Source organism: Niastella sp. OAS944 (assembly GCA_024809215.1).
GTDB lineage: Bacteria > Bacteroidota > Bacteroidia > Chitinophagales > Chitinophagaceae > Niastella.
In genome coordinates this window covers 1-115,343 of record JANUBW010000001.1, presented here as the reverse complement: position 1 = coordinate 115,343, position 115,343 = coordinate 1, and the positions used below count along the sequence as shown (strand labels likewise).

Annotated in this window: 96 protein-coding genes and 1 pseudogene (1 of these 97 running past the window's edge); 52 read left to right on the top strand and 45 right to left on the bottom strand. The window is 42.1% G+C overall.

Annotation, left to right across the window (positions count from 1 at the left end; genetic code table 11):
- A protein-coding gene (locus tag GGD38_RS00485) for a family 43 glycosylhydrolase (protein ID WP_375299997.1) crosses the window boundary here: on the top strand, nt 1-1,927 show its 3' portion. 1,436 nt of this gene lie to the left of the window's left edge; the window shows 1,927 of its 3,363 coding nt (coding positions 1,437-3,363); the start codon falls outside the window, past its left edge; it ends in the stop codon at nt 1,925-1,927.
- Between the two features lie 54 nt (nt 1,928-1,981).
- Here the strand turns inward: GGD38_RS00485 and katG are convergent, their stop codons facing one another.
- Nucleotides 1,982-4,258, bottom strand: coding sequence for a catalase/peroxidase HPI (gene katG, locus GGD38_RS00480; RefSeq protein ID WP_375299998.1), 2,277 nt, complete (start codon nt 4,256-4,258; stop codon nt 1,982-1,984).
- Between the two features lie 203 nt (nt 4,259-4,461).
- Here katG and GGD38_RS00475 point away from each other — a divergent pair, with 203 nt between their 5' ends.
- Nucleotides 4,462-4,716 carry a hypothetical protein gene (locus tag GGD38_RS00475; RefSeq protein WP_375299999.1) on the top strand — a complete coding sequence of 85 codons (255 nt, stop codon included), beginning with the start codon at nt 4,462-4,464 and terminating at the stop codon, nt 4,714-4,716.
- Between the two features lie 83 nt (nt 4,717-4,799).
- On the opposite strand, the gene GGD38_RS00470 is transcribed toward GGD38_RS00475, so the two are convergent.
- The 4 genes from GGD38_RS00470 to GGD38_RS00455 form a co-directional block, all read right to left on the bottom strand.
- On the bottom strand, nt 4,800-5,798 hold the full coding sequence (locus tag GGD38_RS00470; protein WP_375300000.1) for a hypothetical protein: 999 nt from the start codon (nt 5,796-5,798) through the stop codon (nt 4,800-4,802).
- 102 nt (nt 5,799-5,900) lie between these two features.
- Nucleotides 5,901-6,326, bottom strand: a complete 426-nt coding sequence (locus GGD38_RS00465; protein ID WP_375300001.1) for a VOC family protein — start codon at nt 6,324-6,326, stop codon at nt 5,901-5,903.
- 75 nt (nt 6,327-6,401) lie between these two features.
- On the bottom strand, nt 6,402-7,172 hold the full coding sequence (locus GGD38_RS00460) for a helix-turn-helix domain-containing protein (protein ID WP_375300002.1): 771 nt from the start codon (nt 7,170-7,172) through the stop codon (nt 6,402-6,404).
- A 43-nt stretch (nt 7,173-7,215) separates the two neighbouring features.
- A complete protein-coding gene (locus tag GGD38_RS00455; RefSeq protein ID WP_375300003.1) occupies nt 7,216-10,263 on the bottom strand; it encodes a triple tyrosine motif-containing protein in 3,048 nt (1,015 codons plus the stop codon).
- Here GGD38_RS00455 and GGD38_RS00450 point away from each other — a divergent pair.
- Nucleotides 10,238-11,728, top strand: a complete 1,491-nt coding sequence (locus tag GGD38_RS00450) for a clostripain-related cysteine peptidase (RefSeq protein WP_375300004.1) — start codon at nt 10,238-10,240, stop codon at nt 11,726-11,728. The genes GGD38_RS00455 and GGD38_RS00450 overlap by 26 nt on opposite strands.
- A 3-nt stretch (nt 11,729-11,731) precedes the next feature.
- On the opposite strand, the gene GGD38_RS00445 is transcribed toward GGD38_RS00450, so the two are convergent.
- From GGD38_RS00445 to GGD38_RS00425, 5 genes are all read right to left on the bottom strand, one after another.
- The gene (locus tag GGD38_RS00445) at nt 11,732-12,097 is read right to left on the bottom strand and encodes a hypothetical protein (RefSeq protein WP_375300005.1); all 366 of its coding nucleotides are present in this window, start codon (nt 12,095-12,097) and stop codon (nt 11,732-11,734) included.
- Between the two features lie 63 nt (nt 12,098-12,160).
- Nucleotides 12,161-12,805 (bottom strand): response regulator, encoded by a 645-nt coding sequence (locus tag GGD38_RS00440; protein WP_375300006.1) that lies wholly within the window; start codon nt 12,803-12,805, stop codon nt 12,161-12,163.
- 290 nt (nt 12,806-13,095) lie between these two features.
- Complete coding sequence (locus GGD38_RS00435; protein ID WP_375300007.1) at nt 13,096-14,034, bottom strand: YihY/virulence factor BrkB family protein; 939 nt, start codon at nt 14,032-14,034, stop codon at nt 13,096-13,098.
- A gap of 174 nt (nt 14,035-14,208) precedes the next feature.
- Nucleotides 14,209-15,528, bottom strand: a complete 1,320-nt coding sequence (locus tag GGD38_RS00430) for a DEAD/DEAH box helicase (RefSeq protein WP_375300008.1) — start codon at nt 15,526-15,528, stop codon at nt 14,209-14,211.
- Between the two features lie 28 nt (nt 15,529-15,556).
- Nucleotides 15,557-16,405, bottom strand: a complete 849-nt coding sequence (locus GGD38_RS00425) for a helix-turn-helix domain-containing protein (RefSeq protein WP_375300009.1) — start codon at nt 16,403-16,405, stop codon at nt 15,557-15,559.
- Nucleotides 16,406-16,490: 85 nt separating this feature from the next.
- On the opposite strand from GGD38_RS00425, the gene GGD38_RS00420 reads away from it, so the two are divergent.
- Both GGD38_RS00420 and GGD38_RS00415 read left to right on the top strand, forming a co-directional pair.
- Nucleotides 16,491-17,423 (top strand): NADP-dependent oxidoreductase, encoded by a 933-nt coding sequence (locus GGD38_RS00420; protein ID WP_375300010.1) that lies wholly within the window; start codon nt 16,491-16,493, stop codon nt 17,421-17,423.
- A gap of 236 nt (nt 17,424-17,659) precedes the next feature.
- Nucleotides 17,660-17,932: a hypothetical protein gene (locus GGD38_RS00415; protein WP_375300011.1), complete on the top strand. Its 273-nt coding sequence runs from the start codon at nt 17,660-17,662 to the stop codon at nt 17,930-17,932.
- A gap of 69 nt (nt 17,933-18,001) precedes the next feature.
- On the opposite strand, the gene GGD38_RS00410 is transcribed toward GGD38_RS00415, so the two are convergent.
- Together GGD38_RS00410 and GGD38_RS00405 are read right to left on the bottom strand one after the other, a co-directional pair.
- Nucleotides 18,002-18,634, bottom strand: coding sequence for a hypothetical protein (locus tag GGD38_RS00410; RefSeq protein WP_375300012.1), 633 nt, complete (start codon nt 18,632-18,634; stop codon nt 18,002-18,004).
- A 102-nt stretch (nt 18,635-18,736) separates the two neighbouring features.
- Nucleotides 18,737-19,639, bottom strand: a complete 903-nt coding sequence (locus GGD38_RS00405; protein ID WP_375300013.1) for a hypothetical protein — start codon at nt 19,637-19,639, stop codon at nt 18,737-18,739.
- Between the two features lie 74 nt (nt 19,640-19,713).
- Here GGD38_RS00405 and GGD38_RS00400 point away from each other — a divergent pair, with 74 nt between their 5' ends.
- A complete protein-coding gene (locus tag GGD38_RS00400; protein ID WP_375300014.1) occupies nt 19,714-20,109 on the top strand; it encodes a DoxX family protein in 396 nt (131 codons plus the stop codon).
- A gap of 68 nt (nt 20,110-20,177) precedes the next feature.
- On the opposite strand, the gene GGD38_RS00395 is transcribed toward GGD38_RS00400, so the two are convergent.
- The 4 genes from GGD38_RS00395 to GGD38_RS00380 all read right to left on the bottom strand — a co-directional run bounded on the left by GGD38_RS00395 (nt 20,178) and on the right by GGD38_RS00380 (nt 24,892).
- Nucleotides 20,178-22,568, bottom strand: a complete 2,391-nt coding sequence (locus GGD38_RS00395) for an outer membrane beta-barrel protein (protein ID WP_375300015.1) — start codon at nt 22,566-22,568, stop codon at nt 20,178-20,180.
- A gap of 197 nt (nt 22,569-22,765) precedes the next feature.
- Complete coding sequence (locus GGD38_RS00390; protein ID WP_375300016.1) at nt 22,766-23,380, bottom strand: hypothetical protein; 615 nt, start codon at nt 23,378-23,380, stop codon at nt 22,766-22,768.
- Nucleotides 23,381-24,442: 1,062 nt separating this feature from the next.
- On the bottom strand, nt 24,443-24,694 hold the full coding sequence (locus tag GGD38_RS00385; RefSeq protein WP_375300017.1) for a hypothetical protein: 252 nt from the start codon (nt 24,692-24,694) through the stop codon (nt 24,443-24,445).
- A 3-nt stretch (nt 24,695-24,697) separates the two neighbouring features.
- A complete protein-coding gene (locus GGD38_RS00380; protein WP_375300018.1) occupies nt 24,698-24,892 on the bottom strand; it encodes a hypothetical protein in 195 nt (64 codons plus the stop codon).
- Between the two features lie 451 nt (nt 24,893-25,343).
- On the opposite strand from GGD38_RS00380, the gene GGD38_RS00375 reads away from it, so the two are divergent.
- Together GGD38_RS00375 and GGD38_RS00370 are read left to right on the top strand one after the other, a co-directional pair.
- On the top strand, nt 25,344-25,886 hold the full coding sequence (locus GGD38_RS00375) for an aldehyde dehydrogenase family protein (RefSeq protein WP_375300019.1): 543 nt from the start codon (nt 25,344-25,346) through the stop codon (nt 25,884-25,886).
- Nucleotides 25,887-25,936: 50 nt separating this feature from the next.
- Entirely contained in the window at nt 25,937-26,800 is an 864-nt protein-coding gene (locus tag GGD38_RS00370; RefSeq protein ID WP_375300020.1) for a helix-turn-helix domain-containing protein, read from the top strand.
- 311 nt (nt 26,801-27,111) lie between these two features.
- On the opposite strand, the gene GGD38_RS00365 is transcribed toward GGD38_RS00370, so the two are convergent.
- Nucleotides 27,112-30,324: an ELWxxDGT repeat protein gene (locus GGD38_RS00365; protein WP_375300021.1), complete on the bottom strand. Its 3,213-nt coding sequence runs from the start codon at nt 30,322-30,324 to the stop codon at nt 27,112-27,114.
- Between the two features lie 104 nt (nt 30,325-30,428).
- Entirely contained in the window at nt 30,429-30,695 is a 267-nt protein-coding gene (locus GGD38_RS00360) for a response regulator transcription factor (RefSeq protein ID WP_375300022.1), read from the bottom strand.
- Nucleotides 30,696-30,960: 265 nt separating this feature from the next.
- On the opposite strand from GGD38_RS00360, the gene GGD38_RS00355 reads away from it, so the two are divergent.
- Nucleotides 30,961-31,389 (top strand): nuclear transport factor 2 family protein, encoded by a 429-nt coding sequence (locus tag GGD38_RS00355; RefSeq protein ID WP_375300023.1) that lies wholly within the window; start codon nt 30,961-30,963, stop codon nt 31,387-31,389.
- Nucleotides 31,390-31,440: 51 nt separating this feature from the next.
- Here the strand turns inward: GGD38_RS00355 and GGD38_RS00350 are convergent, their stop codons facing one another.
- The 3 genes from GGD38_RS00350 to GGD38_RS00340 all read right to left on the bottom strand — a co-directional run bounded on the left by GGD38_RS00350 (nt 31,441) and on the right by GGD38_RS00340 (nt 33,720).
- The gene (locus GGD38_RS00350; protein ID WP_375300024.1) at nt 31,441-32,472 is read right to left on the bottom strand and encodes a VOC family protein; all 1,032 of its coding nucleotides are present in this window, start codon (nt 32,470-32,472) and stop codon (nt 31,441-31,443) included.
- Nucleotides 32,473-32,605: 133 nt separating this feature from the next.
- A complete protein-coding gene (locus GGD38_RS00345) occupies nt 32,606-33,184 on the bottom strand; it encodes a Crp/Fnr family transcriptional regulator (protein ID WP_375300025.1) in 579 nt (192 codons plus the stop codon).
- 128 nt (nt 33,185-33,312) lie between these two features.
- On the bottom strand, nt 33,313-33,720 hold the full coding sequence (locus GGD38_RS00340) for a winged helix-turn-helix transcriptional regulator (RefSeq protein ID WP_375300026.1): 408 nt from the start codon (nt 33,718-33,720) through the stop codon (nt 33,313-33,315).
- Between the two features lie 90 nt (nt 33,721-33,810).
- Here GGD38_RS00340 and GGD38_RS00335 point away from each other — a divergent pair, with 90 nt between their 5' ends.
- The 3 genes and pseudogenes from GGD38_RS00335 to GGD38_RS00325 all read left to right on the top strand — a co-directional run bounded on the left by GGD38_RS00335 (nt 33,811) and on the right by GGD38_RS00325 (nt 35,925).
- Nucleotides 33,811-34,614, top strand: coding sequence for an SDR family NAD(P)-dependent oxidoreductase (locus tag GGD38_RS00335; protein WP_375300027.1), 804 nt, complete (start codon nt 33,811-33,813; stop codon nt 34,612-34,614).
- 72 nt (nt 34,615-34,686) lie between these two features.
- Nucleotides 34,687-34,896 (top strand): annotated as a pseudogene (locus GGD38_RS00330) (alpha/beta fold hydrolase); the annotation flags it as partial.
- A 27-nt stretch (nt 34,897-34,923) separates the two neighbouring features.
- Nucleotides 34,924-35,925, top strand: coding sequence for an NADP-dependent oxidoreductase (locus GGD38_RS00325; RefSeq protein WP_375300028.1), 1,002 nt, complete (start codon nt 34,924-34,926; stop codon nt 35,923-35,925).
- Nucleotides 35,926-36,356: 431 nt separating this feature from the next.
- Here the strand turns inward: GGD38_RS00325 and GGD38_RS00320 are convergent, their stop codons facing one another.
- The 4 genes from GGD38_RS00320 to GGD38_RS00305 all read right to left on the bottom strand — a co-directional run bounded on the left by GGD38_RS00320 (nt 36,357) and on the right by GGD38_RS00305 (nt 41,302).
- The gene (locus tag GGD38_RS00320; RefSeq protein ID WP_375300029.1) at nt 36,357-36,776 is read right to left on the bottom strand and encodes an ester cyclase; all 420 of its coding nucleotides are present in this window, start codon (nt 36,774-36,776) and stop codon (nt 36,357-36,359) included.
- Nucleotides 36,777-36,834: 58 nt separating this feature from the next.
- Nucleotides 36,835-37,650, bottom strand: coding sequence for a helix-turn-helix domain-containing protein (locus GGD38_RS00315; RefSeq protein WP_375300030.1), 816 nt, complete (start codon nt 37,648-37,650; stop codon nt 36,835-36,837).
- 455 nt (nt 37,651-38,105) lie between these two features.
- Nucleotides 38,106-38,408, bottom strand: a complete 303-nt coding sequence (locus GGD38_RS00310) for a hypothetical protein (RefSeq protein ID WP_375300031.1) — start codon at nt 38,406-38,408, stop codon at nt 38,106-38,108.
- An 89-nt stretch (nt 38,409-38,497) separates the two neighbouring features.
- A complete protein-coding gene (locus GGD38_RS00305; RefSeq protein WP_375300032.1) occupies nt 38,498-41,302 on the bottom strand; it encodes an outer membrane beta-barrel protein in 2,805 nt (934 codons plus the stop codon).
- A gap of 402 nt (nt 41,303-41,704) precedes the next feature.
- Here GGD38_RS00305 and GGD38_RS00300 point away from each other — a divergent pair, with 402 nt between their 5' ends.
- The 3 genes from GGD38_RS00300 to GGD38_RS00290 all read left to right on the top strand — a co-directional run bounded on the left by GGD38_RS00300 (nt 41,705) and on the right by GGD38_RS00290 (nt 46,323).
- Complete coding sequence (locus GGD38_RS00300; RefSeq protein WP_375300033.1) at nt 41,705-42,745, top strand: RNA ligase family protein; 1,041 nt, start codon at nt 41,705-41,707, stop codon at nt 42,743-42,745.
- 116 nt (nt 42,746-42,861) lie between these two features.
- Nucleotides 42,862-45,156 carry a TlpA family protein disulfide reductase gene (locus GGD38_RS00295; RefSeq protein WP_375300034.1) on the top strand — a complete coding sequence of 765 codons (2,295 nt, stop codon included), beginning with the start codon at nt 42,862-42,864 and terminating at the stop codon, nt 45,154-45,156.
- Between the two features lie 366 nt (nt 45,157-45,522).
- Complete coding sequence (locus GGD38_RS00290) at nt 45,523-46,323, top strand: aldo/keto reductase (RefSeq protein WP_375300035.1); 801 nt, start codon at nt 45,523-45,525, stop codon at nt 46,321-46,323.
- On the opposite strand, the gene GGD38_RS00285 is transcribed toward GGD38_RS00290, so the two are convergent.
- From GGD38_RS00285 to GGD38_RS00275, 3 genes are read right to left on the bottom strand one after another with little or no spacing between them, the layout of a single operon-like run.
- The gene (locus GGD38_RS00285; RefSeq protein WP_375303804.1) at nt 46,324-46,464 is read right to left on the bottom strand and encodes a winged helix-turn-helix domain-containing protein; all 141 of its coding nucleotides are present in this window, start codon (nt 46,462-46,464) and stop codon (nt 46,324-46,326) included.
- Nucleotides 46,464-46,745: a hypothetical protein gene (locus GGD38_RS00280; RefSeq protein WP_375300036.1), complete on the bottom strand. Its 282-nt coding sequence runs from the start codon at nt 46,743-46,745 to the stop codon at nt 46,464-46,466. Before GGD38_RS00280 ends, GGD38_RS00285 begins: the two co-directional genes overlap by 1 nt.
- Nucleotides 46,746-46,792: 47 nt before the next feature.
- Nucleotides 46,793-47,545 carry a ThuA domain-containing protein gene (locus tag GGD38_RS00275; RefSeq protein ID WP_375300037.1) on the bottom strand — a complete coding sequence of 251 codons (753 nt, stop codon included), beginning with the start codon at nt 47,543-47,545 and terminating at the stop codon, nt 46,793-46,795.
- A gap of 348 nt (nt 47,546-47,893) precedes the next feature.
- On the opposite strand from GGD38_RS00275, the gene GGD38_RS00270 reads away from it, so the two are divergent.
- Complete coding sequence (locus GGD38_RS00270) at nt 47,894-48,511, top strand: RteC domain-containing protein (protein ID WP_375300038.1); 618 nt, start codon at nt 47,894-47,896, stop codon at nt 48,509-48,511.
- A 20-nt stretch (nt 48,512-48,531) separates the two neighbouring features.
- Here GGD38_RS00270 and GGD38_RS00265 read toward each other — a convergent pair whose 3' ends face one another.
- Nucleotides 48,532-48,693, bottom strand: a complete 162-nt coding sequence (locus tag GGD38_RS00265) for a winged helix-turn-helix transcriptional regulator (protein ID WP_375300039.1) — start codon at nt 48,691-48,693, stop codon at nt 48,532-48,534.
- A 33-nt stretch (nt 48,694-48,726) separates the two neighbouring features.
- On the opposite strand from GGD38_RS00265, the gene GGD38_RS00260 reads away from it, so the two are divergent.
- Together GGD38_RS00260 and GGD38_RS00255 are read left to right on the top strand one after the other, a co-directional pair.
- Complete coding sequence (locus tag GGD38_RS00260) at nt 48,727-49,194, top strand: redoxin domain-containing protein (protein WP_375300040.1); 468 nt, start codon at nt 48,727-48,729, stop codon at nt 49,192-49,194.
- A gap of 14 nt (nt 49,195-49,208) precedes the next feature.
- Nucleotides 49,209-49,730, top strand: coding sequence for a DsbA family protein (locus GGD38_RS00255; protein WP_375300041.1), 522 nt, complete (start codon nt 49,209-49,211; stop codon nt 49,728-49,730).
- Nucleotides 49,731-49,910: 180 nt separating this feature from the next.
- Here GGD38_RS00255 and GGD38_RS00250 read toward each other — a convergent pair whose 3' ends face one another.
- Entirely contained in the window at nt 49,911-50,255 is a 345-nt protein-coding gene (locus GGD38_RS00250; RefSeq protein ID WP_375300042.1) for a winged helix-turn-helix transcriptional regulator, read from the bottom strand.
- Nucleotides 50,256-50,365: 110 nt separating this feature from the next.
- Between GGD38_RS00250 and GGD38_RS00245 the strand changes: the two genes are divergently transcribed.
- Nucleotides 50,366-50,965, top strand: coding sequence for a short chain dehydrogenase (locus GGD38_RS00245; RefSeq protein ID WP_375300043.1), 600 nt, complete (start codon nt 50,366-50,368; stop codon nt 50,963-50,965).
- A gap of 74 nt (nt 50,966-51,039) precedes the next feature.
- Here the strand turns inward: GGD38_RS00245 and GGD38_RS00240 are convergent, their stop codons facing one another.
- The 3 genes from GGD38_RS00240 to GGD38_RS00230 form a co-directional block, all read right to left on the bottom strand.
- Nucleotides 51,040-52,581 carry a choice-of-anchor Q domain-containing protein gene (locus GGD38_RS00240; RefSeq protein WP_375300044.1) on the bottom strand — a complete coding sequence of 514 codons (1,542 nt, stop codon included), beginning with the start codon at nt 52,579-52,581 and terminating at the stop codon, nt 51,040-51,042.
- A gap of 177 nt (nt 52,582-52,758) precedes the next feature.
- Nucleotides 52,759-54,429: a PKD domain-containing protein gene (locus GGD38_RS00235; RefSeq protein ID WP_375300045.1), complete on the bottom strand. Its 1,671-nt coding sequence runs from the start codon at nt 54,427-54,429 to the stop codon at nt 52,759-52,761.
- Between the two features lie 143 nt (nt 54,430-54,572).
- A complete protein-coding gene (locus GGD38_RS00230) occupies nt 54,573-54,965 on the bottom strand; it encodes an amino acid-binding protein (protein WP_375300046.1) in 393 nt (130 codons plus the stop codon).
- A gap of 121 nt (nt 54,966-55,086) precedes the next feature.
- On the opposite strand from GGD38_RS00230, the gene GGD38_RS00225 reads away from it, so the two are divergent.
- Nucleotides 55,087-57,099 carry a M13 family metallopeptidase gene (locus tag GGD38_RS00225; RefSeq protein ID WP_375300047.1) on the top strand — a complete coding sequence of 671 codons (2,013 nt, stop codon included), beginning with the start codon at nt 55,087-55,089 and terminating at the stop codon, nt 57,097-57,099.
- 100 nt (nt 57,100-57,199) lie between these two features.
- On the opposite strand, the gene GGD38_RS00220 is transcribed toward GGD38_RS00225, so the two are convergent.
- From GGD38_RS00220 to GGD38_RS00210, 3 genes are read right to left on the bottom strand one after another with little or no spacing between them, the layout of a single operon-like run.
- Nucleotides 57,200-57,592 carry a RidA family protein gene (locus GGD38_RS00220; protein WP_375300048.1) on the bottom strand — a complete coding sequence of 131 codons (393 nt, stop codon included), beginning with the start codon at nt 57,590-57,592 and terminating at the stop codon, nt 57,200-57,202.
- Nucleotide 57,593: 1 nt separating this feature from the next.
- Nucleotides 57,594-58,970, bottom strand: a complete 1,377-nt coding sequence (locus GGD38_RS00215) for a M20/M25/M40 family metallo-hydrolase (protein WP_375300049.1) — start codon at nt 58,968-58,970, stop codon at nt 57,594-57,596.
- A 7-nt stretch (nt 58,971-58,977) separates the two neighbouring features.
- Entirely contained in the window at nt 58,978-59,955 is a 978-nt protein-coding gene (locus tag GGD38_RS00210; RefSeq protein WP_375300050.1) for an MBL fold metallo-hydrolase, read from the bottom strand.
- 205 nt (nt 59,956-60,160) lie between these two features.
- On the opposite strand from GGD38_RS00210, the gene GGD38_RS00205 reads away from it, so the two are divergent.
- The 5 genes from GGD38_RS00205 to GGD38_RS00185 all read left to right on the top strand — a co-directional run bounded on the left by GGD38_RS00205 (nt 60,161) and on the right by GGD38_RS00185 (nt 63,566).
- Nucleotides 60,161-60,526: a winged helix-turn-helix transcriptional regulator gene (locus GGD38_RS00205; protein ID WP_375300051.1), complete on the top strand. Its 366-nt coding sequence runs from the start codon at nt 60,161-60,163 to the stop codon at nt 60,524-60,526.
- A gap of 65 nt (nt 60,527-60,591) precedes the next feature.
- Nucleotides 60,592-61,455 (top strand): NmrA family NAD(P)-binding protein, encoded by an 864-nt coding sequence (locus tag GGD38_RS00200; RefSeq protein WP_375300052.1) that lies wholly within the window; start codon nt 60,592-60,594, stop codon nt 61,453-61,455.
- 43 nt (nt 61,456-61,498) lie between these two features.
- Nucleotides 61,499-62,335, top strand: a complete 837-nt coding sequence (locus GGD38_RS00195) for a helix-turn-helix domain-containing protein (protein ID WP_375300053.1) — start codon at nt 61,499-61,501, stop codon at nt 62,333-62,335.
- Between the two features lie 86 nt (nt 62,336-62,421).
- Nucleotides 62,422-62,919 (top strand): DinB family protein, encoded by a 498-nt coding sequence (locus GGD38_RS00190; RefSeq protein WP_375300054.1) that lies wholly within the window; start codon nt 62,422-62,424, stop codon nt 62,917-62,919.
- 38 nt (nt 62,920-62,957) lie between these two features.
- Entirely contained in the window at nt 62,958-63,566 is a 609-nt protein-coding gene (locus GGD38_RS00185; RefSeq protein ID WP_375300055.1) for a class I SAM-dependent methyltransferase, read from the top strand.
- A gap of 2 nt (nt 63,567-63,568) precedes the next feature.
- Here GGD38_RS00185 and GGD38_RS00180 read toward each other — a convergent pair whose 3' ends face one another.
- A complete protein-coding gene (locus GGD38_RS00180; RefSeq protein WP_375300056.1) occupies nt 63,569-64,246 on the bottom strand; it encodes an ArsR/SmtB family transcription factor in 678 nt (225 codons plus the stop codon).
- A 79-nt stretch (nt 64,247-64,325) separates the two neighbouring features.
- On the opposite strand from GGD38_RS00180, the gene GGD38_RS00175 reads away from it, so the two are divergent.
- From GGD38_RS00175 to GGD38_RS00165, 3 genes are all read left to right on the top strand, one after another.
- The gene (locus GGD38_RS00175; RefSeq protein ID WP_375300057.1) at nt 64,326-65,645 is read left to right on the top strand and encodes an alpha/beta fold hydrolase; all 1,320 of its coding nucleotides are present in this window, start codon (nt 64,326-64,328) and stop codon (nt 65,643-65,645) included.
- Nucleotides 65,646-65,654: 9 nt separating this feature from the next.
- Complete coding sequence (locus tag GGD38_RS00170) at nt 65,655-66,518, top strand: helix-turn-helix domain-containing protein (RefSeq protein WP_375300058.1); 864 nt, start codon at nt 65,655-65,657, stop codon at nt 66,516-66,518.
- A gap of 95 nt (nt 66,519-66,613) precedes the next feature.
- Nucleotides 66,614-67,816 carry an epoxide hydrolase family protein gene (locus GGD38_RS00165; RefSeq protein ID WP_375300059.1) on the top strand — a complete coding sequence of 401 codons (1,203 nt, stop codon included), beginning with the start codon at nt 66,614-66,616 and terminating at the stop codon, nt 67,814-67,816.
- A gap of 178 nt (nt 67,817-67,994) precedes the next feature.
- Here the strand turns inward: GGD38_RS00165 and GGD38_RS00160 are convergent, their stop codons facing one another.
- Nucleotides 67,995-69,032, bottom strand: coding sequence for a serine hydrolase domain-containing protein (locus GGD38_RS00160; protein WP_375300060.1), 1,038 nt, complete (start codon nt 69,030-69,032; stop codon nt 67,995-67,997).
- Between the two features lie 108 nt (nt 69,033-69,140).
- On the opposite strand from GGD38_RS00160, the gene mrdA reads away from it, so the two are divergent.
- Together mrdA and GGD38_RS00150 are read left to right on the top strand one after the other, a co-directional pair.
- Nucleotides 69,141-71,153: a penicillin-binding protein 2 gene (mrdA, locus tag GGD38_RS00155; RefSeq protein ID WP_375300061.1), complete on the top strand. Its 2,013-nt coding sequence runs from the start codon at nt 69,141-69,143 to the stop codon at nt 71,151-71,153.
- Between the two features lie 81 nt (nt 71,154-71,234).
- Nucleotides 71,235-71,687, top strand: a complete 453-nt coding sequence (locus tag GGD38_RS00150) for a DoxX family protein (RefSeq protein ID WP_375300062.1) — start codon at nt 71,235-71,237, stop codon at nt 71,685-71,687.
- Nucleotide 71,688: 1 nt separating this feature from the next.
- Here GGD38_RS00150 and GGD38_RS00145 read toward each other — a convergent pair whose 3' ends face one another.
- From GGD38_RS00145 to GGD38_RS00135, 3 genes are all read right to left on the bottom strand, one after another.
- A complete protein-coding gene (locus GGD38_RS00145; RefSeq protein WP_375303760.1) occupies nt 71,689-72,438 on the bottom strand; it encodes a helix-turn-helix domain-containing protein in 750 nt (249 codons plus the stop codon).
- A 99-nt stretch (nt 72,439-72,537) separates the two neighbouring features.
- Nucleotides 72,538-73,509 (bottom strand): aldo/keto reductase, encoded by a 972-nt coding sequence (locus GGD38_RS00140; protein ID WP_375300064.1) that lies wholly within the window; start codon nt 73,507-73,509, stop codon nt 72,538-72,540.
- Nucleotides 73,510-73,673: 164 nt separating this feature from the next.
- Nucleotides 73,674-74,039, bottom strand: coding sequence for a SnoaL-like domain-containing protein (locus GGD38_RS00135; protein ID WP_375300065.1), 366 nt, complete (start codon nt 74,037-74,039; stop codon nt 73,674-73,676).
- Nucleotides 74,040-74,204: 165 nt separating this feature from the next.
- Here GGD38_RS00135 and GGD38_RS00130 point away from each other — a divergent pair, with 165 nt between their 5' ends.
- The 3 genes from GGD38_RS00130 to GGD38_RS00120 all read left to right on the top strand — a co-directional run bounded on the left by GGD38_RS00130 (nt 74,205) and on the right by GGD38_RS00120 (nt 78,670).
- Nucleotides 74,205-74,624, top strand: a complete 420-nt coding sequence (locus GGD38_RS00130) for a VOC family protein (RefSeq protein ID WP_375300066.1) — start codon at nt 74,205-74,207, stop codon at nt 74,622-74,624.
- An 85-nt stretch (nt 74,625-74,709) separates the two neighbouring features.
- Nucleotides 74,710-76,761, top strand: coding sequence for a hypothetical protein (locus GGD38_RS00125; RefSeq protein WP_375300067.1), 2,052 nt, complete (start codon nt 74,710-74,712; stop codon nt 76,759-76,761).
- Nucleotides 76,762-76,840: 79 nt separating this feature from the next.
- The gene (locus tag GGD38_RS00120) at nt 76,841-78,670 is read left to right on the top strand and encodes a von Willebrand factor type A domain-containing protein (RefSeq protein ID WP_375300068.1); all 1,830 of its coding nucleotides are present in this window, start codon (nt 76,841-76,843) and stop codon (nt 78,668-78,670) included.
- A 37-nt stretch (nt 78,671-78,707) separates the two neighbouring features.
- Here the strand turns inward: GGD38_RS00120 and GGD38_RS00115 are convergent, their stop codons facing one another.
- The gene (locus tag GGD38_RS00115) at nt 78,708-79,703 is read right to left on the bottom strand and encodes a helix-turn-helix transcriptional regulator (RefSeq protein ID WP_375303759.1); all 996 of its coding nucleotides are present in this window, start codon (nt 79,701-79,703) and stop codon (nt 78,708-78,710) included.
- 78 nt (nt 79,704-79,781) lie between these two features.
- On the opposite strand from GGD38_RS00115, the gene GGD38_RS00110 reads away from it, so the two are divergent.
- The 4 genes from GGD38_RS00110 (at nt 79,782) to GGD38_RS00095 (ending at nt 84,383) form a co-directional block, all read left to right on the top strand.
- Nucleotides 79,782-80,576 carry a cupin domain-containing protein gene (locus GGD38_RS00110; RefSeq protein ID WP_375300070.1) on the top strand — a complete coding sequence of 265 codons (795 nt, stop codon included), beginning with the start codon at nt 79,782-79,784 and terminating at the stop codon, nt 80,574-80,576.
- Between the two features lie 18 nt (nt 80,577-80,594).
- Entirely contained in the window at nt 80,595-81,692 is a 1,098-nt protein-coding gene (locus tag GGD38_RS00105) for a hypothetical protein (protein ID WP_375300071.1), read from the top strand.
- A gap of 118 nt (nt 81,693-81,810) precedes the next feature.
- Nucleotides 81,811-83,643 carry a M1 family metallopeptidase gene (locus GGD38_RS00100; protein WP_375300072.1) on the top strand — a complete coding sequence of 611 codons (1,833 nt, stop codon included), beginning with the start codon at nt 81,811-81,813 and terminating at the stop codon, nt 83,641-83,643.
- A gap of 359 nt (nt 83,644-84,002) precedes the next feature.
- A complete protein-coding gene (locus tag GGD38_RS00095; protein ID WP_375300073.1) occupies nt 84,003-84,383 on the top strand; it encodes a DoxX family protein in 381 nt (126 codons plus the stop codon).
- 395 nt (nt 84,384-84,778) lie between these two features.
- Here GGD38_RS00095 and GGD38_RS00090 read toward each other — a convergent pair whose 3' ends face one another.
- Nucleotides 84,779-85,606, bottom strand: coding sequence for an NAD-dependent deacetylase (locus GGD38_RS00090; RefSeq protein ID WP_375300075.1), 828 nt, complete (start codon nt 85,604-85,606; stop codon nt 84,779-84,781).
- 97 nt (nt 85,607-85,703) lie between these two features.
- Between GGD38_RS00090 and GGD38_RS00085 the strand changes: the two genes are divergently transcribed.
- Both GGD38_RS00085 and GGD38_RS00080 read left to right on the top strand, forming a co-directional pair.
- Nucleotides 85,704-87,392, top strand: coding sequence for a pseudouridine synthase (locus GGD38_RS00085; RefSeq protein ID WP_375300076.1), 1,689 nt, complete (start codon nt 85,704-85,706; stop codon nt 87,390-87,392).
- A gap of 23 nt (nt 87,393-87,415) precedes the next feature.
- On the top strand, nt 87,416-87,802 hold the full coding sequence (locus tag GGD38_RS00080) for a VOC family protein (protein ID WP_375300077.1): 387 nt from the start codon (nt 87,416-87,418) through the stop codon (nt 87,800-87,802).
- 56 nt (nt 87,803-87,858) lie between these two features.
- Here the strand turns inward: GGD38_RS00080 and GGD38_RS00075 are convergent, their stop codons facing one another.
- Together GGD38_RS00075 and GGD38_RS00070 are read right to left on the bottom strand one after the other, a co-directional pair.
- Nucleotides 87,859-89,217, bottom strand: coding sequence for a TlpA family protein disulfide reductase (locus GGD38_RS00075; RefSeq protein WP_375300078.1), 1,359 nt, complete (start codon nt 89,215-89,217; stop codon nt 87,859-87,861).
- Between the two features lie 199 nt (nt 89,218-89,416).
- Nucleotides 89,417-89,782: a septal ring lytic transglycosylase RlpA family protein gene (locus GGD38_RS00070; RefSeq protein ID WP_375300079.1), complete on the bottom strand. Its 366-nt coding sequence runs from the start codon at nt 89,780-89,782 to the stop codon at nt 89,417-89,419.
- 119 nt (nt 89,783-89,901) lie between these two features.
- Here GGD38_RS00070 and GGD38_RS00065 point away from each other — a divergent pair, with 119 nt between their 5' ends.
- From GGD38_RS00065 to GGD38_RS00005, 13 genes are all read left to right on the top strand, one after another.
- On the top strand, nt 89,902-90,477 hold the full coding sequence (locus GGD38_RS00065) for an RNA polymerase sigma factor (RefSeq protein WP_375300080.1): 576 nt from the start codon (nt 89,902-89,904) through the stop codon (nt 90,475-90,477).
- Between the two features lie 79 nt (nt 90,478-90,556).
- Complete coding sequence (locus GGD38_RS00060) at nt 90,557-91,678, top strand: FecR family protein (RefSeq protein WP_375300081.1); 1,122 nt, start codon at nt 90,557-90,559, stop codon at nt 91,676-91,678.
- 175 nt (nt 91,679-91,853) lie between these two features.
- The gene (locus GGD38_RS00055; protein WP_375300082.1) at nt 91,854-95,186 is read left to right on the top strand and encodes a SusC/RagA family TonB-linked outer membrane protein; all 3,333 of its coding nucleotides are present in this window, start codon (nt 91,854-91,856) and stop codon (nt 95,184-95,186) included.
- Between the two features lie 34 nt (nt 95,187-95,220).
- The gene (locus GGD38_RS00050) at nt 95,221-96,681 is read left to right on the top strand and encodes a RagB/SusD family nutrient uptake outer membrane protein (RefSeq protein ID WP_375300083.1); all 1,461 of its coding nucleotides are present in this window, start codon (nt 95,221-95,223) and stop codon (nt 96,679-96,681) included.
- A gap of 194 nt (nt 96,682-96,875) precedes the next feature.
- Nucleotides 96,876-98,201: an IPT/TIG domain-containing protein gene (locus tag GGD38_RS00045; RefSeq protein WP_375300084.1), complete on the top strand. Its 1,326-nt coding sequence runs from the start codon at nt 96,876-96,878 to the stop codon at nt 98,199-98,201.
- A 207-nt stretch (nt 98,202-98,408) separates the two neighbouring features.
- Complete coding sequence (locus tag GGD38_RS00040) at nt 98,409-101,486, top strand: SusC/RagA family TonB-linked outer membrane protein (protein ID WP_375303758.1); 3,078 nt, start codon at nt 98,409-98,411, stop codon at nt 101,484-101,486.
- A gap of 18 nt (nt 101,487-101,504) precedes the next feature.
- Complete coding sequence (locus GGD38_RS00035; RefSeq protein WP_375300088.1) at nt 101,505-103,499, top strand: RagB/SusD family nutrient uptake outer membrane protein; 1,995 nt, start codon at nt 101,505-101,507, stop codon at nt 103,497-103,499.
- A gap of 94 nt (nt 103,500-103,593) precedes the next feature.
- Nucleotides 103,594-104,556: a DUF4973 domain-containing protein gene (locus tag GGD38_RS00030; RefSeq protein ID WP_375300089.1), complete on the top strand. Its 963-nt coding sequence runs from the start codon at nt 103,594-103,596 to the stop codon at nt 104,554-104,556.
- Between the two features lie 258 nt (nt 104,557-104,814).
- Nucleotides 104,815-105,831: a GntR family transcriptional regulator gene (locus GGD38_RS00025; protein ID WP_375300090.1), complete on the top strand. Its 1,017-nt coding sequence runs from the start codon at nt 104,815-104,817 to the stop codon at nt 105,829-105,831.
- Between the two features lie 12 nt (nt 105,832-105,843).
- Complete coding sequence (locus tag GGD38_RS00020) at nt 105,844-107,430, top strand: solute:sodium symporter family transporter (RefSeq protein ID WP_375300091.1); 1,587 nt, start codon at nt 105,844-105,846, stop codon at nt 107,428-107,430.
- A gap of 31 nt (nt 107,431-107,461) precedes the next feature.
- Entirely contained in the window at nt 107,462-109,531 is a 2,070-nt protein-coding gene (locus GGD38_RS00015) for a hypothetical protein (protein ID WP_375300092.1), read from the top strand.
- 128 nt (nt 109,532-109,659) lie between these two features.
- The gene (locus tag GGD38_RS00010) at nt 109,660-112,878 is read left to right on the top strand and encodes a SusC/RagA family TonB-linked outer membrane protein (RefSeq protein ID WP_375300093.1); all 3,219 of its coding nucleotides are present in this window, start codon (nt 109,660-109,662) and stop codon (nt 112,876-112,878) included.
- A gap of 23 nt (nt 112,879-112,901) precedes the next feature.
- A complete protein-coding gene (locus GGD38_RS00005; protein ID WP_375303757.1) occupies nt 112,902-114,830 on the top strand; it encodes a RagB/SusD family nutrient uptake outer membrane protein in 1,929 nt (642 codons plus the stop codon).
- Nucleotides 114,831-115,343 lie beyond the last annotated feature (513 nt).

The following is a 115,343-nucleotide window of genomic DNA, read 5'->3' as shown; positions in this document are numbered from 1 at the left end:
GTTCAATCAGTTCCGTTATAAAAATGCAGTGCCGCAAGAGAAGGACATGGGCGCCTACCTGATGCTTTTTCATAAAGATGAAACCCATGGAATACATATGGCATTGAGCCCCGATGGTTATAGTTTCACCGCATTGAACAATGGTAAACCGGTAATGGCCGGCGATACCATTGCCAAACAAAAAGGCATTCGCGATCCGCATATTTTCCGCGGGCCCGATGGCGCTTTTTATGCAGCCATGACCGATCTGCATGTATTTGCAAAACGTGATGGCTTACGTACTACCGAATGGGAGCGTGATGGCGCAGCATACGGCTGGGGTAATAACCGTGGCCTGGTTCTGATAAAATCGTGGGACCTTATTAACTGGAAACGTACCAATATCAGCTTTGATACCCTTTCTGCCGGGTTGAGCGAAGTTGGTTGCGTGTGGGCGCCTGAAATAACCTATGATGAGGTGAAAGGCAAACTGATGATCTATTTTACCATGCGGTTCAAAAATGAGGCTAACAAACTGTACTATGTATACGTAAACGATGCCTTTGATAAAATTGAAACATTACCGCAACTGCTTTTTCAATACCCCGATCCAAAAGTATCGGCCATTGATGCCGATATAACAAAGGTGGGCAATAAGTATCGCATGTTTTATGTAGCGCACGATGGACAGCCCGGTATAAAACAGGCTGTTTCGGACAGAATAAATGGTGATTTTGAATTTGACGCCCGTTGGTACGATCCTGAAAAAGTGGCCTGCGAAGCGCCCAATGTGTGGAAGCGGATCGGTGAAAATAAATGGGTGCTGATGTATGATGTATATGGTTTAAAGACGCACAACTTTGGTTTCAGCGAAACCAGTGATTTTGTAAACTTTACCGATCTGGGCCATTTCAATGAAGGGTTAATGAAGACCACTAATTTTACTACACCAAAACACGGCGCTGTTATTCATCTTACAAAGGAAGAAGCCGAAACACTGGCGCAGCATTGGGGGCTTTCTTTTGATTCGCTTACAGAACCGAACAAGAACAATCCTGTGCTTGCCGGCAGTTATGCCGACCCCGAAATATTATATGCTGAAAAAACGAAGAAGTATTATATATACCCAACCAGCGATGGGTTCGATAACTGGAGTGGTACCTTTTTCAAAACGTTTTCTTCAAAAGACCTGAAGACCTGGAAAGACGAAGGCGTGGTCCTTGACCTGGAAAAAGATGTTACCTGGACGAAACGAAATGCCTGGGCGCCCTGTATTATAGAGAAGAAAGATAAAAGCGGGAAATACAAATACTATTATTTTTTCACGGCCGGTCAAAAAATAGGCGTAGCAGTTGCCGATAACCCAACCGGACCGTTTAAAGATTCGGGCAAACCATTGATTGATAAATTTCCTGAGGGCGTTCGCGGGCAAAACATAGATCCCGATGTATTTACCGATCCCAAAACCGGTACAACCTATTTGTATTGGGGAAATAATTTTATGGCGGTTTGTGAATTGAATGAGGATATGGTTTCAATAAAACCCAATACAATACAGGTATTGGTAAAAGGCAATCAGTATTTTACCGAAGGCACTTATGTGTTCTATCGCAACGGTTTTTATTATTTTATGTGGTCTAAGAACGATACCCGCAGTCCCGAATACCAGGTGCGGTATGTGAAAACAACTTCGCCCACAGGCCCGGTTGATTTTTCGAAGTATGAGACCATTTTAAGCAAGGATATAAGCAAAGGTATTTATGCTACGGGGCATCACTCCATTTTGCAGGTGCCGGGTAAAGATGAATGGTACATCGTGTATCATCGCTTTAAACGCCCCGGTGGTATATATATGGGCCCACCGGCAGGCTATAACCGCGAAGTGTGTATTGATAGACTGGAGTTCAATGAAGATGGAAGTATAAAGAAAGTTATTCCTACGCTTTAAAATCAAAAGAGCCCCGAACATCATCGGGGCTCTTCACTTGTATGTGAATTACAATTAATCCAAATCAAATCTATCTAAATTCATCACTTTATTCCACGCTGCTACAAAGTCGTTTACAAATTTATCTTTCGAATCGGAGCTGCCGTACACTTCTGCAATGGCGCGCAGTTCTGAGTTGGAACCAAATACCAGGTCGGCCCGGGTAGCTGTCCACTTTGGTTGACCGCTGTTACGATCGGTACCAATGTACAATTCTTTGTCTTCTGAAACTGCTTTCCATGCGGTGTTCATATCGAGCAGGTTCACAAAGAAATCGTTGGTCAATACACCGGGGCGCGTGGTGAATACCCCGTTTTTAGAACCATCATAATTCGCGTTCAGTGCACGTAAGCCGCCTACCAGTACCGTTAGTTCGGGCGCTGTAAGTGTTAGCAGGTTTGCTTTATCTATCAGCATCGCTTCTGTAGATACATGCAACCTGTTGCTGCGGTAGTTACGGAAGCCATCGGCAACCGGTTCCAAATAGCCAATTGATTCAACATCGGTTTGTGCCTGCGAAGCATCCATACGGCCGCTTGCAAATGGAACGGTGATGTTATGTCCGGCATCTTTTGCTGCTTTTTCAACAGCAGCGGCGCCGGCCAGCACAATCAAATCGGCCAGTGATATTTTTTTGCCGCCTTTTTGCGCGTCGTTAAATTCTTTTTGAATGCTTTCAAGTTTGCTCAATACTTTCTTTAATTGCGCCGGGTTATTTGCTTCCCAGTCTTTTTGCGGGGCCAGGCGAATGCGTGCGCCATTAGCGCCACCACGTTTGTCGCTTCCACGGAAAGTAGAAGCGGAAGCCCATGCAGTAGAAACCAGTTCGCCAATGTTAAGGCCCGATGCCAGTACTTTTGCTTTCAAAGATTCCACATCATTATCGTCAACCAGTTTATGATCAACTGCAGGGATGGGGTCCTGCCAAATCAATTCTTCAGCCGGCACATCGGGTCCCAGGTAACGGGCGCGGGGGCCCATATCGCGATGGGTTAATTTAAACCATGCGCGGGCAAACGCATCGGCAAATGCATCGGGGTTCTCTAAAAAGTGTCTTGATATTTTTTCGTAAACAGGATCAAAACGTAAAGAAAGGTCGGTGGTAAGCATGGTGGGCAATTGCTTTTTAGAACCATCAAATGCATGGGGAATAATGGCCTCTGCATTCTTGGCTACCCATTGGTGCGCACCGGCGGGACTCTTTGTTAATTCCCATTCAAAAGCAAACAGGTTCTCAAAGAAGTTATTGCTCCATTTGGTAGGCGTGGTTGTCCAGGTTACTTCAAGACCGCTGGTGATAGTATCGGCGCCTTTACCTGTACCATAACTGTTGTGCCAGCCCAGGCCCTGCTGCTCGATGTCTGCTGCTTCAGGTTCATTGCCATTGTGCGACGAAGGCGCGGCGCCATGGGTTTTACCAAAGCTATGTCCGCCTGCAATTAAAGCAACTGTTTCTTCATCGTTCATTGCCATGCGGCCAAACGTATCGCGAATATCTTTAGCGGCAGCAATGGGGTCGGGGTTGCCATCGGGCCCTTCCGGGTTGACATATATCAAACCCATTTGTACGGCTGCAAGCGGTTTTTCAAGATTGCGGCTATGAATTTTACCGTCTGCATCGTCGTCGGATGAAACAACACCATGTTCTTTGGGCACCCCTGGCGAACCATGCGCATAACGGATGTCGCCACCCAGCCAGGTATTTTCTGCACCCCAATATACATCTTCATCTGGTTCCCAAACATCGGGGCGGCCACCGGCAAAACCAAATGTTTTAAAACCCATTGATTCCAATGCGATGTTGCCGGTAAGGATCAACAGATCGGCCCAGCTGAGCTTGTTACCATATTTTTGTTTAATGGGCCAAAGTAATCTGCGGGCTTTATCGAGGCTCACGTTATCGGGCCAGCTGTTGAGCGGCGCAAAACGTTGCTGACCTGCGCCACCACCGCCACGGCCATCAAATACACGATAAGTACCGGCGCTGTGCCAGGCCATACGAATAAACAGGGGACCATAATGACCAAAATCGGCCGGCCACCAGTCCTGCGAATCGGTCATCAATGCATGCAGGTCTTTCTTTACTGCTTCCAAATCAAGGGTTTTGAAAGCTTCGGCGTAATTGAAATCTTTCCCCATGGGGTTAGATTTTTCGGAGTGCGTACGCAGGATGCTTACCTTTAACTGGTTAGGCCACCAATCGCGGTTCTTTGTACCACCACCGCCAACGTTTTGATGTAAGCTGCCATTATGAAATGGGCATTTGCTAATGTCTTTTACGTCTTTTTCCATTTTATAAGTTGTTTATGGTATTACGTGATTCATTATTGCACAGCTAATTGTGCAGGTGGGTAAAATTAGGCTTTTGAAGATATAACAATAATCAATTGATTCTATTATGAGATAGGTAAAATCTATATTAACTCAACCGAAATACGATTTAACAAAGAAAAATGGTAATATTATGCACTTCGATAAACAGTAAATTTATTATTATGGACAGTGGTACCAGAGAAACATTACCTGCCAAAGGCAGTTTTTATGAAATCGTAATGAAGCTCTTTCAGGAAAAACAACATGCCGCCATGTTGTATGAAGATGGCGGCGTAACCCGCGCCAATGGTTTTATTACAAATGTGTTTGAGAAGGATGGAAAACAGTGGCTGCGGCTTGATGATAAGTTGGAGATAGAAATAAGTAAGATCTACGCCATCAATGGTCTTTTTTCTTCAGATTATTCGGAATGCTAAAGTTGCCTCGTTTAAAAATGTCAATAATAGAAAACCTCCATCTAAAATGGAGGTTTTTAAAAAGCTGGGCGCGTTTATAACAGTTACAGCTGTTTGCTTTGTTTGAACTTATGTTCTTTGTACTCCGCCAGCCGGTTATCGATGATCGACTTTACTATGGCGTAGTTTTCTGTATTGTAATCGATCGCATTCAATTGCTCCGTAGCTTCTTTGCCGAAATAATTTTCTTTTAATTGGCCCTCTTTTAAAAATGTATGCGCTACATCGCGTGTAAACAGTGTATCGTAGCTGCCTACATTATGAATGTATGAATAAATGAACCGCTGTTCGGCCGAAAAATCCTCTTCGAGCATATACCCTCTGTTGAGCGCCTTTATATATTCTGTAATGGGCAATTTACCTTCTTTAATGTCTTTGGCAACAGCTGCGGTATTTTCATTTATAGTTACCATGTTGTTGTCAATGGTCCATTGCAAAAACATCAGGTGAGCAGTTTCACGCCAATCTTTACGTTTAATGAAGGACTCAAAATTTTCGTTATTCCATTCGTAATAAAACTCAAAAACAGGATTGTGGTAGGGGAGCCCAACCATAAAATCGTTGATGGTGAGGTCGTCGCCAAATTCAAGTCCCCACTCAAGCGATCTTTCATTGTCGAGCGGCAACCTCCAGCGGTACCAGCTTTCAGAGCCATCGTCATTTAACCAGGTGTGCGATACATCGCTGCTCTTTTGTGTTGGCTCGCCTAGTTTTGCTTTCAGCGTTTCAAAGTCATGCCCGAAATCTATGTTCAACGGAAATTCTGTCTTTGATTTGTTGTTATACCACCTTGCTCTGTTTAGCACGGGTACCCAAACACCTTTTTTTTCACCCTGTACCAATGGATATTTTTCATTATAGTTCCGTGCATTGAATAACAGATCGATGCCGAGTTTTTTATTTTGTACCCAATAAGAAGTGTCGGTTGAGCGGTTGGAAATAAAAGGTTTTTTAGGATATTTAAAACCATTCTTCTCTAAAAATTCTTTAATTCTTTCGTCATCGATGCGTAAACCTGCCAGGCTGGTGAGTGTTGTGAACATGCTATGATATTTATTTTCACTTAGAATAAGTTGCGGGCACAAAATATAAAAAAAAGCCTCACTTCAAAACTGAAATGAGGCATTAGTTTGAGGTGTGCCGGCTTAGGCATTCTCTAACTTTTTTATATCGAATTTTTTCATTTGCATATATGCCTGCAAAACTTTTTGCGCTTTAGCGGGATCGCTCAACAGTTTGGGTAAAATTGTTGGAACAATTTGCCAGCTAACGCCAAACTGATCTTTTAACCAGCCGCATTGTCCTTCATTACCGCCGTTGGCCGTTAATTTCTCCCAATAATAATCGATCTCTTCCTGGGTTTCGCAATCAACTACAAAGGATACGGCTTCGTTAAATTGAAACTGTGGACCGGCGTTCAAGCCCATAAATTTCTTTCCATTCAGTTCAAAGGTTACCACCATTTGATTGTCGGCAGTGATCTTTGAGTTTTTAAATACTGAGCAATAAAAGTTAGCTGCGGCCTGAGCTTGTCCGTTAAACCATAAACAGGGATAAATTTGATTGGTCATTGTTCTTTGTTTTATGTTTTATTGATAACACAAAGAAACGGCGGCGCAGAATTTTAAAATAGAACAAACCCGACATTATTCGGATTGGCCGAATTTGAGGTAGTCTTTTGGCGTAATGCCGGTAAATTCCTTAAAAGCACGAATATAGTGGCTTTGGTCGGCATAGCCATTGGCGAAGGCGATATCGGAGAGTTTTACAAACTGGCGGTTATTGAGCTGCTGAAAGGCATTGTTGAACTGCCAGATGCGCCGGTACAGGTTTGGCGCAATACCAATGTTCTTTTCGAACATCCGTTGAAAGGTGCGTTCGGTTACATGCAGCTCCTTTTGCACTTTTAACAGGGCGTCTTTGCCGGCATTTTGAGCAATGGTAAGGGTGGCAAAGCGAATGATCTGGCTATCGACGGTGGTTTTGGTAATAAGGCTGAATATATAATCATTCAGCAGGCCGATCATTTCCTCTGTGGTAGCTGCATTTAATAATTGTTCCTGCAATTGCTGTGTTTTGGAAGGGGCCAGCAGGTTCAGGTCGATGGGGTTATTGGTGAGTTCCTGGGCCGAAACGCCAAAAAGGGCAAATAACGCAAAGGGTTTGAAGAAATAGGCGATAAGGGTGAAATTATCGCGAATGGTTAGGGTTTCGGGAAAAACCGTTTGGCCAAACAGCGTTAGGTTATTGCTGTTGTTCTTTATAATTCCTTTGGCTGTTTGAAACAACAGGGTAGGTGCGCCATTGGCATATAATGGCAATGTGAATGGGTTGGTGACCAGCACATCTTCAATGACCAGCACCCTGTCAACATAGTGGCTGATCTTTTCACATGGTGTTAGATTACTGACTTTCATTGATAGGCGTTACTCAGGAAGTTCAAATATACTGCAATTGTCCTTAAGATGTTCTGGCTACTTTTACCTGTGTGCCTTTGCCGGGTGTTGATTGTATAATGGCGGTATAGCCAATTTGCCCGGCCCTGAAGTTAATATTGCCGAGGCCATTGCCATCGGTATGGGAGGTGATAATAAACCCCTCGCCATCGTCGTCGATGGTCATACATAATGCGCCTTTTTTCAGTTCTATGTTAATAGTGATGTTTTTACACTGCGCATATTTAAGACTGTTGTTGATGGTTTCTTTTGCAATTAACAGCAGGTTTCGTTTTTCGTTTTTGGAAAGCACCAGGTGCCTGCATTTATCATCGTTAGTGCATTGCAGGTGCACGCCATTGGCAACAGTTACGGGAACGGCAAATTTCTTTACCCTTTCCAGCAGATCGTATACCGTATCGCCCGAGTCGTCGAGGATCCAGATCATATCCCTTAAACCGGTTGAGGCTTCTGTTAAAGCCATCTCTATCTGATTTAGGTTATTAAAGTCATTCACATCTTTTTTGGCAAGGTGGGTGAATATTTTAACTGTGTTAAGCGTACTGCCAATATCATCGTGCAGGTCGCTGGCAATATTTTTTCTAATAAGGTGTTGCTTATACAACTGGTAAAGGCGGTAACGGTATAGTGCATATATTAAACCGGCGGCCAGTAAACACACCAGTAACTTGAACCCAATGGTTTGAAACCATTTGGGTTTTATGATGAGGTTTAATTTTTTTACTGCGCTCCAATACCCATCTTCATTGGCCGACTTTATTTCTAATGTATAAGCGCCGGGACGCAAACCCATTAGTGTAATAAAGTGTTGGGGACCGTTGGCTATCCAGTTAGTATCCTGCTGCCTGATGCGGTAAGCATAGGTGACCTTATCGGGATTGGCAAAATGAATACCGGCAAACGAAATATTGGCCTGCACCCAACTACTCGGAATTACCAGTTCTTCCAGCTCCGCATTCATTGTGTCGGTTGCAGAACTAATTGCTTTAACCGTTTTATGAATTCGAATATTGGTGAAGTATGTGACCGGTGGGCCTGTGTTAATATTAAACTTGTTAATGTCGATCCTGGTAAACCCATTGGTGCCACCCATGAACATAAAACCATTTTGGCTTGCCCCGCTGGTTTCTTCAAAGCTGCTCGATTGAAGCCCATCCTGTTCAAAATAATTTTTGTACAAACCTGTTCGGGTATCCAGCACGCTCAGCCCATTGTTTGTTGATACCAGTAACGACAAATTGCCAAGTGGGAATAGTTTATATACTCCTGTATTATTAAGACCTTCCCTTATTGAAAAGATCCGGCGTATGGTAAGGTTGGCATTGAGTTGTACAATGCCAATGCCATATACAGTTAACCAATAACTGCCGGCCAGTTCGCACATATCCATAATAATGCTGAGTTCTTTTTTCGATTGAGGCACTTGCGGTTTTATTGTACGAATGGTGGCGGCCAGTGGATCGATAATAGAAATGTAATTATCACCCAATACCCACAGTTTATTGCCGGCATCGGTGTACAGCCTGTTTATAATAGTGCCTGTTAATTGTATGGGTCGGGTACCTGTATCAATTACTGTAACCTGTTTTAACCGGATGTTCCATTTGTACAATCCTTTTTCATTTTGGCTTGCCAGAAAATACAACGAGTCGTTAAACCTGGTGGCGCTAATTAAAACATCTTTTTGTATAGGTAACAGCTCGGGAAAAACTTTTTTGAGCGAAACGGGGCGCCCGTTTTCATCGGCTATATGTAAACCGCTGGTAACGCCACTGGCAATAATATAATTACCGGGCGCCTTAAAGACGCTATAAAAAACATCATCTGAAAAAATGCGTTGAAATTTTCCTGTTGTATGGTTTACAAGATAGGTGCCATCGTCGGCGCACACTATAATGGTAGAGTCGTTGTTGGTGGCAAGCATATTGCTGTGACGGATATTTAATCCCGACCCATCCATTGAGGTGTTGAAGCCAACAAAGGGTGTATGTAGATCCCTGATGCAGCCTGCGCCGTATTGGGTGCCCAGCCAAATGCTGCGTCCGGTTTTTACAATACTGCTGGTTAATAATATCCAGTCTTTATCTTCATAATTACGGCTGCAAATGATACGGGTATATTGCCTGCGGGTAAGGTCAATTGACCAGCAGCCTTTAATACCTGTTGCCAGCAGGGTATCATTTGCATAGTGAAGGGCCTGCCAGTTGTGGCCTTTTGTTAACTGGTACAAATACCGGCCCCATGAGCTGGTTGAATCTATAGCCCCGGTGTTTAGGGAGAATGATAAAATACCATTTGAGCTGGCGGCAAAAAGCAACCCATTGCCAGCCGAAACATCATAAAATGTAAGGCTGGGCAGGGGTGTAGTGCTTATATGTTTATTACCTGCAGGGTCGAGTAACACAATGCCTGTTCCTGAAATAAACAACCAAATGTTGTTGTTGCTGGCATAAATTCTATCAATAGACCCGCTGGCATGAAAGCTGGCTGTACATAAGGTGATCTGGTCTATTTGTGCGTTTGCCGTATTAAAACGAATATAATAACCCTCATTGGTGCCTATAAAAATATGCGACCCTTTTATAAACATACATTTTAACCAAAGTCCTTTGGGGGCTGGTAATGATAATTGAATGGGGTGTGTGCTTACAACGCGGCACGTTCGTAATTCTATTTTACTTAAACCGTTATAGGCGGTTAATACCCATAAGTATTCACCGCTGGCATCAATGGCAATATCATAAACGTCTGTACCGGTAATAATATGATTTTGGTCAACACTGCCTGAGTTGAAGATCACGTACTGAGTACCGTCGAACCGGTTTAGCCCATCTTGTGTAGCAAGCCACATAAAGCCATATTTGTCCTGAACTATCTTTCGTACATGCGGGCTCGACAGGCCGGTTTGCAGCGTTTGTTTGGTGAGGGGAAAAAACACGTTCTGCTGCGGGAAAACTACCTGTACAGTACAAACGGTGATAAGCAGAAGTTTCGCTAAATTAGTGATACCACTAAACACTAACTGTATGGCCCCAATACACAAATGGCGCATAGTTATTATTATGGCGCATGATGGCGAAACATATTTTGAGTATAATGATCTGGAGCAATCCATTTTAGATCAAAAGCAGTTTGAGAATTTAAGGTATTACATTTTGTATTACAATCAGAAGTATGATAAGATCTCCATTAAAAGACCGGTTACAGAAGGTAAAATAAGATACCTGGCAGATATTCCTGAAACTAATAGATATTGTTGTAGAGATTTTTATGATAAAACTACTCTTGTCAGCTTTCTTCAGTTGGTACAAAGCATGGACGTTGAGGAGGGTGTTACCTATCATAACTTCGTGATCACCTGGGGGCATGGGGGTGGATTGTTTTATTTCCCCTTAGGGAAATTTGAGGACCTTTTAAGGGAGTTTGGCCTCACTCTCAATCAAAATGAAAAAACCATTTCAACAATTAAAAGTGAGATACGGAAGAACTTGTGTTCATATATGCAAGCCTCCGGAAGTTTCTCCAACAAAGAGAAAAATAGTTTTAACAAACAACAATTTGCATTTTTTAATAAGGATTTGTTTACACAGGCCAAGGGTTTTACGAATATTATTGAAGAAAATGCATTAAATTTTAAGCTGTCTGCTCTTGATGAATGTATTGCCCATGCATCAAAGTTATATACTGCAACAGACCTGAACGAGATCTTTAAAGAAGGCCTTGGGTATGTGGACGTTTATTTTGCGTTGAATTGTTATACCCAAATGATAGATACGGGTTATGAATTAAGGCATTCTGTAAACATGATGGTAGCTTCACAAACAACCATGCCGTTACCAGGTATAAATTACAGAATGGTATTTGCTATGCTGGAAGAAAATCCCAATATGAAATTGCCGGAATTAGCAAACGCGTTCGTAAATAGTTTTGATATAAAATATTCGGATAAATTCCTGCATGAATTTCTTACCCATTATCCCGACTTTGATTTAACTATTGTGTCTTTTGCCTGTAACTTTTTAACTGATTATGACTTGTTGGTTAAATGCCTTAATGATCTTACCCTTTTCCTGAAGAATATATATAACGATCCTGCTTTGATCGGGTATAAAACAAATGTAATTAAAGCCAGAAAACTTTGTGGTGATCTTACGCCTGATGATGATTATGGAATTATTGACCTATACAATTTTGTGGTGCAGTTGAATACGCAGTTTCAGGTATGTGTACCTGGTGCATTAACAAAAGAGATTTCTGCTATAAAAGAAAAGCTTGAATGCGTCAAAAAAAATGTACTGGCTGCTATGAGAAAACCAGAACCGGATACTGAGGATTCAGCATCCGGTTTGGAAGAAAATCATCCGTCTTTTCTTTCATTTTTTGCACCTGCATTTTTTCAGGGGAAACATGGCATATGGAGAAGACTGCTTGATGTTTATCCCCATATAAAAAATGAGTTCACCGATAAATCTGATTGGGATGGCTTCGTTACTGAGTTTTTTGATAAAACTAAGTAACTATTATGAACGGTCTTTCTCTTTTTCAATTTCCCGGGGAGCTCTCAGCGCGCCGGCACCACCTATTTTCCCGTCGGGCCAGTCAACTTTTATTTGGAAGCTTGCAGGCTTATCATTTCCTTTCTGTGTTAGTACCGTTTCTGGATTTTTAAGTTCCATTTCAAAATTTCCATCTAAAGGCCAAAATGCCTGTTTGGTAAGAGTGCCGGGTTTATTTACAATTGAAGCATTGTCGAGTATTAAAGTAAATGAAAGCTCAATAACGCCGCCGTTTACTTTTGCCGAGCCTTTTATTTTGTTTAATACTGAATCATCGATTTGGGTAAGAGTCCCGTTTGTTTCAGTTTCAAAAAGAACACCTTTTGGCATGGTAATAAATTTTAAAGGTTAAATAATACTCTGTTATTGATTAATGAATGAAACCAACATTGTTCAAATACTAATGACACCTCTGCGTAAGCCTTCCAGCACCATGCCAACCCGCGTATGTACATTTAATTTACTAAACAGGTTTTCGCGATACCCATCGATGGTGCGTTCAGATAAATTCATTTTATCGGCTACCTGTTTATAGGCCAGGTCGCTGCAGGCCAGTTGAAGAAATTCTCTTTCTCTATCGGTTATTTTCAGGTCTTCGTCCCGCATGGTTTTCGTTAGTAATCGCCGGTGATTTATATTAATGGCATCGGCATTATAATAACCCTGGGCATTTATTTCAAGGATCGCATTTTCGAGTTGATCAAAATCCATGGAGTTCTTTATGAGGTAAGCGCAACAGCCTGCACGTATCATTTTAATGATGGTATAATCATCTTCCCGTTGCGAAAGCGCGGCCATTTTTACGGTGGGGTAACGTTCCTGTATGGTTGTTGCTACTGTTATGCCGTTCATTGTTTTCATCTCTACATCGATCAAGGCAATGTCTGGTGGCTGGGGCAATAACGACAACTGTTGTAAAAAGCCTTCACCATTGAGCGCTGCTGCTACAACTTCTATTTTACCCGATTCTGTTATTAAACGTTTTACCGCATCTATGTGCATTTTGTGGTCGTCTACTATAGCTACTGTAATTTTCATGAGAATGAATTGAATGGAATCTCTTTTTTATTTTATCCTCACACAAAACTATTGTGGGTAACCGGGTAAAGTAAGGTGGGATTTACATGTATCATACCGGGTTTTTTCCCGGTATGCTGAAATATGAATTTTTTATAAAGCTTCGCCTCCTCAGTTACAATGGTAGCTGATCAAAATATCTACACTAAATGATCGCACTTTCCAGTATTCGAGATTAATTAATATTGAGGGAATAAAAACAGGTATTTTTCACATATTTTATGTGCGCGGTTTTCATTATTGGAGGTGAGCTATTTTTTGATCTCTTTAACTTCGGTGTTTTTATGCTTATCGGTTTCTACTTCAATTTTTGTAAGCGATACCGCGTAGTCGTTGGGTTGTATAGATGTGCCTTTGTGAACACTCCAGGCTTTGGCAAATTCGGCGCCAATGTATAAAATGATGGCTGAATAGTAAACCCACAATAATAACACTACCAAAGAGCCTGCGGCCCCATATGTAGAACCTACATTGCTTGTACCTATATAGAAGGAGATGCCGAATTTACCTATCATAAAGAGAATGCCACTGGCAATGGCGCCGGGCATAATGTCTTTAAATTTTGTTTTTGCATCGGGCAGCACTTTAAAGATCAGGGCAAACAGGGTTGTTATTACTGTGAATGAAATAACCAGGTTTATAATATAAAATACAGCAACGGTAATATCGGGAAAATGCGCCATTAACCGTTTGCTTAATCCTTCAATAACACTTGTTACGGCCAGCGAAACAAGTAATAAGAACCCGAGGCTAACAATAATGGAAAAGGATAAGAACCGCGTTCTTATAAATTGCCAAAAGCCTTTTTGGGGCTTTGCTTTAAACCCCCAGATGGTGTTTATGGAATCCTGTATTTCGGCAAACACTGCCGTTGCACTGAATAATAAAGTTACAATACCGATCACCGCGGCTGTTGTATTTTTTCCGCTCAGCGATGCATTTTTTATAATGGTTTGAAGTTGCAGCGCTGTATCGGCACCTACAAACGATTTCATCTGGTTGTATATTTGTCCGGTTACGGCCTCTTCGCCCAGGAAGATGCTGCATAGGAAAATAATGACAACCAGTAACGGACCAAACGAAAAAGTGGTGGTATAGGCAAGGGCGGCGCTAAATTTCAGGATCTTATCTTCCATAAAATTTTTAAAAGTTTGCACCAGCACTTTACCTATGGTCTTCAGGCGTTTCATCAGTGTTATGTATCACTGTTGAATTCGCTTAAATAATCATACCAGCAAAAAATCTCAAAAACCAAATTCCAAGAACCAAAAAATAAAACCCAAAACCAAATCTTAATTACAATTGGTTTTTGGGTTTTTTGTATTTATTATTTGGTCCTTGGAATTTGTGATTTGGTCCTTTTATTATTTCGCTACCTCTATCTTCACCTTCTTGTTCTTGATCTTTTCTGTTTTAATCAGGTTTAACGTGTGGCTGGCGTGGTTTTTACGTATGGCCACAAAAGAGAAGAAATCTTTTACCTCAATGAGCCCGATATCGTCTTTTTTCAATTGGCCTTTATTGGTGAGAAAGCCAACGATATCAACTTTATTCACCTTGTCTTTTTTACCGGCTGAAATATACAGGGTGGCCCATACCGGTTTTTGAGGCAGCACGGCCTCGTTAGGCAGGGTAATAAGTTCAGGCTCAGGCGTAATATAGGCAGGAACATATTCCTTTGGTCCCAGTATTAAAATGGCGGTTCCGCTACGGTCCATGCGGGCGGTACGACCATTGCGGTGTGTGTACGATTCCTGGGTAGTAGGCAGTTGAAAATGTAAAATATAGCGAATGTTGGGAATGTCTAAACCGCGTGCAGCGAGGTCGGTAGTCACAAGTACATTCGAGCTGCCATTGCGGAACTTACACAAAGCGCTGTCGCGTTCCTGTTGTTCCATGGCGCCATGATAAAATACAGCTACAATGCCTTTTTCTTTCAGGAACGCACATGCTTCTTCTACAAACTCGCGCTGGTTACAAAATACAATGGTTGAGCGGTTGCCCAGGGCGCAGATCAGTCTGAACAGTGTTTCTGATTTATCCTTATCCTCGCTCTTAACCATTTTAACGGCCAGGGCAGGGGATGTTTCGCCTGTTAAGAAGTTGATCTTTACAGGTTCTTTCAACCCAACAAATGCCGGCGCTTCCACGGCTTCGGTGGCCGAAGTGAGGATCCTTTTCTTTAGGCCGGGCAGGCTTTGTATTACAAACGACATTTCTTCTTCAAACCCCTGTTCAAGCGATTTGTCAAATTCATCGAGCACCAGGGTCTCAATATGAGTAGTAGTAATGTTACCACGGCGAATATGATCGCCAAGGCGGCCTGGTGTGCCCACTATGACTTCGGGGGCCTGCTGCAGGTTATTTTCTTCAATTTCGCGTTTATGGCCGCCATAGCAGCAGGTGATCTTAAAGCCTGTTCCCATTTTTTTGAAAACACTCTCAATTTGCATGGCCAGTTCGCGCGAGGGCACAACAATGAGGGCCTGGGTTACCGACTTCTTATGAAGCAATTGGGTTACAGGCAGCAGAAAAGCGAGCGTTTTGCCCGAGCCGGTATCTGCCAGCAATATTACTTCGTTCGACGTTTTATTAGCCTCCAGGGATGCCTGTTGCATCTCGTTCAAAGCCTCTATCTGCAAATTCGAAAGCGTGTTCTCAATTGAAAAGGAAGTTTTCTGCATCCGGCAAAAGTACGGGAATTAGCGGGCATCAGCTTACCTGTATTTTTAATTGCCTGCGGTATTCTTTAGGGCTTACGCCAGCCTGGTTCTTAAAGAATTTATTCAAATGGCTTTCGTCGGTAAAGCTGAATTCTTCTGCTATTTCGGTAATGCGTTTATCGCTGTATTGTAGGCGGTGTTGAATAAGCCGGGTTTTATAACCGGATATATATTGCTGCATGGTTTCGCCGGTATGTTGTTTAAAATACCTGCTCAGGTAAGCGGGGGCAATATTAAATTCCTGGCTAATGTGCCCGGCGCGTAGTTTGGCTGGTTCGTATATATGCCGTTGTAAATAATGAAGGATATCCAGCGCTTTATCTTCTGTTTGCTCACTGATATCGAGCTGATGGTACTTGGCAATGTTACGGGCAACAACGATGATGAGGGTGTTTACCAGTTGTTTTATTAGTTCATGATTGTAAATATCGCGGTTTACATATTCGCGAATTATTGCTTCAACCATCGGCCGTACCAGCAATTTATCGGTTTGGTTCCTTAAAATACAACCGGGGCGATGGTTGGCATTTTGCAGAATAAATTCAAGGCGTTGAATATTGTCGTGAGGCAGGCCGCCTTCTTTGAGGTAAATGTTATTGAAGCGTAAAAAGAAAAAAGTGGTGGCGGTATTCACTTCCAGGGAATGACAATCTTCGGGCGTAATAAGGAACATATGATTGGGGTTGTAATTATGCCTGCTGTCATTGATGCACTGGGTGCCTGTGCCAGCAATTATAAATACCAGCTCGAAGAAATTGTGCTGGTGGCCCTGTATGCCACCTTCTTCCTGGGTGGTGTAGGCAATAGAAAAAGGTTCGTGCAGGTTTTCTTTGATCATGTCATGAATTTACCGGGAAATGTAATAATTGTACCAAAATTATGTGTTTTAACCGGTATAATTTTACACTACAAAACAGAAAAATATGAAAGCAATAGTATTGGCAAAAACGGGTGGTATTGAAGAATTAAAGGTGGTTGATATAGAAAAGCCCAGTATTAAAGAAGGAGAAGTGCTGGTTCAGGTAAAAGCCATCGGCATTAACCCGGTTGATGTTAAAACCCGTACAGGCAGCGGCGTTTATGGCAGAATTAATACGGAAAGTCCCCTCATTATTGGCTGGGACATTGCCGGTGTAGTGACAGAAGCGAATAATGCGACATTTTCACCGGGCGATGAAGTATTTGGGATGGTAAATTTTCCCGGTCATGGCAAAGCGTATGCGCAGTTTGTAGCGGTGCCGGCCAATCAGCTGGCATTAAAGCCGGCGAACATTTCATTTGAAGAAGCTGCGGCGGCTACCCTGGCGGCGCTAACAGCTTACCAGGCCCTGGTTAAGAATGCAAACATTACAGCTGGTAAACGCGTGTTGATACATGCGGCGGCTGGTGGCGTGGGGCATTTTGCGGTACAAATAGCCAAGCACCTGGGTGCGCATGTAACCGGCACTTCATCTGCCGCTAACCGCAATTTTGTATTGTCGCTTGGCGCCGATGAACACATCGATTATAAAAACCACAACTGGCAACAAAGTGAGAACAGTTTCGATCTTACGCTCGATGCCGTTGGTGGCGATAATCTCAACCTGTCGATAAACGTTACAAAACCCGGCGGTTCATTTATTAGTATTTTGGGGCTGAACGACGAGCGTAAAGCAAAAGCAACAGACAAGGGTGTGAATGGCAACGCTATATTGGTGTATTCAAGCGGAGAAGATATGAATGTGATTGCCGGCTGGTTACAAAAAGGAATTTTAAAAGCGCATGTGGCGGCTATATTCCCTTTCGAAAAAATGGGCGAGGCGCATTTGGCGGTTGAAACGGGGAGGACTGTAGGGAAGGTTGTTGTTGTTGTTTAATGTTCATAGTTCATTGTTCATAGTTCATAGTTCTTAGTTCTTAGTTGCCGTTGTAAGTTATTGAGTTATTCAGTTGTTCAGTTCAGGTTTCGGGTTTTAAGGGTTAATTCGCAACCCGCGATAAATTGTTGTCGGTTTCCTAATGAGCTTTGTATTCTTTTGCCTATTGCTAATTGCTCATTGCCAATTGATTAGGGTGGCACAATTTTTCCATAACTAGTGGAAATGCTTTGATTATGGAAAACAAGGACAATAAGTTAATCGACAAGAAAAAGAAAGAAGAGGTAAAGCATGATAACCCGGTTTCGCAACCCGACCCGGAAACATTGCATAAAACAGACCCGCAGGATAATATGAAGGGCCCTGTAAGTTCTTTTATGAACAAAACTGCTGATATAGCAGAAGAGAACGCCAAGAAGGACAAAGTGGATGAGAAGAAGTTTGAGGAGAAAGAGCTGAAGAATGAACAGGATTTTCAGCAGGAACAGCGGGACAAAAACTATGAGTAACGCATAATAGCTTAAATGGTTAATGATAAATGGGCCATTTGCCGGTTGGTGAATGGCCCATTTATTATATTACAGTGCACCCTGCGTAGTAGCAACACCGGCCGGCAGAGCGAAGAACGACTCTTCCAGTTTTACTTCCTGCACATCTGAGGCAATGCTTTCCCAGGTGAACTGCGCATTATCAACAATAGCTTTTAATGGTAATGCATTTGATCTTGAAATGTATTCATACCAGTTCATGAATTTATGGTTGGCAAACAGTTTTGGATCAACTGCAATTTTTTTGCTGAAGTAATATTTTTGTACACCGCTTACACAGGTAAAAATAAGCTCATCGCATTTATAACCTAATATTTCAGTTACCCCTTCGTTCAATTCTAATTTTAATATTGAGTCTTTATTTACTGCGCCATCATACCAGGTAAGGGTTTCGGTGCTGGCCATTTTGTTATACAGTTTGTTTTCTTTATTTACGTATAGCTGCCACTGTAACATAAGGCCATTGGTAGTTGATTTGTAGTTGCCGTTCTTTATGTAATATTCATATTTTCCGCCCATCATAGAGGTAAGCTGTGCATCGGTTACATTGGGCATTTTGCTTTTGTACTTGTTCTTGTACGTTATTTTTCCTTCAAAAGTTTGTGCAAAGGAGGTTGCCATACATAAAATGGTCAATAAAAACAATAGTGCCTTAGCTTTCATGTTATTGATTTTAAGGGTGTTAACTAACAATCAAGGAACAAGATAGGTAAATTTTAATCAATATCATAGTTGGTAAGGGGAAGCAGGTATTGGGGCTATAGCTCATATAAATACTTCCTTATCCGCCACGGTTGCCCAGCATCTTAAATAGGTCAACTTCTTTTTAGCTGTGAACCGGTATGGGTAGAAGTAGATCCATCGTTTTTTTTCCTGGGTGCTTTCGTAATAAATGGCAACAGCATCAATGGTTTTGTTCGTAAATAAATTTACTACCTTATCAGTATATACAATCACACAACCAACATATTGGTTGGTGATTGTGCCTGCCTTTACAATATTCTTCAAATTGTTTATTACCTCATTCCTTGACAGGTCTTCCTGGGTTTCATTCGTGAGGTTAAGTATTGCGCCGTCTTCTGTAATAACTGCAGCAAAAGGTGAAAATGTTCCTTGTTTTGTAAGCAATGTATTGGCTATTGGGAAGGCGGCATCTGCCAGTGCATCCTTAAAAACTGCTTCTTCGGCCCACCATCTCTGTAAATTGGGGGGCTGTATTGGGCTTACGTCAAAACCCATTTCTGTAAGGTAATCAAGCCCGTTTTGATTATCAATTTTATTAATGCCGGTCCAGCCATTTTTAATTGCCAGTAAAATAAACTCCCTGATGTATTTAGGCTCATGTATGTTAACCTGTACAGGTTCATTTGTTTTTACATTCAATAATTGTACGCCAACGTTTAAGGGTTGACCTAAATGATAATCATCAAGCGTTAAAAAGTCCAGCACCAGGGGCGTTCGCTTATGACCGTTTAAAAAGATGGTAAGGGTTAATTGGTTAGCGCCAATTGAATAATAATCGAACCTTATTAAGTACAGGTATTCGTTATTGTCGACTGTTATTTTTCGTAATTTATTCTTCATTCTATTCTCCAATGGAAAGTAAATATAGAAATAGTTATCGATGTCCCCATCCCGAATGCCTAACCGGCAGTTGAATATGTCCACTTCACGGGATAATGCTTAACCAGGCTCCCATTAACTCCCATCTTTGAGTCATCAAATCACTTAAAACAAAGATCATGAGCCCAAAATCAACAAAAGCAATTTACTGGACAGGTGTTATTTTAACTTCTTTATGGTTTGGAACCAGCGGTGTTTGTGAGCTGACAAAGAATCCGCTGGTATGGGGTATTACCCAGCAATTAGGCTATCCGGCGCACTTTATATACATTCTTGGCGTAGCAAAAGTTCTGGGGGTATTGGTACTGTTAACGCCTAACCGCTTACTTAGATTAAAAGAGTGGGTTTTTGCCGGCGTATTTTTCGATATTCTTTTTGCATTTTTTTCAAAACTGGCGGTGCTTGGTTTTGCTGCAACGGTAGATGCCATCGTTGCCTTTGTAATGGTATCGGTAACGTATGTTATGTTCAGGAAGTTATACCCCGTAACGCAAGGGGTGGGAGTTGTGAGTTAAGGTAGGATAATAGCTAAAAAAATAACCCCGTCTGGAAAGTCCGGAACGGGGTTATTCTTTTTTGCGATTTATTTCAACCTGCTTTTTTCTTCGGAATTGCTTATGCTTCTTTGTTTGGTATTGAACTTCTTTCCTGCGCTGAAATTGTAAACCAGCGAAAGCGACAATATACGGCTTTGCTCCTTTTTCTTAAGATTAATGATCGATGCATTATAATAACTGGTAGCGCTAAAGTTATTGGTATAAAACATATCGCTAATGGCCGCTTTGGCAGTGAGCTTATTGTGCCACAGTTTCTTTTGCAGGCCGATATCAACATTCGCAATACGCCCCGTAACAATATTGCCCTCCACTACATGCGGTGTATAAAAAGCGTTCACGTTTACACTGATGTTGTTGGGCAAACTGATCTCCTGCTCGGTTTGTAGTACGAAAGTTGCCTTTTTAATGTTGAATTCCGGTCCTACAGATTGTGTATGGGTCAGCAACAGGTTATTGCTGGTATTCCACCAGCTTGCAATGGTAACAGGTATGGCAATGGTGCCGGTGTATACGGTATTGCTACCGGTATTCTTGTGCAGGATCGTCATCTGGTTCAGGTTAGCACTGCTTTCGATCACCAGGTTGATCACATCTTTTGTATGCGCATAGCTTAATCCGAAATAATATTGTTTTTTTAAGGTATACCCCAGCTCTACCGAATTGGTGAATTGCGGGGTCAAAAACGGGTTACCGGTATTCACGCTGTAATTATCAATAAAGTATTTGTAAGGGTTCAGTTCAAAGTAGGAGGGACGTTTAATGCGTTTGTTGTATGACAGGCTTAGTGAATGCTGCTGTTTCTTGTCAAGGTCCTTCTTTATAAATGTGGAAGGGAACAGGTTAAAGTAATGTTTGCTGATGGTTGTATCCTGTGACCCGGTTAACTCACCGGAAATATTACTCTGTTCGCCGCGTAAACCCAGTTTGTATTCTACGCCTGCGGCGCTGCCACTGATGTTTACAAAGCCAGCAAATATTTTTTCATTATACCGGTAGTTGAACCCGGGAACGGCATTGTTGTTCCACACGCCGTTTTTGTAAACCTCGTAAGCATTTTTGTTGCTGATATTGGTGATGGTGGTTTTTGCGCCAACGGTTATGGCTGGGCCATGTTTTATTACTTTATTGAATTTGGCATCGGCAGTGAATATGCGCGCGATACTTGGGTATAGAAAATTAAAAGCCGTATCAGCCAGCAAGGTATTGTTGGCATTTGATGTTTGACTAAAAGTGCCGCTGCTGCTTTTGCGGTCGTTATAGGTATAGTCAGATGTAAGCGTGAATTTAGAACCCACTGTGTCGGTAGCGGCACTATAGTTCAATCCTATATTGCTAAAATTGGTTTTACTATAAGTTGGGAATATCCCCGATGAATAAGTGTTTTTGGGATTAGATGAATAGGTGATGTTGGTGAGGGAGCTGGTGCTATCGCGGTTCCACCCAAACTGACCGGTATAATCAATAGCCAGGTATTGTTTTGGGCTAATGTCGTAGTTGGCGCCGAACCGAACCGTATGAGAGTTAAATATGGTGGTTGCATAAGTGGTGGACTGGTATACACCACCGTCGGTGAAAGTTCTGTCCTGTATAACTTCTTCATACAGCTTGTGCCTGTCATAAGTATAGCCTGCACTCAGCCCTATTTTATTTTTCCGGTAGTTGAGGCTCAGATAGGGCACATAGCCAGGGTATTTTCCCAGTCCGATCGAATAATCGGCACCGGCATAACCGCTCAGGCCACTGTTGCTGTTCTTTTTCATAACTATATTAATGATACCGCCACTGCCTTCTGCATCATACTCTGCAGGCGGATGCGCAATGATCTCTATAGATCTTATATCGCTGGATTTTAAGTTTGAAAGATAGTTTTTAAGATCATCACCCTGCAGATTAAGCATTCTGCCATTCACCATTACGCGTGCGCCCCATACGCCATTGATGGAAATGTTACCGCTATTGACAAATACACCAGGCGCCATCCGAAACAGGTCTAACGATGATTTTCCGGTGGCGATGGCATTGTCCTGCACATTCATCACTACACGATCTATTTTACGGGTGATGAATGGTTTTTTGGCAGTTACTGTTATTGTATTTAATGTATTGCCGGCGGTTTTGAGCGTAAGTATGATTGGCTCCATGGGAATGTTGACCCCAATGGTTTGCAGCAATTCTTTGTAAGCGGCATGGGTGATTTTGAAGGTATAAGTGCCGGCGTTTTCAAGCTGTAATAAGAAAGAGCCGTTTTCGTCGGCAATTTTGCCGGCTATAGTTATCGTGTCTTTTAATATAACTACTGAGGCGAATGGTACAGGCTGTCCGCTTTCTGAGGTCACTTTTCCTGTAACCGTTATTGATTGAGCATTTGCCTGGAGGGTAATAGAGACCAGGGTCAAGCAAAGAATAAGATATTTCATGCGAAAAATCTACAACATTCCTGGTAATAAAAAAATACCCCGCTGAGTACAGACAATTTATCGACAGATCAGGGCGCCTGATCGACAAACAATAAAAACGAAGTTCAAAAACGTATGCCGGATAACCGTTATGTATAGAAGAAGCCGCCTCTAAAATCAGAGGCGGCTCTTTTTAAATCCTGCGTGCAGTGGAAGGATTATTGAATAACCCTTGAAACCAGCACGGATATTACCGATTGTTTGCCGCGGCCGTATGCGATAACCCGGAACCAGTATTTAACGATCGAGTTCAGGTTAGTGAACGTGTTTTCGCGATCGGTAGTGGTTTCGGTTGTCCACACACTTTCGGGCGTTATAGGATCGGGTGTACATTGGAAAGCGTACATTTTTGCGCCGGGCACCTTTTTAATACTTACAATGGCCTGGCCTATGGGACCGATCTCAACGTCGAGTTTTTCAATAGGCGTTAGGGCCTGCGATGTGCTTTTGATGCCGGCGATATCGAACCCGCTGCTAAGCAGCATGGTTTTATCGCCATTACTAATTGTGGTTACATAATCGTCCCATTTTTCGAGCATTGCTATTACTTCAGCTTTTCTGTCGTTTTTAGCTGAAGAAAGCGTTCGATCGCTCCTCCCGGCCATATTTAATGCTACCTGGAAGTCGGCATATTTCTTTTCCGCCTCCGGTACTGTTGGTATTGGGTTTGGAAACGATGCATTATTTCTCATATTTTCCAGAACGCGACCACATAACATTAAAATAAAATTATCGCTTGGGTTCTTGTACGATTTTTTGATCTTGAGTTTCATATACAAATGATTTAGAAAATTTAAAAAATGGTGTTTAATACGCGCTACATATCACGATCTTAACTTTTGAACATACCTGTACCTGTTACATCACCCTGTTCCGGTAATATAGCTTTAGCACAACTGCTAAAGTGAGTAACACAAGTGTCATTGAACGTTAGTGAATAAAGGCTCGGAATGAAGACGTATTGGCCAATACGATTTGATAGGGAAGACCTGTTTGATTTACTTCTTTCACCGTTGGATTCCGTTTACTAGTGTCAGTGATTTCGGTTCATCGTTCAGGCGTCTTTGTTAAAACAAAAGTAGGGTGGTTGGTTGATGTTTCAATCAGACACCGCAAAAAGTGTCGTCTTTTGTCGTCTTTTGTCGTGAATTGTCGCCAAAAAACTGACGGTGGTCAGCGAATTTGAAGAGAATTTTGGACTGTTTTTACCAGGAGAAAGGGCAGAAATGATAAAATAGGAGAGATATAAAACAATCATACCTGCCTCTAACCGTTAGAAGCAGGTATGATTTATTCAATTGCCGATGGAATTATTGTGTTATGGATATCCATCTGGCCATCTGTCAGGTATCAGGTACATGGCCCTGAGCACAGTTTCTTTGGGGACATTACTTTCTCTAATGAATTCTCAACGGAAATATATTCCCCATTCGTTTTATTGCACTTTATACGAACCTCTCTCATAACACGCTGGGCTGTTCTTTCTGTTCTGTTAATCATTCGCATGATGTCGTCTATCTCTACTATGTACCTTGGTGCTGGCATGCGGCAGGGGAGCAGGCCCTTTTTTTGTAGCCGGTATACGAGTGCTACTTTGTCCGCAACGTATTTTACTATCTCTGCAATTCTTCTTGGGCTGAAGATAGGGCGGTTTGGATCTTTTGGCATATTGGTCAGTTTGTTTACAGGTTGGTAATAATAACGGGCTACCAATCAGAACGCCTTGTATGTAACGCAGCCATGTAAGTTAATTGCTATTTCAGCTATAGGGTACGTGAAAAACACCTTTTTTGAATATAAGTAATATGTACGGCTAACAATAAGCGTGGAGCATATTATTCATTTTCCGGGTGCACCAACGCCAAGTTTGTTTTCCATAACTCATTTTCTGAATTGCCCAGAGCAATATGTAAGCTGCCTAACTCTTTTTCTAAGTTGCCCAACGCAAGTTTTTCTTTCCATAACTCATTTTCTGAATGTCCCAGCGCATTATGTGAATTGCCCAACTCATTTTCCGACTTCTCCAGCGCGATATATGAGCTGCCAACTCTTTTTCCGGATTCACCAACGCAAGTTTTGCATTCCATAACTCATTTTCTGATGCCCAGAGTAATATGTGGTTTACCCAACTCATTTTCTGCTTTGCCCAACGCAAGTTTTGACTTCCATAAGTCTTTTTCTGGGTTCACCAACGCAATATGTGAGTTGCCCAACTCATTTACACGGTTCCCTAACTCAATTAATACCTCACCAGGTTTGTTTTTGCTTCCAGAACTCAGGTTCATGCCTTCCTTAATTAGTTTTGTGGCGCCAAAAGTTATTTTCTGGCGTCAGCAACTTGTTTTTGATCGTCCCCGAACAATTGAAGGCCCTCTTCAATCGATTTAAAGCTATCATCAATCAATTTTGGCAGTCCCCTGATCAAAATAGGGCGTGCATGAATCAGGTTTAGTGGTCCATAACTCAAGTTTACCCATGCATGAAGTTAGTATTGAGGTAAAGTTGCTCTGGGAACGCTGAAAGTAAGTTATTGAGGGTAAAAAATGAGTTATTGTAAGTTGAAAATAACCTGGGAAGGTGAAAACAAACTTTGTGGAGGTCAAAACTGAATTGGTGGCGTGAAAAAATAACTTATGAAGTCAAGCATTTCGCAAAACCTTTCAAATAATGAGTTGGGGTAGGGTGCTAATTGAAAAAAGTTTTCAAATACTTAGTAGGGGAAGGCTATAATTTGAATTGGTATTTCAATTTAAAATCCTCCACGAACTGCTCGAAGATGCCCGAACACATGGAGCTCAGGTAATAGAAGTTGGTATCCGTCCAGGTGATGCATCAAAACGTCCTCATACAATGGCTCCAACTATTGTGTTGGAAGTAACAGACGAAATGCGTATTGCAAAAGAAGAAATTTTCGGACCCATATTACCAATATTGTCTTATCAATCTATTGACGATGCAATTAATTATGTGAATGCTAGACCAAGACCATTAGCACTTTATTTTTTCACGCATGATGATGAAGATAAAAGAAATGTTTTGAACAGAACTACCTCTGGCAATGTAACGATCAATGGAACATTTTCACACATCGCACAAGATGATCTTTCTTTTGGCGGAGTTGGCGAAAGCGGTATGGGCGCCTATCATGGCAAAGAGGGTTTCCGAACACTCAGTCATGCCAAAGGAATTTACGAACAGGGAAGCTGGAATGGCATGGATCTTCTGCATGCTCCTTTCACTAAAAATACGGATAGACTTATTAACCTCTTTATTCGTTAATTTGTAACTTTAAGACCAATTTGATGAAACATTTTAAATCAATCAGTGAAATGGCTGTTGCCAACAATCTGCCATTGCCGGAACATCCCATGTTGGGTCTGTTGCGCATCAATCAGCAGATTAAAATAAATAATGAAGCATATACCAGCGATTTTTACATGATTGGATTAAAAAAAGTAAAAGCCGGTTATGTGTTGTATGGGCGAACGAAATTTGATCATGAGACGGGTTCTATGATATTTACGAAGCCACGCCAGGTGATCGAAATGCGGAATTTAGAATTTGAAGAAGATGGATATATTTTAGTTTTTCATGAAGATTTCCTGGTCGGACATTCATTGAATGAAGACATTCAACTTTATTCTTTTTTTGATTACGAAACAAATGAAGCGCTTCACCTGGCACCAAAGGAAGAAAAAATTATTTGGAATATCTTTTACACAATAGAACAGGAATACAATAACAGTGAAGATGAATTCAGCAAAGAAATTATTCTCGCGGGCATCAATTCGATGCTCAAATATGCTGAACGGTTTTATAAAAGACAATTCATCAACCGAAAACAACTTTCCGGGAAAACGGTAACTGAGTTTAATAAAATCTTACAGAAATATATTAAAGATGGCTCACTTGATGACAAGGAACTGCCTTCGGTCGGAGATCTGGCAAACAGGTTGAATATTTCTTCGCGATACCTTACTGATTTGTTGAAAGTAGAAACCGGTAAAACTGCTATTGAACTTATTCATATTGCACTCATCAACGAAGCAAAAAACAGACTGAGAAAGAAAGGTAAAACTGTTTCTGAGATAGCATACGATTTAGGATTTGAAAACATGTCTTACTTCTCCCGCCTTTTTAAAAAAGAAACGGGAATGCTGCCCACATCCTATAAGAAACAATTTTTTGAATAAAGTAATAATTGAAAATAGATAGGTCACCGTCATTTTAAAGAGTGCATGACAAAATGTTAAGTAATTCTACAACCCTGAAGTATGCATAAACGTTAAAAGTTTAACTTATCTAATCTGCCTAACCGGTTCGCCATTGTCATGCATAATTATCTATTGCAGTTAATCTTCATTAAACTTATTAATTCACTTAATGTATTTAAATCCTGTATTAATAGGTTCGAAATCTGTCCCGTTGTCCCGACTTATAAAAAGCGATCTCGTAAGAGGTCGCTTTTTTGTATTACACTCTATACTATTTACTTACACTTTACTTATTGCTTTATAAAATGTTCTATTTCGTAAATGGTTTCACCTTTTATTATTAATTGATATGCTCCTGCGGTAAGCTCTTTTGTTTGAATGCTGAAACTGTTGCTACCGGGTAAAATATTTTTTACTTCCTGTTTCATTAATCTGCCGCTGTTATCAATAATTTCAATTTTCAATTGTCCAATTTGTGTCGTTTTCACTGTTAGGTTCAGTATATCTCTTACCGGGTTAGGATAAATTAACATTCCGGGTTTTCCTTTTAGCGGCAACATTACCGTTTTGGAATAAATAAACCTTGCATCTTTATCTACCTGTTTAAGCCGGTAATGAACCCTGTTTACGGAAAGGTTGGTAACCGCTGGGTCTGTAAAGTTGTATTGATGCCAGCCGGATGTATTGTAAGCCATTACTTCTCCAACAGGTTTAAAATTCCTTCCATCCACACTTCTTTCAATAATAAACTTATTAGCATTCTCTTCGTTTTCAGTTTTCCAGGTGAGCGAGGCATCATCGTTTATCACCCGGCCGTTGAATTCCAAAAAATGAAGCGGAAGGATGCTTGCAATATCAGCTGCATACAATTCAGTGCTGTATTCCTCAGTAGTTGCCACAGCAAATATTTTTGTTCCGGCCACCACAAAGCTTCCAATTCCGCTGCCACCGGGATTTACTATATCCTGTAATAACGAGGTACCCGCCTCCGTGCCATTGCTACTCCATACTTCCATACCATGAATGCCGTCATTTGCCTGGAAAACAAGCTTGTCGCCTACGGCTGTTAAATAACTGGGAGAAGAACCGTTGCTACCGGGCAAAATTTCTTTCACCAGCACCGTTCCTGCATCAGTTCCATCGGTTTTCCATAATTCCCAGTTAACATTGCCATCATCGACGCCCATAAAAAATACAGTTCCGTTTACTTCCGCAAAATTTTGCGGATAGCTGCTTCCTCCTCCTGGAACGATGTCTTTTACCAACACGGTGCCTGTTCCAGTGCCATCACTTTTCCAAAGTTCATAGCCGATAGCTGTAAGCGCCGTAAAATAAAGTGTACCATTAATATTCGTTAGATATGAACAATTAGCACCGGGCGAACCGGGATAAATATCCTTTACCATAACGGTACCAGCTGCTGTGCCATCGCTTTTCCATAATTCGGGTCCATAGGTTGGGTCCATAGCCTGGAAAAATAAAGTTCCATTTAAATTGGTTAAATATTGTGGCGAACTGCCATTAGCTCCCGGATAAATATCTTTCACCAACACTGTACCGGCTGCAGTGCCATCACTTTTCCAAAGCTCTACACCATTTGTTCCATCAGTAGCCGTGAAATACAAAACACCATTTACATTGATTAAGCTTCCCGGGCTGCTGCCTGCTGGTCCGGGACAGATATCTTTTACCAACACAGTGCCTGCGGTAGTGCCATCCGTTTTCCATAGTTCACTGCCATTAGCTGCATCAGTTGCCCAGAAAAACACGGTCCCATTTATATATGTAAAAAACCGGGGACTTCCGCTGCTTCCTCCTGCATAAATATCTTTTATCATAACGGTACCGGCTGTTGAGCCATCGCTCTTCCACAGCTCGTACCCATTTGTGCCATCAAAAGCGGTGAAGTATAGAGTTCCATTCATATTAGCGAGATAAGCAACATCAGAGTTGCCTGCACCCGGGTTAATGTCTTTTACCATAACTGTTCCCCCAGCAGTTCCATCACTCTTCCATAACTCTATGCCGTTAACTTCATCTGTTGCTTTGAAGAATAAAGTGCTATTAACTACTGTTAAAGCCTGCGGGGAACTGCTTTTGGTTCCTGCATAAATATCTTTCACCAATAACGTACCCGCTGCAGTACCATCACTTTTCCACAATTCATTGCCCGTGCTTCCATCAGAGGCGCGGCAAAACAATGCCCCATTTACATCAGTTAAGTAATTCAGGTTTGATTGAGTGCTTCCCGTAAAGATATCTTTTACCAATACCGTACCGGCAGTAGTGCCGTCGCTTTTCCAAAGCTCTATGCCATTCGTTCCATTATTAGGAGTAAAAAACAGTGCGCTGTTTACTTTGGTTAAATTTAGGGGTATGCTGCTGTTTGTGCCCGGATAAATATCTTTTACCAATACTGTACCAACAGCAGCGCCATCACTTTTCCAAAGTTCTACGCCATTTGTTCCATCAGTAGCAGTAAAAAACAATGTACCGTTTACATTGGTTAAATTTGCCGGTGCGCTGCTGCTTGCCCCCGTAAAGATATCTTTTACCAATACCGTACCGGCAGTAGTGCCGTCGCTTTTCCAAAGCTCTATGCCATTCGTTCCATTACTAGCAGTGAAAAACAGTGCGCTGTTTACTTTGGTTAAATTTAGGGGTGAGCTGCTGTTTGTGCCCGGATAAATATCTTTTACCAATACTGTACCAACAGCAGCGCCATCACTTTTCCAAAGTTCTACGCCATTTGTTCCATCAGTAGCAGTAAAAAACAATGTACCGTTTACATTGGTTAAATTTGTCGGTGCGCTGCTGCTTGTCCCCGGGTAAATATCTTTTACCACTACGGTACCGGCAGCAGTGCCGTCGCTTTTCCAAAGTTCGGCGCCATTGACCCCATTATTTGCCACGAAGTATAAAACACCATTTACATTGGCTAAACTTTGCGGCGAGCTATTGGCTGAACCAGGATTAACATCTTTTACCATTACTGTGCCTGCCGCAGTGCCATCGCTTTTCCAGAGCTCAGCACCATTTACTCCGTCATTAGCATTGAAAAATAAAGTACCATTTATATTGGTTAAAACACTTACGCCGCCGTTATTTGCGCCGGGATAAATATCTTTTACCAATACTGTACCTGCTTCAGTGCCATCACTTTTCCAGAGCTCTGTGCCACTCATTCCATCGCTGGCTATAAAATACAATATGCCGTTTACATTGGTTAAATTTTGCGGTGCGCTGCCGTTTGCCCCTGGGTAAATATCTTTTACCAATACGGTACCTGCCGCTGTCCCATCGCTTTTCCATAATTCGATGCCGGTAGTGGGGACATTGGCTGAAAAATATGCCGTGCCGTTCACATTGGTAATGTACGTGGGCCCAGAGCCAGTGGTATTGATCGTGGTATTAATATCTTTAACCAATGAGAATTGCTGGGCAAAGGAACAAATACTTAAGAACAACATCGTTGCCAGCAGGGTACAGGGCTTTTTTCTCATCACCGGATTTGTTTTGGGATTTGATTGTCAAATAGTGTAGTGAGCAAAATTAAAATGCCGAATGAGAAAAGACAATCCCCCAAAAGAGGTACAATAATCGGCTCTTATGCTTTATTCATCAAAAAAACCAAATGCGGGAAGTTGCTGATATTGTTTTTTTGCAACATGCGACGGCGGTGTGTTTTTACGGTTTCAACGCCGATGGAAAGTTTGCGGGCAACCTGCTTGGAAGTAAGGCCGTTTGCAATTAATTGCGCAATTTCCCTTTCCCTGTCTGTTAGTTCGAGCGACACAGCAGGCGTTGATTTTCGTTTTAACAATTTATCAAAAGCCATTTGCCGTTTGCCCAGTGGCGTTAATAAAAATTCCAAAAGGTAATAGAAGCTACAAAGCCTTGCCCTATGGGGAAAGGTCGGATGGTTCTTTTTTGGTTTGCATTGTTCGCGAGAATAAATAAAGCACTTTTAACTTAAATAACCAGATGACTTGCCTATATATAGTGAAAAGTGCATTGTAGGGCGAGAGATAGATCGGTCAGGCTTTATGTAGTTGATCTATGTCAGTTTATTTTTTGCCTTATATCAATTTTCTTGTTTTAAACAGTCTATAGGTTTGCCGGATAACAAAATAAGTGTAATGGCAAACAATCAATCAAACGAACAGATCATCCGGCATCTTTATGAGGTGGCGGAAAGACAAGACTCAAAAGCATTCGCATCGCTATTCGCTGATGACGGCTATTTTTGGGACGTTTCTGCAGACAAAAAATATTATGGGAAAGATACGGGTACCGTTGTAGATATTTATGCAACCGCTTTCCCTGATATGCATCGTGAATTGCTGCGCGTGTATCCGGCAGATGCACAGAATATGGTAATTGTGGAGCTCTCGTTGAATGGCACCCATAATGGCCCTCTTGTACTTCCATCAGGAACCATCCCTGCAACCGGAAAACGCATGGTAACCCCTTGCGCTGATTTCTTTTTGCTGGAAAATGGTAAGGTTAAGTTTTTTCATTGTTACACTGCCGCAACGGTCTTGCTGAAGCAGCTTGGCGTTTTTTAAATAGTATGAAATGATCGCCGGAGTTTCCAGCTCCGGCGATCTCTTTTAATATCATTTATCATTTACAAAAACATACAGCTTCTTTACCAGGTTATTGTCGAGTACGAACAGGTCCATCCCGGTAACCATATCCGGTTTATCCGCCGTACCGAATTGCCAGAACAGGCGGCCCAGGTTGGTGTGTGCATCGATGGCTTTCTGATGAGTGAAACGCGCAGCAGGATTTTTCTGTTGGAGATCTCGGATAAAAGAGTCGATCTTTTCGGCACCGATAGCTGTAAAATGCCGGTCTACCATTTCTATATCCGGAGCATAGATCTTTTCCGCGATCTCAGCACGCTTTTGCGCATCGTGTTCGTTCCATAAAGCGATATGCTGTTCTACTATTGCAATGATTGCTGCGATTGTCATTTCTTTTGTTTTTTGTGGTTCAAGTTCATAATTTTTGGGCGACCATAATAAAACCTTCGGGTTATTTTTTTCATAAGCCTTCCCATCGGGATAAGATGTTAGTTCCATTTTTGAGCCCCAGGGTGTTTCAAAATAAACCCAGGTTTCGCCTTTTGTATCGCCAAAAGGAGTTAAGAAGGGCTCGCCGATGATCTTCACGGCCTTTGACCTTAAATAGGCAACTGCGGTGCGGATATCATCGGTATAAAAAGCGATGTGCGTAGTACCAGGACCATCACCACCCGGTTGTTGAGTGCGCTGGAGCTTCGGCTTATATTCAAACAATTCAATATTAGCCCCCGTGCCGGCGCGCACCATTTTTATGGTAACAGATTTTGTGGAAGCGCTTAATCGGTTTGACGTTTTCCATCCTTCATTGAGGTCTATAGGGCCGATCTGAGTTACAGGCGTAAAGCCTAAAACCTCAGTAAAAAAATCAACACCCTGTTTTAGATCCGGCACATTGATGCCAATATGGTCTACACCCAGAATACCCGCCTTTTGCTGAGCCTTCAGGGGCTGGATGGTGAAATAGAAGAATGTAACAAACAAGATTGATCTACCCGGAAATGGGAGACCTGTAAGTTTTTCGAAAATGGTGTTTATACTGCTAATGAAAATTCCCTTAAACATGGTTGTTATTTTTGAAGATGTCTGTTTGTTTGACATCACAAAAATGGATCAACCGTTTGCCCTGGAAATTGAGGCAGGATAAAAAAAACTTGACATAGATCAAACGTATAAGGCGGTGCGCACTTCCTGCTGATCACTTTCTGCCCACAGTTTTCCTGATCCTGCTGAGCGTTTCAGGAGTGATCCCCAGATAGGAAGCGATCATACTCAAGGGAAGCCGGTTTACAAAGGCGGAATACTTTTCTATGAATGCCAGGTACTTTTCCTCCGCTGTATTACTGAGCGCCGCCTGGATGCGGTTTTGCGAGGCAATGAAGCTTCTTTGGAGTATCTGGTTGATCATGTGGCCAAAAACGGGAATGGACGCACAGAGTTCCTCAAATTTGGTGTGCGTGAACAGAATGACCTCGCTATCTTCCACTGCATCGATATTGAATCTGGAGGGTTGGCCCGAAAGCAGGCTTTCCCGGTCTCCGATCCACCAGTTCTCAATACCAAACCCAATAACATGTTCAACACCGTTCTCGTCAATGGAGTAAGAACGGATGCATCCCCTGGCTATAAACGCATCATATCTCCACACATCGCCTTCCTGTAAAAGATATTGGCGCTTTCTGATCTTTTTGAAAAGCGCACATTGCCTGATTTGGAAGGCTTCTTCATCGGTCAGCGTAATCTTGTTGTTGAGATATTGCTGAAAAACATCATACATGTTCGCAAAGTAGCGAAATCAAACGGCAACAGAAAGTAAAAAAGACGCATTAATTCTCCTAGTAACGGTTACAGGAAGTTCGAATCCACTTAAGTTCGGAAAATATTATTTAGCGTTAGCATACTGCTTTAACCCATCAATTCTTTTGACTTCGCTTTAATAAATCCTGCCTTATCCTTTTTTACTTCTTTCAACATCGCCTTTCTGTCTTCTGGTATAGGAAAATATTTTTCCGCCCATAGATGTATTTCAATCAGTACAGGCATTAGGTCAATTCCTTTTTTGGTTAGCCTGTATAACACTTTTACTTTACTATCCGGATGGTCTAATTTTTCAATCATCTTATTTTCTTCCAGAGCTTGTAGCCTTGAAGCCAAAATATTTGTGGCAATTCGTTCGTCAGCTTTTAGAAAGTCGCCATAGGTACACTCTTTTGCAAACATTAAATCCCTGATGATCAACAGCGACCACTTATCTCCCCATATGTCAAGGGAGTTGCTGATAGGGCAATCTGATCTTTTTTTCGTTTTGTTCATAACATATATTTCAAATAATTACTTGCATATTGCAAGTAATGTTTACATTTGCACTTGCAATATGCAAGTAAAATTACAAAACGTTGAGACATGAAACAAGCAATATTAATAACAGGAGCTTCTTCAGGTTTTGGATTGCTGACTGCCCAAAAGCTCCATGAAAGTGGCTTCCAGGTAATTGGAACAAGTCGTAACCCCGAAAAATACAAGGCTAAACTGCCGTTTAAATTATTGGCATTGGATATTGCCGATTACAACTCAATCGCGTCTTTTAGTAAGAAACTCTTCAGGGAGATCAATAAATTGGATGTGCTTATAAACAATGCAGGATACTTAGTGACAGGGCTTGCAGAAGAAACCACAATTGAAATAGGCAAACAGCAGTTTGAAACCAATTTTTGGGGCACTGTTAAACTTACAAACGAGTTGTTGCCTCATTTCAGAAAACAGAAGCAAGGCAAGATAATTACCGTAGGTTCTATTCTTGGATTGATTAGTCTTCCCAATGTTGCTTATTACGCAGCTTCAAAACATGCGTTGGAAGGATATTTCAAAGCCTTGCGACTTGAATTAAATCAATTTAACATACAGGTAAGCATGGTTGAACCTTCGAGCTTCAAGACAAATATTGGTAATAGTTCAACTGCCGCAACAGGTGACATCAAAGATTATGATGTATTTCGAAAAAAGATTTCAGCTTATTCTAAAAATCAATTTGAGAATGCACCAGGGCCAGAACCTGTTATAAATACGGTTTTGAAAATCATAAATGAAAAAGCGCCAAAATACAGTTATCCTGTTGGCAAAGGAACTTCTATGCTTCTTACCATGCAACGTTTTGCATATAACGTACTTGAAAGTACTGTTTTGAAAAGGGTGAATGCTGCGAAATAATTTAAAAAAGCTCTGGCAAAAAATGAAAAAAAACATTCCTGATAATATTACTAATCATGGCAAAGACAAACGCATCCCCCACAAGATCTATCAGTGATCAAGCAGCCTGTATTAGTAGCAAATGGCGATAATGACAGAATGGTGCCGAGCAGTAATACTTATGATTTAAGCAAGCGTATTCCCAATTCCGAATTAATCATATATAAAGATGCCGGCCATGGTGGTATGTATCAATATCATGAGGCGTTCGTAAAAAGTGCATTAGCGTTTTTAGCGAAGTAAGCTATTTATGAATAACAATTAACAAAAATGAAAGCATTTATAATAAACCGATACGGCAAAAAAGAAAATTTGCAATCTGCCGAGATCGCAGAACCGGTTTTAAGGGCAAATGATGTATTAGTGCAGGTTCACGCTGCCAGTGTAAATGTTCTGGATTCCAAAATAAAAAACGGTGACTTTAAGTTAATTCTACCTTATAAACCTCCTATTACGCTGGGACACGACGTAGCTGGAATCGTAATAAAAGTAGGCTTAGGTGTAACACAATTCAAAACCGGCGATGAAGTGTATGCCCGTCCGGCAGATCATAGGATTGGCACTTTTGCAGAACTTATTGCCATCAATGAAAACAATGTTGCGTTAAAACCTAGAAATCTTTCAATGGAAGAAGCTGCTTCTATTCCATTGGTTGGTTTAACTGCATGGCAGGCGCTGGTTGAAAAGGCAAATGTGAAGAAAGGGCAAAGGGTTTTCGTCCAGGCAGGTTCTGGTGGCGTGGGCACATTTGCCATTCAGTTAGCGAAACATTTGGGCGCTACTGTAGCTACCACAACAAGTGCCGGTAATATTGATTTAGTCAAAAGTCTCGGTGCAGATATTGTAATTGATTATAGGAATGAGGATTTTGAAACAATATTGAAAGATTACGATATCGTATTGAATAGTCAGGATACAAAGACTCTTGAAAAATCTCTGCGAATATTAAAACCTGGGGGAAAACTTATTTCTATCTCTGGTCCGCCTGATCCTAGTTTTGCAGAAGAAATCAAAACGCCCTGGTTCATGAAATTCATAGTGCAACTGCTGAGCGCCGGAGTGAGAAAAAAAGCAAAGCGACTCAATGTAAGCTATTCATTCCTTTTTATGAGGGCAGAAGGAACTCAATTAGGCCAAATTACTTCACTTATTGATGCCGGTATCATAAAACCAGTTATTGACAAGGTATTTCCATTTGAGCAAACCAATGAAGCTATGGGGTATGTGGAAACAGGGCGTGCAAAAGGTAAAGTTGTTATCAAAATAAAATAAAACTATTGCTGAAGAAAATCAGCTACTTCGATAAGAACTAACCATTGTCCTAAGAAAATCACAGTCCATCGGTAAAACAGTACTTATTGTCTGATTGGTTGTTTCGCCATTTTGTCATAGTTAATTATATACTGTTGCTATTCCCTATTAAGCCTTACAAAGTCACTTAAAATCTTTAAATCCTGTATCAACAGGTTAGAAATTTGTCCAGCTGTCCCGACTAAATTGAACAGGACGATTTTTATACCGTCCTGTTTTTCTTTATCACCACTGTAATGCTGTTCAGTGGCGCAATTAGCTCAAAGAGCATATTTACTTTGCAGATTAAGAATGCCTTTTTCTCTCGATTATAGGTCACTCCTCCTTCTACATCGAGATTTGAGAGACTTTCGAATTACCCGCCAGCCGGGTCATTAACCTCCTTTAGACTTTTATTTGTGTGTCAATTGTTGCCATAAGGCACTGTTATCACGAATGCTCCAGTGTTCAATGGCCTGTTCGTTTTGTAAGCGAATGATATCAATGGTTGAAAAGCTAACGCTTCTATTGGTAGGATCAATGCCCATATAAGTTCCTTTATGCGTGCCTTGAAATGTTTTATAGGTCATTACTAGGTCGCCTTCAGCAAGCTGCATGTTAATAGTAACTTTTAGATCGGGAAACACCTGCCACATGAGTTGCAGAAATTGTATTACACCATCCTTACCTGCATTAGCGGTGCCTGCCGGAACACTGTGGTTAACAAACTGTGCATGCACAATTTCATGAAAAGCCTGCTCGTTTTTGCCCTGTATAACTTCATAGTTGAACCGTTTTACAATTTCCTTGTTCTTTTCTAAAGTAGCTTCCATAATTTTTTAGGGCAAATCTATGGTTGGCGCTTCTTAATGGCTGGCACATTTACCGGGTTCATTTGTACATTTCGCGGATAACCTTCCTGAAGGCAGCCGGCGTTTGTTGAGCCAGTCTTTTAAAGAAACGGGTGAAGTAGGCCACATCTTCAAAGCCCAGGTCGTAGGCGATCTCCTTAATGGAAAATTCAGTATGTAATAATTTTCGTTTTGCTTCCAGCAGAATGCGTTCATGGATATGTTCAATAGCCGTTTTGCCGCTTTGTTGTTTCACTACTTCATTTAAATAACCGGCAGTCTTATTCAGTAAAGGCGCATATTCTGCCACCTGATGCAATGTTGAAAACTGTTCATTGATCAGCTTTTTGAAATCATTTAACAGCTTTCGCTCATTTGTTCCGGCGCTTTTCAAAATTTGTTCAATATATAAACGGCTGCTGTATATACTCAATACCCGCAAGTACGATAACAGCATTGGGTTTCGCCATTCACTGACCTTTTGGTATTCGATCCACATTTTTTGAAGTAGGTCTTCGATAAACGAGAAATCCTGCGGCTGCAATGATAATTCATGGGCATTAAAACGGTTTTGGATCACGGGTAGTTGCCGAAGGGTATTATCATCATCGATGTTCAGGAATTCTTCGGTGAAAGAAAGCAGAATGCCTTCCAGGGGTTCTGATTGTTCTTTTACCTGCACCTGCCACGGCGAGGAAATGTATAAGGTATTTTTCTTTAGAGTATAAGGCGTCGTATCTATCCAATGCCGGCTGCTGCCATTGCGCACCAGCACAAACATGTAATAATCCTTTCGGTGTGGCACCAGGTGATTGACTTTACGCTTTTGAAATGCGGTGCCATCGCTGACGATCATTTCAATTAAATGATTGCCCTTTGCATAGCTTCTGCAAGGAATATTTAGGGATGTTGTTTTCTTTCATTAAGGTCAGTGCCTTTAAAAATACTATATTTCCCGCTCATGTTTTGAGCGGCTTCCAGAGGTATCGAAGGTACCCAAATTCCTTCTTTTATGCGTTTTGGGGTCTTTCTTTCTGGAGTAAAGCTATTATGAACAGTCCCTGAAACTGGATCCTCAAAACAAGAATGCAGACCAACATATAAAAAAGCTTAGATCAGGTAAATAAGGAAAAGCCCCATGTTGATAATATTATAAAATGTTGCTATTTAAGTCGTTGAATTTGAATAAGGGCGTCTAAATATTGGTTCGCCATTTGTCCAGCCGGCCCGACCATAAATTAAGAGGGCCTTCAAGTCGTTCGATTTGAAGGCCCTTTTTGTTTCGAATTATTCTTGTTTAGCCCGAGGACTTTATTCTTCCTTTACTGCCGATGAACGGTCGAGCGAACTTACAGTAACTTTGCCTCTTTGCTTAAAAAAATCTACCAGCCTTTGCCGCCCATTCGCATTCATTTGTTTGATCACTCTCACTTCTGCAGGGCGTAATAACTTGACATTAACCGGGGGAAACCCAAGCCGAATATTTCTATGCTGAAATTCTTCATGTTCTATTCCCAGCAGCAAACCTATATTATCATGTTCGGTCAGGCTCCATTCCTCAGGAGCGCCATCCATTGCTACCTGAACTGATATATATATACTTACAGGTCCCATGGTGAAAATTCGGTCGATTCTTCCGCAAAAATTCGTACAATTTATTATAAACCAGATCTATGTTCATGTTGCTAATTTAAACGAACCACTTAAAACAAAGACCACTTTCCACCTGCAGCTGTTTTCTTTGCACCTGCAGGCCTTAGATTATAAGTAAATGTTGACAAAAAATACTGCGCCAGCACATCTCCCTTGGAAAAGAATGCTGTATTTTGATTAGGCGACATGTACACATTTTTCCCCCGGTTCAATATATCATTTGCGCTTATCCTCAATACTGCTCTTTCATCTTTAAAGAAAGTAAAATTTACTGCTGCATTCCATAAATATATCTTTTTTAATGTCGGATCGTCAAACATGTTGTTGGTAATTAACCGCAATCTTGTATCAAAAATTACATGTTTTATATAACGGACTATTACTTCTGTACCGATTGTTTGGCTAAATGTATTGATATCTTCAAAACCAGCATTACTATTCCTTACAAACCGGTAACTAAAGGAGTATTCCTGGTTAAGTTCCAACTTATCATCCCAATTAAATCCTATGCCACTCCAGAAATTACAATTCAATCTGTTTTGTAGGCTTCGAACTCCATTATAATAAAAATAATTTCTAACATATTCGGTCCAGGTACCAAAATTCCAGGGAATCATAAAATTCTTCGAATTCCTTTTATTCTGGTGCAAACCAAAATTAGTCGCAACACGTGTATACCCATTTGCATTTACGGGGTATATTGTTTGTATGCCACTCTGATCTAACGCAATGCTATCTACTATCACATTTTTCGATTGCGAAGCTTCAAACCATGACCATACACCCAAAGTACTTTTAGGGCTATAAGTGTTCAATGTAATACGTGCCCTATCCTGCAACGCCGGTTGAAGATTAGGATTACCCAACCTTGTCATATAAGGGTTGCTATTGTTCAATACCGGTATCAGGTTGCTGTAATAAGGTAACACAACATCCCGGTTATACGAAAGCGATAATTTTTTATATACAAAATCAAACTGTGGAAGAACATTATGCTGCTCCTGCGTAATTGATTGATTTAATGAATAAATATTGTTATCAAATCTTTGCGATTGATAACGTATGCCTGGCCGGAATGTAAAATCTTTATACCTGTATTCAATTCCTCCGGAAACGCTATACTTATTGCTTTCCCTGCTAAACCTGCTGCTCAGATCTTTGATAGGGCCACTTGTGTTATTTGCAAACGTGCCTACTTTGTCATCCATTTTTTCGTAATCGTAGCGTGCACCTAGCCTAAAGAAAAAGTTTTTGATCAGAGGTTCGCTGTAATTTCCGGCCACGTTAGCCGTCCACGTTGGTACCCATTCATTACGCAATTGACGGTAGACGGTATCTTTGCCAACAGGTTGCTGGTATGAAATGAGAGCATTAGTATAGTCATCTCTGTCTCTTTCGCTCCATCCCATGTATTGCGTAATATTCAATCGCCGCCCTTTTTTACTTTTGGATAGTTTGGTGAACATTATGTTATGACTATACATGTTGGTTTTCAGATCACCTATACTATTTACAATACCGTTGTTTAAGTTTCCAAGAAAATTATTGACGCCACTTCTTGCATCATTTTTTTCGGATTTGGTTCCGGATATTACATAGTTTAAGCCAATGATGAGGTTTATTGTAGAGTCGGGCTTTAAATTTGCTCCGGCCCCAAACACATGCGAATTACCGATCTCGGAATAGTACTGTTTTGAAAAATTATTTATTACAGTGTCTTCTTTATAGATCTCGGTTCTGTTCTCATTTTGCACATCTGTATGAACACGACCATAAAAATATTGACCGTAGATAGATTGTTTATTGCTGGGCGAATGGTTGATGTTAATGCCCACGCCATCACTTTTTGTTATACCACCATTCCGTGATTCTCCTCCAAAATTGATATCATTAATACTGAAGGAGGAACCAAAATTACTGGTATTGTTGTTATTGTTAGAGTTTCCTCCCATCGTCTCTATTGAACGGCTGATACCCATTGTTTGCCGCATATCAGTTACGCTAAACCCGGGGCGGTTAAGGTTATTGGAATAGCCCATTACACTTACCTGCAGTGTATCCCTAAAAATATTTGCTATAGCTCCCATTTCATACCGGCCACCCTGCGGCCCGCCACCGCCACCGGCATAGGCTTTACCGAACATGCTTTTCTTTATCCCCTTTTTTAAAGTAAGATTGATCACCTTGCCTACGTTGTTCGCATTATCATCTCCATTACGCAACATCTCTTCTTTATCATCCGTTACCTGCACTTTATCGATCACCTGCGACGGCAAATTACGGCTAGCCATCTTTGGGTCATCACCAAAAAATGTTTTGCCATCAACCAATATCCTGTTAACAGGTTTCCCATTAACCATGATATTTCCATCTTTATCTACCTGTACCCCAGGTAATTTTTTTAAAAGATCTTCTACCAACGCATTGGGTAATGTTTTAAAAGCAGATGCATTAAATTCAACTGTATCCTTTTTAATTACAACCGGTGGCCGTTCTGCATATACAACCACTTCCTGCATTGCTACGGAAGCGGGCGACATGTAAACAGTACCGAGGTCTAAAACAGGCTGATCGCTTCTAACAGTAAATTCTTTCCTGTACCCAATGTAGCCACTATACGAAACTACCACTCTGCATTTCACATCAAAGGGTAGCCCGGGAATTTTGAAATCACCTTCAGGGTTACTTAACCTGTAAGTGATAATGGCTGTATCAGATGCTTTAAAAACAGTTACGGTAGCTAAACCCAGAGGTATTTTTGCTATACTGTCTATCAATTTTCCCTTAAGTGTTGCTTGCGAAAAGGATGTTGTGCATATGGCTACGCACATAAAAAGCAATAAAATGATTTTCATTTTTTAATTCAGTTGTTTAACGGCTATAGTATCTCTTCACGCCGCGGTAACTGCAAATAACGAATACAGTTATAGAGACAAGGCGATATGATATATGTTGCATTATAATTGATGGTATACGACATACATTTGAAAAAAATGACCCTGTAAGCCTTTTCAGGATAACCTTATAAACGGGAAAATAAAATGCCTGGCAATTGCCGGGCATTTTGCATTACAGCAATAGTTGACTTTATTATATAATATATGTTATTTAAGTCGTTGAATTTGAATTAAAGCGCCTAGGAATTGATTCGACATTACATCTCTCCGGTTTACGCGGAATTAAAGACCTTAACTGCTGCACCTATAAATATACTAGATACTTAAAGTATCTTGCGCTAAGAAGAATACTTCATAGATATGAACAAGAATTCCGAATATGAGAAAATGCCCAAAAACCTGAAAGGGCTTCACTTATCAGAGAAGGAGCAGCATGATCTAAATAAACTAAAGTGGGTAGTAACTGAGAAGATACATGGGGCAAACTTCAGCTTTGTGTATGAGGATCATAAGCTGCTCTACGCTAAACGGAAAAATTATCTTACATGGAGTGACGATTTTTTCGGATTCCAGGCGGTAGCAACCGAAATGGAAGACAGGCTGATTGGTTTGTTTGAGCAATTAAAACAGGATATCCCTGCACACAGGTACATTATCTATGGAGAATTATTCGGGGGCAAATACCCGCATCCGGAAGTAGCTCCGGATGAGCATGTTCAGGCAATTCAAACGGGTGTGTATTATTGTCCTTCGGTGCGGTTCTGTGCTTTCGATATTGCCATAGAGACAGCGGAAAATGGTTCGAAGGCGTATCTCGACTACGCGCTTTCCATGGCCTATTTCCAACGATTCGGGATCTTTTATGCAAACGTATTGTTCAGCGGCAAGTTTAATGAGGCGTTGGATTTTGATACGAGGATCGATTCCCGGATCCCCGATCAGCTAAAATTGCCTGCGCTTTCTCCAAATCTTATTGAAGGGATTGTTATCAAACCCTTATACCATGCAGGGCTCACGGATCTTGAGGTGCGCCCGATCGTTAAGCTTAAGAACCCGGAATTTGATGAAGAAAATAAATTCCATGAAGCAGAAAAATGGTCTTTTATTCCAAACGTTACAAGCAAGTCGGATGAACTTTCTTTCTTAGTGGATGAAATGGCTAATTATATAACAAAGAACAGACTGGATAGTGCCTTGTCGAAAATTGGAGGGCTTGATTTAGCCAACCAAGAGAGATTATATGAGATAAAGAAGGAGTTCCTGGAAGATATCTGCTACGATTTTAATGAAGATAATGCCAGTATTCTGGCAGACCTGGATGAACCCAAAATTCAGTGGCTTCGGGCCCGGGTAGAGGTTCGTATTGCTGAATTTATTACCAGTTTAAATCGCTTAACTTAACAGGTTAGAATATGCATCTCCGTATTTTAATAGGACAACTAACAATGTGAAATGTTAAATTTTATTAAACAAAAGATTTCTACCGGGTTAAATATTATTTTCAAAAAATGAAAATTATGCAACCCTTATCACTGCTTTTTGCATTAACCCTTGCCACCCTCTTTAACCTTAACGCTCAGGTGATAAATAATCCTTCCGAAGGATTTAAAGGTAGAAACCCCAATTTAAAAGTAACACGGATTGTACTTTCTGATACTTCGACGGTTTTGTATTTTAAAACAAAATATACTCCTGGCAACTGGATACGGATACCCAGGGAAACTTATATCCAGCCGGTAGGAGATACAACAAAATATTTTGTAAAAAGCACCGAAGGAATTCCCTTTAACAAACAATACTTCATGCCCGATTCGGGTATTGTTCACTACGCTGTAATTTTTCCTGCCATTCAAAAAAAGTATCTGTTCCTGGATTATGGAGAAAATGTATCCAATGGCTGGAAAATTTATGATATCGCATTGACCGCTGATAAGAAGTCATCCTCATATGCTTTTTTAAATAACGAATGGTTCAATAGCAATACCGGAAAAATGGAATTTGCATTTTTCAGTGGTGTGGCCATATGGCACGAAAAAGTATGGAAATGTAGCAATGTTAAGAATGCCGGAGATAAGTATCAAATTGAGCTTAAAAGGGGCAAACAAAAACATGCGATTATGGTGGCACGCATTTCGGATAGCGAAATTAAAATCTCCGTAAAAGATATTAGTACCACCTGTTTCACCAATCGGGATTTGTGTAAGCAAGTTGCCGATCCTTCTGTTTATACAGCTCCGATAGTTAAAATGGATTCGGCCACTTACAGCGGATATGTAAGAGGTTTTTCACCAAGATATGGCTTTAAAACGATTGCCCTCCATGTAGATAATCTTCTTTCACAAAACCAGGATACTTATTTGGCTGACATCAATGATGACGGATATTTTAGTGTTCGAATACCTTTGTATCATCCGCAATATGTATATGTTAGTTCAGACGTATACAATGGTGCTCCTTATCTTGAGCCTGGAAAGGAACTGTTTACAATTCTGGGAGAAGATGGAGTGCAGTTTGCCGGCGAACTGGCAGCATTAAATTATGATTTGAATTTATTAAATAGTTATCATGGTATAAATTGGGATGAACTGGAGAAGCGGATTGTGAATATGAGCCCTGATGATTACAAAGCTTATTTACTGGCACTGCAAAAGACGGAATATACACGCCTGGATTCTTTGCGCAATCTTAATAAGGTTTCTGCCAGAGCCTGCCAGGTGAAAAAGTTTGATATTGACTATCGCTATATCAATCAAATAATGGAGTATCGTTGGCAATACGAATCGGCATACCGCGATGCAAAAAAAATGGAAAGAAAAGACACCGTAAACATACAGCCATATCCTGCAAACTATTTCAATTTCATTTCGCATGATATAGCTAATAATAAGGAAGCGCTCATTTCGAACAACTATAATACTTTTATAAACAGAATTAAATATCTGGAAGCTGTGCGGCCCGACAGATATGTATGGAATTTTAAAAAGATCTACGAAGAATTGAAAAAGTCGGCTGATACGCTTTCTGAAAATGATAAGAAATTTGCAGACCTTATTTTGCCTGATGGGAGTATACGCTTTGATTCGGCTCTCAGTGAAGTTCCTAACAGGTTTAATAAGGAGCATAGTGCTTTTATCAACAAGGTAGTTCAAAAGGAAATGAGGGATTTATATTTCACTAACATTGATTCTGCATTCGGTATTTCGAAAAACGACTGGGTAGCCGATATTATGAACAGCCAGGATATTTTGCGGCCTATATCTCAGGAATTCACACCATGCACCCAGGCGGAATTGGCCGACAAACTTTCTGAAATAAATGATCCGTTTATCAGAAATTACATTACAGTACAAAACGACAAAACCCTCAAACAAATAGAGGCCAATAAAAATGCCGGTGGTTATTTTGTGAACCAAACACCTAATGCCGCGGGCGACAAGTTATTTGATGCAATAATGTCTAAGTATAAAGGGAAATTGGTGTATGTGGATTTTTGGGCCACCTGGTGCGGCCCATGTCGTTCGGGCATAAAGGAAATTAAGCCACTCAAGGAAGAGCTTCAAAATAAAAATATAGCCTTTGTTTATATTACAGATGAGAGCTCTCCTGAGCAGACGTACCACAATATGATACCTACTATCAAAGGCGAGCATTACCGCTTAACAAATGATGAATACAGGTACCTGGCAGCAAAGTTCAATATTTCAGGTATACCACATTATGTGTTGGTTGATAAAAATGGAAAGGTAATCAGTCCTGAACTTGGCCATAAATCAAACGAAGAATTGAAGAACCTGTTTCAGAAATATTATTAAGGTATATAACCCATGTATCCCACAGCGAAAGCTATAAGGTTGAACCATCTTCTCAAGGTGGTCCAACCTTTTTAATTCCGGCTATATTGACCCGTTAATTGGCGTATATCGTATTACAAGTGCTGTTAAATGTTACTTCATTCACCCTCCGGAAGGCAGCCTATTTTGTAGTAGCTCCATTCGTTATCATAAGCTGGATCCTTCCATACCTCATTCTTTTTATTGCTACAAAAGTACAGGTTCCGGTAATCCCATTTGATACCGGCCTTCCCAATCAGTAATATGGGTAAGAAACCCCGTAATCTATATACAAAACGGCTCGCTCTTTCTCCACAATTTTGCAGCAGAAAACATAGGTATAAAGTGATGAACATAACATTAAATAACGGTATAAAAATGCCGCTGCTTGGTTTTGGCACTTACTTGCTTCAAGATGGCTCAGCGTGTGAGCAATCTGTGCTGGATGCTTTACATATTGGTTACAGATTGATCGACACAGCTGCGGCATACTATAATGAGGAATCGGTGGGCAGAGCGATCAAAAAAAGTAATGTCAAACGGGAAGAGATCTTTGTGACCACAAAATTTTTGCCAGCAGCCCCCGGGTATGAAAAAGCAAAGCGCGCCTTTGAAGCATCGCTTAAAAAATTGGGTCTCGACTATATTGATCTATACCTGATTCACATCCCGCAGGGAGACGTAAATTCCTCGTGGAAAGCAATGGAAGAATTATATAAAGAAGGTAAAGTAAGGGCTATTGGTGTAAGTAATTTCAATATGGACCAGATTCAGAATTTACTCAAGCAGCATAGTGTGATACCAGCAGTAAATCAGGTGGAGACACATCCATTTTCCCAAAAAACAGAAATGCAGAAAGCTTTGAGATCTCAAGGCATCCAATTGCAGTCATGGGCACCCTTGGCTCAGGGTAAAAACAATCTTTTTAATAATGAACTTTTACAAGCGCTTGCAAGCAAATATAATAAAAGCATTGCCCAGGTGGTTCTACGATGGTTAATTCAAAAAGAAGTGGTGGTTATTCCGAAATCAGCAAATAGGAAAAGGATAAATGAAAATTTCAATGTATTTGACTTTGAGTTGTCTTCCGATGATATGACAACTATCAAATCGCTGGATAAGGGTAGGGGGCTAATTTATCATGTTTAATCAGCAGGTCATTTTATACCCGATACCGCGAATGTTCAGAATTGCTACGCCGGGATCGCGCCGAAGGTGCTTGCGTAACTTTGTGATAAACACATCCATTGTCCGCGTAAGAAAAAAGCTGTCATCACCCCAGAGTGTAATTAGTGCCGTCTTGCGTTCCAGAACCGCGTTACGGTATGTAGTTTTTCAGCTCTTTCAGAAAACCAGCCATATAAGCTCCAGAGTTCCTCGGTTGATAGCAGTTCAATGTTTTCATCTATCTTGTTTATTACATTATTGAACTGCACATACTCTTCGCCTTTGCTGAAATTTTCGAAGAGATATTGTTTGTAAGAAAAACTATCATCCTTATTAAGCAAAGTAGATAGTTTAGTTCTTGCAATTTCCTTATTGAATTTAAAAAAGTATAATTGTTCTGACATTATTTATTTATAATTAGCACCACAAGTTTATGCGACAATATACAGATTTATTTTTTCGATTGTTTGGCAGACCACTCAATGGCTTGCCGTATCAATTTCCGGTAATTCGGATTGGAATAACCCGACGGACCGTGGCCTAACTGTATATATAGAACATCTGATTTCCCGTAATGATTGATCCAGGCGAGATAGCGCATGCTTTTGGGATGCGTAGTACTCAGCAAAGGTTTTACCTGCGGTAGAATTTCAACCCCACCGTACACTTCATCAACTATGTCAAAATCAGAAATACCCCGGGTCACGGGGTGCTTTTTGTTTTCTATTTTCACGGGAATGTTCACATCGTGTTCGTAGCTGGTTTTTAATGTATCACCATTTACCACTACCGGTTGGGTGTGGTATTGTCCGCCTACAATTTGTATAAATTCAGGCCAGTTTTGGTAACTCACCAACGAATGATGCAGGAAGATCATGGATGTGCCTTTTTTTAGCAGGCTAACATAGGCCTCCTGCTGTGCGGGAGCAATGGAATCGAACATATCATAAAACACCAGCACATCATATTTTTTTACCCCGGGTGAAGCGATGAGCGCATTGGCTTGTGGCTGAACAAGGGTATCGTATGTAATGGAAGGGATGGAGTTGAAAACGTCATAAAATGGTTCGTGTTTAAAGCCATGCCCACCGCTGATGACAAGCACCCTGATCTTTTGTTGCTGCGCGAAAGAAAAGTGAGTACATCCTGCGGTCAAAACGAGGAGCATGAAGGCGGCGGCCAGACAAGGGGAAAATTTTTTCATCCGGTTAAACTACAAAAAATCTCATATGACTATATTAGCCCAATTGGGAAAAAGCTAAGGCAAAATAGCTTTCTGCCGGGCCAGCATTAAATTTTTCTTACTATTAGTATAAATGCGCGTTTCAATCGTTTTAATTAATAGTACGTCTTATTGCCTCTCATTGATCCAACCTCAAAAAAGTTTTATCCCCCTTTTGGGAGAGTGAACGTCTTATCCCTTTAGATAATAACAAATCATTTTGCATTTGCTTATAGGAATGCACCTGTGAAAGCCCCCATGGTGATCTGTGCCCCATGAAAATGGCTTTGTTCCGCCTGCTTTTCTATTACTTATTTGAAAAACTATTGTATGACAAACCAACTAAGCTTAAAACAACAATGTGGCCGAGTGTACAAAAAAGTATTGCTTCAATTGGCGTATTATGAGGCTACTGCCTCCGACGAAAAGAAATGGGTTGAATGGAGCTTTGGTTTCACGATAAAAGCCTGGTTAAGCATTCAGGAAAGGGTAGAAGGCGTTGCTTTTGCCGACCCACAGGAAGAGATCATTTTTTATAAAACACTGAAACCGAAGTTTGTGGGTCTGATTGATTTTTTTACGTTATTATACAGATCGATCTTGTTTCAACCGGAAGATGTAAAAGGGCAAAGGGAATACTGGAAACGGGAACTTGCCACCTGTAAGAACTTTTTATCAAAACACAAATCGTTTTGCCGGTATTATGAACTGGGTGAAACCCGGATGGACCCTGTTTATTTTGTACAACAGAATAACAGGCAGCCGTTGATCTTTGGTATCAATGAAAACATTTGGCACGTCATCACTTCTTACAGCTACCTCCTCGCCCGTGTTATTTCTATTAAAAAATATCAGCGCTATGTGTCGCAGAAAATAAAGGATGGTATCGGCTGCAATTGTGAATGCCCGCTATTTACAACTTTGTTTCTTCAAGCCAACAGTAATTAACCGGGGTTATTCTGATGCAGCTATTTCTTCTTATAAATTACACGTTTACAGTGTTCTAATCCCCATTCTAACATTACGTCCAGAACTTTCCGAAAGGCATGTCCAGACTTTGTTAACTCATATTCAACTGTAACAGGGATGGTGTCGCCTGAGCAATCCTCGTTATTTCGTATTTTGTACAAAATTCATATTATTAATGATTGAATAATTTGCTTATGCTACAACCTGGAATGATCGCTCCTGATTTTACATTATCCGCTTCGCTGGGCGAATCTTTTACGCTGTCACAAAACCGGGGTAAGCGACTGGTCCTTGCCTTTTATCCTGCGGATTGGAGTCCCGTATGCAGTGATCAAATGACCTTTTACAATGAGATGCTGGATTATTTTACTGATCAAAGGGCTACACTTGTTGGAATTTCTGTAGATGGGAAATGGTGCCACGCAGCCTTCAGTAATGATCGAAAACTGGATTTTCCACTATTGGCAGATTTCGAACCAAAGGGTGCCGTTTCCAGAACATATGAGGTTTATGACGAGGAGGCCGGTGAATCTAAGCGGGCTTTATATGTAATTGATGAAAACGGTATTATCCGGTGGAGCTATCTGTCACCTGTAGATGTCAATCCGGGTGCAGCAGGTATTTTACAGGCCCTGGACGATATGAACAACGTTACTCAATAAAAAAATAATGCAAGATGCCTGATCTAAGAATACCTGTATCTGACAGGGACCATATTTTGGGAAGTCCCGATGCGACCATTGAATTGGTTGAGTATGGAGATTATCAGTGTCCCTATTGCGGAGCGGCATATCCTATTGTTAAACGTATTCAGGATGAACTGGGAAGCAGATTGAAATTCGTATTTCGAAATTTTCCGTTACGAAAAATTCACCCACAGGCATTAATGGCGGCAGTTGCTTCTGAAGCTGCCAGTTTGCAGGGGAAATATTGGGAAATGCACGACATGCTCTTTGAGAATCAAAAACGATTAAACTACTCTTCTATTATAAATTATGCAGAACACCTTGGGTTAGATATCATACGATTTAAACTCGACGTGGCCGACATAAATCTTGAAAAGAAAGCTTTGTCAGATTTTGAAAGTGGATTGCGAAGCGGCGTAAACGCAACGCCTACCTTTTTTGTCAATGGAAATAAATATCTGCAAGACTGGAAAGCGCCGGAATTTATACAGTTTCTTGAACAGGCGAAATAAAACTGTGCAATAAATATTACTTATTTACATATCTCACTTTCCTTTTTTTATTATATGCGTTCCTGCCGGGAAAAACCCTATAAAAAGTTGGGGAAAATAACATAGGCCAAGTTATCACTGACTGCAATATAAAATTATTCATTAGCGCCAGCTTCGGGGATCTTGCTTTTTGAAAGCTATTTATTTGTTAGCTAAAAGATAAGTTTCGCTCCATTCCGATAACAAGGTTAGGGCGGGGCGTAAGGATGCGCCCTTTTCCGTTAGTGAATATTCTACCCGTGGAGGCACTTCAGGGTAGGCTTTCCTGGTAATAATACCATCCGCTTCTAATTCCTTTAATTGTTTGGAAAGTACTTTTAATGCGATATCCGGCATTGTCTTACTAAGTTCTCCGAAACGCATTGAGCCTTTAAGCAAGAGCCATATAATAGGCGGTTTCCATTTTCCTCCAATAACATCTATAGTGGCGGTAATAGGGCACTCGTTTGCTCCGTGCTTTTTTATTTCATTTTTTTTCTTTTCCATAATGTAAACCAGGCTTCAATTACAACCTCAGGGTAACTACTGTACAAAAAGGTAACTACTTGACAAAGGTACAGTATTGGTATAGGTTTGCATTTTAAATTAATCATTGCATGAAAATTATTGTTATTGGTGCCAGCGGCACTATTGGTTCTTCTATTGTTAGTGCGTTGGACAAAGATCACCAGATCATTAAAGTGGGTTCTAAAAGTGGCGATATTCAGGCTAATATCAATGACCCCGCATCTATTGAAGAAATGTATAAAAAGATTGGCGCATTTGATGCATTAATATGTGCTGCCGGCGATGGGTACTTTGGCCCACTTTCAGGTATGACAGACGCCAATTTCCGGGTTAGTATTGATGGGAAATTGATGTCGCAGGTAAACCTGGTTTTAATTGGTCAGAAATATATCACACCAAAAGGCTCTTTCACCCTTACATCGGGAAGTTTAGCCAATGATCCGGTTCCATTTGCAACGTCTTTAAGTGCGGTTAATGCAGCTATCGATGGTTTTGTTCGTGGCGCAGCTATTGAATTGGAAAATGGTATTCGTATTAATTCCGTAGCACCAGGAGTGGTGGAAGCATCACCCGCTTATTTCCCTTATTTCCCGGGCCATATTCCTGCTACTATGCACCAGGTTGCACAAGCTTATGTAAGAAGTGCGTTAGGCGCACAAACGGGTCAAACTTATACAGTAAAAGGATAGGAGGCTGGCTGTAAAAAAAACAGGTAGCGAACTGATCGCTACCTGTTTGCTTAAACCGAAATATTCTTATTTCATCATTGTTGCTGATAGGCACCCATATCAACCGCTCCATTCACTACTCTGGGCTTACCATCGAGATCTTTTTCTGTAGCATCTGTTATCCATGCTGCATTGCCTGTACGTAAACCAGGACTTCCTGTTTTCAGATGCAGGTCGGGGGTTGTTCCAATATTAACGAAAAGCGGGTCTTTGAAGGAAGAATGCGCATCCTGCCCCGTTTTGGTTTTATAGTTAGTGAACGATTCATAACTTGTATTACGCCAGTTGATATTGATGTCGGAAGCGTTCCCGGTTTGTGTATACCAGGTATTGTAGTCAATGATATTACCCGTTTGCGGACTGATATTTTCCAGTGAGAACAGGGTATTCTGGCTATTGGTATAAAAAACATTATTCCCAATGGTACAATTAGAGGCCTTTGTCATATAAAATTCGCCAGACCCATCATTGTTTGTATTGTTTTTAAGAAAGCTGTTATTTCTAACAATACAGTTAACCACTTGTCCGGTAGTACTATTGTCATATCCGCCAATGGCAAGCCCCGTAACCTGGTTCAGGTAAATCAGGTTATTGGTGACAGTAATATTACTGGCGGTGCCATTTTCTTCATGGCCTATTTCAATTCCATAACCATTTTGATAGGTTATATTCCTGTCAATTTTAATATCCTTTCCTCCATCCACATATATACCGCCGCTTGTAGCATAGTCAGATACGTTATTGAAACAGATATTTCCCCTGATCAAACCATTGCGTGACTGGTCTAATTGCGAATTGCTGCTTACTCCATAATGGCCTATGGCTGCAATACCAATGTTTGTATTGTCGTGTACTTTGTTATTGGTAATAGTGAATCCGTCTATGTTGCCATCTAAAGATAATGATTCGCTAAAGCCGGTGATATTATTACTGAATTCACAACTATCGATCACCAGGTTGGTAATGGCATTTGCCTGAGCAGAACCATATCCGAATGCGATAAATGGTTGTGAATTTTGGTTTGAATTCGGAATAGTTGATGCATTGCTGGTCCAGTTAATTTTTTTGATTGCCACATTGCGGAAGGTCAGGTCATTTACCCCGCCGGTTTTATTTGCCGATACCAGAATACCTACCGCGTTGTTCTTTGTAATATTTTGAACAGTGAGATTGCGGAAAATAAGGTAGCTCTTGTCAGTAATAGTAAGAATAGTGCTGCCTGTTATTTTTGACCCGTCTATGATCACCTGTTCATTATTGTAATTCGTAAATGTGATCGGGTTTCCCGTAATACCACTAACATGCACTGCCAGTTGTTCATAATAAGTACCGCCTTTGATCATTACCGTACTTCCGGCCACGGCGGCATCGAAGGATTTCTGGATCGTTTTCCAGGCTGTGGCAAGGGTGAGACCGTCATTCTGGTTGTTGCCCTGCACTCCATCTACATAATAAATCTGAGTTGAGGTACGGGCCCCACTGTTAGGTGTATCCGGGGTATCCTCTGCATTTACATGGTCCTCTTTCTTACAGGAAAAGCACAAAAACAAAACGGATAGGAATAAAAGATTACGCATTAACATAAGGTTTGATTATTAAAGCGAGCATACAGAAAAAATGATGCCGTTTTTTACTTTCTGTTCGTAGGGGAATTTCTTGTAATGTGAAAAAAGGTTCTGACAAAAATCAGAACCTTTTTATTATTCATTTGTAGCCTTCTTTGTCTGTTTCGGAGCGTAATACTTAGTGGTTGTCTAACGTTTAATTATAAATGAAATGGCCTGGTTCTTCTGCTGATTGCTGCTCAAATTTAATTCATGGCGGTTTTTACCTTCAATAATTACAACCAACGCTGTATTGGGTGGTATACTTCCCAGGTTTTCAGCATACATAACCAGTTCATTACTTTGCCGGTTGGGGTTGATCTTTAAGGAAAGTTTGATGGGCTTGTCTGACAAAAGCTGGTGGGTGAGAATGATCTCATCGTTATAGATCAATGTAATGCTATCCCCATCAATAATGCCATTGTCATATAACGAAATGTTCACAGAATCAGTTTCAACACTGATCGTTTTTATTATTTCCTTTTCCCTGCTTACCAGCTGTGGTTTAGCTACAACGGGGGGAATAGCCTGGGTATCGACTGGTTTTGTAACAGGGGTAACCTGTGGTTCAGGCAGCGCAACGTTAATTGATTTTTTTACGGTGTCCCTGCAGCCCGTACTGCTTTGCGCAAACAACTGAATAGTATAAAGTCCGGTTTTAGTGTATGAATGTGTTACGTTGGCATCGTTAAGCATTTCGGTGTTATCACCCATGTCCCATGAGTAAGTAACATTTTTATCTATTGTCTTAAAACGGAAACTACCCGGACTGTTCTGTTCATTAAAAGTAAAGTCTGTATTTAATTTTTTTATTTCTATTTGTCGTACAGCGGTGTCTGCGCAACCAGATCTTCCGGTAACGATTGTTTTAATGGTATAGGTGCCGGGTTTTTTGTATAAATGAGATGCAGACAATTTGCCCGAAGTGCTTCCATCCCCAAAGGACCACAATATTTTACTGATTTGTTTTGTATTGGCTGTAGACAGTTTAAATGATACAGAGGTACATTGGGATATGGTATAGTCAAATTTTGCAGAAACAGCATTTTCTCCAGTGCAAATTATGGGCTTACTGGCTGTTTCGGGGATCTTATTACAAAGAGCCGAAATTTCATTTTTATTTAAAGGCCTGTTATAAATTCTCAACTCGTCTAACAAACCATTATACCAATACGGGTATTGAGCGTTGTTCATTTTACCCAGGAAGAGATCCTCATTATTGGAAAAATGCTGATCTTTCGCATTTCCCTTTGAATGCAAATTGCAATCTACATAAAGCGAGGCATAGGAGCCATCGAAGACATACGTTAACAAATACCATTTATTGGGAATCACATACTCATTGCTAATAATAGCATCGTATATTCCATAAAAACTTTGATGCGCCCTATCGGGATTTTTTGTGGAACAGTTTGCGCCCCTGGTATAATGGTTGTCATCGAATCCGAGCATGTAGTTTCCGCTGTAGGGGAGGTCTAAAGACCCTTTCATTAGTATCCTGTTCCCGTGGCACGGCCCACCATAAAATCCCTTTATCATAACCCAGGCAGAAATAGAAAATCCACTGGTGAAATGAAATGCTTTATTGTCTGGTATCCGAATAAAATTGCTTGTTCCATTGAACTCGCTGGCAGAATTTGTTTTGCCAAATCTGTCTGATGTAAATGTCGCTTTTACAACCGAAGGGTTATGATTATTACCGCTTTCATCGTTTGCATTCCCATTGAATGGATAATAAGCGATGAGGCCCTGTTTAAGATCGGTTTGCGCTTGCAAAAAGTTTACTAAAAGAAGTAGGGTAGGAAGAAAAACAATTTTCATGTTGCACGTTTGCGCCAAAAATATGGCAAATTATCCTTATCCAATAGTATGTGCTCCCTCGAATACACTTTGCGGGAAAAATAGCATAAAAAGCGGTGAAAAATAACATCAACTAACTTATCAGTGAATGCAATATTTGAAGATCACCACCATTCCTGCATCCATGCTGCCGAAACCTGTATTGCTTTTTCATGATCATCAACCACTACTATCAATTGATTGGCATGATCGCTATATTGAGTAAGGATATTGACGCCGGCATTTGCCAGTCTTCTGCAAAACAAGCCCAATTGTCCCGGTACATCCTGTCTGAGCTTCTGGATCACGACATCATTAATATTCACAACCCTGATAGGTACCTGCTCCAACACTTCTTTCGCCCGTTCAGCCTCTTCTACCAGGAAATGTGCAATGCAGATATCTCCATGTTGAAAAACACCGCCGCCCTCAAGGCTGATCTTGTTTTTTCCTAAAGTTTCTCCTAAAAGCGCCAATGTGCCCGGTTGATTGTCGAGTATTATTTCAAGATCTTTCATGTTTTTTTGTTTTGTTCAAAATTAGGTGAGCGGTTACTTTTATACTTCAGCCAATAATGAACAATGGAAGCTTACCGCCAAAGGAAAAAAGAACTATATTCACTTTTCTAACCTTAATGATATGAAAAATTGGCTTTTATTATCTATAACCATTTCTCTTGTTGCCTGCCAAACAAGAACAACCGAAAAACCGTTTATAGCTATTGAAGGAATAGACTCGACCCGCAAGCCGGGCGATAATTTTTTTAATTATGTAAATGCCCGGTGGTACGATACCGTACAAATACCAGCGAGCCAGTCGGGTGTGGGCGCTTACAGGTTCATGAACTTTCAGCAGCGCCTAAGGTTGCAGGACATCCTGGATAGTATATCAAAAAGTAAGAATGTGTCGGGTAGCCTGGAACAAAAGATCGGTGATTTCTTTGCTTCCGGAATGGATACCAATATGATCAACCAACGCGGTTTTGAACCTCTTAAGGCCGGTTTGAACCGGATAAATGGTATCGCAAGTATTTCTGATATGATCTCATTTATGGCCGAAGAGGGCAAATTGAGCAACATTTCTCTTATTGCTTTTGAGGTGTTGCCCGATCAGGAAAACAGCAGCATGAATATGGGGCATATTTATCAGGCGGGTATAGGCATGCCCGACAGAGACTATTATTTCAAAACCGACTCCGCTTCCGTTTCTATTCAACAAGCCTATAAAAAATACCTCGCTGCTCTTTTTACATTAACAGAAACCGACTCCGTATCGGCGCAAAAGAACGCAACGATTGTTTACAATATTGAAAAACAATTGGCCGCTTCTCATAAAACCAATATTGAATTGCGGGATATAAAAGGTAATTTTCATAAGATCGCTCTGGCCGATCTAAATAAAAAACAAGGTAATATAGGTTGGACGGCCTTCTTCAAAGCGCTGGGCGCCACCATGGATTCGCTGAATGTAGCACAGCCATCTTATTATGATAAAGTGAACACGCTTCTGAAATCGATTCCGCTTGGGGATTGGAAAATATATCTGAAAGCGAATTACATTAGTGGTTATGCAGATTATTTGAGCAAGCCTTTTGTGGATGCATACTTTGCATATAATAAGGCCCTGACGGGACAGGCTGTACAAAAATCACGCGGCGAGATCATGGCCAGCGCGGTAGACAACTATCTGGGACAAGCGTTGGGACAATTATATGTGAAACTATATTTCCCTGAGTCGGCAAAAGCGCGCATGCTCGAGCTTGTGAATAATCTGCAAAAAGCCTTTTCCAGTAGAGTTGACCAGTTGAACTGGATGAGCGACAGCACCAAACAAAAAGCGAAGGAGAAATTATTCGCCATTACTAAAAAGATCGGCTACCCCGATAAGTGGCGCGATTACAGCCATGTTACTATTGTAAGAAATAAATATTTTGAAAATGTGGTGTCGGCGGCTTCAAACAACTTCCAATATAAACTGGCTAAACTTGGGAAACCTGTTGATAAGACTGAGTGGTATACGACCCCTTCTACAGTTACTGCTTATAATAATCCTTCTGCCAACGAAATTGTGTTCCCTGCCGGAATTCTGCAGCCTCCTTATTTTGACAATAATGCCGATGACGCGCTTAACTATGGGGGTATAGGTATGGTTATCGGGCATGAAATGACACACACGTTTGATGACCAGGGAGCCCAGTTTGATAAAGACGGGAATGTAAAAAACTGGTGGACGCCGAAAGACTATGAAAAGTTTAAGGCTATAACAAAGCAGGTCATTGACCTATACGGTACATTCACTGTGTTGGACAGTATTCATATAAAAGGTGCGCTTACAGTAGGTGAAAATACAGCGGATATAAGCGGCGTTGCCGTAGCGCTTGACGCTTTTAAACTAACCAAGCAGGGCCAGGATACTACGAGGATCGGCGGGTTTACACCCATGCAGCGCTTTTTCATTTCGGTAGCCAGGATCTGGCGGGTAAAAATGAAAGACGAATACATGCGCTACTGGATAAATAACGATCCGCATTCGCCTCCCATGTGGCGGGTGAATGGTCCGCTGATGAACACGCCGGATTTTTACTCAGCTTTTAATGTGAAGCCTGGCGACATGATGTTCCTCGAAAATGATAAACGAATCAGGATCTGGTAAATTGAAATGGGCCATCGGCTCAAAGAAGCACCCTTCACTAAGGGCGCATTTGGTCGTTGGCCCATTCATGTATATAGCGTAGCAATACAGTTAATACACTTTATTTTGCCGCCACTACACTTATTTCAACATTTGCCTTTCTTACCAGGTCGCTTACCGCAATGCATGTTCTGGCGGGGTAGGGAGGCTGAAAGTAAGTGCGGTAAATGCTATTGAACTCATCGATCTGCTGAATATTCCGTAGGTAAACGGTAACATTCAGCACTTTTTTCATCGATGTTCCGGCCTGTTTCAACATGGCGCTTACGTTCTGTAAAGCCTGGTGAATTTCTTCACTGAAACCTGCATCGGTATTGCCGATCTGGCCCGATACAAAAACCAAACCTTTGTATTCGGTATAATTACTAAATGGTTTGGATACTACATTGTTTGTTTGTGCAGATACAGTTGTTATAAACAACAGCATTGCTGCAATAGTTATTATTTTTTTCATTTTATAATCCATATTTACTGATCAATGCAACCATAGCGGCCATTGCAGCTGCGCCCATAGCAACTTCCCTTGGATTAATTTTATCGTAGGTATCCAGGGCACTATGATGAATATAAAACAACCGGCTATCGTCACAGTCGAGGCTGATGAGCGCTGTTGCCTGTGTTTTCATAGGCACCAGGTCAACACCGCGCTGCTGCAACTGTATGTCGCCTGCTTTATAAGGTATGAATAACTCTTTCCATTGTTGAAACAGGGCCATTGCTTCGGGTGTTGTTTCAATTCTGAATCCACGTGGCGCAAAGCCGCCTGCATCGGACTCAATAACGGCGATGTGTTTTTCATTGCGGAGCATGGCCTGTTTTGCATATAGGATCGCTCCATGTGCGCCGGCCTCTTCATTCATATACAGAATGATCCGCACAGTACGTTCAGGTTGTAGTGCAATTGCCCTGAATAGTCTTAGTACTTCAATGGCCTGTACTAAACCAGCGCCGTCGTCACTGGCGCCTTCGCTGAGGTCCCATGTATCGAGGTGTGCGCCTACCGTTACATACTCATCAGGATATTTTGCTCCCCTGATCTCGGCAATAACATTGTATGACTGCACATCGGGTAGTTGAACGCAATTCATGCGTAAAGAATATTGCAGGCCGGGATCTTTCTTCAATGCATCACTTAACAGATCGGCACTGTTGGTGCTGAGCGCCGCTGCCGGAATTTTTTTGACAGTGGGATCATAACTCATGGCGCCTGTATGCGGATAATCATCTTTTGCCAATGTTAATGACCTGACCAGTGCGCCAACGGCGCCCCGGCGTGAGGCTGCAATAGCACCCTGTGTGCGTTGATCTACCGCATTCAGATAGGCTTTGAAAGTTTCGATCTCACCCGCATCCATAGCCCGGTTAAAGAAAACAAACTTACCTTTTACTGCCTGGTCGGGTAACGAGGCTAATTCGGCCCATGACCTTACTTCAACAACGCCGGCAGTTAAGAATCCATCAGTACCGATGGACCCTCCCAGTGCGCATACGTTCATGTTTATCCGCCGGCCTTTGACTGTGTAATAAGAAAGCTCCTTTGCGCCTCTTACCCAATGAGGTACGGTTACAGGCTGAAGATAAACGCTATCGGGCTTGTATTGTGCCAATACCTTTTTTGACCACTCAACTGTTTGCTGTGCCTGTAACGATCCGCTTATACGGGCGCCAATATGGGAAGTAAGATAACGCAGATTGATATCCGTTTGTCCATTCTTTAATGCCTCATTGTAGAGTTTACGAAATAAACCCGAATCGGATGAATTTGATACCTGGGCAAATACTGGCAAACCGATGGATAACATGCCAGTTACCATAAAGCTCAATATTTTCATACGATTATTATTGACCGATGCCGGTGGTTGTATAATTAATGGGCACCCAGTTGTAACCATTTCCTGTTTTGCGAATGTGGCCTATGCCCGGAAACGACAGGTGATCGCCGGCTATCCAGTACCGGCCTTTGGCCGCATCCTCATATGCTTTTTTGCGCGCTGCTGCGGCTGCTATAGGATCTACGTCATACACAATGGTTATATCGGGCTTAGCAAACTGCAACGCGGCAACATGCATTATATCTCCCCAGAACATTATTTTTTCATCTTTGCTCATCACCTGGTAAAAGCTATGGCCAGGAGTATGCCCGGGGCTGGCTACGGGCTGTATGCCCGGGAAAAGTTCTGAACCATAATCAAATGTTTTCATTTTCCCCGCCTTTACATAAGGCAGCATTTTTAATCGCGCCTGGTCAAAGTAAGGCTTCAGTTTGGCTGGTGCATGGGCATAGCTTTCGTCGCTTAGCCAAAAGTCTGCTTCTTTTTTGCTTACATAAATAGTTGCATTGGGAAACACCATCTTATCGCCATCCATCAATCCTCCGGTATGATCGGTATGAATATGGGTGATCAGCACTGCATCGATCTGCTTCGGATCGTATCCGGCGCTTATCATACTGGCTGGCAGGTGTCCGAGCGAAGGGCCGTACAACTCGGAAGTACCGGCATCTATCAGAATGAGTTTCCCACCTGTTTTAACGAGGTAAGCATTTACAGAAGCTTCCACTACCGGCGTTTGAAAGTTCGCGTGGGTCAGTTTTTCAATTTCAGCCTGCGTTGTATTTGTCATCAGTTTATTAAGCTCCTGGGGAATGCTGCCATCCGAAAATGCAATGATCTCAATATCGCCAATTAGCATATGATAACTACAAGGTTGTGGTAACGACTTTGTTTTCTCCTGTGCCGAAACGGTTGATGTGAAAAATAAAGCAACTACTATCAATATATATAACAGGATCACTGATACCCATTTGTCTTTTTTCATTGTGTAAATAATTTATGTTGATGTTTATTAAAAAGCGATCCATCTCTTCAGCGGGCCCACTTTCAAAATGGCTTTTTAATTCGTATGCAAAGCTATGTAGCTTGCCTGCTTCAGGCAAGTACGTACTTCATTATAGCATAGGGCTAAAATTAGCCCTATACCCACATGTGGTTTTATTGTTTAATTTTACCATACAAATCAGAATATGAAGAATATGAGAGAAAGAAAGATCCCTAAGGACCTTGATTGCGGTATGGGCATGATCATGGAAATTATTGGCGGGAAATGGAAGCCCTGCCTTATTCATAATATCTGGAAAGGGCATAAAAGGCCCAGTGAATTACAACGGATGAATCCTAAAGCTACCCGAAGAGTTTTGTATCAGCAACTTCAGGAGCTGGAAGAACATGGAATTATTCGAAGAGAGGTATATCCGGTGCTGCCGCCCAAAGTAGAATACTTCTTAACAGACCTGGGCCTGTCACTAATTCCGGTGATTAACGTTATGGATGAATGGGGCACTCAATATCTGGAAAATCCGCGTTTGACCCCGAAGCTGAAAATAGCATAATCAATTACCAGGTTATAAGCCTGCACGGCATGATAAATGCATTAATTGCTGTTAAATTATAAATTATGCATATTATCACTGGAGGAACAGGGCATGTAGGTTCGGCATTAGCTGAAGCGTTACTGCGGGCAGGGGAGAAGGTAACCATCATTTCAAGAAGTTCAAAGAACGCCAAAGAATGGACGAACAAAGGCGCCCAAATTGCGGTTGCTGATATTTATGATACGGTTGCATTGCACGAAATTTTTAAAAAGGGCAGATCAATATTTATACTAAACCCGCCTGCCGACCCCATGACCGATACACCGCTGCAGGAAAGGAAAACAGCTGCCTCGTTAGTAGAAGCATTGAAAAATACAAATGTTAAAAAAGTAGTTGTTGAATCAACACTGGGAGCACAACCAGGATATGATATTGGTGATTTTGGTGTTTTGTATGAGTTAGAACAAAATGTTGCAACGTTGTCATATCCTTATAGCATTATAAGACCAGGTTATTATATGAGTAACTGGGATGAACAACTGCCGGCCATAAAAGAGATTGGAGAATTGTTGTCCTTTTTCCCCGCCGATTTAAAATTCCCAATGGTAGCGCCGGCAGACATTGGTGAATTAGCAGCACAGTTGATGATGAATAATGATACGGCGAAATTAAATTCTATTCACGGTCCTGAACTTTATTCAGCCCGGGACGTAGCAGCAGCTTTTTCAAAAGCGCTCAGTAAAAAAGTAGAGGTGAAGGTGGTGCCAAAAGATCAATGGAAAGCCACCTTTATGTCTATAGGTTTTTCAGAACAAGGCGCAGCGTCATATACAAATATGACTGAAATTAGTTTGAGGGAATTTGAAAAAACAACTGACACAAAAGGTTATATAAAAGGGAAAATTACGCTGCAGGAACATATAAACAGTTTGGTTGAGTCGCATTGAAATTACTAATTTGCATCTTTCCAATAATTTCACAGGCTTTCGAATGAACGAAAATTCTATACCTAACGATGGCGGTGTTTCCCTCTTTCGCTATCGGTCAGCAAAACCAGCGCCAAGAGCTATGATAACGCTGCCACGGAATATGATCACTTTTTTGCTCAACGGCGAAAAAACAGTTCATTTTGCAGGTGTGCAGGTCAATGTAAAGCCTCACCAGTTTGTAATGCTGGCCGCCGGGAATTGCCTGATGAGTGAAAAGATGGCAGCCGCCGGTGCTGAATACCACAGTATCCTTATCTTATTCGACAGTTCAGTCATCGCCAACTTCTTTGAACGGCATCCTATGCTAATTGATAGACCGGTAAGAACAGCTGATCCGCTTCCTTTCCTGCTATTTGAAAAAGATGAATTCCTGGTAAATTTTACCCGTTCGCTCGACAGCTTACTTGTTGGCGATAAACCCGTACATCAGCAATTGCAAAAGGTTAAGCTGGAAGAATTGCTTGTATATCTTGCCGTGCATTATCCAAACCAAATTCAACAGATCGGGAACATGCACTATGAAACCAACGACGACCTGTTGATCCGTAAGGCAGTGACATCGCATATTACCAGTAATATCACCGTTGAAGAGCTGGCCTTTTTATGCAATATGAGCCTGTCTACTTTCAAGCGGCGTTTTGCACGGCTTTATGAAAAAAGTCCTAACAAATGGCTGCTGGAAAAAAGAATGGAAAAGGCGGCAGAAATGTTGCGTACAAACAATTATAAGGCGAGTGAGATCTTTTCTGAACTTGGCTATGAGAATCTCTCCAGTTTTATTCAGGCCTTTAAGCAAATTCATGGCGTAACGCCCAAGCAATATCAGTTATCCATTTGAACGTGTAGCCACAGTTTCTGAACGTTTGCCTATCGGCCCACTTGCTTCCATGAAACTACTTTTGCTTCATCAACAAAAGAAAGTTTATGAACAAGGATTATCTGCAACAGATCGCAAATTACAATTATTGGGCCGATAGCAAGGTAATAGAATGGTTACAGCTGATAAATGATCAGCAATGGGATAAGGTGATTGCCAGTAGTTTCAGCAGCATCAGGGAAACGGCGATCCATATTGTTAGTGCAGAAAAATATTGGGTGGACCATTGGACCCATAAGCCTGATCCGAAATTTTTTTCAATGGAATTTAAAGGAACAAAAAATGAATTGATTGACATCTGGAAAAGGTCGTCAGCAGATTTCAGCAACTGCGTTGAAAGCTATCCGGTAGCCAGTCATTCGCAGGCTGTCAGCTTCAAATATCCCAAAAGTGGTGGCATGGGTCAAATGGCTTTTTGGCAAACTGTAGTACATGCAATAAACCATTCAACCTACCATCGTGGTCAATTGGTGACGCTTTTTCGACAGGCTGGTTTTGTAAACATGTCTTCCCTTGATATGGCAACTTATTTCCAGTTGAAGTAAAAACTTATATGTATCTTGAGTAGTATTGTACTCCTCACATGCAAAACAAACTTCAACAAACATACGGGAATATTGATATCTATCTGTTCGATCAACTGCTGAAAGGCCGTTATGATAACTGTAAAAAAGTGTTGGATGTGGGTTGCGGCGGTGGACGTAACCTGTTTTACTTTTTACGTAATGGTTACGAGGTATTTGGTATTGACCCCAACCCCCAGGCTGTTGACGCAGTTAAGGAATTATCAACCATGCTTGCTCCCGATAATTCACTGGAGAATTTCATGGTTTGCCCGGCGGAAAATTTGCCATACAGCAATGGTGTATTTGACCTGGTTGTTTGCAGCGCAGTATTACATTTTGCAAAGGATGCACATCATTTTGATGCGATGCTTCAATCTATGTTCAGGGTACTAAAACCGGGTGGTTACTTTTTTGCGAGGTTAGCATCAGATATCGGGATAGAGAACCTGGTAAAACCATTAGGAAACGAGCGCTATTTACTACCCGATGGTTCAGAACGTTTTTTAGTTAATGAACAAACGTTGTTAAAATATACCAACGAGTTTGGTAAATTATATGAGCCCATAAAAACCACCAATGTGCAAAATATGCGATGCATGACTACCTGGTGTGTGCAGAAACGCTGATCTTATACATTAACTTTGAACCTGTTGTAAATTTCACTTTGTCCCTTTGAGGTAATTATAATAGCTCTTGAGTTTTTCTTTCTTCTTAACCAGTCTGAATGAAGCATTTTGTTAAGCAAAGCTGCGCCCAGCGACCCTGAAATGTGATACTTACGTTCACTCCAGTCCAGGCACGGCTTTGCTAAAACCCGTCTCTTACTTTGCAACTCGTTCATATCTATTCCAAAGTCTTTAAAGAATTTATTTCCTTTGGCTGTAAGGGTATAGGTTTTATTTTGTAACTCGATCATTTTTTGCAAAACGAGTTTTTCTGTGATCAATACGCCTACTTTACCAGCTAAGTGGTCATAACATGTTCTGCAATATTTTATGTCTGAAATGTCAGTAGTATTTACTTTCACGTCGTCTTTATGGGATACAAGGTTGGCCAATGCTTCAATAGCATAAGCAACCTCTTGTCTTGAAAACCGGTAATATCTATGCCTGCCCTGGCTTTCAACTGTCAATAGATCGGCCTGCACTAACTTACTTAAATGCATACTTATGTTTTGAGCAGAAGTGTCTGCGCAAATTGCCAGTTCTGTTGCGGTGTAAGCCCTGCCATCGAGCAGCGTCCAAAGTACAGTGGAGCGTATAGGGTCGCCAATAAGAGAAGTTATGTTACCAAATTGAATATCCATGTTACAACCATTGTTAAGTATTAACTGAAGTATTAAAGATACAGTGGATTTAGATTTGCAAGATAGAAAATTGAAAATTATGAATTTTAGGACGGAAGTTTTGAAAACGGAAAGCCGGATCCCCGGTTTAAAGATCGCTATTACTCACAAAGAACCAAATGTTTTATCAAACGATTATCCGGTACTTTTTATTCATGGAAGTTCTTTTCCTACTGCCCTTGCTTTTGATTTTAAAATGGACAATTATTCATGGATGGATAATTTAGCTGAGAACGGGTATGATGTTTATGCCCTTGATTTTTTAGGATATGGAAACGCTGACCGTTATCCGGAGATGCAAAATATTTCAGCGTCCGGAAAGCCAATTGGAAGGGCAGGAGAGATCTACAAAGATGTTGACAATGCTGTAAATTTTATTATCCAAAAAACCGGGAAAAATAAAGTATACCTCATCGCTCACTCCTGGGGTGCATCTGTTGCTGCGTTATACGCCACAAAATTTTCGGATAGGATTGCAAAACTGGTTTTGTTTGCGCCTATTACCGAAAGACAGAATGATGCTGCTGCAGAGACCATTGAGGGTTCATACGAAACTATGACACCTGCCCGGCGAATAGATGCCATGAAAAGGCTTACCCCTGCAGGCCAGGAATGTTTGTTAAAGAAAGAGGTTTTAGAAACCTGGAAAAGTGAATGGTTAAGGTCAGATCCATTGGCTGCTAAGTTTAATTCAGATAGTGTTCGCTTTCCATCGGGCTTTGCACAGGATATAGAAGATCTGCTTCATGGAAGATCTTATTACAAACCTGCTGATATAAAATCGCCAACATTGATCATTCGGGGTGAGTGGGACAGCTATCCTGATAATAATGACGCTGAAACTCTTTTCAGATCATTAGAAAATGCAGTTGAAAAAAAGTATGTTGTAATTGCAGACGGTACCCATGTAATGCATTTAGAAAAGAATCGTATTCAGCTATATGATGAGGTATTATATTTTTTACAATATAGAAGAAATGTTAAGGCAACCAACGACCATGCCATTGCCGTGATCTTTGAAGTTATTCCTGCTGATGCTTCCCGTAAACAGGAATACCTGAATATAGCTGCAAGTCTGAAACCGGAACTGGAAAAGATCAGGGGTTTCTTATCCATTGAGCGGTTTCAAAGTATTTATCATCCCGAAAAGATATTGTCTTTATCATTCTGGTCAGATGAAACGGCTATTCAGGAGTGGCGAAATATTGAGTTACATCGAAATGCGCAATTAAAAGGCAGGGATTATATTTTTAAGGATTATCATCTTAGAATAGCACAGGTCGTTAGGGATTATGGAAAATTTGATAGAAAGGAGGCTCCTGCTGACAGCAAATACTTTTATGGGCAACAAAAGCCTTAAATTAGCCATATGAGAAAAGGAATGGACCTTACATCGTTCGATATTTTCAAATATTTAAAGTATAATTATTTTAAGGCGAGAGATATACAATTTATGTTGCTCGATGATGCCACTTTTAAAGTAGCAAACATAAGCTTCCCGATACGTAATTTCTTTTACGGTATAGGCATAACCTATGGCGGTAAAGACACCGTTCGTATTGCAAACAGTGAATATGTAATAAGTAAGGGCAGTTGTATTGCCATTGGCCCGGGCACAATTTCACAATGGCTGAATGAATCTACTGCACTTACAGATACAGTGTTATTTTCGCGCGATCTTTATAAGAATCCCCTGTATGCCGGTTTCCCTGATTCACTTCCTTTTTTTCTACCCGGTGGTAATCATGTAATTCAATTAAATGGTACGCAATTAAAGCAAATGAGGTTGTTGTTCAATACACTTAAATTTTTCAGGGATGACGAGGCTGTTGCAACTGGTATTATATACTCCATTCTGATGCTTGCAAAAAGAATGTATGACATTGACCTTACGTATAAGTTGAATGGCCTTACTCATAAGCAAAAACTTGTTCGACAGTTTCAGGGTCTTGTTGTTGAAAATTTCTTAACAGAACGATCGGTTGATTTTTATGCCCGGAAAATGAACATAACTTCCAAATACCTGAGTGAAATACTATTAGCCGAAATTGGAAAACCTGCCAAAACATTGATCGATGAAACGGTTTTTCTGGAAGCAAAAACACTATTGAGGCAAACAACCATGTCGGTTCAGGAAATAGCCAACTGGCTTAATTTCCCCGAAACCTCAAACTTTATTAAGGCATTTAAAAACAGGGAAAAAATAACGCCTGCGGCCTACCGAAAGCAATAATAATAGCTTACCGAAAAAAGTACCATTATTGCCGACAAATGGATAATTGGGTTGTTAGTTTTTGGAGCAATTTTACTGCAACAAAACTTAATAACATGCCAAACACAATTAGCCCGTTTACCATTAACGTCCCTCAGCAAGAAATTGATGATCTGAATAACAGGTTAGCCTTGTCGCGCTTTCCGGCAGCGAAGACAAATGACTGGAAAACCGGAACACCGGTTACTTATCTGCAAAAAATTACAAACTATTGGCAAACACAATTTAACTGGAAGAAACAGGAAGCCTGGTTGAATAAATATCCGCAGTATATGGCGAACATAAGCGGTCAGCCTGTACATTTCCTGCATATCAGATCTGAAGATCCCAACGCCATACCCCTGATGCTTATACATGGATATCCCAGTTCCTTTGTTGAGTTCATAAATATAATTGACCTGCTTGCAAATCCTTCAGCAAATGGAATACGATCAAAAGTCTCTTTTCATTTAATAGTTCCTTCTATTCCGGGCTTTGGCTATTCTACGCCTGCTAATGATCAAAACTGGGATTTGATAAAAATAGCTGGCCTTTTTGGCGAATTGATGACCGTATTAGGCTACGATAAATTTGCCGTGCATGGTACCGATATGGGCGCCGGTATTACCGGCATGTTATCGGCCATTGCAGGTCATCGTTTATTAGGAACACATGTAAATACCGATTATACCGCAGTAACAGGTATGGGAATGTTGCCAACGGATTTACAATCTTTTTCTGAAGATGAAAAGGAACAAATTGCCAGGTTCAGGGATTATGAAAAATATGAAACCGCCTATTTGAAAATATTATCCACAAAACCACAAACACTGGCATTTGCATTAACCGATAGTCCTGTAGGGTTATTGAGCTGGATCATGGAGAAATTTAAAACATGGACGAATGCGGGAAAACATTTACCTGAAGAGGCTATTGAGTTGGATCTTTTGCTTACCAATATTTCAATTTATTGGTTCAATAAACTTGGCGCATCTACTGCTTATACATTGTACGACGGAATGAATATGTCGTTCGACTGGAGTGCACAAAGCAACGAAGGCAATACGCAGGGATCTACGGAGCAATCATGGGCTCAGCCAAAAGTTCCGTCGGCTATGGCCGCGTTTGGTGGCCATGGTAACCTGCTAAAAAAATTATTGGCGCCAATGGGTAATCCCAGCAGATGGAGCTCTTTCGACGAAGGCCTGCATTTTCCGGCTATGGAATGTCCTGAGGTATTGGCTAAAGATATACATGCCTTTTTTGAAGGGGTTGTATAAATAACTTCGCATAGGGCACTTAAACCGCTCACCGATGGAATGGCTGCCTGGGGTAAACAGCACAGGGAGAAGGTCGTTAAAGAAATGACTGCAAAGTAGCCCCCATCTATAAGCCACCCACAAACGCTCGCGCTCTGGATGTTATTTAATAAACAAGGTGCGGACGTTCGTTCGGACCTTATTTTAGTGACGGAATAATATATTTCAGCAGTATTTCAAAAGGAAGTTTGCCCCGCCAGTTGCCATAATTACTGCCAGTGAATACCACTGTTGCATTATAGGCCGGAAGGAACATCATGTATTGCCCGCCATTGCCCGAGGCAAAAAGAACTTCTGTATTTATCTCCTTATAGTGCAAATTCTCGCGGTACCAAAAGAAGCCGTAGCGGGCGCTTTCATATTTGGCATCGGGAATTTTGGAAAAGCTCGTAAACGAAAAGGCAATATCTATGTTGCAGGTGGTGGACTTTTTTATCCAGTCTTCGCTAACGATCTGGCTTCCTTTCCAATTGCCCTTATGTTTTACCAGTTCAATGATCTTGAGCATATCTGCAGGTTTCATGTAAAACGAACCAGCCGTCATACCCGTTCCTTTTGGCGAAACGGTCCATCTGTAATTATCAATGCCCAAAGGTTGAAAAAGGTTTCTTTTGGCAAATTCCATAACACTCATTCCACTTGCTCTTGTTATTATTTCGCCCACAAGCATGGGTTCGTTGCTATTGTACGACCATTTTACTCCAGGTTCTCTTATGAGATCAACTCCCAAACAGAACGCTATCCAGTCGTTCGATCTGCTCATTTCTGTTTCACATTCAGGCCCAATATCGTAAAACTCTTCGCAGTTTAGTCCCGACCGCATTTCCAGCAGGTTCTGAACACTAATATTGCGCTTGCCTTCGTGCTTAAGTTCGGGAAAGAAACGACCCAGTTTATCTTCAAGACTGATCAGTTTTTTATCGATGGCAATGCCTGCCAAAAGACTTGTTATGGATTTGAACGAGGAGCGCAGATCGTGCAGGCTGTCTTTTGTAAACCCATTGAAATATTCTTCAAGGACAATTTTATTGTTTTGTTCAACCACAATGGCATCGATCTTAGGATAAGTTTTATCACCTACTTTTTCATTCAGTTCTTCAAAAAGTGATTGGTTGGAATGCTGGGACCGGCAGTTTGTAAATAACAATACCGACACAGTGAAGAGTATGATTTTCATACTTAATGAATATTATTTATGTAACGATCAGTAACCGGGGATACCGTTGCAATAATAATTGACGAAATTGATATTATGTCGAAAAAAGAATTGTAATTTTTTGCTTCAATGGCAACGTTTAACCAATCGCGTACTAATATTATCATGTATATCATGGCCAGTGTATTTATTATTATACTGGTACAATTATTTAACCTGCAGGTCCTTTCAGGTAAGTATCTTGAAAAGGCTATCAGTAACGCTACATTTCCAAAAGTAAAATACCCAAGCAGGGGCATTATTTTCGATCGCAGGGGCAAAGCCATATTAAATAATGCGATCATGTATGACCTGGTAGTTATTCCAAAGGAAGTAAAAGCGGTTGATACTGTTGAGCTTTGCGCATTACTGGGTATCGATAGTAAAGAATTCAGCAAACGTGTTCGCGATGCCCGTATCAGGAATGGCGGCTATCGTCCTTCCATATTTGAGCCGTTATTGTCTGAGCGTGTACATGCCCGTTTAGAGGAAAATATATGGCGGTATCCCGGTTTCACGTTGGTTGAACGGCCGGTGCGCGTTTATCCATATAATGCCGGCGCCCATATGTTGGGTTTTATCGGTGAAGCTGATTCAGCAATCATCAGACGATCGGGCGGCTTTTATAGAATGGGCGATTACGTAGGCCGCAGTGGTTTGGAGAATACATATGAACGGGTTCTCATGGGACAGCGGGGCGTGGAGTATTTACTAAAAGATAACCTGAACAGGGTAGTGGGTAGTTATGATAACGGTAAACATGATACAGTAGCCATTGCCGGGCGTAATTTGTATACGCATCTTGACATAGAGCTACAATTGCTGGCCGAAAAACTTTTGCGGGGGAAGGTGGGCGCCATTGTTGCGCTCGACCCTGCAACCGGCGGGGTGCTGGCTATGGCATCCAGTCCCAATTTTAATCCCAATGACCTGAGTGGTCCATTCAAACAAAAGAATTACTCCCGCCTCGTGCTCGATGTGAAAAGCCCTATGTTAAACAGGGCCATTAAAGGGCAATACCCGCCGGGCTCAGCTTATAAACCGCTGGGGGCATTAATTGCTCTTGAAGAAAACCTCATAACACCTGCGAGTAGTTTTGACTGTCACGGTACTTATTATGGTTGCAACCGGTCATCAAATTGTACTGAAAAGTGGGCCGGGCATGCGGCCAATCTAAGGCTGGCAATTGCCTGGTCGTGCAACTCTTTCTTCTCTGATGTAATTAAAAAGACAATCGATAACCCGGTTTATCATGACTCACGTAAAGGATTAACTGCATGGAAAGCGTATATGTCGGCCTTTGGTATGGGGCATCGGGTAGGCATTGATTTGCCGAGCGAAGACGGCGGCAATGTGCCGGATACCAGTCAATATGATAAAGAGTACCGCGGTTCATGGAACTCATGTACAATGACTGGCGGCGGATTGGGAATAGGACAGGATAAAATGCTGGCCACTCCCTTGCAAATGGCGAATTCGATGTGTCTTATTGCCAACAAAGGTTATTATTATGTTCCGCACCTGGTAGAAAGAATAGAATCAGAAAATGCCAGTGATACCCTGCTGAAAAAATACCGGGTAAAACATAACGTGCTTACCCACATTCCCAGTGATGTATATGATGTGGTAACTGCAGGTATGCAGGATGTTGTTGACGTGGGAACCGGAAAACCGGCCCGTATTCCCGGTATTACCATGTGCGCCAAAACTGGTACTGCTCAAAATATGATCGTACTCGATGGCACGCGTCACGAGTTACTTGAGAACGCCGCATTTGTTTGTTTTGCGCCAAGGGAAAACCCGAAGATCGCTATAGCTGTTATTGTGGAGAATGCAGGCGCAGGCGGTTCTCACGCTGGCCCCATTGCATCGCTGTTAGTAGAAAAGTATCTTCGTGATACATTATCCCAGGTACGGTTGAAACAGGTGGAAGAGATCGCAAATGCCAATTGGATGCCCACTTATTTTGAAAGAATACAATACAAGGCTGATTCAATACGTGCATTTCAATGGTTTAAACTCACTACCGACAGCAGCTATATTCGAAACTATTTAAAGCCCGGCAAACCATTCGTTCCACCGGTGTTGCGAAAAAAACGTTGAGGGGGAAATTTCTTAAACTGGTTTAAGAAATGTTCGTGAGTGCTGTTTTATTTTAGCGCTTTACACAACCAATTTGAAAATATGAATGGTTTTGCACCGTTAGCTCAGTTATTCACTCGCATAGCATTGGGTCTAGGCTTTCTGCTTCCTGTATTTGACCGTTTGGGATTTATGGGCGCTCCTGGTTCTGCTCAGGCTTCATGGGGCGATTGGTCGCATTTTTTGACGTATACCCATAAACTAATGCCTTTTACCAGTTTGCATATTGCACATATCGCCGGCCTGGTAGCTACCATTGCCGAATGTATAATTGGGATAGGCCTCATCGTAGGCTGCAAAACGAAATGGATGGGGTTGGGCGCCGCCCTCATTACGATAACCTTTGCCGTTTTTATGATTGCCTCATTGGGTATAGGAGCACCATTCAAATATCCCGTATTTGTATTTACCGGGGCTGGTTTGCTCTTGTTTACGCAGCATTCGTATGCCTGGAGTGTAGATGACCTTCTCTTAAAACGTGTAAAGTCAAAATAGCTTACCACGCAGACGGCGTTTTCCCGAATTTCTTTTTAAATGAATGCGAGAAATGGGAGAGACTTTCGAATCCTAAGTCGAGGTAGATGTTCGAAGGTTTCTTCTTTTTTTCTATAAGGTGGCGTGCCTCCGTCAATCGCCTTTCCATTAACCATTGCCGGGGTGAAGTGCCGAATGTTTTTTGGAAGTCGCGTTTAAAACCGGCAAGACTTCTGCCGGTGAGTTGCGCAAACCTTTCAACCGGAACATTAAAATGAAAATTGCTATGCATGAATTTTTCCAGATCGATCTTATATGGCTCAGAAAAGTCGAACAGAAATCCACTGAGTTCAGGCATGGCGTGTAAAACCAGTTTTACCGCTTCCTTTACTTTCAATATACCCAGCGTGTTAAGCATCTCTTTTTGCGGATTGCGCACATAAGGCACTATTGATTGAAAGTAACCCTGAAGAAAATCGTTTCCCGGAATATGAATGTTGTGCGGCCCCGTGTATTTCTGTTGTATAACTATTTGTTCCTCCAGTACCACTTTTCTGAGCAGATCTTCCTGTAACGTAATAACGATGGTTTCATAAAGGCCCTTAGGAGGCAGCGGGGTTTTGGTGATGTGTCCCAGTTGGTTTTTACCAATCAGCAACATTTCACCACTTTGCATGGAAATTGTCTGGTTCGCTGTTTCCAATGTAAACTGCCCGCTAACCTGCAACACAAGGGTATTGTGCTCGAAAAAACAGGCTTTCTCCTTTCGCATTTCGGAATAATAACCGTAAAAGATCATTCCGGGCAATATTTCTGCTGGGTTCGTCACTGCGTAAAGGTATAAAAAGATCAGTTTTTTGAGAAGGTTCTGCTAACGATGAAGATACGTGCCGCCCAGGATCGCGCCTGGTGAAAAATGCGTGTTCAATGTGTTCATTTCTTCGGGAGTGAACACTATTTCCATAGCGCTCATATTTTCCGGTAGCCTCGATCTGCGGCTCATGCTTACTAATGGCATTATATGTTCACCTTGTGCATTTACCCAGGCAATAGCCAGTTGGGTTGGACTGTATCCTTTCTCTTTAGCCATTTTTTTCAATACTTCCACTTTCTCCAGGTTCTTTACCAGGTTTTCGCCCTGAAAACGCGAAAAGTGATTATGATATGAGTTGGCCGGCAGCGGTGCTTTCATTTCCCCTGTAAGCAATCCTTCGGCTGTATTGGCAAAAGCTACAACACCTATACCCAGTTCTTCAGCCGTAGGAAGCAGGTTGCTTTCTATTTGTCGGTCGGCCAGTGAATAACCTATTTCCAATGCGGTAACGGGGTGTATGGAATGCGCTTTACGAAGTTGTTCAGCGGTTATTTCACTTACACCCAGGTAACGTACTTTTCCTTCTTTGATGAGGTCAGCAACAGTTCCTATAACATCTTCCAGCGGAACGCTATTATCAAGCCGGCATGGCTGATAAAGATCGATGGTATCTATCCCCAGTCGCACCAATGAGTAATTGATAAAATTTTTGATGGCAATTGGACGCAGGTCCAACCCAATAAACTGCCCGTTGTAAACGATGCCGCCAAATTTTACGCTTATAAATGCATCGTTGCGTCTGTTTTTGATGGCTTTGCCTACAAGCAGTTCATTATGGCCGCTGCCGTAAAAATCACCGGTATTCAAAAAGTTGATGCCATTGTCGAGTGCCATTTGGATGGTAGCTATACTTTCGGTTTCGTCATTTGCCGGGTTACCCCAAACTGATGACATGCGCATACAGCCTAAGCCGAGTTTGGAAACCATTGGGCCATTTTTGCCCAGGGCGATCTTTGCTATTGTTGTCATTTCTGTCGTTTTTGTCATTTATAACAATGCAAAGATCAGCCGTTGTCCGCCTGGGCCGATTTCCCTTATGGCTCAATTTACTTGCCTGGGCGGCTCAATAAAAAGTAAAGGGGTGTTCACCTTCATCATGGTGAACACCCCTTAATTCGAATTATGTCATAATCTCAATAGAAGAACTGTTCTTTGATAATTTTACCGTTCTTCACATGAAAGATCCCAATTTCTTCGAGTGTAATGCGTGGTTTGTCTTTGAACGTGACATCCTGTTTTAAAACGACACTGAAAAATTCACCAGCCACTATTGGTTCGCTGCAGGTATAACTATGCATAGTTTCAATGGTAGCCCGCCGGCCGTTTCCTTTTGCTTTCACTGCTTCCAGGCCATTAGTGATGACGGCGAATCCCATTGCCGCTGCTTTTTCGGGCTCCTGGCAAACGACGTTCTCATCATAGAGAGTGTCCTGTATTTCGCCTGGTTTCCATTGAGAGGCCAATTCCTTATAACGAGCTGCTACTTCCTGAGTTGTCATAGATTTAATTGTTTGTTGACCCGGTAAAGATCGAAGGGGTTAGTGACAACCCTATGTCAGTAGTGTTATTGAATATTACTAAAAGGCACGATCGCCCCCTCAAATTGTCGTTTTAACCCCCGGCTGGTTCCATAAAGACGGGATACATTTGAATAAACAACTCTTATGGCACATATCAGTCCTTACATTCATTTCAATGGTAATGCCGAAGAAGCATTTACATTTTATAGATCAGTATTTGGCGGAGCGTTCACAAAAATTATGCGTTATAAAGACATTTCAAGCCCTGAATATCCAATAGCTGAGAATGATGCAAACAGGCTTATGCATATTGCTTTGCCAATTGGGAAAAATAGTGTGTTACTGGGAAGCGATGTTTTACAAATTATGGGACAGGTAACGGAAAACGATAACAGAAATACTATCTCGATCAGTGCAGAAAGCAGGGAAGAGGCCGACAAATTATTCAATGGACTTTCAGCAGGTGGAACTATTGAAATGCCAATAGCCGACGGTCCACTGGGTTCGTATTTTGGAATGTTTGCAGATAAATACGGTGTTCAATGGATGGTGGCCTTTAACTGAACATCAATTTGCTGAAACAATATTAGCACCTGTGAATAAGGAATATAATGGTACTTTAGTTTTTACTATAAATATTGCCATTATTATGCGATCCCTTATTGCCATTATATTGCTTACTGCGCATTGCACATTAATTGCCCAGGTAAAAACCTCGCTAAAGAATTTCAGCAATAAAAACGGTACATCGGCTATAGTAAAAGGTAATATATTGTCGGTATCATGGCCGGCTGGTAATAACAAAACCGGCAGGCTGTCCATTGACCTTTCTTCTCAACAGCCGCTCTTTAAAAGCCTGGAATTGCGCGAAGGCAACAGGGACCATCTGATTGCATCAGGTCTCGATCCGGTATTTCTATTAACCGTTGGCAAACGCGACCTGGTATCGCAAAACGGCTGGAACATTTTCTTCGATAAAGTTCCCAACAAAACATTTACTGCTAATCGCATCGGGCTTAGCAAACAAGCTGCCGCTGTTGCCAGCATAGGCGCAAGGACCGTCATCAGCATCGATTCTTTAACAGCGCCCGGTTTTACCGGTACTTTGGAAATAACTTTATATAATGGCAGCCCGCTCCTGAACATTGCCGCGGTTATGTTAACCAATATTGATTCTACTGCTATTCTATACGATGCCGGCCTGGTTTCAAAAAACAAACTATGGGAAAAAATAGGGTGGAGCAACGTGCAGGAACAAATGCAATCGATGAAGCCGGCAGGTAACGATACTGCTGCCACATTGGAGGTAAAATATAGAAGCATAATTGGCGTAAGCAGCCAGGGGAGCCTGGCCATATTTCCAGCGCCGCACCAGTATTTTTATCCGTTAGATGAAGCATTTAATTTGAAATTCGTATGGGCGGGTAATCAATACCGGAACATGGTAAATGGCTATGGGATAGGCATCAGGCAGGATCTCTATGGCGATCGCCGGTTTGTGCCCTGGTTCAATGCGCCTCCCGGCACCAGGCAACGGTTGAATTATTTTGTTTTACTAAACAGCGGTAATGAAGCGAAGGCACTGGCAGCCGTAAAACAATTTACCAATAACGATCGTTATCCGTCACTCGCCGGTTATAAAACAATGGCAAGCCATTTTCATAATGAGTTTATCATGAAAGTGGTAAGGGGCAATAAACCTGTTCCTGATACGCCTTCTTTCATGCGTGTTTTTAACAGGACCGGTATCGATATTGTTCACCTCGGTGAGTTTCATTATACCGCGCACCCCAAAGGGCCCGATAGCCTTCGGTTACAGGAGTTGCATGCGTTGTTTCAACAGTGTGAAAGATTATCATCGAACAAATTCCTGTTGCTTCCGGGTGAAGAACCTAATGAATTCTTTGGCGGTCACTGGTTGCAGCTGTTTCCGAAACCTGTTTACTGGATAATGTCCAGGAAAGAAGGGCAGCCGTTTATGACCAATGATGCTACTTACGGCAAAGTGTACCACATATCGAATGAAAATGACATGCTCGATCTGTTGAAGAATGAAAATGGCCTTGCCTGGACGGCACATCCCCGTACAAAAGGCTCAACAGGGTACCCCGATAAATACCGGCTGGCGCCTTTTTTCAAAGATGACCATTTCCTGGGCGCCGCCTGGAAAGCTATGCCGGCCGATCTTTCGCAACCCTTTCTTGGTAAACGGGTGCTCGACCTCATGGATGATATGAACAACTGGGGTGACCGAAAAAAAGTACTTGCAGAATCGGACCTGTTTACCATAGAGCCGGAAAATGAAATGTATGCGCACCTGAACATCAACTATTTGAAAATTGACAAACTGCCTGATTTTAAAAAAGGCTGGCAAACTATTGTAGAAGCATTGCAACAGGGAAAATTCTTTTCTTCTTCCGGCGAAGTGCTTATACCTGCATTCGCTGTAAATTCTCCCAATAGCAAACAGGCGACTGTTTCGTTCAAACTAAAATGGACTTTCCCCATGAACTATGCCGAGATCATTTCGGGTGATGGCAAAGATGTGTACCGTGAGCGAATTACGCTCCAAAATACCCACTCTTTTGGCGAACAGGCCTATAATATACCGCTTGATGTTACCGGCAGAAAATGGGTGCGCCTCGAAGCCTGGGATGTGGCTGCAAATGGGGCATTTACCCAAACCGTGTGGTTAAAGTGACTTCCAGCAAATCCCTGATTTATTTATGAATTGCTTTATGTAATTCCCTTTTTCATTGCATCTGCTTCTAAAACAGCCAATGAAAACTTTATTATCACTGCTTTTGCTGTGTACTGCCACGCTATTGCTTAATGCTCAGTCAACGGTTACCGGAAAAGTTACTGATGAAAAGGGGGCCGCGTTACAAGGCGCCAGCATCAGGGTTAAGGGTACAAATAAAGGTACCGCCAGCGATGTAAATGGTTTTTATTCATTACAGGTGCAAAATAACAATGCAACCCTCATTTTTGCTTTTGTTGGTTTTGAATCGCAGGAGATTAAGGTACAAGGAAAAACAGTGATCAATGTAACCCTTAAACCAGTTACTGCAAGTCTTAATGAAGTGGTGGTTATTGGCTATGGAACGGTAAGTAAAAGGGCTCTGACAGGTTCTGTGGCTGCAGGTTCAACATTTTCCGGGCTGCGAAATGATGCTGACAGAGAGGGATACGATAATATTAAGGAGAACGAATTTCAAAAAGTTACCGATCATCCGCTTTCTACTTTTTCCATAGATGTTGATGCCGCGTCCTACAGCAATGTTCGCCGGTTGATCAATGAAGGCAAACTTCCCACGCCCGGCGCTGTTCGCATTGAAGAAATGATCAACTACTTTTCATACAATTATCCGCAGCCTGCTAACGACAAACCTTTCTCAATAACTACCGAATCCTCACCTTGCCCATGGAACAAAGATCATCAGTTAGTAATGATTGGCATGCAGGGCAAAAAAATAGATTTCGATCAACTGCCGCCTTCCAATCTTGTTTTCCTTATAGATGTAAGTGGCAGTATGTGGGCCAAAGATAAGTTGCCCCTGGTTAAATCATCGTTGAGTTTATTAGCAGATCAGTTGCGCCCGCAGGATAAAATTGCCATCGTTGTTTATGCTGGAAGCGCAGGGCTTGTTTTGCCTTCTACCAACGATAAATATAAGATCAAGGAGGCCATCAATGCGCTTGAGGCCGGAGGATCAACTGCAGGCGGCGCAGGTATAAAACTTGCTTATGAAACTGCACTGCAGAATTTTATGGAGGATGGTAATAATCGTGTGGTGCTTTGTACCGATGGCGATTTTAATGTAGGCGCCAGCAGCGATGATGAGCTGGAAAATCTTATTGAAAAGAAACGTGCATCCGGGGTATACCTTACCGTACTTGGCTTTGGAACCGGCAATTACCAGGATGCCAAAATGCAAAAACTGGCCGATAAAGGCAATGGTAATCATGCTTACATCGATAATATAAATGAAGCCAAAAAGGTATTGATCAGCGAATATGGCGGAACACTTTCCGCTATTGCGAAAGATGTAAAACTGCAGGTTGAGTTCAACCCGGCCAAAGTAAAAGGGTACAGGCTTATTGGGTACGAAAACAGGATGCTGGCTAAAGAAGATTTTAACAATGATAAAAAAGATGCGGGCGATATGGGCAGCAATCATACGGTTACAGCCTTGTATGAGATCATTCCATTCGGTGCAGACGATGGTGACGAGCTTGGAACAGTTGATCCCTTACGCTATCAAAGTAAAAAAACTAAAAAGCGGTCTGCATCCTTTGCCAGTGAATTGATGTTTGTGAAAATTCGTTATAAAGAACCAGATGAAGATATCAGTAACTTAATGGAGGTATCTGTAAAGGCTAACTCCCGGGTGGCCAGTAATAACATGCGTTTTGCCTCGGCTGTGGCTGCGTTTGGAATGATGTTAAGAAATTCGGCATTCAAAGGTGACAGTAACTATAAACTGGTGACATCACTTGCAACAGGAAGTATCGATAACAGCAGCGATGCCTACAAAAAAGAATTCCTTGAATTGGTAAAAAAAGCGGAGCATCTTGATGCTACTGCAAAGGTTGATGTAGAGGAATAAGGTAAATATTTTGGTAAAGGCGCATAGACTACACAGTTTATGCGCTTTTTAATAAGTTTGCGGGCCTGCCCGGGCTATAGCCAAACCGTTTTTTAAATTCTGTACAAAAACTGCTCACGTTATTATAACCAATAAAAAACGCAGCTTCTGTTACATTCATGGCTTTGTTTTGTAAAAGTGCCTGCGCTTTTTTCATACGTAATTGATGCACATGACCAAAAACAGTTGTTTCAAACAATTGTTTGTAGCCTTTCTTTAGCTTGAACTCGTTTAAGTTGAATTTGTAAGTGAGGTCTTTCAGACTAAAAACTTCGAGATAGGCGTTTTCAATATAATCTTTTACTGCATACAATTTTTCCCGGTCAGCAATAGACCAATGGCTATCTGTTTTACAGTCAGCCGCCAATTGCGCCTGCTCCATTTGTAAAACAAACAATTCCATCATCTTACTTTCCAGAAACAGATAACGTATCATTCCTGTAAACCGGCATTCTCTTATTGCCCCAATCACACCCGCTATACGAGCGGTACATTGTAATGCATCATGCGAAGCCAGATAGGTTTTAGCGCCGTGAAGGCAGTCGGCAAGTCGTTCGGTGCCGGGATCATCACTTTGTAATAAACCTTTCAAAAAGTTTGGATCATATGAAATGGTGAGTGCATGAAAACATGAAGTACTGATAATATGGTTACCGGTAAATTCACGATTGTATTGAAGGTTGTGTTGGCCTTTAGTGAACGATAAGGATGACGAATGGTTGTGAAACTGCGATTGGGCACTTCCATTTAGTACAAACACCGATTCTGCTGCTTCCTTTGGATTGTCATCGATCAATTGAAATGGTTGGCCAGCATTCATATAGAATTCCGTGAGCTGCATGCCCGGTGTTGTAACTGAGTGTATAGACCCGGTGGCTAATTCCGGTTCTTCAAAATGAAATTGTAAATCAGTATAACGGTCCGATGCAAAGACCATGTGTTGCTCGGCCTTACTAAAAACCTGGTCCCAGTTAGCCAGATTGATTTTATCCATTTTTCAAAAGTTTAAATCCATTTAACTAAACAGCAGCGGTGGCTTTTCGTCGAAGCTTTGCATAAAAATGGAATTATTATGGAATCAATTTTAACCAATAGAGTACGTATTGAGAAAACAGCTGTACCAATTGTCAAAAAATGGAAATGGACCGCAGGCCTGTGGCTTATATTTTATCCCGTAGGATTGTTTCGGGTTTGGAAAAGTAAATGGCGCCTATGGCTAAAGCTCACCTATACCATATTGGGTCTGCCCGTATTTCTGTTGGTATTTACTTATGCATTCATTGTAGTGTTTGCAGCCTTTCTGCCTGCTTTGGACCGTAGTGTGGGCCAACGGGCAGATAGAACTGTGGTTAATGGTGAAGGGAATTATTCTGCCACATTCGTAAAAACCGGGGCAGAAACCAACGGCGCCTATGAACTGGTGCAGGTAGAGCTGGAACCTTATGGAGGTAACGACTGGCATTACCATTCCAATTTCAAAGAATCCTTTACTGTGCTGGATGGCGTTGTTCGCATTGGCGAAAATGGAAAGGATACTTTGTTGTATAAAGGCGATTCAACTTCTGTAACCAGGAATCACCTTCATTTCTTTAAAAATGCAAGAGGCGAGAAGTCGGTTTTACTTGTGAAAATTGCACCTGCAGGCGCGCTTGAAAAAACATTACGTGTAGCCTATGGCCTTATTAACGATGGTTTGCTTCGCAATGATATGACGGAAAATCCCTGGCACATGGTGTTGTTGCTGGCATACTCCGAATCGTATTTGCCGGCAATGCCCTCGTGGTTTCAGGAGCCGCTCATTAATTCATTGGCAAAAATTGCCCAGTGGAGAGGGGAGGACAGGGAGCTTTATAAATATTTCAGATAATCTTTTAAAACAACGATCATGATCATCAAAGAACTATTATTATATATTCTGGTTATTACAACTGCTACTTCCGCTTGTTCGAAGAAGGATAGTAATAACAATGCGCCAGACGACCCTGGTAATCCAACCAACGGCACTGGTGACTTTAAAGCTACAACAACCCTTATTGCCGGGTCGGTTACTGAATTCGGCTCCACAACCAATACAACGCCTCTTAACGCAAGGTTTTCGGGAATTACAAAACTGGTACTCGACAACCGTGATAATAAAACGGCGCTTTATGTTATTGACCAAAGCGATGCCGATCTGCGCATCATAGATGATAAAGGGGTACGGACCGTTTCCAATGTCGTTGGTGTATATGGCTTAGCGCAGGGTATATGTCTGGCGCCGGGTGGTGCAGGTAAAGTATACATTACCTCGGGGTACGGACAATTGGTTGAGTTTGATGTAAACCGTTCTTACGATTGGGGAACCAATCCCAGGGTTATTATCGACAGAAATGCGCCCAATGGTAATATTACAGGCGTAGGCGGTACGCGCGGTTTGGTGGCTGATGCCAATGGGAATATTTACTTAGGTAATTCGTATTATAATACAGTTACTCAATACAACCCGGCCACCAAAACAATTGTACCATTTGCAGGAAAACCGCTTAAGGAGATGACTGAGGAAGTGCCGCCTTTTGCAGATGGCAATGCAACAACAAAAGCTGTTTTTGGAAATGTTGCCGACGTTGCTATAACCCTAGGTGGAAAAATGTATGTGGCAGACAGGCTGTACCGTACCATACGCGAGGTAGAGAACGGCAATGTACGGGCGCTTTTTAGTCCTTCGCCGTATCCTTATGAAAACTATATTCAACCCTCGGTAGATGGAACGTTGGATAAGGCAAAATCAGGTATGATACGTTATGTAGCAGTACCTGCAGGTGATAAGAACCGCGTGTTCTTTACTACCTCAGGAACGCTGCGCCTTATTCTTTTAAATGAAAAACAGGTGATCAGTCTCGCCACATTTTCAGAAGGTATTTATGGAATTGCACCCACTGCCGATGGTAAAACAGTATATGTGGTAAAGGGCCACGGTATTATTAAGGTTGAGTTGGGAAAGTAGCGCTTTGGGAAAGCGGGCGGTAATAAGTTTTTCTAAATACAAATTTATTTGGACGGTTATAATAATTGTATCTTTTTCATTTATTTTACCGCACAATTTACATTTTTAGAAAAATAATATGATTCGATCCCTTATAATAGCAGCTTCCTTATTCCTGGGTTTGCGGTCTGTTGCCCAAACGCTCACTATTCCCGCTGAAATACAAAAGGCCTACACCAACGGCACCCGGTCGCTCAATGGCAAACCGGGTAAAAAGTACTGGCAAAATCATGGTCGTTACATTATTAACTTAACGGTAATGCCACCCGACAGTACCATAAAAGGAGTGGAGCAAATTGTGTATTTTAATGAAAGTCCCGATACGTTGAAGAGCCTGAATATGAAATTGATAGTAAATGCTCAACGTAATGGTGGGGTAATGAAGATTGACGAGATACTGATCAGTGAAAAGAAAGTTGACTGGGACAACAGTAAAGCGAGCAAAACAAACCACATGGTAGATCTGGCTAAGCCCTTGCTGCCGCATGATTCGGTAAAGCTCATTATTACCTGGCATTTTGATCTTTCGAGAGACCCCGATCGATATGGAATAATTGATCCAGGTACTTTTTACCTGGCTTATTTTTATCCGCGGGTAGCGGTTTATGATGATTATAAAGGATGGGATACCCAACCGCATCTGGGACACCTGGAGTTTTATAACGACTTCAATGACTATACGGTGAACGTAACAGTTCCCGCGAATTTTATGGTATGGGCTACCGGCACATTGCAAAACCCAACAGAAGTATTACAACCTGCCATTGCTGAACGCCTGCAGCAGTCAATGACAAGCGATTCCACTATACATGTGGCTGCCAAAGAGGACTGGAGCAATAAAAAAGTAACTGCTCAAAATGCTACGAATACGTGGAAATGGGTGGCTGGTAATATAAGCGATGTTGCCATTGGCATCAGCGACCATTACGATTGGGATGCTGGCAGCGTTGTTGTTGACAATAAAACCAAACGGCGGGTAAGCATGCAGGCTGCCTATGCCGATTCAGCAGCAGATTTTCATCATTCAGTACAATTCGGTAGAAATTCATTGGCCTGGTTTTCGAACAACTGGCCGGGAATTCCCTATCCTTATTCAAAGTCAAACGCGTTCCAGGGATTTGCAGATATGGAATACCCGATGATGATGAATGATTCGCACATGCCAGACCTTGGTTTTGCTCAATTGGTACAGGACCATGAGCAGGCACATACGTATTTCCCTTTTTACATGGGCACTAACGAAAGTTATTATGCTTTTATGGATGAAGGCTGGGCTACTACTTTTGAATACCTGATAGGCATTGCTGAGAAAGGTCAGAAGGCTGCCGATGAATTTTACAAATCATTCCGCGTTGTCCGTTGGACCCGTGGGCCCCATGCAAAGGAGAACCCTATAATAACACCAAGTCCCGATGTAACTTTTGGCGGTGGTAATAATGCTTATGGAAAACCATCGCTCAGTTATCTTGCCTTAAAGGATCTGCTGGGAGATAAGGTATTTAAGAAAGCACTACACAATTACATGAATAACTGGAATGGGAAACATCCTATCCCCTGGGATTATTTCTATTCGATGCAGAAGGGCGCAAAAAGGAATTTAGATTGGTTCTTTTATAACTGGTTCTATACGCCAGGCTATATTGATCTTGCGCTGACCAATGTTGAAAAAAACACGAAAGGCTATACGCTGAACATTAAAAATATTGGCGGGTTTGCTGTTCCTTTTGAAGTACTTGCAACTTATGACGACGGATCAACGGAAAGTTTTCATCAAACGCCCATAGTTTGGGAAAATAATCAAAAAGAGATAGCAATAAATATTAAAACAGGAAAAACGGTAAAGTCGGTGAAACTGGAAGGTGGAATATTTATGGACGCTATTGAAAAAGACAATAAGTGGACAGCGAATTAGTTTAATTCGCTTGCATTGCGCCGGTACTAAGCTGAACGACAGATTTATTGACAGGATGTACTATCGAATATATTTATGACAATTCATGAGATCATTAGCCTGATGGGGTTATAAAAGCCGCAGGGAAATGGGACCAGCACCAGGAGATCTACAATAATCAAACGATGGATGATGTGGAGGCTTTTGAACGCAGTATTCATTTAGATGAAGCACAAAGTAAAGTGTTCCTTCAAACCCTCACTGATAAGTTTGCGCTTTTTAGATAGGGGTGAGCCCCTCAGCTTTGTGATCTTTATCACGGGTGCATACGCGCTGTAATTATCAAATTTGTGTTTTATTAAAGCACAAATGAAATGCACATGAATAGAAAGAAGGTTCTTTACCGGGTGGCTAAAATATTTATTAGTTTGTTTATGTTTTTTAGTGCGTACTTTTCTTTTTCTCACCCCGCAGATCTTCGGGCACTGGGCTTCCCCGATTATTTCAGAATTGAATTGGTTATTGCCAAATGTATCGGTGGCATATTGCTGCTGATACCTCAAACGGGCAGATATCTTAAAGAATGGGTGTACGCAGGCTTTTGTATTTGTATGGTATCGGCTTTTATTGCTCACTTTTGCAGCCATGACCCTGTTTCCAAATTGATATTTGTTGGGGTTGATTTCATCCTGATCTTATTAAGCATCTGGTATGTACGGAAATACGAAAAGAACAGCCATGCCGATGGTTTAAATGCCTGAAAATCAATTTGTTTCTATTGAAGGAGCGTTTATTCAATTGAAAAAAATGTAAATTCTTTTTAATTGAAAGAACATTTGATTGAAAAAATTCCTCATTCTTTTTAATTGAAAGCGCATTTGATTGAAAAAACTGCACATTCTTTTTAATTGGATGTGCACGCAATTGAAAAAACTGTACAATCTTTTTAATTGAAAGCTTATCCAATTGAATCAACTGTTCTTTTTTTTCAATTGAAAGAACCTCCAATTGAACAAACAGTTCCTTTTTTTCAATTCAAAAGACTTGTAATTGAATTATTCCAGCTTTTTTCAATGAAACCCCGCAATAAATTCCAACAGAGGGGCAATAAAAATGACCGTCGCCAGCTTACGGAGCGGGCGGCGGTGCAGCTTAATTAAAGGCTTTTAAAAAATTGAAGAATTTCAGGAAGAACTTCACTGCTTTTCCCTTTTAACCAATAACCATTCTTCTTCTTCAATGCAAGTTCAGAAAAGTAATTTTCATTGGGATTTATGTCTATTATAATGCCCTGTCTGCTCAATACACTTTCCACGATCCGCTGTGGTAATGTTGTGGCGCCAGATGTTCCAACGATCAATAATAAACCTGTTTCTTTGGCTACCCGCATGGAGCTATCTAACTTGAAATATTTTTCGTTATATCGCTCATCAAACCAAAGCACATGTGGCCTTAAATAATTCCCGCATTTGGGGCATTTTAATAATTCAATTTGTGCAGCAGTTAATTGCTGGTCTTTTTCAAGCGGAATTTGAGGATAAGGATAAAGTTCACTGCTGCATTCACTTCCACAACGGGATCTTTCCAGCGTACCGTGAATTAAAAATGTTCTTTCCCGTGAGGAATGCGCTTTGAAATGTAACCCATCTACATTTTGAGTAATTAATCTGAACCTGTCGGAAAAAATATCTTCCAATTCCTTTATTGCAAAATGACCGGTATTAGGAAGCGCTTTTAAACAAATATTGAACCTGTACAGGAACCACCTCCATACTTCCAGCGGTTTTTGGGTAAACATTTTCAGGGTACCCATTTCTTCTGGCATATAATTTACCGAACCAACTGTCCAGAAACCGTCTTTGTCGCGAAACGTAGGAATACCACTGTCGGTCGATAAACCCGCGCCGGTAAGGATAGTTAGTTTTCGTGATCTTGTATAAAATTCTGTAAGCCGTTCTTTTAAGGTGTTATCGAGGTATGTCATCTGGTAGTTGAATTCTTATCAATGCGGTATTATACGCAACTTTTAGCGGAAAACGAAGAAATATGATAATTTCGCGCATTAAACGAAAAATAAGCACTTGAGAGAGAATAGTCAGGGTAAGATTTCCTATTTTTTGGATGAATCAATTAATGAAATTGCATTACCGGAGCGTTTTACTTTTCCCTTTTATTATGAGCCACATCCTTTAACAAAGATAGCCGCTGCCGAACTGCAGCATTACCTCGAAACGCAGACCCATCTTGATCATAATTTTGGACTAAGTGCTGATACTGAGGGACTTGTTATAGGTAAAATGTTTGGTGTACTGGTGGTACAGGATACAGAGGGGAAACTGGGCTATCTATCGGCTTTTTCGGGAAAACTGGCAGGTACCAACGATCATCCCAAATTTGTTCCGCCGGTGTTCGATATGTTGGTTGAAAACAGCTTTTTTCTAAAAGAAATAGAGATCATTAATGCTATCAATAGCCGCCTTGAGGAAATAGAGTCGAACAAAACCTACCTGCAATTAAAAGTAGATCTTGAAAATTTATCAGCTCAATCTTTACAGGAAATAGCAGCTTTCAGGGAACAATTAAAAAATAATAAAGAGCAAAGAAAGCAGGTACGTGAAATACAAAAAGGCAAACTGAGTAAGCAGGAATATGATGCGGTTGAAGCCGATCTCATAAAGCTTAGTTTACACGATAAGCATCAGCTTAATGTTCTTACAAACAAATGGACGCACATTATTGCCGAAGTACAAACAAGAGTTGATCAATTTGAAAGTGATATTGAATTCTTAAAAAATGAACGTAAGGAAAAATCGGCGGCCTTGCAATTACAGCTTTTTGAACAATATGTTTTTTTAAACAAAGACGGTAAAAGCAAAAGCTTACAGGAGATCTTCAGCCACACTGCCTTTGGTAAACCGCCCGGGGGCGCAGGTGAATGTGCAACTCCCAAGCTTTTACAGTTTGCATTTGCGAACGGTTACAAACCAATTGCTATGGCCGAATTTTGGTGGGGCGCTGCACCAAAGTCGGAGATCAGAAAGCATAAACAGTTTTACCCGGCCTGTACAGGTAAGTGCAAACCCATTCTTGCACATATGCTTGAAGGAATACCTGTTGATGAAAATCCTTTTTTACGTATTCCCGACGACAAACGTGGACTTGAAATTGTATATGAAGATGAAAGCCTGGTTGTGGTGAACAAACCTGCCGGTTTACTTTCCGTGCCGGGAAAAGAGATCAGTGAATCTGTATATACCCGGTTAAAGGATGTATTAGGCGATACGGAGCCGCTTATTATTCACCGACTCGATATGGATACTTCAGGGCTTTTAGTTGTAGCCAAAACGCAGGAGGCGCACAAGCACATACAAAAACAATTTATGCAGGGTAGGGTAAGAAAACGCTATAGGGCATTACTATCTAAAGAAACTGATCAGTTAGAAGGGGAGATCAGCTTGCCCCTGACGGCCGACATATACAACCGGCCAAGACAACTGGTTTGTTTTGCCACCGGCAAAAAAAGCGTTACGAGGTACAAGGTGATAAAAACATATGACGCCATGACCAAAGTTGATTTTTGGCCGCTTACCGGTAGAACACATCAGTTACGTATGCACTCGGCACATGAACTGGGGCTTAATGCGCCTATTGTTGGTGACGACCTGTATGGTACCGTAGCAAAAAGAATGTACCTCCATGCCGCTCATCTCGAATTTACACACCCAACAACCAAAGAGAAAGTAAGCTTTGAGGCAGAAGAAGGTTTTTAATTAACTATACCAAATGCGAGCAAATGAAAATTGAAAGATTACATCATATAGCCATAATTTGTTCTGACTACGATAGGTCGAAGCATTTTTACACTGAGATCTTAGGTTTCAAAATTGACAAAGAAGTTTATCGCAAGGAAAGAGGATCTTATAAACTCGATCTGTCATTAAATGGTCAATACTTAATTGAACTTTTCTCATTCCCCAATCCACCACAAAGGCCATCGAGGCCCGAAGCAACAGGACTAAGGCATATTGCCTTTGGCGTTAAAGACATTGAGAAATCTGTTGAATATCTGGTGTCAAAAAATATTACAGTAGAGCCTGTTCGAATTGATGAGTTTACCGGTAAAAAATTTACGTTTTTTAGCGATCCCGATAATTTGCCTGTTGAGATCTATGAAGTGTGATCTTATTTGATCTTCCAGGGCGGGTACCGATATGGTAATTTGGTTTAGATCTAATTTCATTGTTGTAAAAGATTAAGCAACTGTTTGTAAACAGCACCGGGCCGGCCTGCCTTTTTATTAATAATGTTACCATTCCTGTCAATGATGGCATAATGTGGTATACCTACGACCCCAAACAAACTGTCAGCCTCCCTGATCAGTGCTTCATTCAATAAGTAATGTTCCCCTTCTACACCTAATTGCTCACGGGCATTTAACCATGCTTTTTCCTGGTCTTTATAACCTAAGTATATAAATACAATATCCTTTCCTTTTAAATTCTTTTTTAATTCGGCCGAATTGGGCATTTCGTTCCGGCAGGGAACACACCAGCTTGCCCAAAAATCAACATAAATAACTTTGCCTTTATATTTCCCAAATATTTCACCAAGTGAAGCCGCACTGCTAAGCACCGAGGTCTGTGCTGGACTGGTATAATCATATCGGCGACTGATCACAGATTGTTTCAATTGCTTATTATGAACTATTTTATCGTACTTACTAAATAGTGGATTATAAATGCTATCAGGCACTTTGATCATCGATGCAAGCAACCTGGTTAAATAAACATCTCTTGTATTTCCTTTCAGTAGGTTGCCATCTGCTGCCACCGAAAACCGGTCGTTCAGCGTTATTGGACCTTTGCTATTTTTTTTAAGATAAACTCTTATATAAAAACCGATGAGGTCATTATACTCAACTGTATGCAATGCTGCGTATTCATCATTGAAGCCTTTTTCCATAATTTTCGAAACAGTAGCTTCATCTATGGAGTCAGTTTTTATATTTTCAACTACCATTCTTTCAAAGGGCTCGTATGTATATTTAGCGCTCAGCCATCTGTAGTAATCATTAGACATGTGGTGATCACGCCTGTATTCTGCTAATAATGTCATTTTAAAATTCAAAAACGCTTTCCTGCGGGCCAGCACAGAATCGAAATTTTCCGGTTTGCTTTTTTGCTGGTGGTTTTCTTCCTGATTATATTGGTTAACCTTTTCATTGATAAATAAAGAATAATTAAAATCAGCTGCGTTTTTTCCAATAGCCTGTAAAGGCTTTTCTTTTGAAAAATCTGCTGTCAGCTCCAGTGTATGACCTTTTACCAGGTCAAATGACTGTGATGAATTCTTTCCTGTTTTAATGGACCATTGTCCAATGGCCTCTTCAGGAACAGATGCTTTAAAATTACCGTTTTTATCAATTGTAACTTTTACCCTGTTGTCGCGCCATGCCATAGTTAAATTATGGAAGCCGCCGTTTTCGGTTATATAAAATACGGAGTCTTTGTAGTTCTTTGCCGTTCCGTGTACCTCAACCTGAGCGTTAGCATGTAGTACTATAGAAAACAGCAATAGCATAAAGCTTATTCGCATAGCAGAAAATAGTTATTTATTACAGGTGATAACGAGCCTGTTTATTCGATGTAATTTAGACACTTCATATTACAGATCACGGTATGGGCTGAGAATTAATTATATCAGGAAAAGTAGCCTCGCTTAAGTGTGAACCTTGCAATTATTTTTGAGTGAGCCGCGCGGATAATTGCCAATTGCTTATTGCCAATTGGCTTTATTAATTCTTCTTCTTCTTGTATTTGATCTGCACATTGGCCACCCCGGTTTGGGTAATGCCCAGTTTTTCTGCCGCTTTTCTTGAAACGTCTATAATACGGCCGGCTACAAACGGGCCCCGGTCATTGATGGTAACTTTTACCGAACGGCCATTGGCCAGGTTCACCACTTTTACCTGAGTACCAAAAGGAAGTGTTTTGTGCGCGGCTGTCATTTTATGCTGGTCGAATTTGGCGCCGCTGGCGGTGGGCCGGCCCTGAAATTTATCGGCATAATAAGAGCCTTTGCCGCTTTCGGTTATTTTACGTGCGCAGGAAGAAAAACAAACGATTGCACTTATTGCAATAATAGAATGGCGGATATCCATTTTCAGAGGTTTTAAATAGAATAAGCTGCAAATATACCGTATGTCACCTTAAGATGGCTTTTATTACCATTAGGTTAATAAAAACAGTAACATGGCTATTTATTTTATATTTGTTGCAGATGCACGCCTATCAAAGTTATACCGACCAAACTTTGCTCACCCTGCTTAAACAGGGCGATAAGGAAGCATACACTGTTATTTATGACCGGTATAAAAACCTGTTGTATGATCACGCCTATAAGAAACTGGGCGATGCTGAGGAAGTGAAAGATGTTCTGCAGGAATTGTTTACCCACCTTTGGAACAAACGTACAGAGATCAATGTAGCCACCAACTTATCGGGTTATTTATATACCGGTATCAGGAATCGCATCCTGAACCTGCTTTCTCACAAAGAAGTGGAGCATAGGTACATTGCTTCAATTCAACAATATATACAGGAAGGCGACTACACCACCGAGCTCGCCATCAGGGAAAAAGAATTTTCGGCCCTTATTCAAAAAGAAATAGATGCGCTGCCACCCAAAATGCGCGAAGTTTTTTTATTGAGCAGAAAAGAACATCTCTCGCACCAACAGATCGCCGAACAGCTTTCCATTTCAGAACAAACGGTTGCGAAACAGGTAACCAATGCGCTGAGGATATTGCGCGTGCGCCTGGGCTCTTTTATTTTCCTGCTTTTTATACTGCGGTAAATTATTTTTTTATAACCTCTACCTGTTTACCTCTTCACTGCCTGTCTTAGCATATATAAGGAAATCATTAAACCAATATATGCACCCTAACAACATACAGGAACTATTAAAAAAATACCGGGAAGGCACCTGCACCGATGAAGAAAAGGCGTTGCTCGAAAGCTGGTACCTTACCTATGAAGCCAACGACCGGACCGAAATTCCTCCCCATGTTCGCGAAGAACACCTGGCGAAGGTATGGCAGTCATTACCCGTGCACCGCCAACAACGCCGCATTCCCTGGTTGCGCATGACGGCCGCTGCTGCACTGTTGTTAACCCTGGGCGCATCTTTATATTATTACTTCCAAAAAACGGCTCCGGCAAAGGCTGGTGAGCAACTGGCTACAAATACCACAATCGTACCCGGCAGCAATAAGGCAATACTTACGCTGGGCAATGGTCAAAAGATAAGTTTAACCGATGCCGGTAACGGCCAAATTGCCAAACAAGCCGGTATAACTATTACCAAACAGGCCGATGGACAACTATTATATACCATCGACGAAGCCGGGCCCGGCGATGAAATTTCCTTCAATACTATTGAAACACCCAGGGGCGGACAATACCAGGTAGCATTGCCCGACGGTTCAAAGGTGTGGCTGAATGCCGCTACTGCACTGCGTTTTCCCACCCGGTTCTCAGCAACAGAGCGTACAGTTTATCTCGATGGCGAAGCGTACTTCGAAATAGCTCATAATAGCAAAAGTCCATTCAGGGTATCGGTTAATGGTCAACAGGTAGAAGTATTGGGTACCCACTTTAATATAATGGCTTATAAAGATGAACAAACAGTAAGAACAACTTTACTCGAAGGCGCGGTAAAACTTACGGCGCCGGTAGGATCAATATTGTTGAAGCCCGGTCAACAGGGCTATATAGCCAAAGAGAAAAATGTATATAACAGTGCATATGTAGATGTGACAATGGTAACCGCCTGGAAAGACGGCCTGTTCAAATTCGATAGCATCGATATGCGTACCCTTATGCGGCAGATCAGTCGCTGGTACGATGTTGAAGTTATATATGAACCAGGGGTAAAAGACGATGTGGTGTTTGGTTCCATCAGCCGCAGATCTGATCTCACCCGGCTGTTGCGTATTCTGGAACTGGGCGGGGTGCATTTCAGGGTTGAAGGCCGCAAGCTCATCGTATTGCCTTAATGAATGACAACTGCCATATTATTAACCAAAACAAGGAGGAGCATACATGGTAACATGATGATACTTTATACCAAATAAAAACCGGAAGTGCTCGAACACTCCCGGCAAAATAGGTAATTAGAAAAAATACGCGATTAACGAAAATTATCTCTCATCACCTAAACTTCGCAAAAGTATGTATTTAAGCCAAGGAATGAAAATGCCCTTTCTACGGCGGTTTTGCACTGTTAAGCTCCTGTTGTTATTGACAGGTATGCTGGCCATAGCCGGCGCTAATGCCCAGGCGATCACCTTCTCTGAAAAGAACGCACCTATAAAAAAGGTTTTCAATATTATAAAACAACAAAGCGGGTTCGATTTTTTTTACAAAGGGAACGCTATCAATAATATCAAAGTAACGGCCTCTGTAAATAAAGCATCTATCGATCACGTGCTTTCGCTGATCCTGAAAGATCAGCCGTATTCATATGTAGTGACCGATAAAACGGTTATCATAAGAGAAAAGGAAAAACAACCCGATACCAAAAAAGAAACGCCGGTTACCATGCCACCGGTTGCCGATAGTACTATTAAAGGCGTAGTAACAGATAGTAGGGGCGAACCCCTGGTTGGGGTAACCGTTCGTTTAAAAGGCTCGCCGCTGGCAACTGCAACAGCAGGCGATGGTTCCTACCTCATAAAGGTGCCTGAAGGTAAAGGTATGCTGGAGTTTTCTTATATAGGTTATACAACACAGGTATTACCACTCGGCCGCCAGCTGATAGTAAATGTACAACTGGTGAATGAAGATAAATCAATGGGCGAGGTGGTTATTGTTGGTTATGGCGAAGTGGCCCGCAAAGACCTCACCGGTTCCGTTTCCTCCATTAAGTCAGATGCGTTGGAGAATGTACCCATTGTAACCATTGATCAAATGTTGCAGGGTAAGGCCCCGGGTTTACAGGTAAGCAGCATCAGCGGTCAGCCCGGCGATGGTACTACCATTCGCATCAGAGGTGGTAATTCACTCAGCGCCAGCAACGAGCCTTTGTATGTAATTGATGGTATCATTGCCGGTGACGATTTCAATGCCAACCTGCTTAACCCCGATGATGTACAGTCGATCGACATCCTTAAGGACGCTTCTTCAACCGCTATATATGGTGCGCGCGGGTCTAATGGCGTTATACTCATCACAACTAAAAGGGGTAAAACCGGTAAAGATAAAATTGCACTGAACGCTTATACCGGCTTTCAGGAATTGCCAAAGTTCATTGACATGATGAATGGGCGTGAATATGCCGAACTGGTGAATGAGCAATTACAGTCTGAAGGTAAACCTGTTTTTTATACCAATTTAGATACGGTGGCCAATACCGACTGGCAAAAGGAAATTACCCGTAACAAGGCCCGTCAGTCGAATATCTCAGCACAGATCTCAGGCGGCGATCAGAAATCGAATTACCTGCTATCGGCTAACGTCACCGACCAGGAAGGTATTATAATGAATTCCGGTTTTAAAAGATACCAGTTTCGCGCCAACCTCACGCGCCAGGTAAACAAAATGCTGGAAGTGAGTTCTACCATGAATATTGCCACTTCACGAACTGATAATAACCCGGTATCATTGGGGGGGCTCGATTATTATTCTTCAGCTTTAGGGGTTGCGCCTTCTATGCCGGTATATAAACCAGATGGCACCTTTGCTTTGAAAAGGGAATATAGCTCAGGTAACCTTAACCATCCGTTGGCGCAGGCCACGTATGTTACCAACCCAATTAGAAGGAACAACCTGTTAGGTAATCTTACCCTTAATTTTAAACCGGTTGCCGGGTTGAGTATCAAATCATCCTTTGGCAGTCAGTTGAACTTTATAAAGAACAATCGCTACGAATCGGGCCAGCTGCCTGTTGCCAAAGCCAATAACGGTGGGGGCGTTGCCAGGGTATCATCGAGTCAGGAGATCATGTACCTGATTGAAAATACGGTTTCCTATAACAAACAGTGGAAAGCGCATAACCTTAATGCACTGGCTGGTATGACCTATCAATATGCGTACACTGAATCGGTGAATGCCAGCGGGTCGAAGTACCCCACCGATGTTATGGAATACAATAATCTGAACGGAACCGATCAAACTACCTTTGCCATTGGTTCCGACCTTACCGATTACGCCATTGTATCGTACCTGGGCCGTATGAATTATGGGTATAAAAGCAAATACCTGGTTACCTTAACCGGCCGTGTAGATGGTTCTTCAAGATTTGCCGCCAATAACAAGTATGCCTTTTTTCCGGCAGTAGCTTTTGCCTGGCGCGCTATAGAAGAACCGTTTATGAAGAACATCACATTTATTTCAAATCTTAAATTAAGGGCCAGTTATGGCCGGGTTGGTAACCAGGCCATTCCATCCTATGGTTCATTAACCACACTTGCCCAATCGCGTTATATTTTTGGCGCTAATAGCAATACCCTGGGTTATATTCACAGCAACTATGGTAACCCCGACCTTAAATGGGAAACCACCGGCCAGTACGATGTGGGCATTGAAGTGGGCCTCTTCAGGAACCGCCTTAACTTTGAAGTTGACATTTATACTAAACGTACCGACAACCTGCTGAACAATAAACAACTGGCAGAACAAACCGGTTATTCTTCACTCAGAACAAATATTGGTTCTATCCGTAACTCGGGTGTTGAGTTGCTGATCAACTCAGTGAACATAAAGAATAAAAAATTCTCCTGGACCTCCTCCTTCAATATTGCGGCCAATAAGAACAAGGTGCTCGACCTGGGTGGGGTAGATTATATTCTTACAAAAAACATCAGCTATGCGGGTAACGTAAGCCGGTTAACCGTGGGCGATCCTGTGGGCACCTTTTGGGGCGCTACTTATTATGGCACCCGTAAAACGCTAGCCCCGGTAAAAGGCGCGGTAGGCGTTAATGCAACGCCACGGCTGGGTGAAGCACTGTATGTAGACAGTAAAGAAGACGGCGTTTTAAGCGTTGATGATTACGGAGTGATCGGTAATTCAAACCCCGATTTCTTTGGCGGTTTTTCCAACTCATTGTCATATGCCAGGTTTAGTCTTGATCTTTATGTATCCTTTTCTTCGGGCAACCAGATCATGAACATTGCCGATGCATTTTATAATTCAGGCGATCTGTTGTCGAACCAATACAAGACCATGGTAAATCGCTGGTCGCCTAAAAATCCCGATTCGGAGATCCCTACGTTTTCGCGTAACGGATATGTGCCCAATACCCGGTGGGTATATGATGGTTCACACCTGCGGTTAAAATCGTTAACCCTTGCATATAACCTGCCGGGCCGTGTAATAAAAGCCAGGTGGATCCAGAATATTAACCTGTATGTATCGGCCTCGAACCTGTTTGTGATAACCAGTTATCCTTATTACGATCCGGAAAGCAATGCGTATGGAAGAGATAATGTGGTGCGTGGGTTCGATGCAACCAACTATCCACAGAACCGTGCATATGTTGGCGGGGTAAAGTTTAATTTATAAATATTAATAACAGCCTGTAATGAAAAATATACAGATGAAAAAGATATGTTTCTTTTTGTTACTGCTTCCGTTATTTACTGCATGTGATAAGCAGTTACAGGAAGACCCGAAGAATAAGATCACAGCCGATAATTTTTATAGCAATGATAATGAAGCCATCCTGGGTGTGAACGGTGTGTATTCCTGGTTAAATACATCCGGTGGTTTTAAAAGCAGTTTGTGGCGCGCCCTCGATGAAGGCACCGATGTTTTCCGTGCGCGTAAAAGGGCCAGCGATCCCGAGCAGAATTATACACTTACCTCTTTCAGTCCGGGTTATACGCAAGCCATTTGGACCAACCTGTACAAAGGAATAAGTAATGCCAACCTGGTCATCGATAAAGTAGGCGCTTCAACCGGCGTTGGTGAAACAATAAAGAAACGGGTGGTAGCCGAAGCTAAATTCTTACGATCGCTCTATTATTATTACCTCACCGGTTTGTTTGGCAATGCGGTGTATTACGACGAAACCAATTACAGTATTGAGGCTACGCAAATGCTTGGCCGCATGCCGGCAGAAGAGATCAGGAAAAATATACTGGAAAGTTTAAAAGAAGCCGAAGCTGTATTACCCGCTAAGTTTACCGGCGCCGATGTAGGTCGCGCTACTAAAGGAGCGGTGCAAACGTTGATGGTGAAAACCATGTTGTGGTTAAAGCAATGGGACCAGGCGCAGAAAAAAGCCCAGGAAATAATCAGTTCAAAAACCTATACTTTACAAACCAACTATGCTGATATTTTTACCGAGGCCAATGAAATGACCGGTACTGAAATAATATTTGAGGTTGACTTTGAGCCTGTATTAAATGGCCAGGACCATCATTGCTGGTACCAGCCCGAAAAGCAGGTGGGTGTGTCGCCGTTTAGCGCACGCTCATGGTATGGTACATATATTCCTTACACTACTTTTCTTAATTATATTGAACCCAATGATAAACGCAGGGCTTCTATTGTTGCTACCGGTTATAACAACCAAACCTTTCAGGTTGATCCGGTAGAAAAGATCACTACCTGGTCGGGCCCCAAATTCTGGCGCCTTGCAACGACAGCCGATGCAGATGGTGGGTTGGATATGTATGTGTTCCGTTATGCCGATGTTTGGTTGATGCTGGCAGAAGCGGCTAACGAGAACGATGATGCTGTTACGGCATTGTTGGCAGTAAATGAAATACGTAAACGTTCCTTTGGTGCAAGCGGCGTATTGGGTGCCAGCCTTTCTAAAGCCGATATGAAGGAGTATTTATTCAAAGAGCGTGCTATTGAATTTTATGGTGAAGGGCAGCGCCGGCTCGATCTAATACGGTGGGGCAGGCTGGTGTCTTCGGTAAAAACGGCAGCAGCTACCGACGATCCATATGTAGCAGGCAATATTCAGCCTTTTCATGATCTGTATCCTATAGCCGCGGTTGAAATACAAAAGAACCCGAACCTTGAACCTAACAATACCGGGTACTAAAATATATTAGCAGTTATAAGCACAAGGTGGGTCGCGAGGCCCACCTTTTTTATTTATGAAAATAAAATAATATATCCAAGGGTGTTAGACCAAATTGAAACCATTTGAATCAAGTTTGATACACAATGAATAAACGCTAAATAAACGTAGGTGTAATTTTATTTCAATTGTCTAACTGCTTATAACGATTGCATATGTTTCCAAAACTTTTTGCTTATGAATGCAAGCGAGGCCTGGCATGGCTTTCCCTTGTATTACTAACGGTTTGTGCCTGTAAAAAAAGCACAACTACCGAACAAAAAATTGCCTACGATCCTTCATCACCAGTAACCATTAGCCGCATAACACCCGATAGCGGCGGCGTTAGCACCCAGCTAATGATCTATGGTTCCAACTTTGGCGAAGATACTTCCATTATTAAAGTGTACATTAATGGTAAGCCGGCCCCGGTTGTGGGTACCAACGGTTCTTCCATATATGTATTGGTGCCTTCCAAAGCCGGAACTGGTGAAGTGAAAGTGATTATTGGCGATCATTCTACAAAACAGGAAGTTATTGCACCTGTTGGCTTCAGGTACATTTATTATCCTCGTGTAAGTACGCTTGCCGGCTTTACCGACAAAGACGGCAAAACCGCCATTGTTGATGGGCCAATCAACAAGGCGCAGTTTCAGGAACCTTACTGGTTGTGCTTCGACGAAAAAAAGAATATCTACCTGCTCGAAGATCGCCTCGGCATGCGGTTCATCAATGCCGAAAAAACAGAAGTGACCACCAAGTTCCTGAAGGGTAACGGTATGGACCGGCCCAGAACACTTGCGTTTAATCCTACCTGGGATACCCTTTACATTACTAACGACCAATGGGACTGGACGGGTCTCAGCACAGGCATTGCCACCAGGGCCGATAATTTCAGCCGCTGGCAATCACTCGTCTACAGCCAAACCACAAATGGCGGCGCCGTACAACCCCAAACCGGCGAGTATTTCTTCAACGCTTATTCAACCGGCGCTGTTTTTAAATGGGACAGGGGCGCAAAGGTTTCGCGCGAATTGTTTCGAATTGGCGATGTAAACTGGGAGTTCAATGTACAGTTTGCACCCAGTGGCGATTTTGCCTACATAGTTGTGGTGAACCAGGCTTACATACTTAAGTCGCGCTATAACCGGGAAACGGGCGTACTTGAAACCCCGGTGCATTTTGTAGGCGGCAGAAGAAGCCCCGGTCATAAAGACGGCGTAGGGGTTGACGCCCGCTTCGATAATCCGCACCAGGGCGCCTTCGACGAGTTCGATAATTTTTATGTATGCGATGTGTATAATCATTGCATCCGTAAAATTACACCCGAAGGTGTGGTAAGCACTTTTGCCGGCCGGCCTCAAAAAGCCGGTTATACGGATGGCACCTTACGCGATGCGCAGTTCCACGATCCAAGGGGAATTATTTATGATCAGACAACGGGCACCTTTTATGTTGCTGATCAGTTGAACCGCCGCATCAGGACCATCTCTACTGAATGAAAATCTCAAATCACAAATCATAAGATCCAAATAAATAAATCACAAATCACAAGATCCAAATAAAAAAATCCAAATCACAAATTCCAAGATCCAAAGAAATTCCAAAGAGTACAATTGGTTCTTTTTGATTTTTTGATTTGTGGTTTTCATTTTTTGGTTCTTGGAGCTTGGTTCTTGGATTTTCAATAGTAACCTAACCCACATACAATGAAACTTTATATAACCACATTACTGCTTATGTTGGGCAGTAGCCTGGCTGCACATGCCCAGGATTATATACAGGTGACGGGCACCGTTACCGATGGTATCAATAACACGCTTACCGGTGTAAGTGTAACAATAAAAAACCAGGTGGGTGGCGGAGCCATGACAAATGATAAAGGCCGCTATACTGTGCGCACCGAGCCTTACAGTACGCTCATCTTCTCACATATTGGTTTTGCCACCCAGGAAATAAAGCTTGGTAACAAAGGTCTGTTGAATGTGACTTTAAAGTCGCTCGACTCAAGCGCCCTGTCGCAGGTGATCGTTACCGCTGCGGGGCCTCAGAAAAAACTTACGGTTACCGGAGCTGTTTCTGCTATCAACGTTGATGACCTGCGAACGCCTACATCGAACATCACCAATGGCCTTGCCGGCAATGTGCCAGGTATTATTGCCATGCAAAATTCGGGTGAGCCAGGCAGAAACCAGTCGGAGTTCTGGATCCGTGGTATTTCAACCTTTGGCGCCAATCAAAGCGCGTTGGTACTGGTAGATGGCTTTGAACGGCCTTTTAATGAGATCAATATTGAAGACATACAATCCTTTTCCGTTTTAAAAGATGCATCGGCTACGGCCATCTACGGTTCAAGAGGAGCCAATGGGGTAGTGCTTATTACTACCAAAAGAGGAAAGGCCGGTAAAGTGAACATCGATGGTAAAATGGAATACGGTTACTTAACCCGTACGCGCACTCCAAAATTTGTTGATGGGTATACCTATGCACTACTGGCGAACGAAGCAAAAATTACCCGCAACCAGGAACCGATGTATACCGACAATGAATTGAATATTATAAAAGAGAAACTCGATCCCGATCTGTATCCCAATGTTGACTGGCAGGATAAGATGCTAAAAGACGGCGCCAATATTTACCGCGCGGCCATCAACCTGTCGGGCGGCGCTACCATTGCGCGGTATTTTGTATCGGCCAGTTATGTTGATGAAGGCGGTATGTACAAAGCCGATCAGGCATTGAAAGATTACAAGACCAATGCGCATTTGTCGCGATGGAATTACCGCATAAATTATGACCTCGATGTAACCCGTACAACCACACTGGCCCTGGGCGTTTCGGGTTTTCTGGAGAAACAAAACTTTCCCGGACTGAACAACCTCAACATCTGGTATTCGCTTATTGGTCAGTCGCCGGTTTCCATTCCCTTTAAATATTCAAACGGGTTAATGCCTGCTTATGGTACCGGTAACCAAACCAATCCGTGGGTACTGGCCACACAAACCGGTTTTCGCGAACATTGGGAGAACAAGACCGAATCAAACGTTACGCTTAATCAGCGGTTAGATATGCTTACACGCGGTCTTCGTTTTACAGCCCGCCTGGCTTTTGATGCCAACAGCATGAACGACATCAACCGTATTAAATGGCCTGAACAATATAATGTAGAACGCCGCCGCGACCGGAATGGTAATTTGATCATGCACCGCGTATCTGGCGAGCAATTGATGCAACAGGAATCGAGTAGTTGGGGTGAGCGGGTATACCAGGCCGATGCGGAGTTAGGCTATGGCCGCAATTTCGCTGGCAACCACAATGTAGAAGGGTTGTTGAAATATTTTGTACGCGAGCAACGCCAAACGCAGAACCTGGGCACTGATATAAAGAACGGATTGCCCCGCAGGAATATGTCTGTAGCGGGCCGCGCTATGTATGGTTTTAAAAGCCGTTACCTGGTTGAATTTAATTTTGGTTATACCGGCTCTGAGAATTTCAAAAAAGGACATCAGTTTGGTTTCTTCCCTGCTTTGGCTGTTGGCTGGAATGTGGCCGAGGAAAGCTTTATAAAAGAAAAGCTCAGCTGGCTCGATATGTTCAAGTTGCGGTATTCAATAGGTGAAGTGGGTAATGATAATTTTGGTGATCTGCGTTTTGCTTACCTAAGCACCATTGCAAACGGTGGTACCTACAATTTTGGTGAACCGGTTAGTCCGAACAGTTATACCGGTTTAGCTTATACTCAGGTTTCATCCGATGCGCTTACCTGGGAAGTGGGCCGCAAACAGAATCTTGGTCTCGATATCAATATCCTGAAGAATCTATTTTCTATCACGATAGATGTATTCCAGGAAACCCGGCGGAATATTTACATGCAACGGAACCAGTTGCCCGGTATTGTAGGTATCAGCAGTCAACCCTGGGCCAACGTAGGTAAAATGGATAACCGTGGTATTGATGGAAATTTCGGTTTAAGGAAAAAACTCGGTAATATAAATTTCACCCTGCGCGGAAATTTAACCTGGTATAAGAACAAAGTGCTCGAACGCGATGAGCAACAGAACAGCTACTCTTATCTGATGCAAAAGGGATTTCGTGCCGAACAAACGCGCGGTTTAATAGCTATGGGTTTGTTTTCCGATTATGAAGAAATAAGGAACAGTCCGCGCCAAACGTTTGGCCCTTATATGCCTGGTGATATAAAATACAAAGACATTAATGGCGATGGTATTATCGATGGCGAAGACGTTGTACCAATTGGCGCCAGCTGGCGGCCGGCGGTTGAATATGGTATGGGCCTTTCAGCCTCATGGAAGCAATTGGATGTAAATGTGCATTTTCAGGGGGCGGGCCGCAATTCCTATATCTTAAACGGCCCCACGGCGCATCCTTTTATCAATGGGGCCTGGGGAAATATACTTACAGAAGCGATAGAGCCGGGTAACAGATGGATCTCAGCAGATATAGCACCTAAAGACGTGCAGGCCGAAAATCCCAATGCAAAATACCCGCGCTTAAGTTATGGCGGCAATGCCAATAACTACCGTAATTCCACCTTCTGGTTACGCGACGGCGCTTACCTGCGTTTTAAAACACTCGATATCGGGTATACGGTTCCGGGTAAGATTGCTTCGCGCCTGCGACTGAGCAATATGCGTATGTACCTGCTGGCACAAAACCTGTATGTGTGGGACAATGTAAAAGTGTGGGACCCCGAAATGGCCAGCACTGACGGTACACGTTACCCTTTGCCCAAAACAGTAACCCTTGGTATTACTTTCAAATTTTAACGAGCCAATACAATTGGTATGAAAACAATTTACATCATCGCAATAGCAATTATAGCCGGTACTTTCCATAGCTGCAAAAAGTATATGGATATGGAGCACTACTTTAAAGACCGGATGAATATAGATACTTTATTTGTTAAAAAAGATTATGCCGACCGCTGGCTTGCAGATGTGTATACGCATTTGAAAGAGGAGAATATAGATGTGGCCAGTAAAGATTATGCGCCGTTCAACCTCATCTCAGACGATATGTTCTTTGGCGATCGCGGCGATGAGCTGGATAACCGCAGTTATAAGAATTACAAGAATGGTGAATATAACGAAGGCTGGATACAACGGTCATGGAGCAGCTGTTACCAGGGCATTCGCAAGGCAACCATTTATATTTACAATATCGATCGCAACCGGCAAATGAGCGCGCAGGAAATAGCAGAAGGAAAGGCCGAAGCGCGTTTTTTACGGGCTTATTATTACTGGTTGTTGCTTCGAAAATATGGGCCGGTGCCATTGGTGCCCGATGAAGGGATCGATTATACCAAACCTTATGAGGAATTGGCTATACCAAGAAGTAGTTATGACGACTGTGTTGATCTTATTACAAGAGAATTAGCCACTGCCGCTTTGGACTTACCATTAACACACACTAACCGCGACCGCGCACGCGCAACAAAAGGCGCCGCCCTGGCTGCCCGGGCAAAAGTGTATTTGTATGCGGCCAGCCCCGAGTTTAACGGTAATACCGAAATGGCCGACCTTATAGATAATGAAGGCAATCAGCTTATTTCACAAACCTATAATGAAGAGAAATGGGCAAGGGCGGCCGCTGCGGCTAAAGATGTGATCGATTTAAATGTTTATCGTTTGTTTACCGTACCCTTTAATGCTGCCGATCAGGGACCTGCACAACCAAAGACCATTGTACCGCCGTTCCACGTAAAATATTCAAATGCATCGTTCCCTAATGGCTGGAAAGATATAGATCCATTTGAATCGTACCGTCAAATGTTCAATGGTGCATTAACCGCATCGGCAAATCCTGAATTGATATTTTCACGCGTAACCGAATTGAGTGGTGTTGGGCCCGAAGCATTGGCAAAACACCAAACGCCCTATTCTATGGGTGGGTGGAATGCGCATGGCATTACCCAAAAACAATGCGATGCCTATTATATGAGCGATGGGTCCGATGTGCCGTTAAATCCGCGGGTTGCTGGTTTTACAACCAACGATAAAGATTATTTGCCATTACCCACAGGCGTATCGTTACAGTATGCCAATCGTGAACCGCGCTTTTATGCATCTGTTTCTTATAATGGCAGCATCTGGTACCGGTTAAGCGCACTTGATCCGGCATTAAGGAATAAACAGATCTTTTATTACCGGGGCGATCCCGATGGCAAACAACCCGCTTCGCCCCAGTTTCATGTAAGAACAGGTTTAGGTATCAAAAAATTTGTAAACCCTATTGATTCGCACGATGGAAAAGTAACAGGCTCCTTTGTAGTGCCGAAGTATGAACCGGCCATTCGTTATGCCGAAGTATTGTTGATCTATGCAGAAGCGCTGAATGAACTGGGCGGATCGTACAGTATACCCGATTATACCGGAACAAAAACGCACAGCATTACGCGCAATGTTCCTGAAATGAGCAACGCCATTAGCCAGGTTCGAATAAGAGGCGGTGTGCCCGATTATGATGGCAATGTATATGGCTCAAAAGAGCTTTTCAGAAAAGCGTTAAAAAGAGAAAGACAAATAGAATTGCTGGGCGAGAACCACCGTTATTATGACCTGCGTCGCTGGAAAGATGCGCCTGTTGAAGAAGCCACGCCGGTAATGGGTTGTAATATGGATATGACCGTTGCTCAACGCGAGCTGTTTCATACACCCGTTGTTATTCCTTCTTTCCCAACCATCTTCGTAAGGAAAATGTACCTGTGGCCCATTTCACATGAAGAGTTAAGAAGAAATAAGAAACTTACGCAAAACCCGGGATGGACAACGCCTTATTAGGTTACAGGTTTCATGTTACAGGTTTCATGGGTTTTCCCTGCAACTTGCAACCTGTAACCTGCAACAGCTTCCTATAATTTGTAAATATTACAACATGAAAAGACTTTATTTATATATAATATTATCCCTTTTTGCAGGCTCCTCCTGCAATAAAGAATGGAACAACGAACTCTATGTAAAAGAGGTATCGTTTGTAAAAAGTGGCGTGGTAAAAGTGAATGCGAAGTATAAAAGCCAGGGTGGAGTAGTGACTATAAAAGTTCCGGTGATCTTAAGTGGTTCAACTGGCAATCCCGATGATATTGAAGTGACCATCGAGTTGGATAAAGACACACTGGCTGATCTCAACTTCGACCGGTTCCGTTTGCGGAAAGATCTTTACTTTCAGGAATTGCCGCAGGTCAATTACTCGTTTAAGTCAATGACCACCGTTATTCCCAAAGGGTCGTTGCAAGGCTATTTCGATCTTGACCTGAAGATGGAAGGGCTTGACCTTATCAATAAATATGTATTGCCTATAAAGATAGTAGCTACATCTAAAGACAATGTAGCTAAGCGAAGATGGTTTAGTAAAAGTATTATGCAGATCATTCCTTTTAATGATTATTCAAACAAGTATTCCAATGCGGGAATTATCTGGAACCGCGATGTGCCGCAGAATAACCAAACGGCGCTCACTATACCGTCTCGAAATGCTTTTGTTGTAAATGAGAACACCGTATTCTTTTTTGCCGGTAATATAGATGAAGAAGCATATGACCGGGCGAAGTATAAAATAATTGCAAAGTTCAATGCAGATAGTACGGTAACACTTACGGCGCCCGATGCAAGCATCAAATTCCAACAGAAAGCCGGTACGTATTCCATTACCAAAAAAATGGATGAGGTGCAGCCTTATCTTGAAAAGACGTATATCACAATGAACCTCGAGTATTGGTACAGCGACATTACCAACCTTGCGTTTCCCATTAACTACAGGTTTGTTGGCCCTCTTACCCTGGAGAAGGTTAGGAACATCCAGGTGCCCGAGGAAGATCAGCAGGTGCAGTTTGAATGAAAAGCCTAAGGCTAAAAGCCCAAAGCTGAAAGCGGAAATACAAAACCGAAAGTTGTAGGCAGCGTTGAGTGCGGCTCCTCTCAAAGGATCCGCACTTTTTTTTATTTGGTATTAATCCTTCCTTTTTTATACATTTGATGAATAGTATAGGATAGGACAGATAAACGAAGTGCTGGAATGCTTGCCGCATGCTGAACACGAGTTCAGGATTTGAGCGGTTTGCTTTTGGCCTTAGGCTTTCAGCTTTAAGCTTGCTTTATGAACGATGTATTTAAGCAAATCTACGAAATGGAGGGTGTGAGTGGGTTGTCGAAACACGATCAGCTCGTAAACGGCATTCTCAACGCCATTCAAAACAAGGCCCTGCAACAGGGCGATCTATTACCTTCTGTAAATAACCTTATAAATGAATTCGGGTTTGCCCGCGAAACCATTGCAAAGGCCTATAAAGACCTTGTAACGCGCGGTATAGTAGAGTCGAAGAACCGCGTAGGGTTTTATGTTTCCAATTGTGATATCAGCCAGCACCTGAAGGTAGCCCTCGTATTATTCGCTTTTGACGCTTTTCAGGAAACATTTTACAAAGTGTTCCGCGCAGAGGTGGGCCAGGGCGTACACATCGATGTATTCTTTCACCATAATAATATCGATGTGCTGGAAAGTACCATCCAAAACATCAGGGGTCGGTATGGATTGTTTGTGGTGGCGCCCATTCCGCATAAACGCACCGCTGAAATTTTGGGCAACCTGCCTATGGACAGGTTCCTGATGATCGATCGCTATGAGAAGATCTCCGGCGACTTTAGCTATGTAGCACAGGAATTCGATAAATCATCGTACCGGGTATTTGAGGAATTGAAGGATACTATTAAGCAGTACGATAAAATGATCTATTATCACCGGCCGGCTGCAGATACCCCTATAGAAATTTTACATGCCTTTAAGTCATTTGTAAAGACGCATAAAATTAAACATGAAATACTGACCGAATATATTCCCGGCACGCTGGAAAAGGGAAACGTGTATTTCACCATTAACAATACCGAGTTGTGGAATATGTTAAAAGATTGTAAGGTGAAGAAGCTGAAGCCGGGAAAAGATGTAGGTATTCTTTCGCACAATGATGAGGTAGTGAAGGAATTGATCTTTGATGGCATTACCACTTATTCGGCCGATTTTAAAGTAATGGCCGAAAAGGCGGCGGAGTTTGTGCTTACACGAAAAAAGATCCAGGAAATAATACCAACAGTGCTTATCCGGCGCAAATCGCTGTGATGAGGTGAACCAATGAACATCACAGGATTTTGTTGCTTTCTGCTTTTCCTTGGCCTGGTTGCGGTAATTGCCATTTACAACACCAGGAAGATGCGCCTGAATACCACCACTGCCTATTTTATGGGCAATCGCACGCTGGGATTCTGGATGGTAGGCTTTTCCCTTTTTCTTACCAATATGAGCTGTAATACGCTTATAGGTGAAAACGAGTTTGTGTATACAAACGATATGTCGGTTATGTGCTGGGGTATGAGCTCGGTGCTGGCCATGTTGATCGTTGCTGAATTTTTTCTGCCTGTATATATGAAGATGGGTGCGGTTACTACGCCCGACTTCCTGGGACAGCGGTTTGGCCCCCGGTTAAAAAAGATTGTGTCGTTGTTCTTCCTGGCCAGTTATGTCGTTAGTCTTATTCCAACTGTATTATATGGAAGCGCCGTTGCGCTGAATGGTATTTTTCATGTTGATGAGGTATTAGGCATCAGTTATTTTTCGGCCATCTGGCTGTTGGTAATAGGTGTTGGCATTATCGGTTGTTGTTATACAATACTCGGTGGCTTTAGGGCCATCACGGTTTCTGATCTGGTACAGGGTGCAGCCTTGCTGGTGGGTGGTATACTGTTGCTGGTGTTTGGATTGCGATACCTGGGGCAGGGAAGTGTGGTGCAGGGGGTACAAACTATACTGGCCTCAAAAAAAGAACACCTCAATTCTGTTGGCGGCGCCCATGACCCCATCCCATTCAGTACGTTGTTCACGGGCATGTTCCTTATCAATCTGTACTACTGGGGCATGGAGCAATATATTATGCAACAGGCGCTGGCGGCAAAAAGTTTATCACAGGGGCAGAAAGGCATTTCACTGGCTGCCCTGGGAAAAATAATTGCGCCATTGTTATTGAATGTACCGGGTTTGATCGCTGTTCACCTATATCCTAAACTTGCTAATACCGCCACTGTTTTTCCAAAACTGATAGGCGATGTATTGCCACCCGTAATAACCGGTTTTATTGCCGCCGTTGTTTTTGGTTCGGCCATCAGCACATTCAATGCGGGGCTTAACAGTTCGGGCGCTTTGTTCATTATGAACCTGTATAAACAATGGCGTTCGCGTGCGGGCGATAGGGAACTGGTAAAGGCAGCGCGTATCTTCCAACTATCCATTACAGTGGTGGCTATGTGTTTTTCGCCATTCATCAGCAAATTCGATGGTGGTTTCTATTATTATATACAGAAGATGTCGAGCTTCTTTAGCGTGCCGGTATTTACGGTAATGATAGTAGGGTTTATGACGAAGAAAGTATCGGAGGCTGCTGCTACTACCGGGTTGATCTTTTTCATTGTTGCCTATATGATAAGTCAGTTGGTGTTTGATCTGCCCATCCATTACCTGCATGTATTAGGAATATTGTTTGTTGCTACGGTGGCGGTAATGTTGATAGTAGCGCGATGGAAACCTATGGCAACGCCATATGTGCAAAATAATACGGCGGTTGTTGATCTGAAACCCTGGCGCAGCCGGCACTTTTTCTTTTTGCTGCTGCTTGTTTTAATGGCAGCGGCATTTATCCTGTTCTCAAAAGCAGGTATCGCCCAATAAAGCTAACATACAAACTATAAAACACCCAACCATGCAGATCCGTCCACTGCTAACCACCCGTGGTTCAATCATTTTGTTTACATTATTTTTTTTGAAATTAGCAGCAGGTGCTACGCCTGTAAATGATTCCGTGCTCACAATACCTTTTGGGCAAAATAATAAGATCATATATTCATTAACAACCGGTACATACGATGTGGTATTCGATGGTAAAAAAACAATTGCCGGCGCCTACGCCGAATGTAAAGGTAAAACAGCAATGATCAGCACCGGTGCTGCCGTTCGTACCTATTCCTTTTGGACCAGAACGCATCATGACCGTGTTTCCCAATATACCATAGTAACTGTACGTGACGGGGTACGGATGAAACAGGAGTTTACCGTTTTTGGTACACGTGATTTTTTTATTACCACTGTATCTGTAATTGGGAAAGGAGTAGCTGCATCATATATGTCGCCACTCACAACAGACAATGTAGCGTTTAGCGAAAACGGCGATAACCGCGCCTTATATGTTCCCTTCGATAACGATATGTGGGCGCGCTTCAATGCACAGCCCTTGCAACAGGCAAATTTTACAAGTAGCGAAGTAACGGCAATTTATAACAACGGATCATATAATGGATTGGTAATTGGCTCGCTTGAACATACGGTGTGGAAAACGGGCATTCATGTGAAAGCCAATAGCAATAACTCAATATCGGTTAGCGCTTTTGGCGGTTTTGCCGATAGTAATATCACACACGATAAAATTCCGCACGGGCTGGTAACTACCACCGATACTTCCTGCGTATCACCAAGATTGTTGGTAGGTAAATTTTCTGACTGGCGAAAAGGGATGGAAGATTACGCTGCACACAATAGCGATAAATATTACTATGGTATTCGTTCCTGGAAAAAATCCACACCCGTGGGCTGGAACAGCTGGGGTGCCATACAAAACAAAATAACGTTAGATAAGGCCAAAAGGGTTATCGATTTCTTTGCCGATAGCTGCAAAGGTTATCGCAGTAACGATGGTGCCTTATATATTGATCTTGATTCGTTCTGGGACAATATGATCAAAGGCGGGTTAGATGGCGATGTAAGCGAGCTCAAACAGTTTGTGGCGTATTGCAAAAGCAAAGGGTTCAAACCAGGGATCTATTGGGCGCCCTTTACCGATTGGGGTAAGTATGATCGCAAGATAGAAGGCTCAAATTATACCTATGCACAGGCCTGGTTAAAACAAAATGGCAAGCCGGTTGAAGTAGATGGCGCCTATGCTATGGATGCCACCCATCCCGGAACAAAAGCCCGCATTAACTGGTATCTTACCCGTTTGAAGGACCTTGGCTTTAAAATGATCAAGATCGATTTCCTGGGTCATGGTGCGCTGGAATGCGATCGATTTTATGATTCAACGGTAACAACCGGTATGCAGGCATATAAAGCAGGTATGAAATGCGTAACCAAAGCACTTGATAATAAAATGCTGGTGTATGCCGCTATTTCACCTACCATGGCCACAGCTCCTTATGTTCATATGCGGCGTATTGCCTGTGACGCTTTTAGCGCAATTGACAATTCAGAATATACTTTGAACAGCACCGGCTATGGCTGGTGGCAAAGTCACTTATATAATTTTGTAGATGCCGACCATGTTGTGTTTAACCGCGAAAGCGAAGGCGCCAACCGCGCCCGGCTGGCATCGGCATTGGTTACAGGCACGCTTATCGCCGGTGATGATTTTTCTTCAAATGGCCCCTGGTCAGATGCAGCTAAACGTTTATTGCAAAATAAAGACCTGCTAAAAGTTATTAAAGACGGTCGCAGCTTTAAACCCATTGAAGCCAATACAGGCAATAAAGGCGTTGAGTTGTTTGTAAAGAGCGGTTACGATAAAACCAGCTATGCATACCTGGCTGCATTCAACTTCAGTAATGCTCCGCGCACTTATACATTATCGCTATTCCGTCTTGAAGCTGAATTAGGGTCGGCAGTAAACGCAACTGAGCTCTTCACCAAAGCAAATGAAAAATGGACCGATACCATTCAGATCACAATTCCTCCCTCAGATGCAAGGGTTTACCTGATTCGCCCGGTGGCGCCAAATAATTAATTCCCCAAATATTTTGCCCAGTAAAAAATAACTTTATATTTGTAGTGGTATAGGATAGTATAGTACAGGTAGTATAGCCTGGTATTATACGGTCAATTTCCTGTTTATCCCAATCAAACGCTGCTAAAATGAAAAAACGATTTGCCTGCTGTATGGGGAGGTGCATAGCCTTTTGCCATAAGCCCCGCTTATTCATTCTGTTTGTTTTTACCATTTGTTCACTATTGTATTCAACCGGTTCCTTTGCTCAACAAGGGGAAGGAAGGTTATCGGGTATGGTGCTCGATAGCGCCCATGGAACGCCAATGGGTAGTGTAACCGTGTTAATAAAAGGCACCCTGCAGGGTACCAGCACCGATGAAAAGGGCCGCTTTACAATGGATATTCCCAATGAAAGCGCCTTGCTTACATTTTCGTTTGTAGGTTATAAATCGAAAGATGTTCGGGTGCACAAAGGAAAACCGGTTACTGTGATGTTGCCACTGGCCGATGATTCAACGGCCGATGTAGTAGTGGTGGCCTATGGTAAACAAAAAAAGCAGAGTATGGTGGCGGCCATTACATCCATTAATGTAAAAGAATTGCGCGGCCCAACCAGTAACCTTACCACCATGTTGGCCGGCCGTATTTCGGGCGTCATTGCATATCAGCAAAGTGGTGAGCCCGGAGCCGATAATGCTTCTTTCTTTATCAGAGGTGTTGGCACCTTTGGCGCCGGTAAAAGAGATCCGCTTATTCTTATCGATGGTATGGAATCTTCATCCAACGATCTGGCGCGTTTACAGCCCGATGATATCTCGGGTTTCTCCGTGTTGAAAGATGCAGCAGCTTCGTCATTATACGGCGCCCGTGGCGCTAATGGCGTTATTCTGGTTACAACTAAAATGGGGGCAGAAGGTAAAGCGAAGTTCAACATACGTGCAGAAGCGCCCATTTCAACCAATACCCGCAACTTCAAGTTTGCCGATAATATCACATATATGAAACTGGCCAATGAGGCCGTGCTTACCAGAGACCCATTAGGGGTTCTTCCATATTCGCAAAACAAGATCGATCATACCGAAGCAGGTGATGATCCCCTAAAATATCCCAGCAATAACTGGATCAACTCGCTTATAAAAGACTATACCGTTAACCAGAAGTTCGATATGAACGTAAGCGGTGGTAGTAAAACAGCACAATATTATATCTCCGGTACATACAATATCGATCGTGGTATCTTAAAGACCGTGCCCGGTAGCACGTTCAACAGCAATATTAAATTAGGTAACTATAGTGTTCGCTCAAACGTAAACATCAATATTACGCCTACTACAAGAGCAGTTGTAAGAACATCGGCACAGTTTGATGATTATAATGGTCCGCAAGGTTATCGCGATGGTGATGGCAACTGGGTAAACGGCGGCCGCGCCGTATTTAACAGCGCCATCTGGAGCAACCCGGTGATGTTCCCTGCATATTATCCATCCAGTTTTGCGCCTTTCTTAAAACACCCATTATTTGGTAACGCTTATATAGGCAATACCACCAATTTATACAACAATCCATTTGCTAGCATGGTATCGGGTTTTCAGCAGTACCAGTCGTCACTTATGAATGCGCAAATAGAGTTGAACCAGAACTTCAGTTTTGTAACCCCTGGTTTGGCTGCACGGTTCATGGCTTATACGCAACGGTATTCATTCTTTGATCTCAACCGCCGTTACAATCCGTTCTATTATACCTTAATGCCCGATGCCAATGGCAAACTAAACATACTAACGCCATTGAACCCCAATGGCGGTACTGAATACCTGAACTTTAACCAGGGCGAAAAACAAATCAATACAGTAGCCTATGCTGAATTTGCAACCAATTATAGTCGCACGTTTGGCGATAAACATGCGGTAAGCGGAATGCTCATTGGCATCTTACGTAATTTTCTCAATGCCAATGCCGGCGATCTGCAGGCATCATTACCTGCCCGCAACCTGGGGCTTTCGGGCCGCTTTACTTATGGGTACGATAACCGTTACCTGGCCGAGTTGAATTTCGGTTACAACGGTTCAGAACGTTTTGCCGCCAATCACCGGTTTGGCTTTTTCCCTTCTGCAGGTTTGGGCTGGATAGTGTCGAACGAAAAATTCTTTGAGTCCATACAGAAAGTAATATCGAACCTGAAACTACGCGCCACTTTTGGTTTGGTGGGTAATGACCAGATAGGTAAATCGTACGACCGCTTCTTTTATTTATCAAATGTAAATCCCAATAACGATGGCAATGGGTACCACTTTGGTGTAGACCAGGCCCATTATGTAACCGGTTACTCCATTAGCCGTTACGCCAATACCGACATTACCTGGGAAAAAGCAACCACTACCAATTTGGGTATGGACCTTTCTTTCCGCAATGGGATAAATATTGTGGTAGATGCCTTCCGCGCTGTTCGTTCAAACATCCTGATGCCTCGCAGCACCATTCCTTCTACCATGGGGCTTGAGGCAAATGTGCAGGCGAATATGGGCGAGGCCTCAAGCAGAGGCGTTGATGTAGCTATAGATTATTCAAAGAATTTAAAAAAGGATATGTGGTTGCAGGCTCGGGCCAACATGACCTATGCCACCAGTAAGTTCAGGATAAATGAAGAACCGGTTTATCCCGATGAATTGAAGTATCTCTCAAAAATTGGTCAGTCGTTGGAACAGGTGTATGGACTTGTTGCCGAAAGATTGTTTGTAGATGATATTGAAGCACGCAAATCGCCGGTACAAAGTTTTGGTGGCAACCCACCCATGGGCGGTGATATCAAATACCGCGATATCAATGGCGATGGTAAAATAACCAATCTCGACATTGTGCCGCTCGGTCACCCAAAAACACCGGAGATCACTTATGGTTTTGGTGTTTCATTTGGCTATAAACAATTTGATATAAGCACATTCTTCCAGGGTAATGCACGGGTTTCATTCTTTATAAACCCCTTTAATATTTCACCTTTTGTGCTGAACGGCGGTTCGCAAAACGGATTATTAACTGCCATTGCCGACAGTCATTGGAGTGAAGATAACCAGGACCTGCATGCGTTTTGGCCCCGCTTTGATGCGCAGTTCAATAATAACAACTCACAAACCTCAAACTGGTGGTTACGCGATGGCACTTTTATGCGGTTGAAAACAGTGGAATTAGGATACACATTCTCCCGGAAAGCATTGAAGCGTATGCGTTTCTCCAATTTCAGGATCTACGCCAATGGGCAGAACCTGTTTGCCGTAAGCAAATTCAATTTATGGGACCCCGAAATGGGTGGTAACGGACTGGGCTATCCGGTACAGGCCGTGTACAACATGGGTATCAACTTTGGATTTTAATCACTTTTAGAAACATGCAAACAATGAAAACAAGATATTATATAGCAGCCTTATACCTGGTATGTACGGTTGCCGGCTGTAAAAAGAGTTTTCTCGATGTGGTACCCGATAATGTGGCTACGCTCGACAATGCTTTCACCATGCGAAGGGAGGCAGAAAAATACCTGGCCACCTGTTATTCGTACCTGCCCAATGATGGCGACCCTGTAAGTAATATTGCTTACCTGGGTGGTGATGAATTTTGGCTGGCTTACCCCGCCGCAAGTTTAACGGCCACCAACTGGAATGTGGCCCGTGGTAACCAAAACGTGGTGCGGCCCTATGCCAACATCTGGGACGGTGATTATTTCGAAAATGTTGGTTTCAGAAATATGTTCACCGGTATACGCACCTGTAATACGTTCATCGAAAATGTATCGGACCTGAGCAAGATCCCCGATCTTACCCTGGATGAAAGAACGCGCTGGATTGGCGAGGTGATGTTCCTTAAGGCGTATTTTCATTTCCTGCTGATGCGTCAGTATGGGCCTATTCCTATAATGGATAAGAACATTCCGATAAATGCGCCACTGGAACAAACAAAAGTAAAACGCCAGCCGGTTGACTCGGTGGTGAATTATATTGCTGGTGTGCTGGATTCAGCCGCGGCCCGTTTACCAGTGGCCTTATATGCGCCTGCTACCGAACTGGGCCGTATAACCGTGGCCATTGCAAAAAGCATAAAAGCCCGTGTATTGGTGTATGGCGCCAGCCCTTTATTCAACGGTAATTCCGATTATGCCAACTTTAAAGATAAGGACGGGGTACAACTCATCTCTTCTACTTACAATGCAGAAAAATGGCAACGTGCTGCCAATGCTGCTGCAGAGGCTATTGCTGCATGTACCGAAGCGGGCATCTATTTGTATCAGTTTATCAATACAACAGGTTTCCCACTTACCGCCGGCACCATAACCCAAATGAGCGTACGCAATGCGGTATGTGAAAAATGGAATCAGGAATGGATCTGGGCCAACGCCAATTCTTCAACCTGGCAATTGCAGTATTCTTCCATGGCGCATATTGATCCCGCGGCCTCGGGCAACTCAAGTATTTATGGAACACTTGGGCCCACCATGCAGGTGGTGCGGCAGTTCTATACAAAGAACGGCGTTCCCATTACAGAAGATAAAACACTTGATTTCAATACACCGCATCAGTTAAGAACAGCCGTGCACGACGAACGCTTTAATATAGTGGAAGGGTATAAAACAGCCCGGTTGAATTTCGACCGAGAGCCGCGTTATTATGCCGACCTCGGTTTTGATGGCGGCACCTGGTATATGCAAAACAGTCCGAGCCATACCGATGAGAATACCTGGAGCGCGCAATTAAAGCTGGGCCAGTATGGCAGCGGGGTAGCGGTTACCATTACCACGTACTATCCTAAAAAACTGGTGAACTGGAAATTCACTTACGAAAGCAATAACAGCAGTAAGATCCAGGATTATCCGTTTCCAACCATGCGCCTCGCCGATCTGTACCTGTTATATGCTGAAGCGTTGAATGAAGCAAACGGCCCATCGGCTGATGTATATAAATACCTGAACCTGATACGTGCAAGAGCGGGTTTACCCTCGGTACAGGATAGCTGGACCAACTTTTCAAACAACCCTGGTGCATACCAGAATAAAGAAGGGCTGCGCAACATCATTCGCAATGAGCGCAATATTGAAATGGCGTTTGAGGGAAGCCGTTTCTGGGACCTGCGTCGCTGGAAACTGGCCGGTCAGCTGCTCAATGGAAATATAATGGGCTACGACCGTTCGGGTACTGTTGATCATCCGGAACTGTTTTATATTCCCACCACTTATTATACCATGCGGTTTGTTGTGCCCCGCGATTACCTGTGGCCTATAAGAGAAGGGAACCTGCCGGTAAATGAAAACCTGGTACAAAACCCGGGCTGGTGAGTGTCACGAACAGATAATAAATTGTCGAATTAGTTCTTTGAAAATTTGATGCTATGTAAATGATGATGGTCGGCCCATCGGAAGCGACTTACAGGAGTAGCTTTCAAACCACCTTTAGCTGCTGCAATTAAAAGTTGTGGTAGTGAGCATCAAAGGAGTAAGGCATCGATAAAGATGTCAGGTGCGTGTTAAGAAGACGAACAAATGTGAACTGTCAACAGAGGCGTCGAAAGGATCAGTTGATGTCAAAACCAGAGCCCACCAGCGCCTTTGGGACAAGCAGCAAGGGCACCTGTTTACCGATGTTGCGGCATCCGGCGTATAGACAGCGTGAGCTTAACACAGGCATTTACATGGAACGTGAGAACCTGTCGTCGTGATGTAAAGAGAAAACTTCAAGCAAGAGACACTGCAAGAAGGAAAGTATCGATGCACGGCACGGGGGCGGAAACTTTCGTAGTAGCGATGATATTCCGTGAAAACGGGAAGGAGCGAAGGGAAGTTGTTATCAGG

Bases quoted from the DNA above. Each gene is read 5' to 3' on its own strand.
- katG (WP_375299998.1), bottom strand. From the start codon at position 4,258: ATGGAAAAAGACGTAAAAGACATTAGCAAATGCCCATTTCATAATGGC.
- GGD38_RS00475 (WP_375299999.1), top strand. From the start codon at position 4,462: ATGGACAGTGGTACCAGAGAAACATTACCTGCCAAAGGCAGTTTTTAT.
- GGD38_RS00470 (WP_375300000.1), bottom strand. From the start codon at position 5,798: ATGTTCACAACACTCACCAGCCTGGCAGGTTTACGCATCGATGACGAA.
- GGD38_RS00465 (WP_375300001.1), bottom strand. From the start codon at position 6,326: ATGACCAATCAAATTTATCCCTGTTTATGGTTTAACGGACAAGCTCAG.
- GGD38_RS00460 (WP_375300002.1), bottom strand. From the start codon at position 7,172: ATGAAAGTCAGTAATCTAACACCATGTGAAAAGATCAGCCACTATGTT.
- GGD38_RS00450 (WP_375300004.1), top strand. From the start codon at position 10,238: ATGGCCCCAATACACAAATGGCGCATAGTTATTATTATGGCGCATGAT.
- GGD38_RS00455 (WP_375300003.1), bottom strand. From the start codon at position 10,263: ATGCGCCATTTGTGTATTGGGGCCATACAGTTAGTGTTTAGTGGTATC.
- GGD38_RS00445 (WP_375300005.1), bottom strand. From the start codon at position 12,097: ATGCCAAAAGGTGTTCTTTTTGAAACTGAAACAAACGGGACTCTTACC.
- GGD38_RS00440 (WP_375300006.1), bottom strand. From the start codon at position 12,805: ATGAAAATTACAGTAGCTATAGTAGACGACCACAAAATGCACATAGAT.
- GGD38_RS00435 (WP_375300007.1), bottom strand. From the start codon at position 14,034: ATGAAACGCCTGAAGACCATAGGTAAAGTGCTGGTGCAAACTTTTAAA.
- GGD38_RS00430 (WP_375300008.1), bottom strand. From the start codon at position 15,528: ATGCAGAAAACTTCCTTTTCAATTGAGAACACGCTTTCGAATTTGCAG.
- GGD38_RS00425 (WP_375300009.1), bottom strand. From the start codon at position 16,405: ATGATCAAAGAAAACCTGCACGAACCTTTTTCTATTGCCTACACCACC.
- GGD38_RS00420 (WP_375300010.1), top strand. From the start codon at position 16,491: ATGAAAGCAATAGTATTGGCAAAAACGGGTGGTATTGAAGAATTAAAG.
- GGD38_RS00415 (WP_375300011.1), top strand. From the start codon at position 17,660: ATGGAAAACAAGGACAATAAGTTAATCGACAAGAAAAAGAAAGAAGAG.
- GGD38_RS00410 (WP_375300012.1), bottom strand. From the start codon at position 18,634: ATGAAAGCTAAGGCACTATTGTTTTTATTGACCATTTTATGTATGGCA.
- GGD38_RS00400 (WP_375300014.1), top strand. From the start codon at position 19,714: ATGAGCCCAAAATCAACAAAAGCAATTTACTGGACAGGTGTTATTTTA.
- GGD38_RS00395 (WP_375300015.1), bottom strand. From the start codon at position 22,568: ATGAAATATCTTATTCTTTGCTTGACCCTGGTCTCTATTACCCTCCAG.
- GGD38_RS00390 (WP_375300016.1), bottom strand. From the start codon at position 23,380: ATGAAACTCAAGATCAAAAAATCGTACAAGAACCCAAGCGATAATTTT.
- GGD38_RS00385 (WP_375300017.1), bottom strand. From the start codon at position 24,694: ATGGAATGCAAAACTTGCGTTGGTGAATCCGGAAAAAGAGTTGGCAGC.
- GGD38_RS00380 (WP_375300018.1), bottom strand. From the start codon at position 24,892: ATGAACCTGAGTTCTGGAAGCAAAAACAAACCTGGTGAGGTATTAATT.
- GGD38_RS00370 (WP_375300020.1), top strand. From the start codon at position 25,937: ATGGCTGTTGCCAACAATCTGCCATTGCCGGAACATCCCATGTTGGGT.
- GGD38_RS00365 (WP_375300021.1), bottom strand. From the start codon at position 30,324: ATGAGAAAAAAGCCCTGTACCCTGCTGGCAACGATGTTGTTCTTAAGT.
- GGD38_RS00355 (WP_375300023.1), top strand. From the start codon at position 30,961: ATGGCAAACAATCAATCAAACGAACAGATCATCCGGCATCTTTATGAG.
- GGD38_RS00350 (WP_375300024.1), bottom strand. From the start codon at position 32,472: ATGTTTAAGGGAATTTTCATTAGCAGTATAAACACCATTTTCGAAAAA.
- GGD38_RS00345 (WP_375300025.1), bottom strand. From the start codon at position 33,184: ATGTATGATGTTTTTCAGCAATATCTCAACAACAAGATTACGCTGACC.
- GGD38_RS00340 (WP_375300026.1), bottom strand. From the start codon at position 33,720: ATGAACAAAACGAAAAAAAGATCAGATTGCCCTATCAGCAACTCCCTT.
- GGD38_RS00335 (WP_375300027.1), top strand. From the start codon at position 33,811: ATGAAACAAGCAATATTAATAACAGGAGCTTCTTCAGGTTTTGGATTG.
- GGD38_RS00325 (WP_375300028.1), top strand. From the start codon at position 34,924: ATGAAAGCATTTATAATAAACCGATACGGCAAAAAAGAAAATTTGCAA.
- GGD38_RS00320 (WP_375300029.1), bottom strand. From the start codon at position 36,776: ATGGAAGCTACTTTAGAAAAGAACAAGGAAATTGTAAAACGGTTCAAC.
- GGD38_RS00315 (WP_375300030.1), bottom strand. From the start codon at position 37,650: ATGATCGTCAGCGATGGCACCGCATTTCAAAAGCGTAAAGTCAATCAC.
- GGD38_RS00310 (WP_375300031.1), bottom strand. From the start codon at position 38,408: ATGGGACCTGTAAGTATATATATATCAGTTCAGGTAGCAATGGATGGC.
- GGD38_RS00305 (WP_375300032.1), bottom strand. From the start codon at position 41,302: ATGAAAATCATTTTATTGCTTTTTATGTGCGTAGCCATATGCACAACA.
- GGD38_RS00300 (WP_375300033.1), top strand. From the start codon at position 41,705: ATGAACAAGAATTCCGAATATGAGAAAATGCCCAAAAACCTGAAAGGG.
- GGD38_RS00295 (WP_375300034.1), top strand. From the start codon at position 42,862: ATGCAACCCTTATCACTGCTTTTTGCATTAACCCTTGCCACCCTCTTT.
- GGD38_RS00290 (WP_375300035.1), top strand. From the start codon at position 45,523: ATGAACATAACATTAAATAACGGTATAAAAATGCCGCTGCTTGGTTTT.
- GGD38_RS00280 (WP_375300036.1), bottom strand. From the start codon at position 46,745: ATGTCAGAACAATTATACTTTTTTAAATTCAATAAGGAAATTGCAAGA.
- GGD38_RS00275 (WP_375300037.1), bottom strand. From the start codon at position 47,545: ATGAAAAAATTTTCCCCTTGTCTGGCCGCCGCCTTCATGCTCCTCGTT.
- GGD38_RS00270 (WP_375300038.1), top strand. From the start codon at position 47,894: ATGACAAACCAACTAAGCTTAAAACAACAATGTGGCCGAGTGTACAAA.
- GGD38_RS00260 (WP_375300040.1), top strand. From the start codon at position 48,727: ATGCTACAACCTGGAATGATCGCTCCTGATTTTACATTATCCGCTTCG.
- GGD38_RS00255 (WP_375300041.1), top strand. From the start codon at position 49,209: ATGCCTGATCTAAGAATACCTGTATCTGACAGGGACCATATTTTGGGA.
- GGD38_RS00250 (WP_375300042.1), bottom strand. From the start codon at position 50,255: ATGGAAAAGAAAAAAAATGAAATAAAAAAGCACGGAGCAAACGAGTGC.
- GGD38_RS00245 (WP_375300043.1), top strand. From the start codon at position 50,366: ATGAAAATTATTGTTATTGGTGCCAGCGGCACTATTGGTTCTTCTATT.
- GGD38_RS00240 (WP_375300044.1), bottom strand. From the start codon at position 52,581: ATGCGTAATCTTTTATTCCTATCCGTTTTGTTTTTGTGCTTTTCCTGT.
- GGD38_RS00235 (WP_375300045.1), bottom strand. From the start codon at position 54,429: ATGAAAATTGTTTTTCTTCCTACCCTACTTCTTTTAGTAAACTTTTTG.
- GGD38_RS00230 (WP_375300046.1), bottom strand. From the start codon at position 54,965: ATGAAAGATCTTGAAATAATACTCGACAATCAACCGGGCACATTGGCG.
- GGD38_RS00225 (WP_375300047.1), top strand. From the start codon at position 55,087: ATGAAAAATTGGCTTTTATTATCTATAACCATTTCTCTTGTTGCCTGC.
- GGD38_RS00220 (WP_375300048.1), bottom strand. From the start codon at position 57,592: ATGAAAAAAATAATAACTATTGCAGCAATGCTGTTGTTTATAACAACT.
- GGD38_RS00215 (WP_375300049.1), bottom strand. From the start codon at position 58,970: ATGAAAATATTGAGCTTTATGGTAACTGGCATGTTATCCATCGGTTTG.
- GGD38_RS00210 (WP_375300050.1), bottom strand. From the start codon at position 59,955: ATGAAAAAAGACAAATGGGTATCAGTGATCCTGTTATATATATTGATA.
- GGD38_RS00205 (WP_375300051.1), top strand. From the start codon at position 60,161: ATGAAGAATATGAGAGAAAGAAAGATCCCTAAGGACCTTGATTGCGGT.
- GGD38_RS00200 (WP_375300052.1), top strand. From the start codon at position 60,592: ATGCATATTATCACTGGAGGAACAGGGCATGTAGGTTCGGCATTAGCT.
- GGD38_RS00195 (WP_375300053.1), top strand. From the start codon at position 61,499: ATGAACGAAAATTCTATACCTAACGATGGCGGTGTTTCCCTCTTTCGC.
- GGD38_RS00190 (WP_375300054.1), top strand. From the start codon at position 62,422: ATGAACAAGGATTATCTGCAACAGATCGCAAATTACAATTATTGGGCC.
- GGD38_RS00185 (WP_375300055.1), top strand. From the start codon at position 62,958: ATGCAAAACAAACTTCAACAAACATACGGGAATATTGATATCTATCTG.
- GGD38_RS00180 (WP_375300056.1), bottom strand. From the start codon at position 64,246: ATGGATATTCAATTTGGTAACATAACTTCTCTTATTGGCGACCCTATA.
- GGD38_RS00175 (WP_375300057.1), top strand. From the start codon at position 64,326: ATGAATTTTAGGACGGAAGTTTTGAAAACGGAAAGCCGGATCCCCGGT.
- GGD38_RS00170 (WP_375300058.1), top strand. From the start codon at position 65,655: ATGAGAAAAGGAATGGACCTTACATCGTTCGATATTTTCAAATATTTA.
- GGD38_RS00165 (WP_375300059.1), top strand. From the start codon at position 66,614: ATGCCAAACACAATTAGCCCGTTTACCATTAACGTCCCTCAGCAAGAA.
- GGD38_RS00160 (WP_375300060.1), bottom strand. From the start codon at position 69,032: ATGAAAATCATACTCTTCACTGTGTCGGTATTGTTATTTACAAACTGC.
- mrdA (WP_375300061.1), top strand. From the start codon at position 69,141: ATGGCAACGTTTAACCAATCGCGTACTAATATTATCATGTATATCATG.
- GGD38_RS00150 (WP_375300062.1), top strand. From the start codon at position 71,235: ATGAATGGTTTTGCACCGTTAGCTCAGTTATTCACTCGCATAGCATTG.
- GGD38_RS00145 (WP_375303760.1), bottom strand. From the start codon at position 72,438: ATGCGAAAGGAGAAAGCCTGTTTTTTCGAGCACAATACCCTTGTGTTG.
- GGD38_RS00140 (WP_375300064.1), bottom strand. From the start codon at position 73,509: ATGACAACAATAGCAAAGATCGCCCTGGGCAAAAATGGCCCAATGGTT.
- GGD38_RS00135 (WP_375300065.1), bottom strand. From the start codon at position 74,039: ATGACAACTCAGGAAGTAGCAGCTCGTTATAAGGAATTGGCCTCTCAA.
- GGD38_RS00130 (WP_375300066.1), top strand. From the start codon at position 74,205: ATGGCACATATCAGTCCTTACATTCATTTCAATGGTAATGCCGAAGAA.
- GGD38_RS00125 (WP_375300067.1), top strand. From the start codon at position 74,710: ATGCGATCCCTTATTGCCATTATATTGCTTACTGCGCATTGCACATTA.
- GGD38_RS00120 (WP_375300068.1), top strand. From the start codon at position 76,841: ATGAAAACTTTATTATCACTGCTTTTGCTGTGTACTGCCACGCTATTG.
- GGD38_RS00115 (WP_375303759.1), bottom strand. From the start codon at position 79,703: ATGGATAAAATCAATCTGGCTAACTGGGACCAGGTTTTTAGTAAGGCC.
- GGD38_RS00110 (WP_375300070.1), top strand. From the start codon at position 79,782: ATGGAATCAATTTTAACCAATAGAGTACGTATTGAGAAAACAGCTGTA.
- GGD38_RS00105 (WP_375300071.1), top strand. From the start codon at position 80,595: ATGATCATCAAAGAACTATTATTATATATTCTGGTTATTACAACTGCT.
- GGD38_RS00100 (WP_375300072.1), top strand. From the start codon at position 81,811: ATGATTCGATCCCTTATAATAGCAGCTTCCTTATTCCTGGGTTTGCGG.
- GGD38_RS00095 (WP_375300073.1), top strand. From the start codon at position 84,003: ATGAATAGAAAGAAGGTTCTTTACCGGGTGGCTAAAATATTTATTAGT.
- GGD38_RS00090 (WP_375300075.1), bottom strand. From the start codon at position 85,606: ATGACATACCTCGATAACACCTTAAAAGAACGGCTTACAGAATTTTAT.
- GGD38_RS00080 (WP_375300077.1), top strand. From the start codon at position 87,416: ATGAAAATTGAAAGATTACATCATATAGCCATAATTTGTTCTGACTAC.
- GGD38_RS00075 (WP_375300078.1), bottom strand. From the start codon at position 89,217: ATGCGAATAAGCTTTATGCTATTGCTGTTTTCTATAGTACTACATGCT.
- GGD38_RS00070 (WP_375300079.1), bottom strand. From the start codon at position 89,782: ATGGATATCCGCCATTCTATTATTGCAATAAGTGCAATCGTTTGTTTT.
- GGD38_RS00065 (WP_375300080.1), top strand. From the start codon at position 89,902: ATGCACGCCTATCAAAGTTATACCGACCAAACTTTGCTCACCCTGCTT.
- GGD38_RS00060 (WP_375300081.1), top strand. From the start codon at position 90,557: ATGCACCCTAACAACATACAGGAACTATTAAAAAAATACCGGGAAGGC.
- GGD38_RS00055 (WP_375300082.1), top strand. From the start codon at position 91,854: ATGTATTTAAGCCAAGGAATGAAAATGCCCTTTCTACGGCGGTTTTGC.
- GGD38_RS00050 (WP_375300083.1), top strand. From the start codon at position 95,221: ATGAAAAAGATATGTTTCTTTTTGTTACTGCTTCCGTTATTTACTGCA.
- GGD38_RS00045 (WP_375300084.1), top strand. From the start codon at position 96,876: ATGTTTCCAAAACTTTTTGCTTATGAATGCAAGCGAGGCCTGGCATGG.
- GGD38_RS00040 (WP_375303758.1), top strand. From the start codon at position 98,409: ATGAAACTTTATATAACCACATTACTGCTTATGTTGGGCAGTAGCCTG.
- GGD38_RS00035 (WP_375300088.1), top strand. From the start codon at position 101,505: ATGAAAACAATTTACATCATCGCAATAGCAATTATAGCCGGTACTTTC.
- GGD38_RS00030 (WP_375300089.1), top strand. From the start codon at position 103,594: ATGAAAAGACTTTATTTATATATAATATTATCCCTTTTTGCAGGCTCC.
- GGD38_RS00025 (WP_375300090.1), top strand. From the start codon at position 104,815: ATGAACGATGTATTTAAGCAAATCTACGAAATGGAGGGTGTGAGTGGG.
- GGD38_RS00020 (WP_375300091.1), top strand. From the start codon at position 105,844: ATGAACATCACAGGATTTTGTTGCTTTCTGCTTTTCCTTGGCCTGGTT.
- GGD38_RS00015 (WP_375300092.1), top strand. From the start codon at position 107,462: ATGCAGATCCGTCCACTGCTAACCACCCGTGGTTCAATCATTTTGTTT.
- GGD38_RS00010 (WP_375300093.1), top strand. From the start codon at position 109,660: ATGAAAAAACGATTTGCCTGCTGTATGGGGAGGTGCATAGCCTTTTGC.
- GGD38_RS00005 (WP_375303757.1), top strand. From the start codon at position 112,902: ATGAAAACAAGATATTATATAGCAGCCTTATACCTGGTATGTACGGTT.